The organism is Streptomyces gamaensis, assembly GCF_042656465.1.
GTDB classification, from domain to species: Bacteria; Actinomycetota; Actinomycetes; order Streptomycetales; family Streptomycetaceae; genus Streptomyces; species Streptomyces gamaensis.
In genome coordinates this window covers 1-97,205 of record NZ_JBHSPB010000024.1, presented here as the reverse complement: position 1 = coordinate 97,205, position 97,205 = coordinate 1, and the positions used below count along the sequence as shown (strand labels likewise).

The following is a 97,205-nucleotide window of genomic DNA, read 5'->3' as shown; positions in this document are numbered from 1 at the left end:
CCGTCGGCGACGGGTGAGCCTCCAGGGCGGTCCTGACGGACTGCAGGATCCCGGAGCCGTCCTCGGTGATGCTGGAGTACGGCACCGGGACGGACCCTTGTCCGTAGGTCATGGCTGTGCCAGGGAAAGCGGGCATGAGTCGGTCTCCTTCAAGGCCGCGCAGGGGACGCGCGGCACAGCACGGGGTTGAGCCGGACGAACCCCGCACGAAAGGGGTAAGGGTGCCTGGTCCATCGGCTGGAGCCCGGGGACCACTCGACGCCCTCGTCTCCCCTGCCGGTGAGGTGTGGCGCACCGCGGAGTGGGAATCAGCCGGTTGACGCCTACCAGAGGCGTAAGGCCGAGCTCGGCGCGGCAAAGCTCTCGGCTCTGGCTCACTTCCGGTGGTGACGGATTCGTCGCCGACGTCTCTGTCGGTACGGTTCGGTTCCCGTCAGCGGCCCCGGCCTGGGAGTCCGTCGGCCGGCACTGTAGGACTTCCGGATGAACGGGCCCTGTCCGGTGAGCGTCCGACGGCTGGGCAGACTGGGCGGAGACCGTTTCCACACAGTTCCAAGACTGACCCCGTAAAGCCAGAGCCGAAGAAGTCGACAAGTTATCAATAAAACAGCAAAGCTTAAGGATCAAGTTCGGACAGCGGCCATGACCACAGAAACCGCCTGCCCAGCACTATGCACTCCAAGCCGCTTGTAAGCATTACGACGATGGGTTCTAATGGTGTTAGAACTCAATTGTAGCCGTCGCGCAGTAGCCTTCACGGACTCGCCATACGCAATAGCACGAACGATTTCCAACTGGCGTTCCGTAAGCAGGCTCGCCGCCTGCAACGCACGACTCTGTTCAGTAAACACAGAGTTGCATGCCCTGGAAAGGTAGAGTAAATCACTAACACTCAAAGCCAGCTTGCGAAGTTCTGCAGCCCTTTTCAGTGCCTCATAAAAATACGATTCCATATAAACGGCGGCCTCGCAATTCTTGAGCACCACGAAGAGGGTGTTTCGCTATTCCACCGCGCCACAGGTTCTTTAGGGGCTCGTTCGCGACCGCCTGAATGCGGCAACGCCCTCCAGGAAGCCAGCTGTCAAGGCGGCTTCTCTTTGTGTGAGCAAGCCTCTCCAGTATGTATCGTCATCGCTGAGGGAATGATTCGAAAGACCCCCGTAGAAGCCTGTCCAGAATAGATTTGGATCAGTGGATCGCGCTGCAATCTGCTCTGCGTGAGCAATTTCCTCGGTGATCACTGAACTCTTCTCTCTTATGACAATTGAGCCGGAACTGATCGGTTTCCTATTGAATAGTGGCAGTAGCCGTGGATGATGTGGGGCTGGGGCCGACGCCGGTGGAGGAAGCGGCGGGTCTCATTGGGCGAGGTCGTCTTCGGAGCGTGCGCGTGAGGCGTGGACGTGGGGTTTGATGTCGGCTTTGAGGAGCTCGTCGGGGCTGAGTTCGGGCCTGTAGCCGGGCATCAGGTGCAGCTCGACGCGGTCGCGGTGTTCTCCGCGAGCCAGGTACGGACGGCCTTGCTGCGGTGGACAGGATGCCGGTCGGCGATAGCGTGGACCTTGCGCCCGGCCGGGCGAATTGGTCCAGGAAGGCGGTGAAGACTTTCGCGGTGAAACGGCCGTTGAAGACGGTGAACCACACAGCGCCGCGCGAGGCGACCGCAGGCATGGCGTTTACGCGCAGCCGCCAGCCGTTGACCCGCACCACCGGGGTGCGGCCCTCCGGCGGCCAGGACTGTCCGGGCGGGGCCGCGTCGGAGCGCAGTCCGCGCTGGTCAGTCCAGGCCACCTCGGCTCCCTCAGCGCGGGCGCGTTCGCGCAGGGCTGGCTACTCCTCCTCCAGCCAGGCCCGCACTTCCTGTTCCTGCTGCTGGTACGTGCGCCGGGCTGACCAGATCATGCGGGCTGTAGTCCCCCATCGCCCGGAACAGTACACCCGGCTCTGATCGGCGGGCCGTTGTGGACCCGGGCCGCTGCTGTGATGGCCGAGCATGTGGGCAAGTGGCTACGCCAGCACGGCTTCGTCACCGCTGACCAGCTCGTCCAGCCCCGGACGCCGGGACCGGCGCACGGCCAGGACCTCACGTCCACCCAAACCCAACCGTTCCGGCTCAATATGTGATTGTAGATATTGGCGGAGGAAGCCTGAGCGCGCGCAAAGGCTTCCTCCGTATTCCCGCCCAGTTGGGAAGGGATTCTGAGCGGAAAATCAAGATATTGAGCCGAAACGATCTGATCGCCTACTGGACTGTGTAGCGGACGTGACGTGCGTGGAAGTAGCCGTGGACAACGTCCTGTTGACGCTGACGTCGGCGGAGGAAGCGGCGGGGCGGTTACCTTCTCCTGTTGCTACGGGGCACCGCGATGGGTGCGAAACTGTAACGGCGCAGCCACTTGTCTATCCTCTGCTCCATCATCATCGCACCGACGACCATCCTGATCAGCCCGGCCACAAGCTTGTATGTCCATAGCAGGCCGCCGATCAGCAACTCCTCGGGTGTGTAGTCGGCCATCGTGTGGAACACCACCGCCCGGTCGTTGGCACTGACCAGCTCACCGGGCTCCGAATGGGACTTGACCGGCACCGCGAGCGCCTCCCGGCCTGCAGCTTTGTGCACTCGCCACCAGGTACCAACCGACCGCTCACCGACGCCGAATACCTCCAGGCAAGAGCGGCCTTGCACATCTCCTCGGGTGAGGTGAAATCCCGCCCCCGCCACCAGGAGTCGCGGAGATAGGGCACGGGCCGCTCCACCCTGCGCTTGTCCCGGGGCTTGCGGGAGCGGGCCGGGTCCACGAGGGTGCCGTAGTGCTCGCCGAGCTCGGCATAGGCGCGGTTGATCTTCGGGTCGTAGAGGTCGGGCCGTTCGACGCCGGTACGAAGGTTGTCCGGCACCAGCCGGGCCGGGACATCGCCGAAGAACTCGAACACCTCGACGTGCGCGGTGCACCATGCGTGCTGGTCCATCGTCAGCACCGGCCGCACGAACATGTGCCGCGAGGTAGCCAGCACCATCACGAAGGCCCAGACGCGCCGCTTCCCGGACTTCGGGTCGGTCCAAATGCCCATGGAGCCGTAGTCGATCTGGGCCCCCTCGCCTGGGCTGGCCGGCTCGCGCAGCACCACGACCTGCTCCCGGCGGGCCTCCTCGGGCAGTTTCGCCCGCACATATCGCCGAAGTGACGAGGCCGAGCACTCCGGGCCGTGCTCGTCACGCAGCCGCTGATTGATCGCGGCCATCGTCAGGACCGGCAGCGTCTCCTTATACGGCCCCTGTGGCTCAGACCGTCTGTCAGCGTTGCTACGCCATCGTGGGAACATTTTGACGTGTGTTCAACGGCGCCTCCAGACCCGGGGTGCTCTCGGTGGCGGCTGGCATGGGCTTTGCTCGACGCCTTCTGGCCTATCCGCCAATAGCGCGCTGGACGATGCCAGAGTGCGCTCGCGCACTTCCTCTTGTAGTAGCGCGCTCTCTTCGCTCCCTCCCCCTGCCACAGTCTGCGAACACACAGTCGGTAGCGCATGTGTGCCATTGCCGAGTCGGCGCCCACCTTAACAGGGCAGCTGTGAAGCAAGAGGATGCCGGTCGGGGCGCGGACGGTGACCACACAGGGGGCGCATAGCAGTACAGCGCGCGGAGCGCACGCCAGCTTAGCTCCGGCCTGCGCAGGAAAGACAGCGCGCCCTGACCTCTGGAGCCGCCCCCTCCGGCCTTCGCACTCAGAGCCAAAATCTGCTCTCGTTCCGCATTTATTTTCCGATGCCGGCTGAGACCAGTTGGGTGCCCTGCCTGGGGGCTCGACCATAGGCTGCTAAGGAGATTACCAACGTCGCATATTATTGTTCCCCGATAGAGGTAAATTCTTGTGCACCGGCCGCACGATAATTCCCGCCCACCCCTTAGCTCCCCCTGATCACTTAGCGCACAATGTGCAGCTTAAGGAAACTCCAGCCGTCAAGGCACCCACCTACCCAAGGCGAACTGCCGTATCATCATAGGCTTTATATGATGATCGGTCTGCTCATCGATGCCCAGATCCAGGTTTCGTCCAGGATCGAACCGTAGATACTGCCTCCACCCCTGGGATGCGCACCTCACGGTCTCCTCTGGCCACCGAGGGCCCACGAATTACTGCGGACAGCGCGCGCCCCGCCAACGGTCCCGTCCCCCCAGAGTCACATACGACGGATGCGAGGTATTCATATCTATCTGTGCAGGTTGGCTGCCATGGATGACGTAAAAAATCATGTCGACTCACTCGCCGAAAGCGCCTACCTGAAGCAATCTTCGGACGAGGAGTGGGGAACAATCGAAAACCGCCTTGCAGAGTATGCTTATTCAGTCCTGGCCGTCTGGGTGACGAACGGGACTATCTTCCGAAAGCTGCGCCTCGAAAGATCCATCAACCTGTCCCCCATTCCGATCCGTACCGAGCCGGATGCTGCGACCGAACTTGCTGGCCTGACCGTAGCTGCAGCACTGAATAATTTCCGGAACCTAAGAGGTGGCCCAAAAGAATGGAATCCGTTACGAGGATCCAGCGCCAGCACATTTTTTATTGGTCAGTGTCTGCTGCAGTTTCCAAACGAGTATCGGCGTTGGCTGAAAGAAAACCGCCTTCTCGGCTCGTCCGTGGCGCCGACCAATGAAATATTGGAACATCAATCCCGCAGAGAATCCGACCCCGCGAAGACTGTCGCCACCCGCCTGATTGCGTCGGAATTGCTTTCCGTAGTAAACACACGCTCCCGTTTCGCATTGGCTGCACACGCAATGGGGTACACGTACCAGGAGATCGCAATCCACCTGAACGCAACTCCTAAAGCGGTAGAAATGCTCCTATATAAGGCGCGGTACCGTATACGGCTCATTGTAAACAGCAGGAGGTCGTCAGCCTCGGAGGAAATTTAATCCCTGGATAATCAGCGGAATTGGGTGAGCTGACGTTCTGATAGGAGGAAGGTGCCCTGACCTGCGAGGATGCGGGTGTCGAAGTCGTATCCGTTGCAGAGAGCAAGGCACCTTCTTTGTGAGCGTACAGGGGGCACCGTCGATTGTCCGTGGCGGCAGATGGGAACGGACTGTTGGGGCACGCTGGGGCGGTGCTGCTGCGCCGGTGCGCCGACCGCACGGGGCTGACCGAGGCCCCGGGGAGCGTGCTGCCGTCCAGCACCGTGACAGGCCGACGGGACCGTGCAGTCGCGCTGGCGTAGCTGGCGGTCGCGATCGTGCTGGGAGCGAAGAACCTGTCGGACGCCGAGCAACTCCAGGCTCATCACCAGGGGTTGTTCGGACCGGCAGCTTCGGACTCGACCATATGCCGCACTCTGGCGGTACTGGACGAGGCGGCTGTGGCCCGGATGCGGCGGTTACGTTCAAGAAGACGTTCGGGTTCCATCCGCTGGCCGCGTGGCACGCGAACACCACGGAGTGCCTGGCCATGCTCCTGCGGCCCGGGAACGCCGACGCGAACACCGTAGCCGACCACATCGCCGTGCTGACCGGCGCCCTCGCGCAGATCCCCGGCTCCTCGGCCGCAAAAATCCTGGTGCGGGCCGACGGAGTCGGAGCCACGCACGCACTGCTGGAGCACCTCGAAGCACTGAGCCTTTTCAGCGTTGCCGCTCCAGGGTGAGGATGGCGGCGGCGATGGACGACATTCGATTCGGGCTGCACCGGGCTTTGCGGGAGATGCGCCAGGACTTCAGGCGGGCCACACCCCGCTCGACCGGAGCCCGTGCTGCGGAGAGCGCGCGGTTGACCGTGCGCTGGGTCGGCGACAAGTCACCGCCCGGCGGGCGCCTGACCGGTGTCGTCACCCACGAACTCGCGCCCAGGTAGGCGCGGTCGGCGAGTACGGCGACGCCCTGATGCTCGCAGGTCCGGATGATCCGGTGGGTGCGGGCGGCGGTCAGGTCGTGGGCACGCCCGGGCAGCGCGGGCGAGATCCACAGCACCCGGCCGGCCGGGTCGGTCACGACCCGCACGTTCACACCGTGCCGACGGTGCTTGTGGGAGTAGTCGGCCAGGCTGTCGCCGACCCGGTCGCACTCCGCCAGGGTGCCGTCAAGCAGCACGTAGTCGGGGGCGGCTTCGCGCAGGGCCCGCAGTAGCCCTGGCGCGCGGCCGGCCAGCAGGCCGATCACGGCTGCTGTGTAGACGTGTGCCGTGCCGGTGGAGATGTCGAAGCCGGCAGCGATCTGCGCGAGAGTGTCGTGCCTGCGCAGGTAGATCAGGCCGACTAGGGCACGCTGGTGCGGCGGGAGCTTGCAGCGACGGTCACCCTCGCGGGTGACGATGAGCATGGCTACCCACTCGACCAGGCCGTGAGGCAGGTCGAGTGCGGCAGGATGCGGAACCAACGAGGCAGTGATGATGGCACGGTGGTCCTCCAGCCGGGCCTGACCCGCAACGAAGCGGACACCCAACGGGGTTGTCGTTCAGGAGATCTGTCGGTTCGGCGTGGAGGCCAACCGTGCACACGGCCGGCCGGACGTTCGTGACCTGATAGGAGCTTGGGCGAGGAGCCCCCGTCACTGCTTTGTCCGCACATCCGCCCGGCGTGTGCTGTCCCCGGAAACCTTGCGAAAGGACAGCAGCACCATCACGGACAATCAATACCCGGACGTTTTCGGCGGCGTGGACGCCCACTCCGACACCCACCATGCCGCAGTCATCGATCCTCTTGGCCGGCATCTGGCCGATCGGGCCTTCCCCGCCACAAGCGACGGCTACCGAGCTCTGCTGGAGTGGCTGCGCTCGCAGGGTCGTGTGGAGGCCGTCGGCGTGGAGGGCACCGGTTCCTATGGAACACAACTCACGCGGGTGCTTACCGCCGCCGGCCTGACTGTCTTCGACGTCAACCGACCCGATCGACGCCTATGCCGCTGCTCAGGCGGCCGCCTCGGGCCGCGCGACCATCATTCCCAAGACCCACGACGGAGCCGCCGAGTCCCTCCGCATCCTGCACAATGCCCGAGCCTCCGCGGTCAAGGCCCGTACCCAGGCGATCAACCAGATCCGCAGCGTCATGGCCACCGCCCCCGACACCCTGCGCGCCCAACTCCGCAACCTGGCGGCCGACGGCCTCATCGTCACTTGCGCGCGACTGCGTCCCGGCTCGGACCTGACCAAACCCGTCACGGCCGCCAAGTTCACTCTGCGTCGACTCGCTCGCCGCTACCAGGAACTGGACCGTGAAATCAGCGAGTACGACGCTGAGTTGGGCACGCTTGCCGCCCTGGCGGCACCGGGCCTGCTGTCCATCCATGGAGTCGGCCCCGAAACGGCTGCCCGGCTCCTGGCCGCCGTCGGCGACAATCCCGAGCGTCCGCGTTCTGAGGCGGCCTTCGCCCATCTATGCGGCGTCGCTCCCATTCCCGCCTCCTCCGGACGCCGGGACCGTCACCGGCTCACCCGCAGGGGCAACAAGAGAACTCTCACAGGCGTCGCTTGACGCGACATAGGAGCATCTCCTGCCTCGGCGTCTTCTTCCGCAGACTGGCCGTCCGACACGGGAGTAAAACGGACCCTCGTCGCTGTGATGCACAAACTTGCCATCGCCATCTGGCACGTCCTGCACGATCACGAGCCCTACCGCGAGCTCGGCTCCGACCACTTCACCCGCCGCGACCCCGAACGCGCCATGCGCCGCATGACCAAGGAAGCCAACAGCCTCGGCCTGACTGTCCGCTTCGAACCCATCGCCGCGTGAGCCCGAATCTCACGTCATTTTTGTATCAGACCCGGCAACAGGGCAACCGCGAGCGCGATCTGGTGCTTGGAGCCCGTTGGCTGATCACCCTGCCGGGATGGTGGCTGGGGTATGTGCGCGAGCTGCTGGGGCTGGAGGAGGCGTGGCCAGGGGCCGCAATGACCAGCTGCCGCTCAGCGACACGTTGCCGGTGATCGCTCTCAACGAGTGTGGTGCTGCCCTCTGCGAGAAAAATATGAGCAAAAGTAATAAATAGGTGAAATTAGGATGCTCTTCTGGCGAAGCTTGGTGTCACAGCAACAGATGCGAGGGGTCCGGGCAAGACTCCAACTACAAGGATGGTGCGGCGTGAAAACGCGAGGCTCTCGCCGGTGTCGGCTTCCCCTCGGGAGCGGAGTCTTCCCGCTAGCTGTTCGCCGACGACCAACCTCGCTTGGTGCATCTGGCCCGTGGTTATTCCCATCATGTATTCGTGGCATAGTTCGGGTTTTTCTATCGGATACGTGCCAACTCTGTGAAAGGTGATGAAAAATGCTGGATGAGGAAACTGCTGAGCTGACTAATGAACTGCAGGATCTGGTCAATCTGATCAATACGCGTGTGCCGGGTAGTAATGTCAACCTGGCCGACCTGGAAGATCAGTACATTGCAGCCGTCGGGGACATTTCGTCGGATGCAGCGTCAAAGATGACGCTCCTTGACCTCTCGACGGGTACTGACCCCAAGTACTCGTTTGAGCCCGTCCCCGGCGTCCTCAAGATCGAAGTCGATGCAACTTTCACCACGGGCGCAGATTGGCGCCTCACGGTGGTTGTTACTCCCAAGGTATTCGGGTACGACCTCGGAGCCATCCGGCTTGCCGACTTCTCGCGTGATTCCAAGGAAGTCACAATTCATCCGTCCGCGCTCGTTGCCGGCGCCGACATTACCGTCGGCGTTTATGGACCCCGCAACTGTGTGACTATCAAGGTGAACGGCTGGTACAACGTTCTCTTCACGAAGGACTCGATTTACCACGAGTTCAATGACCTCTTCTGCATCAGCTGATTATTCTTGACTAACGTTAAGGGTTTGCAGGAGTGAAAGGGTCCCGCCAATACGGATTTCATGGGGGCGGCGGATTGGCGGGGCCCTATATACCGTTCTGGCAGCAGCGGCCTGAAGGGGTTGGAACGAGCGCGGCACAGCTACACAAGGAACGTACTGCATAGACTGGCGCTGTGAACCCTGGTCGTCCGGTCACTGAAGTCCACGTTGAGGATGCGTACCTCCAGGCCGTCCAGAAGGTTCCCGCTGATTCGACGCAGGTAGAGGTCACTGATGTGTCACCGGGCGAGGGATCTCTCATGCGACATCACAGTTATTCCTGGGATTTTTAGGATAATGGCCTGCAGAAAAATACGCTGATTCCGGTTCTAGAGCCCATCGTTGTGGTCTGCGAGATATCGGAGCCGAGATCACACGGTTACGTCACGAGTAGGACCGACGAATCACACGCTTTGCCGTATGGGACATGTGGCAGGTCGGCGCCCGCTATCACGAGGGCTCAGCCAGCCCCTGAAATCAGCGTGTTGTTTTTCTGCGCGGATGCGGCTGTTGGCCTGCCGTGAGGGCGTTGAGCTTCCGCCGGCAGGTGTGGATCTGCCATGGCACATTCACGACCAGCTCGCCCGGTGCGTTGGGTAAACAAGTGCCGGTTCCCTCGAACGCTGCATAACGAGTGAAACTATCACAACTACGGCTACACTTTTACCTCGTTAAATCATGCACCGCCCCTCTGTCGTTAAAAAGTCAGGGCTGGAAGAGACTGGTTGGTTTGGTAATCGACAAAATCGCGTGACAGAAAGACTGCTCAGTAATTGCGCCAGCATGTATTGACAGATTTGCTCGGTTGTTCGTGATTCGTGATGGAATCTCGGCGTCGAGGTCACCGAGATGACAATCGGGTGAGTTGGCCAGCAAATTGATCCGCCAGTAAATAGGGCTCAGGCTGACAGGTGAAGATCTACTCTTAAGGGTGGACTGGATGGTTCAGGTGTGTACAGGCGAGGTCGTGTACGTTAATCAAAACGATGAGAGTCGCGAAAAGCTTGAGATGAAGGGCTGTGTGAATATCTCCGGTGGTGTAGTTGCTCTGTCTCTCCAGGGTACGGCCTACTACTCCCCTGTCGGGAATCCGTTTTGGAGCCTAGAGGAGGGGGTTAATACCCTGTTCTACGAAAGTCAGCTTTACCGGCATGAAGGTGGGAGCTGGATCAGGGTAGGGGGAAGGGTGGTTGGAAGTAATACGTTTACCAGCGGTTTCACGTTTGATATCGCAACAGCTGACAATGTAACCACTCCAGGAACCTATCGATTCGACTACTCGGGAAATAAGACGGGTGGGTATTGGTGCGAAACCTACGGTGATAATCAGCCTCTGCGGGAGGTTCATTGTGGGAGCACGGCCGGGCTCAATCGAGACGAGGTATATGACATTGTGTCTTTCTCGGGGAACGTTGAATTTGCGGTTGGCGAATAAATTACTGAGACTGAACTCGTGTTGTCGTACGGGCCCGAGCTCAACCCAGTCGAAGGCATCTGGTCCCTGCTCCAGCGCGGTTTCACCGCCAACGTCGCCTTCACCAGCACCGATCACCTCGTCCGCACCATGCGGCACGGCCTCCGAGAGATCCAGTACCGGCCCGCCCTCCTTGAGGGCTGCCTCGCCGGGACAGGGCTCGCCCTGAACCCCGGATGGCTCACCACGACAACACAAGTTCAGTCTCAGTAAGGGGTGTGCAATGTCACGTTCGCGCGTGGTCTGCAAAGTATTGAGTGTAGCATGCAACAATCCGGAGGATATTCAGGGTACGGATGAATTCTATTTGACTGGTGGCGCGCTCGCCGGCGGAGAAACTGGTGTGTTGCTAACGGCGCCAATTGCTATCAGTGCAGGGGATGTGAAATTCTTTCCCAAGAGTGAGCAGGTGGTGTTCTTCGACTCAATCGTCGACGACTCTGATATTCTGGAAATAGGGATGACCGCATGGGACGAGGACAGCAAGAAGGATTGGACCGACAGGTATGCAGATGCCGTAGCAAAACTCGGGGCCGACGTGCTTAGTATTAATGTTCCTGTGGCGGCACCGGTGGCGCCAGGCCTCATGAAGATTCTCGCTAATTTTGTCACAGACTTTTGGGGATTTATTGACAATGATGATCTCCTTGGGGTCTTCAGGAGCTCGGAGACCGTAGGAAATCTGAAGCCAGGGAATAAGAAATGGTCATTTAGCGACCAGATCCCGCTCGATCCAGTGATCAAGCAGTTCTACAAGAAGACCGTGAAGACTGGCATAAATAGCCTCCTGCCTGGATATTCCGAATGGAATTATGAGGTGACCTGGAATATGGACATTGCCCGAGGTGTTTGAAAACTTCATATCGGTGGTGCTCCGTAGCGTGATCTTGCATGGTGCAGCCGATCGGCCGTGACCAGTCAGGTGGCTCGGGCGTTCGCGTGCCCCGTGACCCTTTATCGTGTCACTGAGGCTCTGTGTATCGTTAGGCCTGGCTTGAACAATACTGCAAGGCGCCCAGTGCGGTTTAGGAGATATTCCGGGGTTCGAAGAGGGGGTTAGTGTGGGGGATATGGATTCGGCTATTCACGAGGTCACCGACGAGAACATCGATGATGTCGTTGCTGATTCTAACTTAGTGTTGCTTGTCTTCGGGCTGCCGGGATGCGGGCCATGTAGAGACTTGGGTCTGGTTCTGCCCCAGATAGCGTTGCGTTATTTAGGGCGGTTGTCGGTAATCACTGTTGACGCCTTACGGTGCCCCAAAGTCTGCCAAGTGTACAATGTTAATATTTTCCCGACATCCATCCTTCTTTATTGCAGCAAAGAAGTGGGGATTATACGAGGATTCGCCGGATGTAGTTTCTATTCGAGGAAGCTGGAGGAGTTAGTCGGCGACTCAAAGAACTTGCCCTGATTCTGGCCCGCTGAAAAGATCGACTTCGGCTTCTCTTGAGTGCCGCCTGGTGTCGTGTGAGATTCTAAAATTCGGTAACAGTGTCTAACAGAATTAGCAGACGGGGCATCAACAGCACGCCCTCGACGCCGTCGGCAGCAGAACAGCAGAAGCCGCACTCTGGTTTGGGTGTAGCTCCTTCTCGGGGAACTGTCTGAGCTGGGATGTGATGTGGGGCTGTTGTCTCCCACTGGTGCGGCAGGACTTTGGGGGCGGCGATGGGCTCGTTGGTCGAAGAGCTGGAGCGCCGGGAGACGGCGGCCCGGGCTCGCGTGGAGGAACTGCGCAGTCAGATCGAGGAGTTGGCCCCGAGGCACGCGGTGGAGGAGGAGCGTTGACGCGGCTGCGGATCACGCGGGAGACCGTGGACGAAGTCCTCGCCGAGACCACGGTGGCAGCCGCACCGCAGGATGCGAATGGTGATGGCCCCGTCGGGCAGAAGGCGGCCGGGACTTCTGCGGCGGGGAGGGATGTGGTGATCGGCGTGCAGACAGTAGTGCCATGGCGGCAAGGTCTGGGAGCATCCGTGCTGCCGAGGTCCTATCAGGATCTGACTCGAAAATGGCCGTGCGAGGGCAGGGTTGATTGCCCCGGCAGGAAGGCTGGGGGCGGGAACTCAGGCGGGTGCGAGGCCGGAGGTGTCGACTCCGAGGGCGCTCAGCTCAGCGATGAGCCGTTGCTGTCGTCGGGGCCTGGTGGGGGTTCTGTTGCCAGTGATTGGGTCCGAGGTCCTGGTAGCCGGTGTCGTGGGTGAGCATGTGCCAGGTGGCGATGACGATCTTGTGCATGACCGCGACGAGTGCCCGTTTCTTGCCCATGCGTCTGATCAGTCGCCGGTAGTGGGCGTTGAGATAGGTTCCCTTGGTGCGTGCAGCGGCGGCGGCCGCGTCGCCGAGGGCGCCCTTGAGCCAGACGTTGCCGTGTGTCGTGGCGCCGGAGTAACTCCGGCCCGCTGACTGGTTGTTCCCCGGGGCCACGCCGCTCCAGCTCGCCAGGGCGGCTGCGGTGGAGAAGCGGGTCATGTCGGCGCCCGTCTCGGCGATTACGACCTGGGCCAGGCGGGTCGAGATGCCGGGAATGGTGAGCAGGAGATCGTGCTGCCGGCGCAGAGGTGCGGTCTCCGTATCGATGCGCTGGTCGAACGCGGCGATCTGTGCGTCGATGGACTCGATGTGGGCCAGGGCCTGGGACGTCAGGAAGGCGTGATGGTCCTCGAAGCGGCCTGTCAACGCCTCGCGGAGATCCGTCATCTTCGAGCGGGCTTTGCCGACAGCCAGATCGGCCAGCACCGCCGGGTCACGCTCACCGGCGATGAGCGCCTCGATCATGGCGCGGGAAGACATGCTCAGTGTCTTGGCCAGTACGAGCGAGGTCTTGATGCCCGCGTCCTCGAGCACCTTCTCCAGCCGGTTCAGCGCGCGGGAACGCTCGCGGACCAGGCTGGTGCGCTGCCGGGTGAGGTCACGGAGCCGGCGGATGCGGGGCGGTGGCACAAAGGACGGGGAGACCAGGCCGTGCTGGGCCACCTGGGCGATCCACCGGGCGTCGGAGACGTCGGTCTTGCGGCCCGGCACCCGCTTGATATCGCGGGCGTTGACCAGCCAGACCTCGAACCGTTCCTCGAGCAGGTAGAACACCGGCTTCCAGTAGTCCGCCGTCGCTTCCATGACCACCAGCTGGACGTCCTGCTCGGCCAGCCAGTCCGACAACAGCAGCAGTGACCTTGTCATCGTGGAGAAGGTGCGGACCTCGTCCCGGTAGCGTCGTGATCCCGGGGAAACCGGCCCCCGGACGCATGCCTTCACATCGCCCTTGGAGACGTCGAGTCCAGCGACTCTCTCGACCAGCACATCCACTGCGAACCACCACCTCGGAGACCGTCACCGCCAAACGACCCCGGCCTGGTGAGGGCACAGCCAACTTCAGAATCTGACTCGCGTGCTCAGAGGCAACAGTCCAGGGCGCCTGCCCCAGCCCTCGCGTCAAGCTTCCACACGGACTCAGCCGCACCAAGATCCTTCGACGTCGCCCAGGCCGGGGCCGCCGTCAAAATTTTCCCCGGTCAAGGACGCCGCAAAGCGGCCCGGACAGCTTCCAGTTCTTCATGCGGGCGAAGACGTGCTCCACGCGGGCTCGCACCCGGCGATGGGATGCGTTGTGCTCTTCCTTTCACCGCGGCAGCCGTTCCTGTCCCGCCTTGCGGCGGTGCGGGATGAGCAGTCCGGTGCCCTGGTAGCCGCCGTCGGCGATGACGGCTGCGTCCCCGCAGGCGGTGTCGGTGCCGGAGTCGGCGAAGGCGGTGCAGCCGTTGTGATTGCCGGGCATCGGCCGGCCGGCCGCGAGCACGGGCTTGGTCTCCGCCTTGATCAGGACCTGCATGTTCGCCGAGTAGCGGTGGTTCTTCGAGGAGGCGGCGACCGACCGGTCGCGGGTGGGCACCAGCGTTCCGTCCACGACGAGCACGTCATCACTGCCTGGCCGACGTTTGGCGGGCGCGAGGGTCAGCGGCGGCCCGTGCCGCTTGATGATCCGGCCGACTGCCGCAGTGGAGATCCCGGACAGCGGGGCGAGCTGGGGCATGGACAGGTTCGTGCGGCAGTACATCGCCACCAGCGGCACCCGGTCCTCCAGCGACAGCGACCACGGGCGGCCTGGCCGACCGGGATCCAGGGCCTGCCCACCGGCCCCGTGGACGGCCCTGACCAGCCGCTGGAACTGCCGCGGGCGAAGCCCGGTGAACACCTCGACGAACTCACGACGCTGAGCGGAGACCACCTGCACGACCAGACCAACGCAGGCAACCCACCACTTACTGAATTTCAATGCGCGATGTCGCTGATGACGCGTGTCCTGAGCTGCGGCAACGGGCGGGTGTGGCGCGACTTCACGCAAAGATCCTCAGTAGCCAGGGAAGGAAGTGCGGGAAGAGTGAGCCGGTTCAAGCGTCCGGACGGTGCGGCTGCGCGCGGGAAGTGGATGTCGTTGTTGCCGCCGTCTGTGCGGAATTCCATCGCGGCCGGGCGTGCCCGGGGTGGTTCGCTCAGGGATGTTGAAAATGTGGTTTTTCTGATGCAGGAGAACCGGTCGTTCGACCACTATTTCGGCGCCCTCAGGGGTGTGCGCGGATTTGATGACCCGCATGCTCTGAAGCTGCCGGACGGCCGCAGCGTTTTCTATCAACCGGATGCAGTGAATCCGCTGGGGTATCTGCTGCCGTTCCGCCTGGATACGCACCGGACGAATGCCCAGGCCGTCTCGTCACCCAGTCATGCCTGGGAGGTGCAGCACGAGGCGTGGAACGGTGGGAAGATGGACCAGTGGATGCCCGTCCACCGCAAGGTTGAAAAGGCCAACGCGCCTTATGCGATGGGCTTCTACACCCGGAAGGATATTCCCTTCCATTTCGCGCTCGCCGAGGCATTCACTGTTTGTGATAACTATCATTGCTCGGTCATGGGGCCGACCTGGCCTAACCGGCTGTACTGGATGTCCGGCACCATTGATCCCGGCGGCACCCGGGGCGGCCCGGTGATCACAAATAACTACCCGCCGACGTTCTACCAGTGGACCACCTACGCCGAGCGTCTGCAGGCGGCGGGCATCAGCTGGCAGGTCTACCAGGGGCAGGACAACGGGTCCTTCAGCGTCCTGAACGGATTCAAGACGTTCCGGGAATCACAGCCCGGAAGCCCCTTGTACGAGCGTGGCATGCGCAGGCTGCCGGACGGAGCCTTCGAAGAGGACGCCTGTAACGACCAGTTGCCCGCTGTCTCCTGGATCATTCCCTCCACTGCCGCCTCGGAGGAACCCGACGCCCTGCCGGCAGCCGGGGCAGATTTCATCGCGCGGACGATCGAAGCGATCGCCTCAAACCCGAAAGTGTGGGCCAAAACTGTTCTCATCATCAGCTACGACGAGAACGGCGGCCTCTTCGACCACGTTCCCCCACCCGTCCCCCCGGCAGACACTCAGGACGAGTTCGTCGAGGGCTTGCCGATCGGCGGAGGCTTCCGCGTACCCTGCCTGATCATCTCCCCCTGGACCGTCGGCGGACGGGTTGCCCGCGAAGCCTTCGACCACACCTCCTGCCTGCGCTTCCTCGAACGCTGGACCGCAGCACGCGGCACCGAAGTCAAGGAACCCAACATCAGCGCCTGGCGCAGGCAGACATTCGGCGACCTCACCTCCGCCTTCGACTTCACCCACCCGGCCCGCACACCACCCCGGCTGCCCACCAACACTGAAGAACAGTTCGCCCAAGCAGCAGCCAAAGCCACCATCCTGCCCAAGCCCACATTCCCCACCACACACCAAAAGCCGCCCCGCCAGGAAAACAAACGATGCAAACACCGCCGACCAAACAGGCGAGGTCAAACGGCAAAGAATCAGACACCCCCGGATTGACCGTTCATCTCCAGAGGGCAACACGGGCTCCGAACTGCTAAATCCTAACCGGCACCCGGCCGATACACAGAGCACCAATACATCCCGTCACTTATACGCGTGTTACTACGCCTGCGCTGAGGACGTGCACTGTGATTCACACCAGCCCCACACCCGGAGATATCGGCCTTGCACGGATGGACGGCTCCATAGGCACTCTGATCCGTATCGGCCAATGGCTCAACGGTGACGGGTTCGCCGACTACGAGCACGCCTTCCTTGCCCTGCCCGACGAACAGCTCATTGAGGCCGACCCCAGCGGAACACGCATCTGCCCCTTGTCGGACTACGCCCACACCCGTGTGCTCTACGTCTGCCCGCCGGACCTGACACAGCAACAGCGCCAGGCCATCTGCACAGCAGCCCGCCACTACATCGGCATGCCCTACAGTTTTCTCGACTACGCCGCCATCGCAGCGCACCGCTTCCACCTGCCCGTACCCGGCCTGCGTAGCTACATCGCCTCCACCCGTCACCAGATCTGCTCCCAGCTGGTCGACCAGTGCTACCAAGACGCCGGGGTCCGCCTCTTCAGCGACGGACGCTGGCCCGGATACGTCACTCCGATGGCTCTCTACGACCTCCTCGCCAAAGGGCAACAGCCGACCAGCGACTGACTGTGATGCTTGTGGGGCGCCGTCGGTGATCCCCTGCCGGTAGGCCAGCGAGCCGTCCCGGCACACGACCTCAACCCCAGGGTGCTCACGGAGCCATGCGGCCAGCGCGGCAGCGTCGCGCCCCTCCCACAGGGTGATCGGCAGCCGGGTGTCACCGTCGACAAGCAGGGTGCCGTACACCTCCGTGTATAGCGCGAAGTCGTCCACGCCCAGCACCCGCGGCGTCACTGTGGCCGGCAAGGGCACTCTCATCAGATGGAACAGCACGCTGGTCCGCGACAACGGCGCGCTCAGCAACCCCAACAGCCGGGCACCGCCCCGCCCCGCGAGCAGGACACCGGCCGTCTCGACCAGGTCCTGCAGCAGCGGGGTGCGGCGCTGGTAGCGCACCGTGAGCCCGTCGGTCTGCTCGGCGAACGTGACCTTCGGGCAGGCCGGATTCTCGCAGTACAGGCGACGGACGCTCAGCTCGATGCGTACCTGCCGGCCACCGATCGCCCTGTCAGCAAGGCGGCGTACGTAGCGGCTGTGCGCCCAGCAGCTGGTGACGCCGCAGCCCGTACACCGGGCAGGTTCGTCGCGCGTGCGGGCTTGGATGATCACGACAGGGCCTCTCACGTCGATGGAGACGACCGTGATGCCTGTCAAATGCGGTAACAAGGACGGAAGTTCAGCAACACACAACAGGAGGATGCCCGCTGTCAGGAAGCACTCGTCCCGCTCCTCCGTAGTGATCTCCGCCTACGAGAATCTTGCCAGGGCCCTGAACGTCCCCAACCGCGTACGGATGAACAGGGACAGTTGTTGATGCGGCGACGGCTGTTGCCCGGCACTCTTCTGCTGGTCGGTGTGAGGCTGGTGGAGGGGGTTGGCGGTGGTCCTGGATCCGCGTCGCTGGCTGGAACTCCGGCGGTTCCGTGCGCTGCTGGAGTCCGGGGCGATGAGCCTGTCGGAGATCGCGAGGGAGACGGGGCTGGACCGCAAGACGGTCCGCAAGTACCTCTCGGAGAAGAGTCCTTCCGCACCACCGCGGCGGCTGCCGGGCGGGCAGTCCCACAGGCGGGTGATCGACGAGTTCACGCCGCTGGTCGACTCGATGCTGCGGGCGGAGATACTGCTGAAGGCGTCGGTGATCCATGAGCGGCTGGCCGGCGAGTACGGGTTCACCGGCAACTACCAGCGGGTCAAGCTCTACGTGCAGGAGGCCTGCCCGCGGATCGCGGGTGAGATGGGCATCACGCCGAAGGAACTGGCGGGCATGCACCGCCGCTTCGAGGTGATCCCGGGTGCCCAGGCCCAGGTCGACTGGGGCGACGAGGGCAAGGTCCTGGCCCACATGGGCATCAGGAAGGTCTACTCCTTCCACATGACGCTGTCGTACTCGCGCGATCCGTTCTGCTGCTTCACCACCAGCCAGGGCATCCAGACGTTCTTCGACTGCCACCGGCGGGCGTTCGCGCACTTCGGCGGGGTGCCGATGACGCTCGTCTACGACCGCACCAAGACCGTCGTCCGCCGCCATGTCGCCCCCGGCGAAGCAGTGCCCCTGCACCCGGAAGCTGTCGTCTTCGCCGGGCACTACGACTTCGACATCGATGTCCTGGCCGCCTACCGGCCCACCGGCAAGGGCCGGGTCGAGCGGCAGGTCCTGATCGTCCGCGACCACGTTCTCGCCGGCCGGTCCTTCTCCTGCGTCGAGGAGATGGACGCGGCGTTCATGGCCTGGGTTCCCCAGCGGCGTGCTCAGATCCACAAGACCCACCGGGACGTCATCGGCGAGCGGGCGGCCCACGACCACGCGGCCCTCAAACCGCTGCCGGCCACCCCCTACCTGGTGACCGAGCAGCACCTGCGGCATGTCGGCAAGGACTGCCTCGTCACCTTCGACGGCAACCTCTACTCGGTGCCCGCCCGCCGAGTCCGCCCCCGCCAGCTGGTCGAGATCCGGTCCACCAGATCCCAGGTCATGCTTCACCTGACCGCCCCTCAGGTCAGTGGCGAGACCCTGCTGGCCGCCCATGCACGTGCGGTCGGCCGCGGTGCCCGCATCGTCGACGAGAAGCACTGGGACGGCCTGCCCACGGGAGCCGGCCGCAGGGTCACCACGGCAGACGTCCCGCCGCCGCAGTCCCGCCGCGAACGGCCCCCAGCCGCGACTGGGCCGCTGCAGTCCCTGTTCAGCCGGGCCGCCATCGCCCAGATCGAGGTCGGCCGCCGTCCGCTGTCGGTCTATGACGAGCTGACCGGCACCCGTCCCTTCACCGCCAACTCCACAACGAAGGAACCCTCTTGAGCGAGCTGGTCAGCACCCGCAACCGCACCACCGCCGGCAAGCTCGGCCTGCCCCACCTGGCCGAGGCGCTGAACCAGTACGCCCAGCGGGCCGACGAGGCGAAGATGGGCTACCTTGACTTCCTCGACCTCATCCTGTCCGAGGAGCTGGCCGTCAGGGACGACCGCCGCTTCCGCCAGGGCCTGCGGCTGTCGAAGCTGCCGCACCACAAGACGCTGGACGAATACGACTTCTCCTTCCAGCCCGACCTCGACCCGCGCAAGGTCAAGGACCTCGCGACGCTGTCCTTCGTGGAGGCCAAGGCGAACGCCGCCCTGCTGGGCCCGCCGGGGGTCGGCAAGACACACATCGCCGTCTCCCTGGCGGTCGCGGCCTGCCGGGCCGGCTACTCGATCTACTTCACCAGCCTCGACGACATGGTCCGCAACCTCAAGGCCGCCGAGACGGCAGGCCGACTCGCCGGCAAGCTCGGCACCTACCTGCGGCCGAGCGTACTCGTGGTCGACGAGGTGGGCTGTGCGCCACGAGGCGCTGATGGATCTCGCGGGATGAGAGGCCCGCCGCTGGTCCTCGCAGGGACTGGTTGAAGCTGGAGGCAGGCTGATCCCCGGGTTGGGGGTGAGGCCGGGAGCAGCCTCGACAACGTAGGGGCGGACCGGCACCACCAGACGGTTTGTGCCCGCAAGCGAAGACGGAATGGGTGTAAGGAAACTGAACCAGTGGTTGACGTCCCGTGAGTCGTCAGCGGCCTGCCAACTCTGGTGGATGGGTCGCTTTGCAGTGCTGGAGAGTGCTCTATCCGATGGCCTCTCCTCTTTCGGCGTCTTTAGCCTATGGGCGTCGAGAGGCCCGGACCAATACTGCGATTTGCGGTCCGTGGCGATGCTGCCGGGGTATAGCTGGGCACCGAAGCCGTCACAGAGATCCGCAGTGAACGTGGGAAGCGATCTGGCATCGCCCTTCCCGTCCGGCAGCAGGCCGGACGGCGGGCAGGCGCAATGCCCGCTGATGACGCCAGATCGTGGCGGAGTCGCCGTAGTACTCCGAGGACGGGAAAGCCGTCTGCATGGGGAAGGGCGACAGCGTGATAGCAGCAGGGCTGCTGTCGGGGAGGACCGTTGTTGAATAACGACGCGCCGTCGACAACGACTTGGCCGGGCAGTATGACGGCTGAGCGGCGGGCACTCGATCACCAGCGCAAGCTGCACCGATGGGCTAGGAATGAACCGGATCGCCGGTTTGATGATGTATTCAACTTGGTCTGCGACCGGGCTACTTTGGTGGTGGCCTGGGAGCGGGTGTCTGGCAACCGGGGTGCCAGGACAGCAGATGTGGACGCGGTTACCCGCTACCACATCGAAGAGCGTCATGGAGTGATTCCGTTCCTGGAGGAGCTTCGTTCCTCGCTCAAGGACGGGTCCTTCACCGCGCTGCCGGTCAAGCAGGCGGTGGTGCCTAAGAAGAACGGCCTGGTCCGTTATCTAGGAATTCCCACTCTGCGAGATCGCGTGGCACAGATGGCGCTCAAGCTGGTCCTGGAGCCGATTTTCGAGGTCGACTTCTACCCGTCCAGTTACGGGTATCGACCCGGGCGTCGGGCTCAGGATGCCATCGCCGAGATCCACCATTTCACCTGCAAGCCGTCGACCTATGAGTGGGTCATCGAGGGCGACATCAAAGCTTGCTTCGACAACGTCGACCATCACGTCCTGATGGACCTGGTGGCCGAACGCGTCAAGGACCGCAAGGTCCTGCGGCTGGTCAGCAGCTTTCTGCGGGCCGGGGTTGTCGAGCTGCATGGTGGGTTCGCGGAGACCCTGACGGGGACTCCGCAAGGAGGCGTTGCCTCACCGTTGTTGGCCAACGTCTATCTCTCGGTACTAGACCGGCATTTCTCGCGGATCTGGACTGGGAGATGACCCCGCCGTGGCGTCGGCAGTATCGACGTCGGATGGGGCGGCCGAACTTTCGCCTGGTGCGTTATGCCGACGACTTCGTCGTGCTTGTGCACGGCACCAAGTCCGAAGCGGAAACGCTGAAGGCGGAAATCGGCGAACTGCTGGCCAGCAAGCTGAAGATGACCCTCTCGGCGGAGAAGACCCACATCACCCATATCGACGACGGGTTTGTCTTCCTGGGCTTCCACATCCAGCGGAGGCCCTGGGGCAATCGCCAAGTCGTGCTCACCATTCCGTCCAAGCAAGCCTTGGCGTCGGTGATGCACAAGATCAAGAAGCTGACGAATCGAAGTGCGACTTCGCTCTCGTTGGAGGAGGTGCTGCGGACGGTCAACCCCGTCCTGCGGGGATGGGCTGCGTATTTCCGCTACGGCGTCTCGAAGAAGACGTTCTCCTACCTCGGCTGGTATGCGTGGTGGAGACTGATTCTTTGGATTCGCTACAAGCACCGCCACTTGACCTGGAAGCAACTGCGGCGCCGTTACTACGGAGCGGACCGCATCACGGAGGGTGGTCTCACCCTCTACAACCCGGCGAAGATGAAGGTCGAGCGTTACCGCTTCCGTGGAGCGCAGATCAGCACGCCATACAACATCGATGAGGTCGATCCGGAGAAGGCGCGCTTTCGCCGGACCAGCCACGACGATGTGGCCTTCGTCGGCCAGGTCAGTGAATACCTCGCCTGATTTATCGGATCACATGGAGAGCCGGATGCTCGGCCAACGGGCACGTCCGGTTCGGCGGGCGGGGATGGGAAAACCGACACCTGAAAGGGTGCACGGCGTCCCGTCCCCGACCCAACACCAGCCCCTCGAACGCGCCGAGACGAACCTGGTCTTCCAGGTGATCTCCAAGCGTTACGAGAAGGGCTCGATCATCCTCACCTCGAACAAGACCTTCAGCGAATGGGGCCAGGTCTTCGGCGACGAAGTCCTCGCCACCGCCATCCTCGACCGACTCCTGCACCACTGCGACGTCATCAGCATCAACGGCCCCAGCTACAGGCTCAAGAACCGCCTCGCCGCCATCGAACGAGACACCAGCGCAGCATGAGCCAGTGGTGCACATAACTCCGTACGCCGTGGTGCACTCACATCACACGGACACCCCGCTGCGTGTCGACGCCGACGGCGACCTCGTCCCTCCCTGTGTCACCTGGTTCATCGACTGCGCGACCAAGGCCATCACCGGCCTCGCCGTCACCCCGGCACTCCGACGCGCGCTTCGGTGCTGGCCGCTGGTCGTTCACGCTCGAAGACGACGGCCGCACCCGCACCATCACCAGCGACGCCGTCCGTTTCCGCAACCACGACTACATCGCCGACTGGATGACCGGCCAAGCCAGCCGCAAGGTCACCGTCTCACATGATGCCGGGCCCATGTCAGGGGGCGGGCTCCAGCTAGGGCATCCTGTCGGAAGATCGCACGATCGGGTTGAGCTGTGCGTCTGAAGAGTGACGGCTTTCCGTCCGGGCAGAGAATGCGAGCGTGATGGTTCCGCGTATGCGCCTTGCCCTCGGACGTTCGATTGCTGTTCAACCTCGCAGCGTCCCTGACAGCGGCCGCCCGTGCTTCAGTCGATCGCGCTCCGCTGCCTGGCATCAAGGTGGCGAGGTGATCTGCGCCTGTCGCCGGAGTGTCGAGGGGATCTTGTCCCGTTCGGGCCCAAGGGCACCGGAATGACATCGGCTTGTTGGCCGGCGGGACGGTAGGGAGTTCTTTCCCGGCGCGGGGCTCTCTGCCGGAGCTTGAACGCAAGCGGGCCCGCCCCTGGGCTTGGCGGTGGGCTTTCCCGTACTCCGGCTGCCCCCACTCGCAGAAGATCAGGCTCCCCGTCTGTTGGGGAGCATGCCGCACCATGCCTTTCCACCTGCAGATTTAGGACGGAGCATTCTCAGTGGGCGCGGTACACGTGACGTTGGTGCGGGACCGGGCCGGGCGGTCGGACTTTCTCCGGTTGCCGTATCGATTGCACGGCGGCGACGCTCTGTGGGCGCCGCCGCTGCTGCGGGAGCGGCGGCGCTTTCTGGATCCGGCGGTGAACCCGTTCTTCGAGTTCGGTGAGGCCGAGCTGTTCGTGGCGTACCGCGGCGGTAGGCCGGTGGGGCGGATCGCCGCGCTGGTGAATCACCGTCATAACGAGCTGCACGACCCGGGTGCCGGCTTCTTCGGCCTGTTCGACGTGGTCGACGACGTGAAAGTGGCGCAGCGGCTGCTGGACGCGGCAGCCGGCTGGCTGCGTGATCGCGGGAAGGGGGCGATGCTGGGCCCCACGAACTTCACCGTCAACCACGAAAGTGGTGTCCTGGTGGACGGCTTTGACCGGCCCCAGTGCTTTCTTACCCCGTACAACCCGCGCTACTACCCGGCCTTGGTCGAGGCTGCCGGGCTGACCAAGGCCATGGACTTCTATACATGGCATGGGCCGGTCTTGCCGGAGATACCGGCGAGTATGGTCCGGGCTGCGGAATGGGCCGCGCGCAGGTCCGGAGTCCGGGTCCGTACCGTCCGAATGGGGGACTTCGCCGCCGAGCTGCGGTTGTTCCGGGACATCTACAACGCTGCCTGGTCCGGCAACTGGGGTTTTACGCCAATGACGGATCGTCAGGTGGCTTATCTCACCCGTGAGCTGCGTTCGGTCGTGCGTCCGGAGCTGCTGCTGGTGGCCGAGGTCGGCGATGAACCGGCCGGAATGGAGCTGGTGGTGCCGGATATCTGCGTCGCACTGCGTGCCGCCGGTGGCCGGTTGACTCGTTGGGGTCTGCCGGTCGGCCTGCTCCGGATGCGACAGGCCGCACGGCGTATCACCCACTTCCGGGTGCTGGCCGCTGGCGTCCGCCCCGAGCACCGACGGCTCGGCCTGGACGCCTTGATGTACGCGAAGATGATGCGCACCGCCTACCGGCTGGGCTTCCGGACCTTCGAGATGGGGCCGACGCTGGAGAACAACCAGCCGATCATCCGCGTGGCCGCCCGGCTGGGCACGCGGACCAAGACCTACAGGATCTACCACCGCCGGATCTGAGCGCGCAGGCCGTAGCGGTGGGCGACCAGTCGCTCGGCTACTCGGTCCGGCATGAGCCGCCGGGCCAGGCGCAGCGCCGGCCCGCCTGCGCCGACGGCTACCACCGGCGGCGGATCGTCAGAGTGGACCAGGAGTCCGATCTTGTGCGCCACGTCCGCCGGGTCTCCTGCGGCTGCCTGCGCCCGGCGTACTGCGGCGGCGACCCGGCTCAGGTCGTCGGCGTACGGTGAGTCCGGCGGCGGCGTCCAGTCGAGCGTCTGGGCGATGCTCGACCGATGGGTAGGCGGGCTGCACGAGCGAGACCGTGATGCCGAACGGGCGGACCTCGGTGCGCAGGGCCAGGACGATGCCGCGCAGGGCGAGTTTCGAGGCCGCGTACCCGCCCTGGAACGGCACCGGGAAGTCGGCCATGAGCGAACCGACGAAGACCACCCGGCCCCAGCCGCGTTCCCGCATCCCCGCCGTCACACGCCGGGTCAGGGCCACCGGCGCGAGCACGTTCGGAACAGCCGGGCCAGCGCATCGTCGGTCACCTCCTCCAGTGGTCCGCAGTGACCGGTACCGGCGTTGTTCACCAGAATGTCGACCGGACCGGCGGCAACCAGGCTTGCGACGCTGTCCGGATCGGTGAGGCCCCGTGGGAAGTGCCGGACTCCGTCGATCTGCTGTTGTGCCGGGATCACCCGGGGGTGCCGCTAGGTCCCGATGACGGTGTAACCCCGCGTCAGGAACCATGCGGCGGTGGCCCGGCCGATGCCGGATGAGGCCCCGGTGACCAGGACGGTGCGCCGCGCGGATGCTGCCGGGCCCGTCATGTCACCTCCGGAGCGGCCGTCGTAGATGGCACCGGCTGTCCGGTCATGGCCGCGTAGGCGGCCGGGATTGCGTCGAGCGTGACGGCTACGTCGGCCAGGTCATGAGCGGCGGTCGGCACCAGGCGCAGTTGCACCGCGTCCGGCGGCACGACCGGGTAGCAGACCGCAGAGCAGAACACGCCGTGGCGCAGGCGCACGGCTTCCACGTACTCGCCCGCCTGTGCAGCGGTCATCGCCAGGTGGACCGGCGTGATAGGACTGGCTGTCCCGCGCACCTCCATGCCCCGCTCGCGCAGCCCCGACTGCAGCGCTCGTGCGATCGACCAGCAGCGCCGACGCAGTTCCGGCCGGGTCCGGATGAGGCCCAGACGCACCCGGTTGCTCGCCACGATCGGCCACGGCAGGCTCTTGGCGAAGATCTGCGACCGCATCGTGTACCGGAGTCTCCACACCACCTCGCTGCTGGATGCGACGAACGCGCCGATGCTCGCGCCGGCTTTGGCAAACGTGGCGAAATACAGGTCGATGCCGTCGTGAGCGTCCTGTGCCTCGCCCGTACCACCGCCGGTAGGGCCCATGACCCCGAAGCCGTGCGCGTCGTCGACCAGCAGCCGGAAGCCATACCGCTGTTTGAGTGCGACAATGTCGCGCAAGGGCGCGACGGCGCCGGACATGCCGAAGACACCTTCGGTCACCACGAGCACCGCCTCGTCCGCCGCACGCTCGCGCTCAATCCGGGCGAGCACATCGGAGAGGCGCCCAACATCGTTGTGCGGGAAGGCCCTTACCCGCCCGTTGTGCAGCCGCACACCGTCCAGAATGCACGCGTGGCTGCCGCTGTCGTACACGAGCCAGTCCCGCCGGTCCAGCAGCGTGTCGATCAGGGAGACCATGCCCTGGTAGCCATAGTTCAGGAACAGCACGGCCGGTTTGCGGCAGAAGTCCGCCAGCTCAGTCTCCAGGGCCTCAAGGTCCTCCGTGTCCCCGGACATCATCCGCGAGCCCATCGGCGCGGACAGGCCATGACGGGCAACGAACTCAAGGTCGGCTGCCCGCACTTGGGGGTCGGCGGCGAGCCCAAGGTAGTTGTTCAGGCTCCACACCACCTGCGGCACGCCCTTGTAGATCATCCGGCTGCCGATATCGCCCGTCAGCCTGGGAAAACACGCCGCACCATGGAAGCTGCGCGACCGCACTGCGATCGGGTTGCTGGTGGACTCGACGAACTTGGCGAACAGATCCATGCGCCCCCCCGTGAGATGGGCATCGCAGGAATGGAAGTCCTAACATACGGGGATAACCTCGCCTGTGTGGCCCATTGCCGAAGTCTCCTCCACAGACACCGCGGGCCGCCTGCTCCGGGAGCGGTTCCGCCCACAGGGCATGCCCGACCCGTACCCCGGCTACCGCACGCTGCACGCCCTCGGCGGCGCATTCCGCAGCCGACTGCCCGGCAAGCCGGTGGTCCTCACCCACCACACCCAGTGCGTAACCGCCTTGCGGGATAGGGGCTTCGCCCCCGACCCCGCAATGTTCCGGCCACGGCTGCCGGGCTACTGGCGCGACGGCTTCCGGCCGACGATCCTGCGCTCCGTCCTGCTGATGCACGGCACGGCACACCGTGCCTACCGGCCCGTCATATCCCAAGCCCTGACCCCCCGGCGCGTTGAGGCCATGCAGGGCACGATCACGCAGGTCGCCGACAGGCTCCTCGATGACCTTCCCGCGTACGCCGACCAGCCAGTGGACTTGATCGCCGCACTGGCAATGCCGTATGCCGCCCGCGTGGCCGGTCTGCTCCTCGGCCTTGATGCCGACATGGCGACCCGCGCCGCAGGCCTCATGCGCCCGTTCGTGACCGCGATTGAGTTCACCACCGCTGACCAGCGCCGCGCGATCGAAACCGCCGACGACGTTGCGTGTACGCTCTTCAGCGGCATACTCGACAAAATGGCCAGCGCGCGTGGCCATACCTCTGGTCTGCCGCACGGGGACGACCTGGCGATCGACACGGCCTCACACTTCGGCCCTCATCGCCGCGAGGACGCCATCGCGAACCTGGCGCTGCTGTTCGCCGCCGGCTTCGACTCCACCGCCAGCGCCATCGGACTGTCCATCGCGACACTGCTCAACAACCCGGCACAAGCACGCCTAGTGCGGGATGACCCGCAGCTCGTCCCTACCGCCGTCGAAGAGCTGCTGCGCTTCGAGCCACCGGTCCAGATCCTGCACCGCGTCGCCACCAACTACAGCGCACACCCACAGATCACGCCGGGTACGGTGACAATGATCGTGACTGCGGCCGCGAACCGGGACCCGCAACAGCACCCCACCCCGGACCGGCTCGATCTGACGCGACCTCCGGTACGGGCCCTGACGTTCGGCGCTGGCCTGCATTTCTGTCCAGGCGCCGGGCTTGCCCGACTGGAACTGGCCGTCCTCCTGCCCCGCTTACTGCGCCGGTTCCCCGCTCTCCGGCTGGCGAGCGCACCCACGTTCCGGGCTCCGGGCATCGGTTTCCGCGGCATCGAACACCTACCGGTCTGGCTGTCTCCTCCCTGCGTACGCTCAGCTACGGTCGGCACAACACAAGCCCAACCAAGCTGATATGACGTGAATATCCAGTCTCGGATTTTGCGCGATGGAACGGGCCACGCGCCCGGAGGGTGTTCGGCTGTGTCCCGGCTGCCCCCACCGGAGGTGGGGCCCCACGCGGCCGGGCAGAGGGGCAGGGTGTCACAGCCTTTCCGGGGCATATGGGCCGAGGGAGTGCAGCGCTGCGCCTGGTACGGGTCGGTGACCTGTGCGCGGTTGTGCTGGTTGAACGTGTCGTAGCCTTGGCCGTTCTTGGCGCCCTTCCGGTGGAGGTTGGCCATGTGCTGCCCGATCGGTATCTGTGTCCCGTCGGCGGAGTCGGTCCACATGGCGTCCTGGCGGGGTGTGAGATGTCCGGTGGCCCGCTGGTAGGACCGGAGCGCGGCGAGTTTGGCCCCCCATGCTTCATCGCCCGGTTCCCAGACCATCCCGGCCTCGGGCGCGTCCAGCAGTTCCTTGCGGTGGGGGTCGAGTTCGCCAGCGCGCAGGGTCTTGCGGCTGGTGCACCCACCGTTCGAGGGGGCCTTGGTGGCGACGCCGGCTTCGGCCTCGGTGCCGTAGGGGACGGCGTACAGGCCGGTGATTTGGTTCTCCTTTCGCCACCGCAGCAGGGCCTGGTAGCCCTCCAGCCAGGCCAGGGACTGTGGCCGGTACACCCGCGTGCGGAGGAAGGCCACGATGGTGGCGGCGTCGCGCGGGCTGGCGAAGTGGAGGAGCGCGGACTCGGCAGCGGCGTCGGCGCCGTCCTGTTCCTCGCCATCGCCCTCGCCGCTGGCCGCGACGATGCGTCCGTCCTCATCGCGTCGGATGTGGACCTTGCGCTTGCCGCTGGAACACGGGAGGCGAGCTGCTCGACCAGGCGCTCATCGTGGGAGCGCAGGCCCTGGAAGACGGCTACGAGGGGACGGAAGCTGGCGCTGGCGACTATGTCGGTCGGGTCCTCGCCGGGCTGGAGGAAGACGGGCACGATGATGCGGGCGGTCTGCGTGGTGCCGTCGCGGTTGGGCCGGAGTGCGCGGCCGATGTTCTGGACGATCTCGACCTGGGAGCCGAGGGTGTCGGCAAAGCAGATCGCTTCCACGCCCCGCTCGCCGGTGATGTCCACGCCTTCTCCGAGGACCTGTACGGATGCGAGGAACGCGCGGTGTACGCGCCGGTTGTTGGCTTCGATGCCGTCTGCGAACTGGCGCAGGACCTCGCGTCGTTCGGTGACGAGGCGGTCGCCGCACAGCCATGCCGACCCAGACGCGGTCCGGCGGCACGCGGCGGCCGACCTCCAGCTCGTAGAACTCCGCGTCAACTGACGAGGCGGGGAGCCGGTCCGCGGCCGCCAGGCCTTCGTCCGTAGCGTCGTTGACGTACAGCTGCGCGGCTGTCTCCGGCAGCTTCTCCGCGACCGCGGTGGCCTCCTCGACCTTCTGGTGGAACGTCATCACGGTGCGCAGGTTCCACTTCGCGGAGTGCTCCAGGAGCGCGGTCTGCAGGAGCGCCATGCGCCGGCCCGCAGCGCCTCCTCCGACTCGCCGAAGACTGGGGAGGGGTCGCGGATTTCCAGCACGTCGATCTCGAACCCGGCGAGGATGCCCCGCTCGATCGCCTCCGAGAGCCCGAGCTCCGCCAGCCACGGCCCGTACGTCTCGGAATCCTGGCCCATCGACGCATGGCAAGAACTGCGGCTGCAGCAGTCGAAGATGCTGGACCGCAAGACCGGCGAGCACGTCGACTTGCTCTTCGCGATGCGGGCCCGCTGGGTCGCCAAGAGCTACGTCAACGGGACGATCATCCCGTCGCTCTGCCAGAAGGCCAGCGTCCCGACCGCCGATGTCCGGGGCAACATCACCAGCCATCGGGCCCGCTCCACGATCGCCAGCCAGCTCTACAGCGCCAAGGAGCCGATGACTCTGTTCGAGCTGCAAGCCTGGCTCGGTCACCGGAGCCCGGAGTCGACTCAGCATTACGCCAAGATCACCCCGAACGCGCTGGCCAGGGCCTACAACGACGCCGGGTACTTCGAGCGCAACGTCCGCACCATCGAGGTTCTGGTCGACCGGGACGCGGTCACCTCCGGGGCCGCCGTGTCGGGCGAGCCCTGGCCGTACTACGACCTCGGTCACGGGTTCTGCACCTACACCTTCTTCGAGCAGTGCCCGCACCGCATGGCCTGCGCTCGCTGCGACTTCTACACGCCGAAAGTTTCAGCAAGGGGCAGCTCCTGGAGGCCAAGGACAACCTCCAGCGCATGCTGGCAAGCGTACCTCTCAGCGACGAGGAACGCGCCGCCGTCGACGACGGCCAGGCCGCACTCGACCAGCTCCTGGAACGGCTGGTCGACGTTGCCACGCCGACCAGGATGACGCCCCGCGAGATCGGCGTTTCCGGCGACGGCAACGCTCCTGCCGATCGTTGCCGTCAACCAGGGGGAAAGCTGAACTACTTGACAAATCAGATCCCACAGAACACGCCGTTGGCGCGTCGAACGCGCTCTGGGGTGGATCATGAACGCCCGCCGCAACGTGAGGGATTACGAGCACCTTCCACAGCACAGCGAAGCACACCTGAACTGGGCACTCATCACCCTCATGGCAAGGAGGATGACTCGGAAGAAGCTCGCCCCCGGCTAGACAAAGAAGCCAAAGCTCGTCGGCTGATGGCCCTGACTCACCCGAGGAAGAAGAGATCGGCCTCACTAATTTTGTGCAAATATTGAACCACTGCCCCTCGGAGTTCCTCCGCCACTGACAGATCTGGTGACAGGTCGTCTGGGACGCTTGGACAGGTCTTTGTCTTGTCGTCATCCGACGGGATCACTGCCGTGACTTTGTATTCTGCGCGTGAGTCATCACAAGACACCGTTTTCACGGTGTGGTTTTGATCTGCCTGATTGCCGTCCAGGCAATCGCCAACGCTCACGTCGAGCAAGGACGCGTCAGGAGTCGCCTTGCAACCGGCGACCAACACCGTCACCGACAGGACCAGCCCTAGCACGCCGAGACTGACCTTGGAATTCAGGCTCCGCCGGACAAACATCCTCAACCCCACCCCGTCGCTCACGACCTCCGCTTTGTTGGATTCGTTGTTGGTCTCACCTCACGGTGCCTCTTCGAGCTGACGTGAGCTGGCGAGTCTCGCTGGATCATCCCGCTCGGCCTGGTTTGTCTCGGTCGTTCGTGTACGCGGGCACTACCCTTCCCACAGGCCGCGTTGAAGGTGCTCTACCTCGCAGTCCTCAGGCTGATTGCCCCCGAGCACGCGATGTAAACCACGTCGCGCCATACTGGAAGAAGGCGCTGAACCAGTTCTCACTGTTCTCCGAGGACCGGCTCAGCACCACATGAATCTAGAGGACTTACACAATGTCCCGGACACGCCCCGGCTGCCCATCTGTAGGGTGTCGTTTGATCACTTCACCCGGACCTATCGCAGGTCAGCTCTCAGGGGAGGGACTACCACCCTCAAGCTCTACGGGCTCTGGGGGGACCTCGGACGAAAGGTTGGGGAATGATTCGTATTCGTCCCCTGATGGGCCGGGAGATACATCGCCACCGTAGGTAGCAATGACTTCGCCGGTTACGATGTCGACCAGCTCGATGATGTCGTTTGCGTAGAACCCGACCGTGATGTCCTCGGTGGAGATGGGATTGAGTGCTCCCGACCCCAGTACGGCTCCGATGCTGAGCCCCCAGAAGTGGTGGCCCTGGTAGGCGGGATTGTAGTTGACGGCGGTCCTTCCGGTGAGGGACCCCCTGTAAGTGACCCGGGTACGGAGGGTACCCCTGCTGGCAGTGAGGTTGACCCTGACGGCCTGGCCAGGTTCCAGTCGCACCCTTACTCCGGAAGTGCTGCCGACTGTCACGGTGTGAGTTTTGGTTTCGCTCACGCCCCAGGACTGAGTGTAGGACAAAGACGTCTCACCACCACCGCCGGTTCCCAGGAATTCGACCTTGTAGGTAAATTTCTGCCCGACAGTAAAGCTACCCCCAGTCGACCATGAACTGCTGACCGTGTTGCTGACCTGCTGGGAGATGCCAGCATCGAAGTCGGCAGGTACGCTGCTATTATTCCTCAGAATCTTATTAGCCACGATGACAGGCTGGGACGAAATCCCGATGATCTCAGCGCGCTGCACCGTGAGATTGGTTGTGACCTCCTGCCAGCCGTAAGTCCTGTAAAGGTCTCCCCACGGGGTAGGGCTCTTGACGTAAGCATCGTTGGGCCGCCTGCCGAAGTAGCGCTCCACGGCACTTTTCAACGGCGCATCAGTGACTTTGAAAGTGTTGCGTTCAACGTCTGAGATGACATGATACTCGCTCCCGCTCGCAGAGATCCTGGAACTCGCGGCAGTCTCGCCTGCTTTGATATCGACATTAACAGCCACTTCAATCCTCTTTCGTTAATCGGAGTAAGATCCGGACTGCCGAACCCCTTCCAACCTCCGCGCAGACGCCCCCATGCAGCACCCCTGACCTGTAGTGATGTCACCACCCATCGCCCTCGGAGCCCCAGATTGAAAGAGATTCATTATGGAAAGGGGTGGCGGGCGCAGGTATTCACCGCTTCCGTTGCGTTGAGAATTCATTTTAAATAGTGGATACACGTCGTTGCTTGACTGAAAGGTGGGTAGCTGGATCCGCCATGACCGACATCCGGTCGAAAGTTGACGGGAAGTGATTGGATCCTGCCTGTATTAGACTGAAGCAACTGTGAGGCCTAATTGCTGGATCCAACTACATCCTGCTCGCCTTTGAGAAACGGGCGGCGGTCCATTGTGGGGGAATTTGGTTTACTTGGGGAGAATCTCGTCCAGAATTGGCCACCTGTCGTGTATCCCGTGACCGGGCTTTCCCGGGAGTCGGTAATCGACCTAATGTGGCGGGCGGTTCGGGCGGGGGCTGGCCGCTCGTTCTCAGGCTTTTCAAGAAGCCTGAACCATGTGGGCTGAAGATTATTTGCAGAGATTCTCGATGGGTGCACCTTCGTAGCAGGTTTGCTGCTCGGCCTCTCCCCGCACCCGCGAATAAGTCTCAGTATTGCGGTGGCGTCTATCGGCTGTCAACGTTCAGAAGATAGATTCACCTTTTAAGACGGGGGTCTTCTGCAGCCTCGGCTCTGGGTGTTGAGGCGGAGGGCAAGATGCAGGGCTATTCCAAAGTCGCTTGAGCTTGGTGTTGTTGCTGGCACGGTCAGGGCATCGTCATGCTCGCGGAGTCTCCGGTTTGATCACGTGATATCCAGGGCGGTGAGGGGCGGGTGGTGTCGCGGGCGTGATGGCGGAGGCTGGCGGCGATGTTAGTGCGGTCGGTGAGCCGGAGTGTGCCGATGGCGAGGTTCCGCAAGGTGGCCATGGCCCAGGGCGCGATGCCATCACGTACCGGTCTCCGGCACCAGGCGTAGTGGGCAATCCCACCCTCTTGGGGCCGGCGTGTGGTCGACCGGGGTGAAGGCGGTGCGGGGCCGTCTCGCGCACGGTGCCTCAGCGATGCCGGGTGACGCTGGTGACATTGAACCTCTTTCATCCTCCGTTCTTACAGGTCAGCGGCCTGTTGTGATCGAGGAGCGGGGAGAGGTTGACCTGGGGTGTTGTGCCGAGGCGTGGCACCAGCCCGAAAGCAGCCATCACTCTCCCGAGACGGGATGAAAGAGGTTCAACTGACCCTCAACAACCAAGATCAGCCGTTGACTGGGCTCTGGCTCACTTCCGTGGTAACGGAGCGTCATGTCGCGGCCGTGAAGCTGACGCCCCGAAACTATGCGGGCCAACGGAATCCGAATGTCATCCCAGCGGGGTGTCAGCCCGGTTGTCGGATGCCCGTCGAGTAGGGTCGCTCACCTCCGGACGCCGTAGTGCGGCTGACGAACCCCAGGCCAGAGCCGCCTACCGAGGTCCGAATCGTACTGACAGTGAAATCGGCGACGCTGCGTTACCGCCGGAAGCGATCCAGAGCCGTTCTATTTACAGGCCCTGTCAGCCCGCTGACGCAGCATCCACCCCTCCCCCAAGGGACCGGTAGCGTGCCTCCCAGAGCTACCGGCCTCGCCGCCGGTATTCGCGCAGAAGCATCCGCAGTGCCGCGGAGTGGGAGGGGCTCGCCGGCGCGCACATCACGGCCGCGCCCTTCGCCAGGGCTGCGTCGGCCGTGAGCACCTTCACGGTGATGAGTGCACGGAGGAAGGCCCGGTTGTCGGCCGGCACGTGCTCGACCAGGGACCGGCTGACGAGCAAGTCCTGGCGCGCACGGGTGAGAAGGGATGTGATCAGTGCTCGTGTTCCCAGGCTGTCGCGGCGTTGCTCAAGGTCGCTGCGGGAAACGTCATGCTGCTCAAGCGTCTTCAGGGGGATGGTGAGCCGCCCAGCACTCAGGTCCTCGCTGAGGTCATTGACGAAGTCGAGGCGCTGATGCCCATCGATATAGGCGCGGCATGCCATGCCGCTCGCTCCCGGGTCGGCATTCGGCGGCAGCAGGAGGCAGGCAATGAGCATGAAGGCGGGCAGTGAATAGTCGTAGATGTACTGCTGGTACTCCGCTTCGCCAGCGAACTCCTTGAAGTCCCTGTCCACACGAGCTCCGGCCATGAAGGCCTCCACCCGAGATCGGAGCCAGGGGACGGCCTCAACGGAGGTCAGCAACGCGCGCAGCAACGGTTCCCGGCTCTCGCCGCTGGACAAGGCGCAGCGGACATCCTCTTCCCAAGCCGCCGCGCTGGCCGTGTTGCTCGGTGTTTCGCCATCGAGCATCACATCGGTGTAATGCATGAACGCGGTCACAGCAATCACATGGGGAACCAGCTGCGGTGGCAACAGCAGCCGTACGGCGAGGTACGCCGGGCGATCGTAGGCCGCAACCAGCGCCTTCTGCCTGCTGTAGGCGTCCCGCACTCGTGCGTCGTCGATGCCGGCCACCGTGAGGGTCCTGTCCCATGTGTACACGATGGAGATCTCCTGTGTTCGTGACGGAGGCTTGAGCCTAGCCTCCAGAGCCGCCGGGCCGTCCAGGGCCGCCGCCCCCGGATCCGGACGTCGTGGATGTCCCTGGGCAGCAAAGCCTCGGCCGCGGAGCGGTCCCGGAACTGCGCGAGCGGATCCCTCGGACCACCACCGACGCCAAACGGCCTGGTCGTTCCTGCCCGGCCGTCCCACGCCACCGAACGCCACACCCACATCACGAAGAGCCTCCGGCCTGTTTGGAACCGGGTGGTGTTCACCGTCTGGCCATGGGAGGGCACCGCGGGATACGACGCCTATCGGTGTTCGGCACCGAGCCGCGGCACACCGAGAGCGTCCGAGCCAAGCTGAAGCGCTTGGTCAGCCCGCACCGGCCACCCCAGACCCCAACCCCAGCCTGAACCCCGACGAACTATCGCAGAGCACACTCAGTGCCCGTTTGGGAAGTCGCTGAAGTGATCTTCTGGGGGGCCTAGCCTGGTGTGGTGGCCGATGGTGATGGCCGGGCGATGGTCCGGTACTGCCCGGTCTGTGGTGAACGGCTTCGCCTGGACGCCAGCCCGCGGGCTCGGTTCTGTTCGGCGGTGTGTCGTTCCAGGCACTGGCATCAGGCCCGCCGGGTGCGGGCGAGGGTGGTGGCCCTGATGAAGGTCCGGGACGCCGCGGAGTGTCCGTCGTGCGGGACACGGTGGACGCCGGGGGTGGAGCATCCGGCTGGGACGGTCTATTGCTCGCCGAAGTGCCGGACGAGGGCATGGCGGCAGCGACGGGAAGCGTTCAGAACAGCGTCACAGTGACGCCGACGCGAACGCTCTTTTTACCCATCTCCCTTCGAGTTTGACCGAGTTGTGGTCAAGCCTTGTTGACGATCTCGCGGCGGGAGGACGCTCCCGAGGAGCGAGGGGCCGCAGGTTCCTTGCGGCCCCGAGTGCCGCTCCCGGCCCCGGAAGGGGTGGTGTTCCCCATGCCGGAGGAGAAGGTCGGACAGGTCTCCCGGCGCCGTTACGACGAGATCGTGGCCGGTGACCGGCAACTGGTCGCCCAGATAGGCCGGGCGATGTTCACCATCGGTGACCACGCCCTGGAGATAGAACCGATGCGGCCCGTCGGCGGGGCAGTTCCGCACTCGGACCCCCTGTTCGGGGTGAAGGCGTCTCTGCAGGTCTATGCCGACGACATCGGCCTGTCGCTGAAGACCGTGCTGCACTACCGGTTCGTGTCGCACCGGTGGCCGGCCGGCAAGCGCCGTGACGCCGTCTCGCACAAGGTCCACGCGGTGCTGGCCAACATCCCCGACGACGCCGAACGGTTCGCCGCGATCGACGAGGTGCCCGTCGACGAGGCAACGGGCTTGCGCCGGTGGACGGCGGACCTCGCCAAGAAGCGGGCCGGCCACCGTCCCGAACGCCCGGGAACGGTCGAGGAGAAGGTCGAACGCATCCACGACCTGGCCGTCGACGAGGACGTCGCGGTCACCGCGACGCGGGACGTGCTGCGGCGGCCGGCCGTCGCCGCCCGGCTGCTGGAGGACACCGACGTCCGCCGCACGCTGATCGAGGCCCAGAAGCCCGAACACCGCGTCGAGGCGGTGCACAGTGTGGTCAAGGACGATGTCGCCGCGGCGCAACTGGCCTCCGACGTCTGCGTCGGCCCGAGGTGGCCGCCCGGGTCGCGGCCGACGACCGGGCTCGTCTGGCGGTCAACCGGGCCCAGGCCGAACGCTCCCGCCAGCAGGCCGAGGCCTTCCGCCGCACCTCGCCCGTCGCGCCGGCTATCCGGAACATCGAGCGGACCGAGGACTTCGTCGACCTGCTCGGCTCCATCCACCGCTTCGTGCGCGAAGCTTCCCACGCGGTCGGCAAGCTGCGCGGCCGGGAGTGGAGCGGGGACGAACGCGAGGTCGTGCTGAACAACATCGGCCGTGCTCGCGCGGTGCTGGACTGGCTGGAGACCGCGGTCTCCACCGGCCGGGTCGACATGGACGAGGAACTCGCCCGCATGCTGCGGGGGGAGTAAGGATGCGCAAACGCTCCCCGGCAGCGGAGCGTCACGCCGAGCTCATCCAGATCGCCCTGGTCGAGGCAGCCCCTTCGGGGCTGCCTTTCAAACGCCTGATGGGGGCCTGCGAGCTGAGCGAGTACCAGACCCGCAGCGGTCTGACCGCCCTGCGCGACCTGGCCGCGAAAAAGGGCTGGCCTCCGCTGGTCTGGACCCGGGACATGGGCTATCACTTCTGCGCCAGCGAGATCGAGCTGGAGGAGTGGGAGAGGGCCTGGGTCAGCGAGAAGCTCACTCAGTTCCGGCGGATGATCAGCGGCACGCTCGCTCCACATCTGGCCCTGTTCCCCAAGAGCCGGTGGGCGAACTACCTGAACACGCAGATCGAAGCGGTCAAGGCCACCTTGGAGATGGCGGCTTCACAGTCCGGATGAACTCTCACGGCTCCGGGACGCCGAGGCGAGACGGAAAGGACCGGGGTTCTGGCCGGCGCCCACCAGCACCTGTCCGGCCAGGACCCCGAACCCTGTCCGATGCCCCGGTGCCGCCGCTACCCGTCCGACATGACGGACGCCGAATGGGCCCTGCTGGAGCCGATGTTGCCGCCCGCGGCCTGCGAGATCGGCCGGGGCCGGCCGGAGAAGTGGCCCCGCCGCGACATCGTCGACGGCATCCGCTACGTCGTCTTCCCTGTCAAGTCAGCGTGTTGAGTTCTGGCAGGACTTGGTCGCGCCCGGACTCAGGACTGTGGTCCTTCGACGGGGTGGACCGGGCGGCGGCCCTGGAGGGGGATCACGTTCGGATCCTGCTGGGCGAGTGCTTCACGGAGTTGCTGGTTCTCCAGGCTGAGCTGGTTGATGACCCGAATCAGTTGAGGAACATCTTCCCTCAGCTGGTTGAGTTCCTTGTTCTTGTTGGCAATGGTCGTTTTGAGTTTCCCGATGGTTTCGCGGAGCCGGGCCTCGACATCCGGGGTCGCGCCGCGCTGCCGGACGTATTCATAGAACTCGTTCTTCAGGTCAGGGTGCCGCTGGGTGAGAGCGTTTCTGGGGACGTCCGCTTCGTGGGCGAGGGCGACGATCGTGAGGGCCCCGTTGGAGTTCTGCGGGCTGCCGGACAAAATGCGGTCCATCGCGGCGCGGATGCGGACGCGCTCGTCGGGTGCGGGGCTCATGCGGGGCTCTCTTGACGGGTGATACGGGTGCGGTCGTGTTCGTCGGCGTAGGAGCGAAGCCGGGTGGCGTTGGCGCGGATGCGGTCGCCGACGGGTTGGGGCGTGTGGACGGCCTTCTTGTCCAGGAGGTCGGCGCGTTCACGGAGCTGGGCGGCATGGTCGTCGGTGCGGACGCTGTTGCCGCAGCCGGGAACGCATCGGTCCAGGGCGGGTGCCTCGCGGAGCGTGCTGTTGGCGCAGAGGGCCCGGTCGCGTTTGTAGAGGCAGAGCAGGAGCGCGTGCGGGTTGTCGTAGAGCACGGCGCCGTCGCGAGCGAGGAATTTGCGGGCGAAGTTGGCTTTGATCTCGCGGCCTTCGAAGCGGGGTGTGCGGGCGGCCCGGAGGAGTGCGTGTCGGGCAGCAGGGCCGGAGACTCCGCCGCCGACGTCGAAGTGGTCCCGCAGTTCAGCGGCTGTCTCGGCGACGCTGAGCGCGGTTTCCACGTCGATGAGGCGGTGGATGCCGCTGCGGCTGCGGGAGGCGTACCCCTCGGAGACCTCGGTGGCCAGGGCGGTGCGCATGTGGCCGTACTGAATGGCGAGAGCGACTAGGCCGCCGGGGCGGCGGGCGATGTGCCAGGCCAGGGACCTGCGGAAGCGGGTGGTTCCGATCGCGCCGTGAGGGTCGGGCGGGATGGTCTCTTCGGGCAGTCCCTGGGCGGCGGCCTCGGCGTTGGCCCAGGCCACGAAGTCCTCGATCCGGACGCGCATGGCAGACGCTTTGAGGGACCCTGTGTATGGCCGTGTGGAGCGGAATTGGTGGGAGTCGAGGTCGAACAGCAGGTGGCCGTCGGGGACGATGCGTTCCAGGACGCGGATGGCCCGGACCACGGGCGTGATGGCGACCCATGGAACGTCGCGTTCGGCGCCGCCGGACAGGTGATTGCCGTCCTCATCGGTGACGGTCTTGTAGTGGTGACTGCGGATCAGGTGATGTCCTGCGTGACCGTCTGCCCCGGGCTCCGGATCAGGGCAGCAGCCCGCCCGCATGCCGAGAGTCTCCTGGGGGCGCATTCCGGTCAGGTACGCGCAGACGATGAACGCGGCCGTGCCCAGGTGACGCATCAGCAGGGGCGCCTCGTTGAAGTCGAGCGCCGTGCGCCAGGGCGCCCCAGCGATCTGTCCCGTCACGGGAAGCGTCAAGGGGCAGGGTCCTGGCCGCTCGGCGGCGATCCGCGTCAGGCCGCGCTGTGCGGTGCGGACGGTCACTTGGTTCAGCGAGGCTCCCGTCACGCCGGCGAGGTAGGTACTGGCCAGGCAGCCGGTGCCGTTGTTCCTGGAGGCCGGTAGCGGGGAGCCCGCCGCGAACATCGCGTCGAGGTAGGCGTCGAGAGCGGTTCGCCCCTCCGGCGTCGAGGGTGCCCGGGCCGCGATGCCGCGAAGGCGGCAGGTCTCGGCCCAGGCGGCCAGGATGTCGTCGGCGAGCTCGTCGATCATGCGCATCGCCCAGGTCAGCAAGGGACTCATCGTCTCCTCTGACAGTGGCTCCCTCGCGTTCTCGCCGCCGCCATCGGCGGCTGCCGGGAGATAGTTGTCCACTCCGTGTTCGTCCCACGGCGGTCGTGCGATCCCGGTCGGCCGGGCGCTGAGAGAGTCGTAGGCCCATAGGCGAGTCACCGCGGTCAAAGCCTTCACCGCCATCTGCCGGCTGGCGGCGGTGTCGCGGACGAACAGGCCGTACTCGTGCAGCACCGGCCTGGTGCAGTCCGCGAGAGCGGGCAGGCCGCGTTCATCGAGCCACTTCGCCAGCTGTGTCCAGCGGATCACTGTGGCGGGCGTCTCGTTGGCGGATGGTCTGGAGCGCATGGTGACGCCGCGGTTCTTGAGGAAGATGCGTCGCAGTTCGCCGTTGATGAGCGTCCAGGCCATCAGTCGCAACTCCTCGCGCAGGGCCTGCGGGCATCGGTCCCAGAAGATCGACTTGCGGGGCTGACTGGGGTTCTCGATCAAAGGAGCCATGGGCCAAGTCGGCTCTGCATAACGAGCGTTGAGGTGGGCGTGCTGTGCGCTCACCCGGTGCGGCGGGACGACCGGAGTGGTGGGGGTGGGCAACGGGAGCCGGAACGCGTCGGGCTCGGGGGCAGTGGTCACGGGTTGAGGTCTCCGGTCAGCAGGTGGTCGACGATCTCGCGGTCGGTGCTGGTGGTCCGGGCCAGCGCGTGCTGCCAGCCGCCTTCGCCGATCTTGTTCTTCAGGTCTTCCAGCCGGGCGTGGGCATCGCCCCAGTCGCGAGCCCAAGCCGTGGTGGGCAGCACGGACCGGAGGTGGTCGAGGGCCTGGTGCAGATGGGCCAGGCGGGGGTGATGATCAGCGTGGACTCGGGCGTTGGAGCAGGCCAGACACATCAGGAACGAAGCCCCGCAGCCACCGTCCGCAGCCGGGACGGGACTGCCGATGGTGTCGGAACAGTCGGCGGTCGCGGTCTCCGCGTGGACCGGATCACGTGTCTGGCTCAGCTCGGCCACCAATCTCACCGCCGCCCGGGCCCGGCGGACGGCAGAGGCGGCCCCGGCGGCGATGACAGGAACGGCGGCAGCCTGAACCCGCTGGTCCGGCAGGACGTAGATGCGGTCGTGCGTATCCTGCGAATGCTGTGCCCGTTCGCCCTGTTCGACGGCCAGCACGGTGCGGCGGCCTCGCTGGAACGGCGATCCGCCGAGGCCCGCATCCTTGCCCCAGCCCTTGGCGTCGTCGGCGCTGATGCCGAACCGGATCGGCCCGGCCGCTGGTGGCCGGTCCCGGTCAGCGGTGATCTTGTCGGGGCGGTGTGTGCGCCAGGCGAGGAAGTAGTCGGTGCCGGGGACGAGTTCGGCGGCCAGGGCCCGGGCGAAGCGGGTCGCCTGCAGGGCCTGCGTGATCAGTCGGCCCGGGGAACCGGCACCGCTGTCGGTGACGTTCTCGGTCTCGTAGTAACGGCCGGCGCCTCGACGGTGCTTCTCCAGCGGGATCCGGTAGGTCGGATGCCCGTCCGAGCCCGGGTCCGGGACGGCTCGGGGCGTGACAGCGCGGTCGATCACCGACAGATTCCACCCGTACTCAGCCATCAGCAGCACCCCCAGCGCGGTGGCCTCCGCGCGGGACAGGAACAGCCGCTGCCAGGTCACCTCCGACCGCACCCCGCCCAGGACCCTCTTGTATCTCCCAACCAGGGAGGCCTGTCCGGACGGCCCACGCGTGTGGGGCAACGTGCCCGTGCCGGCCAGGATGTCCAGGGCCTCCCCGACCTCCCACTCGAGGCTGCCCGCGGCGTACTCCCCGCCCCGCCAGCGCTCCAGGTGCCGGGCGTTGTCCTCGATGCGCAACAGCGCGGCCCGGAACATCTGCCGGGCCGTGCCTTTGACCTGATCGAAGTCAGCATCGCTGAACGACTGCCGGGAACTGGGCAGTTGCCCGATGCGCCGGGCCAGTTCCTCCGCCACCGGTCCGGCCTGCAGGCGGGCATCGTCCCGGAGCAAGGCCGTCACGGTCCTGAAGCGCGACCGGCCGCTGTTGGTCGCCTTCGATGCCTGCCACCAACGCTTGAGCAGTGCGGCCGTCAGCTCGTCCAGATCCCGCGGGGGATGTTCCTGCTGCGAGAGGAACCGCGCGAACAAGGCCACATGGGTGTACTTAACCTTCGAGGTGGCGTGGCGGGTCCAGGCACCGTCGCAACGGGCGGCGAACAGCCGGGCGAGCGAGTGCCGGAGCGACGCCTCGCCGGGGAGCGCGGAGAAGTCGTACTCCTTGACGTGCCCAGTCGCGTTGGCGTGGCGGACGACCAGTCCGTCAGGGTGCAGCGATTCAGGGCGGCGATGGTCAGCCGGAGGCAGCGATGCCTTGCGTCCGCGACGGCTCACGCGGCACCGCCCGATCCGGGCGACATGCGGACGTCGATGTCCTGGATGCCCTCCGCGTCGCGGACCACGCGGGCGAACAGCCCGTCCAGATCGGGCATCGGCGCTTCCTGCGGCTCGGCCGCGTCGGCGAGCATCGACTGCAGCTGCAGGTGCCGCACCGGCGCCAGATACGTCTCGACCGTCGTCTCCCGCGACGCATGACCGAGCAGCCCCTGGACCATGAACCACGGGTCGCCGTAGAGCAGGCGAAAGTCCCGCCGCTCGGCCGGCGTCAGCCCGTAGCGGCGGTCCATCACTGCGTTCAGCACGACCAGCATGAACAGGGCGAACGAGTGCCTGGCGCTGTGCACCGTCGCGTATGGGGCGTAGGTCTTGTGCGGGTCCCAGCCCAAGTGCCGGGGCGGAGTCAGGACGCGCTCGCACCACTGGTTCGCCGTGCGGAACACCCCGTCCCATGAATGAGGCAGGAACGGCAGGCCCTGCTCGTTCAGCCACAGCCACAGCGGCTCCGGGCCCTCCGGGCCCTCGGCGAACAGCAGCATCCGCTCCCGCCAGGTGAGCCGGTTGAGCTCTTGCTCGCCCAGGACGCCGTCCCGGTCGCACCAGCGCACCACCGGCTTCAGTCCGCGAGTGACCTCAATGACCAGCCGCATCACCCGAAGCCGCTCATAGCGGCCGTGCCTCTGGGCCTGCCGGATCGCCCAGGCCCGCGACGACTCCATGTACGTTTCCACGTCGCCGACCGCGCCGGCCGAGACATAGAACGTGCGTGGCTTCTTCGACCGGGTCACGGCGGCGGCGACCTTCCCGTGGCAGTACCGGCTTCCTGCCAGGCGGAACGTGGGGACCTCGAACGTCAGCAGCGACCCCGCCTCCAGGCGCCGTAGCCCCGACGATGTCACCGTCCGTGCGAACGCCACGTTCCGGTCTTCCAGACGTCCCACCCAGCCCCTCTCGGACACCCCCTCGCGGGTGTGTCCACGCAACCCGACATTGACCCACAGGCGCCACGTCCGCGGCGTCAGCCAGTGCACGTTCGACGGCCTGGCGTCCTTGGCCTTCGCCGCCGCGACCGTCAGCACCTCACCGCGCCGCCCCAGCACCTGCTTGGTCACCACCGGACTCCGCCGGATCAAGCCCTCCTTCACCGCCCAGGTGAACAGCCCCGCGAATGCCGCCAGTTCACGGTTCCACTTCGATCCGCCGATCCGCTGCGGATTCTCGATCGCATTGCGACGCCAGTGCTCGTAATCCTCCAGGTCCCGCGTCGTCGCCTGCGTCCAAGAACGTCCCTGACTCCACAAGAAGGAGAGAAGCAGCGCGATGTCCGTCACGTAGTTGCGCTTTGTCTCGACCTCATGCCTGCGGAAATCCGGCGACTGGACGTACCGGCTCAGCATGGGGTCGACGCTGTAATCCGGCGCCAGGAAGATCGGGTCACCCGCCCGGACCCCGAGCGCATCCTCACAAGCCATCAGCTCTTCCCACCCCGCCAGCAATCCACCGCGTACCTGCGACCGGATCCCTCCGGACGGCACCCAGCACACCCGCCACTCCACCCTGACCGCACCCCTCTCGATCGGCTTCAACATGCCGATTCAATAGGGAAACCTTCGACCTGGGCGACAACTGGCGCCATCTCTGCCGGGTGGAGCCGGAGCCGATCGACGTGGTCAAGGCGCTCGGTATCGTGCCCGAGCGGCCGCAGCCGTACTGGGGGTGGGGCACGATCCCCGACGCCTACGGGCGGATGTGGGACGGCGACGACGGAGAGAGCCCGGTACCCGCTCCCCCGCAGCAGCCCTGGCCCTGGCCCAACGCGCCGGCCCCCACACTGACCACCCTGCACTGCCCCGGCCAGTACACGCTCCTGCAGGATCTCGACGATCAAGACCGCTGAACCGGGACGGCCGGTCCGGCAACCCCTCGGTGGCGCGGCCGGGGCGAGGCCACTGAAGCTGCCGACCGCAGCAGCGGACGACTCGCTCGTGTCGTCCGGCCCGGGTCGCTCGTGTCGTCCGGCCCGGGGCCTGCCCGACCGACCGGGCGACGGACGACTGCCCGCCGCCCGACTCTCACAACCCCGCCCGCGCCTTCGGGGTTCCGCCGGTACGCCCAGCCGTACGGCCGCTGGCTCTCCGGCAACCGGTCCCCGTGCCATCCGAGGAGATTAGGCGGCATGGGGCCGGTGCGGGGTTAGGGGTTGCGGAACCCGCGGTCGGGGTCGCGGGCGGGCCCGAAAGGGGTGAACCAGTCGAGCGGGGCGAGATTGACCATGCCGAGGGCCTGGTTGACGTCACTGCCGCTGTCCTCGATCCCGTCGAGGGCGGCGTCGAACAGCATCAGTACGTCGTGGTCCTGGAAGAGATCGCTGGAACAGGCGAACCAGTCGAAGTCGCTCCGGTGCTCCGGGAGGCCAGCCACCACTTCGCGCACCAGCCGCGGGCGATTGCGCTCCAGCGCCTTGGCCCGGGCGATACCCAGGTGCAGTGCCATCTCCTCCCCCGTGCAACGGGGTTCGAGCTCCGTTCCGGCGGCAAGGTCGTCTCCGAGATCGTCGAATGTCCGGGCCATCTGACGCCGCCAGACGTGGTCCTGGCGGAAGGTCACCGGCGGCAGGGCACCGAACAAGCCGTCGGCACCGCGCCGCACGGGCTCGTCGCCCAGCGCCACGGCCTCCTGCCAGGCCTCGTCCGACAGCTCTTTCAAGGCCAGGCGCAGGACGGCCGCCGTGCGCGGAGTGAGGACCTCGTAGTCGTCCTCGCCGTCCTCGTTCCAGGGCTCGGCGCCGCTGCAGCGGGTACGCAGGCGCAGGCGTTCACGCACCTGGTGCGCTGCTTGTTCGGGGGCCGCGAGTGCGTTGTCGATGATCCTCAGCTCGTCGGAGAAGGGCTCAGCGCTCAGCAGGGCCGCGGCCTCGTCGAGAAGGGCGGCTCCCACGCAGCCGGGGACGGTGGCGCGGGGGAAGACGACGGCGAAGTAGTTGTCGGTAAGACGGTCGATGACGTTGGTGGCGACCCCGGCGACGATCAGCGGGTCGTCCCAGGGAGCTGGCAGCTCAAGCTGGTCGATGACCAGAACGCTGCCGGGCATCTCGATGAAGTCCTCGAACTTGTCAGTGAACGAGCCGTCCGGATTGAGGAGTTGTCCGGACGCCACAGCGAGGAAGTCCTGCTCATCGGCCATCCGATCGTGCAAATTGCCCGACTTCCAGTACAGCCCACGGGTCGCGCGCAGGCTTCCGATCGTCTCGGTATCGGCGACGATGCGCACGTGCCACGTCTGGATGCCCTGCCCGGACGGGTCAAGGAGACGGTGGGCGTGGTGGAACTCCAGGGACAGTTTGGCAGGGTCCGCTTTCACTGCCTCAGGTGGCTGGTGGCTCATCGGCTTCCTCTCGGGACACGCCCATGGGCGGGGCTGGACCAGCCTAAGGGCGCGAAGGGAGGGCACGTGCCCGTCCTCGCCATCAAGCAGTCCCTCGGCCGGACTGCTGCACGGCATTGTGACCGGAGCGGGTGCTGGAGAGCTGGTTTACCAGTGACTGCCACCTCGGCGGGAGGCCTGCGGAGTTACTCGCCTGGGTGCGGCGATCGGTTGGGAGACCGTACGGGCGGTGGGAGTCTGTTGCATCCAGTTGTTGTGCGAGGCGATGAGGCGGTGGGCTGCCGCATCGAGCCGTGCGCGGGGCACCGGTGTGTCGGCCCTGTGCGCGGCGGTCAACAGCGTGCTTGCGGCGGCCTGCTCGGCTCGCATGACCTCGCCGTAGGCGTCGGCCAGGTGCTCTATCTGGCGTGGGTGGACGGGGTAGAAGCGGTGGCGCGGATCAAGGCCTTCGGGCCGGTGATCGGGGTCGTCGGTCACCAGGCCGCCCCGGGTCCGGTCCATGGCGACGGGGGCCGTCGCGGCGATCTGCCACCCTGTGGCGGGCAGGCGGTAGAGCACGGCCGTCAGTGGACCTGGTCCGTGCGTGTCGGCCAGGACTGCGTCGGTGGTCCTGGCAGTCGGCCGGCGTTCGCCGTCCGGTCGCCATGATGCGCCGTAGAGCAGTTGGCCGGTCCGTACGGCCATGGTGCGGGAGATAACGGTGGCCGGGTGTGGGATGACCCGGGGCAGGCGCACGACTTGGCCCTGGCGCACGATCTCGTAGCCGGGGGCGGGCAGTGCGGGGTGTTCTCGTGGGTCGGCGGTGTCGACGATGCGGTGCCAGCCCTTCGCGATCTTGTGCCAGGCCTGTGCGGCGGTGCGGAGTGGTCCGGCGGCTTCCTGCAGTACCTGGCCGACGGCCGTGTCGGGGTGGTGTTCGGCGGTGTGGAGCAGGATGCGGCCGGCCAGCAGGCGGCTCAGGGCCGTCCACCGGGCGATTTGCGTCAGATCGGATCCGCTGGGCCGGTGGCTGGTGCGGTCGTGCAGGGTTTCGAAGGCGGCCCGGGAGAGGCGCTCGCAGTCGTCTTCCAGGAGTGAGGGGACCTCGTTAGGCCGGTCCGTGGGGGACGGTTGTACGGGGTCGGCGGGTAAGGCGAGCGGGAAGGCGCCGAGAGCCGGGTCGGCGTCGTTGCGGCTTGCTCTGCCGAACACGGCGGCCCGGTCCAGATGGCTGCGTGCGTCGGAGAGGGCAGCCGCGATGGCCGGATGCTCTGCGCTCTGGGCCAGGGCGTGGGTGATCCAGCCCGCGCCCCAGGCGAGTTCGGCCGCGCGCCAGGTCAGGTAGCTGCGGGCGGGGTGGGTGGTGAACAGCAGCGCGTAGGCGGTCAGCGGGACGCGGTCGGGTGCTCGGTGGCTTGCGACGAGGTCACGTGCCGAGACCACGGCGCGCGTTGCGTCGGCCAGTTCGGCTCCAGTGGCGGGGCGTTCGCCGGGTGCCGGGGCTGCTGAGAATCGGCGGGCCGTGCGTAATGACGTGATGGCGCTGTCCAGATGGCCGACCAGGTCGTGGGCGGCACGGGATGCCGGCAGTGAACTTCCTGCCGGTAGTCCGTTGCGCAGTTGGGTCAGGAAGTGTTCAAGGTCTGCCGAGGATGCTGCGTGGTCGACGGGTGCGCCGTGCGACAGGGCCTGTGCTGCTGTGCGGAGGTGTGTGCCGGCGGTGTCGTAGAGGTCGGCCAGTACGGTGGGCACGGCTAGCCTCGCACCCGCTGCAGGGCGCGGGCGGCCCGCCCGGCGTGCTCAGCGGCCTCCCGCAGGTGGCCGCACCCCTCGGAGACTGTCGCGGCAGCAAGCTGGTCGAGCACATTGCGGGTGTGCAGCAGCAGGTCAGCACACGGCAGCAGTGCATGCTCGGAGTCCGGCACGTACTCGGCGACGACGGAGGCGGTGGCCGGCAGGGGCAGCAGTGACCGGCCGGCGGCACACGCCTGTGCAGCAGTAAGGGCCTGCACTTCGTCATGCCCGGGTGCCCAGGCGGACGCGTCGGCCGCGCGCTCCCCCAGGGCGAATGCCTCCCAAGCCGAGGCGAGAACGATGGTCAGGTCGGGCGAGTCGAGCCCCGCGTCGACGATGTGCATCACGGTGGGCTCCGCCTTCAACGGGCGCACTCCTTCGTTTCGGAACGGCATGGTGCAATGGTCCCACCCGGCACCAGCACTCGCTCATGTCGTGTGGACAAGGTCCTGCCTGTGGATGACGCCACTCCCGCAATCAGGTTGCACCCAGGCGTGGCTGTCGAACACATAGAGGATGGAAGGTGCCGACGGAGGAGACACGGTCTGTCCTCCCCCCCCCCCGTCGCGACGGGTCCGCAACTCTCGTGTCCTCACTGCTCTACCGAGCGCTCTCGGAACCGGACCGCGTCTCGGGGAGGCAGGACGCTGATAGCGGTTGCGTTGTCTTGCAGGATCGGTCCTCCTCGCTGTATCGCTCTGTGAGTAACGCCCAGCGCTTCATCGGCACCAGCCCTACGGTCACCGCATCCCTCGCGCAGTCCGACCGACTTCACTTCTCCCCTACAACTCCCCGTCCACGCTCTCAAGCCCATCTAAGTACGCTGCTTGGTCAACGGACGCCGGGAATCTCGGGCTGTGCTCGTAACCTCTGGCCGGCGCGGCTCGTCGTCTGCCCCCGTAAGGGAGAAGCACTGCGGCCTTGCCGCGCCCGGAGCAACCCAACGGCCCGCTGGCTCTGCCCGGGTGCGGGAGGAGCTTGACGCAAACATGCTGGTGATGGGGCACTCAGCAAGATTTCACAATGTCTCAATCTATATTGCGTTCACTCATGCACCAATGCATGCATTGACTCTTGCGCTTCCTCGTGCATGAAGTCATCCGTGAACGCTATCGTTACCTCGACCATCAACGCCATCCCTTCAACATGCGTTAAGACATTTACTCTCGCATCCATCATGGCGTGCGGTATCCAACTCATCTATGCACTCATGCACGCATACGCTCCTTCATCCGATGTCACATACCGTCACTGATGCATCCGTCGCCTCTTGCACGCTCTCTTGCTTCCTATCGATCGTTCACCCTGGCACGCTTTCTTGCGATCTCTGATGCACTAATGCAATGACTCCTGCGTGCGCTCGCTCCAACCTATGGACATGCCTGCACTCGCGCGTGCTCTCCTGCGCACTGACAGTGCATCTCTGGAGTGGTCGTCCGCTCGTACGTCTGGGCGCACTCGCACGCGGTCGCACGTCTCTACGTGCCATCCCTCATGCAGATCGACGTACGTTCCTGCTTGCATACGCCAACGCTGACGATGTTTCGTGCACACTCACGTACGTTCCTGCGGTCACTGGTGCCAGCGGTCCTTCGTCGGCTCGTGCATCCACCGGCTCGTCTGCTCGTGCGCTCAATCACGCATTCCTTCGGCACGTCGGTGATACGGCTTCACTTGCACTCTTCCGGTTAGTCCTGCGCGCTCCGTTACGTCCACGCACACGGACATTCATGGCGGCATACGGTGATGCCCTCGATCAGCCGTACACGCCCGCACGCGTGCTCGCCGACTCTGCTGCATGCGGTCCTTCGTCGGTTCTCGCACCCACCAGATCGTCTGCTCGTACGCGCGTGCATACCTTCTGGCTCCTGTGCCTGCGTCGTTGCCTACATACCTGCAGCCCTCGGCGCGCTCTGACATGCCAGCAAACTTCCCCGCCTACATCCGTCTGTCCGGGCAGTCCGTCTCTCGTGCTGCTGCACGCTCGGACCTGCGTGTGTGCGTATGCCCTTGCATCCACTCGGGCGGGCCGTCCGGCCTGCGCTCTACCGCGGTTGCGGTCGCTCGGCCCCTCAACCCCACACTCCGGCGCCCGTTCCAGCCGTGTGGCGTCCGGGCTCTCGGGCAGACAGCCTCTTGGCCTGCCGTTCGGTGGGTGGTCCAGCCAGCGGGACTGTGGGCCCCGGTGTCCGTCTCTAGGCATTCATCAGCACAAATGCCCGGATTTGCCGGTGCTGTCAGTACCGTTGGTCGAGGCGCAGCAGTTGCTGGACACGCTCAAGCTGCCCTCTATGCCGTGGATACCGGCGAGCTGACTGTTAATCTGTCCAGCGTTGAGTGATGCTGTCAGTCTCAGATGCTGGGAGGGGCAGCGTCCGTGTGAGGCCGGTCAGGCACTGTTGCCTGCGAGTGATGCACATGAAGGGCACCCATGAAGGTTCTTGTATTCGCCAGCCAGAAGGGCGGGGTAGGCAAGACCACGACCACCGCGAACCTCGGCGCCTCTCTCGCGAGCGGCGGATTCCGAGTTCTTCTCATCGACCTTGAGCTTCAGGGGCAGCTCGGGGTCTCGCTCGGGGCAATCGCCAAGAAGCCCAAGGACATTGGCAGTGCGCTGCTGGACTACATCGATGCGCGGGACATCGGCGATCTTGAGTCGCTCCCGTCGCTGCGGGAGCGAATGCTGGACCGCAGTGTCCTGCTGAAGGGGTTCGACAGCGCGGGGTCGCTCCATGTGATCGGTTCAGTGATGGCACTGACCGAACGTGCCAAGGCGGAGGTCGCCAAGCGGGGCTGGGACGCAACGGCGACCCTGCGGCACCTGCTGCTGTCGGTCAAGGACGACTTCGACTTCGTCCTCATCGACACGCCGCCGTCGGCGGATGCCCTCTCCTCTGTGGCTCTGGCGGCCGGCGACTATGTGATCGCGATCTGCAATCCTCGGATCGCGACCGCTGATGGTGCCCGCGTCGTGCGAAACAGCACCTCGAAGGTTCCCGAACGGACGGGCGGGGTGTGCAACCCGCAGTTCCTTGGAACGATCCTCAACGAAGCCCGGCCGCCGTCCAAGCGCACCGACGAGACCGATACTGTCGATGAGTACCTGGCCAAGTGGGATCTGAAGGTCTTCGCAAAGCAGATCCGCACGAGCGACCAGATCTCGGCTTCCTACGGAGTCAGCCGGCCGATCGTGATCGATGAACCGTCGTACGCGGCCAGCCGTTGGTACGAGGACCTGACACAGGAGCTTCTGGACCGGCTCGCGAAGGCCGATGCTGCATGACCGCACGCCGGGGAAAAAAGCGTCAGTTCAACTTCGCTGCGATCGAGCATGTGGGCAACGATGCCGATGAAGGCGGCTTCCTGGGCAACGAGGAGGCCGAGCAGGAGCGCCGAACCGGCAAGGAAGGCACTGAGACGCAGCTGCCGTCGCCCGCGTCCGAGCCGACCCCGGCTGCCGTCTCGGGCAGCGCAGAGGCAGCAGCCGCTGCGGGACCGCAGGATCAGCGGGCAGGGGAGCTGCCCGCCCCGGAGGTCCTCTCGTCGGCAGCGGGCCTGACGGCCCCGCAGGCACCGCAGCCGTCTGCGGCATCCCTCCCAGCAGAGTCTCCGGTCGAGCCGGAGCCCGAGCGCACGGTGCCCGCGCCGTCTCCCGTAGCGGATGTTCCGCCCGCTCCGGCGGCATCGCCGTCCCGGGCGTCTGCGGCACCGCCGCGTGCGGTGAGGCCTTCGGGCCGTGTCAATGACGGTCCGGCGTTCTCACCGTTGTCTGCCGAGCCCCCTGTGCTGCGCGCGGCGAAGCCCAAACGCACGGGGAAGAAGGACAAGCCTGCCCAGGCTGCGGTGCTGGCGTCGTTCATCGCGCAGCGCACGGGCCGGAACTGGGGGATGTGGTCGGGCCGTCTGGTTCCGGATACTGTCGCCCGGCTCCAGGCGAGGGCGGAGGCCGACGCGGCGTCGTCCGGCCGTGGACGGCTGTCGGCGGGACACTATCTCGATGCTGCTCTGCGGTCGCTCCCCCAGAGCGCGGAGGAGCAAGTGGCCCTGGCCAACGAGTGGTTGATCCAGCAGTGGGACGGTGAGCATCCGGCCGGGCGGAGTGCTCAGTTCAGTGTCAGCCCCGAGTCGGCCGCGCTGCTCAACGGGCTTCGGCAGTCGTTGCGTGCGTACCGGCACGGCATTGTCATCGACGTCGTGTGCGCTGCTGTGGACACGTTCCTCGATGTACTTGAGGCGGAAGGCCCCATAGAGGGCTGACGTTCCGGGCCTGGAGCGGGGAGAGGCCGGCACCTGGTAGGTGCCGGCCTCTCCCCGCTCCAGGGCTTCACTTGTTCACATCTCTTCTTGCACTCATGCATGCGTTCTCTCATACGTTCATGCGGACTGTCGGATGGTCAGTTACCCCCTCTGGTGCACTGGCCGACGGTCTGGCCACCCCACGCACATTGACTCTGACAGTGCCACCACGAACCTGTCGCATCCACGTACCCGTCATCACAGGGACGCACGTCAACGCTCAAATATCAGGAGAAACAAGTAGTTTTCAGCTCTTGACGGCCTTCACGGCTCAGCATCAGCGACACGCCCATGGTTCTGTCAGTTCCACAAAGTGAGGTCGGATCAGATACAGTGGGCTCCCGAAGGAGAGGGAAGAGAATGCGATCAGCCTCCGAGAACTGGTCCCTGCGCAGAATCGCCTCCGAGGCGGGCGTTCTGCCCAAAGTGGCCCGCGATGCGGCCGCCGAGGGCGTCATCGACACCGGCTACCTCGTAGAGACCGACATCGTCCTCGTCCGCCTCTACGGCGCCCTCAAACGCCTCGTGTGGCCCGAGGAGCGTCGGCCTGCCAACCAGGACCAGGCCCTGCGCGTATGGGAAGCCATAACGGTCGAAACAGCCCGCGCCGCGATCCCCGACGACATCAAGCCGGACAGCGGACTGTTCATCCACCAGACCGGCTGCACCCTCGCCACCGGTCCCGGCCCGTACTGCCAGGCCCTGTTCAAACTCGCTGACCAGCCCTTCTACTTCGCGCCGATCGGCAAATGGTTCGAGGAGCTTCCATCCCGGCGCCGGGCCCGCGAGTCCGAAGCCGCCGCATGACAACCGCCCCCCGCCGCCACAACCCGCCTGGCTACCCGCCGTCACACGGGACCGGCCGCCAGGCCCCGCAGATGCCAGCAGAGTCGGCTACTCCCAGCACCAGCACAACGGCCCGGGGCCACTGTCCCCGGGCCTTCCTTTTCCGAGAGCGAGGTGGCGCACAACCCAGCCGCTAGCTCACTGACCTCGCATCCCGCGCCCGCCCGTGCCTCACCCCACGGTCCGGGCGGAGGTGAGGGTTTCCCTTTTCGGCCCTTCGACCGGAGTGGATCATGCCTGCTCGTCAGAAGGTCGGTTCAGTGCTGCCTGAAACCGGTCCAAACACTCCCAGCACGCCTACCAGTTCACGCACCGTTCCCACAGCCACCGCGTTCACGCCGGTGCGTGGTGAGGGGCAGGAGGTGTTGCACACGGTTTCCCGTCGGGCGCAGCCGCGTGCGTGGTTGCGGGCGGTGGTGTGGCTGATGGGTGCGGGTGTGCATCCGAAGGCGAACGCGATGACGCTTGCGTTGGCGCGGGAGTTGGCGGGGCGGATGGATTACGGGCGGGGGATCGTGCTCTATGACCTGGTGGGGACTGCGGGTCGGCTGGGGGTGAGTGTGCCGACGGTGAAGCGGCATGCGGCGGTTTTGCGTGAGCTGGGTGCGTTGGTGTGGCTGGTGCATGGTTCGAAGCGGAACTTGCGTGTGCCGGGGCGGAAGTACACCGCGACGGCCACGGTGTACGGGGCCGTCATTCCCCCCTGCTACGACGCCGCGATGGGGCATGTGCTCTCCGGTTCGGGTTACGAGGCGCGGGTCGCGGGGGTGACCGGGGAGGGCCGTCAGCGGGCCGTGGAGGACGTCCGGGAGCGCGCCCGGAAACAGTCGGGGAAGCAGGGCGGGGGGAAGGCGGGGGGTGCTGGTGGGCGGGGGCGTGAGCCCCATTCTCTTGGTCGTACCCCCCAGTTGGAGACAGTTGAGGTGAGTGGTGGGGTGAAAGACACCTCGCGCACGCGCGCGAGCCGCGCGACCGACTCCCCCTCAACCCCCAGACCCGCCAAGGCCCGAAGGGGCAGGCCCACCGGCCGTTCCGTCGCGCAGGTGGCCCGGGACATCCTGATCGCCCGTCAGGTCAGACCCCTGGTCGGCTGGACCCAGAGCGAGGGACTGCGCCGCCTGGCCTTCGCCCTGCGCCCGCTGATCGACAAGGGCCTGGACGTCCACGACATCGCCGCCGAACTCCACTCCTGGTACCTCGACTGGCGCCCCGCCCGCCCCGCCGCCTACATCACCTCCCACCTCCGCCAGCGCGCCGAACGCGACGCCGAGTACGACGCCCGCCTCCCCCACGTCGTCCACCCCCAGGACAACCCCGCCTGGCGCGCCTGGTGCCAGCACCAGCAGGCCGTCAAGGCCATGAACGACCTCATCACCCACGCCCGCCGCACCGACGAGGACCGCCGCCAGGCCCGCCTCGCCGCCCGCTACAACCCCCACCTCCTCCTCGACCACGTCGCCGAACACGGCGAGGACGACGCCCTCGACCTCTTCGGCGCCGACCTCACCGCCCGCATCGTCAGCCTCAGCCATGGCACACACATTCAGCTGGGCACGACGTGATGCTCTTTCTGACGGGCCGACGGCGTCTGCCTTCCAGAATGCAGTCAGGCTGGAGGTCAGGTCACGCAACATCTTCGTCTGGAGGTCGTCGGTGCCGGCTGGTCCTGCACCGCACCGTGGTGTTCAGCGGGGTCGTCGCGTGGTCCGGACTGCGTCTGCGCCCCTGCGTGGGGTGGGGCCTCATCTCGGGCCATGCCCAGCCGTGTATCGGGGAACAGCTTCTTGCACAGGTGCCCTTTTTGCCGATTGCTATTCGGCAAAAAGGGCAGTGTTTGCTCTGTCTGAACTGTCCCTATTCGCAGGGTGGTTGATCCTTGTTGTCTGCCTTCGGCAATGCTGATTGTCGGCTGGCCAAGTATCGGCCGCGCTCGGAGATCAGGTCGGCCAGCTTGACGGTTTGGCCGTACTCGTCCAGGACTGCCATGCCCCAGCAGCGTGCGGCCGAGACGTCCAGCCACAGGTCGCGGAGGTCCTCGGAGGATGCCTCCAGGGCTCGGGCCCGTCGGACAAACCCGAGCCAGTCTCCGGTGGGTTTGCCGTCATCGGCCCAGGTCCGGATGGTATCGCCGAGCTCGGTGCCCGGTTCGTGCAGCACTTGGTCAACGAGGTCCGGTACCCGGGACTTCCCGATGTGCAGCGTTGCCACGGGGCCGAGGGTGCCGACGATATCGAAGTCGTACTCGATGTCCGCCCGTTGCTTGGCTCTTACCGCGACCCGGCGGGTGGTCTGTCGGCCCTGAGCGTCCGTGTCGACCAAGGTCTCGGTGTCCGACCGGAGAGTGACGATGAGGTGACCGGGGTAGGCCAGGAGGGCCTCGGTGACCTTCCGCTCAAGCGGCCGATGCCTGCTCCAGCTGGCGTTGGCACCGCCGTGGCCGGGCCGGGTGTCGGCGACGACCTTGTCGAGCATCCCGTTCACTCCGGTCCAGAACATCGAGTAGCAGTCCACGACGACCACGTCGTATTGGAGGACCGCAGCCGAGGCCAGCGCCGTGAAGAGGTTCTCCGGGTCGAAGTCGCTCAGGACGTGGGTGTCGAACGGGATGTCGTCGGCGTACTGGTGGGAGTGACCTCGCTCTGTTTCGATGACGGCGATTCGGTGACCGAGGGCGGATGCGACGCGCAGCGCGGTCAAGGTGCGGCCGGATCCTGACGGGCCGTCGAAGGCGATACGGGCCGGGCGTGCTTCCTTCTCGGCGCGGTGGAACTGGATCGGGGTGTACGGAGGCGTGCTGCCGGAAGAGGCGGGGGTTTCAGCACTGGTCATGTGAGCTCCTCTGCGGTTGTCGTGTCGACGTGAGAGGGGGAGATGCCGGGTTCACGGCCCGGATGAGGCGGCGGTGCAGGCGGCTGGCTGGATCTGTTTCTGCGTGGCGCAGCCGCGGCTGGTCGTGCTGGCCGGCTGGTGTCAGTGAGGCGGCAGCGGGGCTGTGAGATGGCCGCCGGTCAGGCTGGGGCTGGCGGAGGGAGAGTCTTCGTGGAAGCCGTGCTCTCGGTGTCGTCGACGTCCCGTAGATGGTGCTGCGCGCGCTTTCTGCGCAGCGCTCAACTCCCCCTGGTAGAAGCACTCTGAGCCCAGGCGACCCTCACCCTCCGCGGGGGTGGGTGCGGATCGCCTGGCGTTCACCGGTGGGATGCTGACGTGCGGTCGTCCGGATGTCGGCTGTCGCGTACAGCGCGCTTGTGGTCGAGGTAGGTCTGCCAGCGGCGGCAGGTGATCGGGTCGGCTTGCCAGGCGAGGGGGTCTCGCAGCAGGCCAAGAAGTTGCTGGGCGAAGGCGGTGTGGGTGATGCCGATCTCGGCGACGGCCATCACCGGAACGCGGGCCGGTGCGTAGCGGGCTGCGGTGGCCAGGATCAACAAGTCTTCGTCGGAGAGGGTGCCTGTAGGTGCCATACTGGGGCTCCATCGGTGATGACGTTGACGCGTGCGCTGGTGGGGGGCGGACCCCGGGTTTCGTAGGCCGGTGGGGTTCGCCCTTTGTCGTCTTTCTGCATCCAATGTTATGGCGGAAAGCCATAACATTCCAGGGGTAGGGCGTCACGGACTATAAAAGTTATGGCGGCGCGCCACACTAAGATGCGAGGCGCATCAGACAACCGGAAGGCCATCGCATGCCCGCACCGCCCAAGCGCCCCAAACGCGGCGTCAGTATGGACAAGTCCACTTGGAACGCGGTCGTCAGGCTCGCCGCCGCGCAGCGCATGACCGTCTCCGAGGCGTTCACTGCGGTCTTCGCTGCCTACGGCACCGGTAGCCTTCCCCACCCGCCGGCTCCCGAGACCGTCTACACCGAACGCGGCAGCGGAACTGGACGGGGCCGTTACACGATCGACGTCCCCGGCCCCACATGGACCGCCGCCGCCACACGCGCCGGCATGGCCGTGGACCCGGGAACCGGCCGTATCACCATGGGCGCAAGCGCCCGCTACCGCTCCATGAGCAACCTCGCCGAAGCCCTGGGGCAGGCCCTTGTGGCCGGAACCGTCACCCTCGCAGGGGCCACTGCCGTGCCGGCCGACACCTGAAGTAACGACTGTGGCTTCAAACGCCGCCCCGCTTGCGCGAGACGGCCGACGGCCGCCGGGCGTACGGCCCCGACGGTGCGTCTTCAGACTGGGAGTTGACACGGCGAGCGACGGCAACGGCCCGGAGCTGGTGCTGCGGGACCGCTGCCGCAGCGACCGCCGCAGCTTCTGGGCTGCCCAGTGGCACGATGACACCGCCGAGCACATGCACCGGCCCACGGCTGGGCGGACCCGAGGCAATCGTCCCCCGCTGGCGAACAGGCCGCCCTGGCCCTCGGCCCTCCTGCTGATCAGGCACAGGGCCGCCGACGCTCAAGGCGGCAACACCAGGGAGGCGTCCATGACCGCTGCTCGCGGGTGAGGGCGCTGGAGCCGTACTTCACGTCAGCCAGGACGAGCGTGAGGCCCTCGGGATCCCGGGCGCCTTGCCGGACCTCGAAGAGGCCGTCGAAGACGAGGAAGTCGATGGTGCCACCGACAGCGGCCCGGCCCCGCTCGGCAAGAGCCTTCTGGTGGGCTTCCTCGGCCGTGCGGCGCTCGGCGAGGGCCTGGTCGGCGCGCTGCTGCGCTGCCGTGGCGTCGGCGCGGGCCGAGCGTACGAGCAGGACTGCCGTGACCATGACCGTCACCAGGACGACCGCTATGACAACGAGTGATATCAACTGCTCTCTCCACGCCGGGCGGTGACCAGGGCGCGCCAGCGATCGCGGACGGGCTGTTCGCCGTCGAGCCACCGTACGGGCGGTGTGGGCCGGGGCGGGAGCGGCAGGTTGCCCATGAAGAGCGCGATGTCGGCGTAGTAGGCGTAGCCACCGCCTGCGGACAGTTCGTGGAGTCGGGCGACAGTGGCGGTCAGGTCCTGGTGTGCGCCGAGGACGGCGTGGTGGAAGGCGCAGGCGAGTTCCAGGAGCGGTTGGAATGAGGTGAGTCCGGCGACGGTGATCTCGGTGCGCAGGAGGTGGGCGCGGTCGGTGACGTCGGGGGTGCCCGCGTCGCGGACGAGAGCAGCGATGTGGGTGATGAGGGTGGTGGCGCGTTGGTCGAGTCCATCGAGGAGCTGGTGGGCGAGGGCGAGTTCGTCGTCGGCCCGGGCGGGGTCGGCGAAGGCGACGGCCAAGGCCAGGTGGGCCTGGGCGATGGCTCGTTCTCCGGCGACACCGTGGTGTTCGGCGTCGGCTCGCGCGGCTTCGTAAGCGGCCACGGCCCGCTGGATTTCACCGTGGGGCCACCACAGGTCGCCCAGGACGCGCTGGTGCCGGCCTTCCCAGCCGAGGGTGCGGGCGGCCGCCATGGCGGTGGGGAAGTCGCCGTCGATACGGGCGAGTTGGGCCAGGCCACGGCAGGCACGGGGTGCGAGGCGGCCGCCGCTGTCGGCGACCCGCTGCATCCCGTGCCGGGAGGCGTCGTTGCGGCCGAGGTCCCGGTTGGCTTTGGCCCGGTAATACTCGGCCATCTCGCTGAGCTCGTGGGGAAGCAGGCCGGTATCGAGGACGGCGGTGAGGCGGGCGACGGTGCGCTCGCGGTGCTCGTGCTGGCGGCGGGCGACGGCGGTGAGGAGCTCGACGAGGGCGTCGGCGACCGTGCCCGGGCCGTCGTCGGCGGGGCCGTCACTGGCAGGCGGGGCGAGGGGCTCCCAGATAGAGTCGTCGATGTAGGCGTAGGCGGCTTCGGTGAGCCAGGCGAGGTCGTCGAGGCGGTGGTCGCGGGCCAGGCGCAGGCCCTGGCGCAGGCAGGCCACGAGTAGGATCCGGCCGGGGGCGAGGGTACTTCTCCACTGGTCGCCGAGGGCAGTCAGTGCGCGGGCGGCAGCCTGGTGCCAGTCGGCGGGAGTCCAGCGGTCGTCGGTGTGGTCGTCGGCGGCGCGCAGGGCGGAGCGGATCGCGCCGTGCAGGTGGTAGGGCCAGATGGCATAGGGGTCTTCGGTGACGATCGGCCGCTCGGCCAGCCGCCGGGCTGCCGCCTGCTGGGGCAACCCGGCGGTGCGGGTGGCGAGTTCGAGGTCGAAGGCGTCCAGGAGTGAGCTGGCGCGCAGGACGTGGCGCTCGTCGGGGGTCAGGTCGGACAGGGTGCGGGCGAGGAGCGCGGGGAAAGCGAAGTCGAAGTCGCCGGCGGTGGGGGTCCGGCCGGAGCGGCGGATCTCCAGGAAACGGCCGACGGCCAAGTCCAGGTGGAGCGGCAGGCCGTGGGAGCGCCCGGTGATCACAGCACGGGCATCGGGGGCGATGAGCGGCCGGCCGTCGTGGGAGAGGCGGCGGGCGAGGTAGCCCTCGCAGTCTGCGGGGGAGAAGTCGCCCACCAGGTGCTGCCGGGCACCGCCCTGCCCTGCGGCCGGTGCCGAGGGGGTGGCGGGGGCGGCCAGGCCGGGCCAGGCAGTCGGACCGGTGTAGTCGAGCTGACCCTGAAGGGCTTCGCCGTCCCCCCAGGGGAGACGGTTGCGGCCGCCGATGACGAAGTACGTGCCGGGCATGAGCCAGACCACGCGCTGCAGGAGACGCTCGACATCACGGTGACGGTCCGCGATGTCCTCGAAAGTGTCCAGCAGGATGACCGGGACCACGGCCTTCTTCGCCGGCAGGCGGCTCAACTCCCAGGCCAGCAGATGCGGATAGAAGGACAGCGCCTCAAGGTCGGGCTCGGCCTCCAGCAGCGCGACGGTCCGGGCACAGCCCGCCAGCGCCCGTGCCCGCTCACGACGCTCCCGCAAAGCCCGCACCAGCGCCTTCGCCACCTGGCCGGCCGCCGCACCGACGACGCCGGGCAGCTCCAGAGCACCGACGACCTCACCCACCGCCGCCTGCATCTGCTGCGGCAACGCCTGGGCAAACCGGCCCGCCAGCCCGGTGCGGCGCACGTACTCCTCCAGCGGCTCACCGGGATGCACGACATCCCAGTAGCGGCGCAGCGCCAGATCGAAGGCCGGGAAAGGACGGCCGACGGCACCGGCGAGAGCGAGCCGGATGGCCAGCACCACCCGCTCGAAATCCAGGCCGGCCGACCGCGAAAGGTCGATGCGAACGGGTAAGAACCGCTCGCCCGCCCACGCGGGTGCGCCCCACTGGACGGGCCGCTGCCCGTCGCAGGCCAGCGCCGCCTCGATCTTGCGCATCAGCGTCGACTTGCCGACGCCGCCCACGCCGTGGAAGACGGTCACGTTGTCCCTCGGCGCTTCGAGGTCCTCCACATCGAAAGCCGGGTCGGCGATGTGCCGCAGGTGCTCTGCCAGCGCGGAGGTCACCAGCTCCCACTGACGCTGACGGTTGGTGAACGCCTCATCGGCATCGAAAGGATCGTTGCTGCTGAACAGCGCGCGCAGGTCGCCCATATTCCCCCCACGAATGATCACTTGGAGCATCAACCTATGCCCCTCCGCCGCCGGGCGGCAGCGTCGTTCCCTGCCGAGCCCCTGTGGTGGGCTGGTTCTCAGCCACACCCTTGGTCCGCACACCGCGCAGAACCGGTCTTGCCCGACCACACCGGCCCCGCAGAGAATGATCCTTCCCTGCTCCTGAGGTGATCGACGTGCATGACCCCGCATCCCCGTCCCAACAGCCGCCTTCCCCGGGGCGTCCACCCACCGATCACGAGACTGCAGCCCACGCCGTGGGCCAGGTCATTGCCTGGTACACCCGACGGATCCTGGCGGAGCATCGGCGGGATGCACCGGATACCGAACGCCTGGAGGAGCTCAAGGCTCGTCGGCAGGAGTGCGTGCGGGAGCAGGACAGGCTGCGGGACGCGAGCGTGCAGGAGAGCACCCGGATCGCGACGGCTTACGAGGCGCTGCTGGAAGAGCTGGAGTCGTCCGAGCCCTAGGCCGCCGTCCAGCAGGGCACGGGAAGCGGCAGTCCGGCACAGGAGCGAGGCCGAGGAAGCCGAGCCGGCTGGAGCCGGAAGGGCAACAGCGGCCGCGTCAGCCGGCCGATGCCGATGAGCTCCTCCCGGTACTGCGGCAGAGCGGAGAGTAACCACCGTTGCGTGGCCAGGAACGCGGCGGCCTCCTCGATGGTGTACGGCCGGTGCTGCTCTGCCACCAAGGCGCAGACGGCTCCGACGGGCCGCTGCCAGCACCCCTCGGAGGTGCGCTCGTTGCGGTAGACCGCGCTTCCGTCCCGGAGCATGACCACGACCGAGTCGGCCACCGGCAGTTCCTCTGCTGCCGCCACCGCCTGGCCCACGGCCGCGAAGCTGGCATCATGCCCTCGCACGGTGGTGAACCGGCCGGGCCTGCTGCCGCCCCGGCTCACCTGGGCATAGCGGGCCGCAGTGCCCTGCCGGGAGTCCGCTGCCCGCACGCCCAGGACCACCAGCTCGATGCGGTACCCGCTCTGCCGGTAGAGGGCGGCGCTGTTGACGAACTGCGCGGCACTGTCGGGTGCGATCTCGATGACCACGTCACCGCGCCGCTCGCGCACGTACGCCTCGGCGCGCGCCTGCCAGGCCCGGTAGTCCGCGCGGATCCGGGCACCGGCTGTACGCGGCTCCTCCCGCAGCAGCTGAAGATAGTCCGGATGGCTCACCTTGAAGTCGTCCCCGGTGAGCCAGGTCGGCCTTCCCCGCAGAGCCCGGCGCACCAGGCGAGCCGTGCGCGTCTTTCCGGCACCGGGCTGGCCCATCACGTAGACAGCGGCCGGGCGTTCCTGCGGCGTGATGCGGCCCAGCAGGGACGGCGCGATCAGCTCGTCGAAAATCCACGCGTGCTCCTCAGCGGACAACCGGTGGTAATCGACCCCGGGCGGCTCCCGGCGCACTTGGGCGGTGCGCCGGACCGGCTCGGCCCAGGCACCGGCGCGCTCGGCATCCCGCCGCACCGCCAGCCCCCAGTCCGCAGGCAGCCGCTCGGCGTGGGCCCGCCGGTCCGCGTCGGCCAGCATCCGGCGGAACTGGCCGGTCTCTGCTGCGCTCCACGGACGAGACCGTTCGGCCACCACAGCCCGTACTGCTCCCGCCGGGCGACGCCATCTCCCGCTGCTGTCGAGCTCGTTGTCGTACAGCACCTCGATGCCGCGCCGTACGACCAGGACTCGGTCCGCCAGTTGCTCGGCCTCGATGGCGGCCAGGGTGTCCATCAATCCGGCGGCGCAGGTGTCGTGATTCTCCCAGGAGACGTACCGCGCCCGCCCGGCCTCGGCCAGACGCAGATACCGGTCGAGCACACCGAGCTGGCTCACTGCCTCGGGAACGGCCAGGGCGACAACTTCGAGACGGTAGCCCGCTCGTCGGTACGCGGCCGACGCACCGCGGAACGCGTCCGCATCCGCCAGAGGGGTCTCCAGCACCATGTCGTACCGGCACGCACGGACGTGGGCCTCGACCTCGGTCTGCCAGCGGCGGGTGTCCGGCCGGAGCCGGACACCGGCAGTCCGCACATCCTCGATCACGAGCCCGGTGTAGTGGCGGTGGACGGCCTTGTACAAGTCGTGGTCCACCCGTACCGCACCGCCGCGCCTGTTCAGCACCGTGTGAACCACGTCGGCCGGCAGCGTCTTGCCGCTGCCGGGCTGACCCGCGACGATCACCGCGACCGGGCGCACCTGGCGGACGGCCTGCTTCGTCCAGGCCGGCAGGATGGCCGAGGTGAGGATCTCCCGGTGCTCGTTCTCCGGCAGCACGGCCGGTGCGATCTCGCTTTCTCTCACTGGCACTCCTGGAGGTTCACAGCGCTCCTCGGCGGTGGGGACGTTCTCGTGCGTACGGCGGTGGCGGCGTGCACGGTGGCGACACATCCCTGGCCACTGCGCCCCGGACATCGGGACGTTCGTGGCCTGAGAATCCGAAGCTCAGCTGCCGGTAAGCGCGGTCCGGACCGCTTCTGCGACCTGCTCGGGCTCTGCGAGATACGGCAGCCGGGCCAACTCGCGCACTTGCCGGTTGTCGGCACGGGCGATGACGAGGTACCAGCCGTCACCCGTGAAGTCGTCAGCGTGGCGCGGCTCGCAGTCCTGTCCGACACGCCAGGACACGACGACCTCGTCGTAGCCCTGGAACCGGGTGCCGGTCAGCGCGTCCTCGCCGAGGATGATGGCGCCCTCCCACGGGTCACCTTGCCACCAGTCCTCCGGCTGGATTCCCATGGCGGCGATCGAGTCGTGCACGGCCTTGAAGTAGTCGTCACGGGGCCAGCCGCCCGGCTGCTGCCAGTGATCGAGATCGGGCATCGGGTGCCTCCAAGATGTGGTGATCCTCGGACTCCGGGGGTGAGGAGCAAGCTGAACCAGCGCTCAGCGCGCGGAAGTTGGATGCCCCCGGATCGTGTGAGCACCAGTGAACCAAATCAAAGCATCCAGATCAATAATCAAGCTATCTTGATTTGAGGGAAGTGGTCCGGTCCAACGACAGCAACGCCCCGTACGATCAGGTCGCAGCGCAGACCACAGAGGGGAAGCTCAATGACCGAGGCACCGGAGCCCAGGTACCTGGACATCGCGGCCCGGCTCAGACAGGCGATCGAGAACGGCCGCTACCACACCGGTGAACGGCTCCCCCCGGAACCCGAACTCGCCAAGGAACACGGCGTCGCCCTCATGACCATGCGGAAGGCCCTCAACCTGCTGAAGGCCGACGGCACACTCCTCGGCCGCAAGGGATCCGGGAACTACGTGCAGTCCATCCCCCCGCTCCGCCGCCGCGGCGCAACACGCCTCCGCCTCACGCAGCCAGACAACACCATGACGGTGCTGGCCTCCGACGACACCCGGAGCCTGGAAACCGATCACGTCACCGCCACCGTGCAGACCGGCGCACCAGCGCCCATCCTCCGAGCCCTCGGCCTGTCAGAACATGATGAAGTGCTGCTGCGGACAAGCCGATATCGGCTGACCGGGCGTCCGGTGAAGTACGTACGGACCTACGTGCCGCACACACTCCTCGCCAGCACATCGCTGCTCCATAGCGACGCCGGCGACGACGGCATCCGCGCTGCGCTGACCGCTGCAGGCCGTGCCCCGGTTCTCGCTCGCGAGGAGATCTGCTGCAGGATCCCGACGACTGAGGAATGCTCGCACCTGTCCGTCCCCCCGAATCGCTTCGTGATCGCTGCCTACCGCACCTCGTTTGACGCAGACCACCGACCCGTTGAGATCGAAGAGACCGTCATGGACTCCGCCTCATACGTCCTGGATTACGTCTACGAGGTCTGACAGCGCGCCCCGTTCACATCAACGCCAGCAAACGACAGGTGAATCGGTCCTTCAGTAACCGGGCCGTGGGCCACTTCCCTGGCCGCAACCCTGGCACATCGCGGGTCTGCCGCCCGGTGTGCCGTACGAACGGCGTCGTGCCGAAGCAGCGCACCCCTCCTTTGTGGATCTCGGGGAGGGCGGTGAGAGCTTGCTGTCGGATACTGTTCCTGGCGGCCCACCTCCGTTCGCTCCTACTGCCAGGGTGGGCTACCCGGTAAGGGTGACGGGTGTTTGCGGGGTGCCGTCGGTCAGCAAGCTGGCGATGAACTCGGCGAGTCCGCTGGGGTAGACGGTCTCGGTGGTCGTGCGGAGCTCGGTGACGGTCCACCAGCGCAGGGCGCGGATGGTGTCGGGCTGAGTGGCCCGGGCCAGGTCTACGGCGTCTATGACAAGGCGGACGAGGTAGTACTGCTCGGCCTGGAGGACGGTCTGTTCGCCGACTTCATGCTGCTGGCTGCGCTCGGCGATCTGCGGGCCGAGCTCGGCGTCAACGACGCCGAGCTCTTCATGGAGCTCCCGCCTCACGGCGGCCTCGTGGTCCTCGCCCTCGGCGAGTGACCCACCGGGCGTCGCCCAGAACCCGCCATGCTCGTCGTAGTGGAGGAGCAGAACGCGGTCCTGGTCGTCGAGCGCGATGGCGCGGGCGGCCTGGCGAACGGGTGGGGTCATGGTGGCAGTGTGGCCGTTCGATGAGGTAGTCCCCGATGCACACGGCGTCGAGCTCGGACGCCTGGAAGGTGGCCAGGGCGTGCGCGGGGGTCTCGACGATGGGTTCTTGCTGGTTGTAGCTGGTGTTCAGCACGACGGGGACGCCGGTGATCCGGTGGTCAACCTCCTGCCGGCCCGGACGAACCGGCAACGTAGCCGGTGCCACTGGCGTCCGGTGGCGGTGGTGATCCGCAGCTCGTCTCCGGCGCCCGCCACCACGGCGCGCTTCTGGGTCGGCCAGCGGTCGCGGAAGTTCGGGACCGAGCCGTGCGCACATCTGTTCCGGTCGCTGCTGACACGTGTGTCCGGCGCAAAGCGTCACACCGATGCGGCGCGCCGCCAGGTGCGGGCCAGTAGTGTCGGGTGCCCCAGCGGTGACGGACAGGGAGCGGGCGGATGCAGTCGGATGAACCATCCGGGGGGTCACGGGTCGATCCCTGGCTCGGCCACTACGCGCAGCGGGCCGGGGGGATGGTCGCGAGCGAGGTACGGGCGCTGTTCGCCGTGGCTTCGCGGCCGGAGATCGTGTCACTGGCGGGCGGGATGCCGAACGTGTCCGCGCTGCCCATGGAGGCCGTCGCGGCGATGATGGCCGACCTGGTGACGGAGCGTGGGCCCGTCGCCCTGCAGTACGGATCCGCCCAGGGGGATCCGAGCCTGCGGGAGACGATCTGCACGGTGATGGCCGCCGAGGGCATCGACGCTCACCCGGACGACGTGGTGGTCACCGTCGGCTCACAGCAGGCCCTGGACCTGGTCTCGAGAGTGTTCCTCGACCCGGGCGACACGGTGGTGACCGAGGGCCCGACTTACGTCACCGCCCTGGGCACGTTCGCCGCGTACCAGGCCCGCGCGGTTCATGTGGACATGGACGAGCGGGGCGTGCTGCCCGAGGCGCTGGCGGAGTCGTTCGCCCGGCTGGAGCGTGCCGGGCGGAGGGCGAAGCTGCTCTACACGGTGCCCACCTTTCAGAACCCGGCCGGGGTCACCCTGGCCACGGAGCGCAGGCTGGAGGTCCTTGAGGTGTGCCGGCGGGCCGGGGTGCTGGTGCTGGAGGACAACCCCTATGGCTTGCTGCATCTGGAGGGAGAGCCGATGCGGGCGCTGCGCGCCGACGCCCCCGCGGATGTCGTCTACCTGGGGTCGTTCTCCAAGACGCTGGCCCCGGGGCTGCGGGTGGGCTGGGCCCTGGCACCGTCCGCCGTGCGGGACAAGCTGGTGCTGGCCGCCGAGAGCGCGATGCTGTCCCACTCCGCTTTCGCCCAGCTCGCCGTGGACCGCTATCTGCGCACCCAGCCGTGGGAGGAACAGCTCAAGCAGTTCCGGGAGATGTACCGCGAACGGCGTGATGCGATGCTCGGCGCCCTTGAGGAGCACATGCCGGCGGGGGTGTCGTGGACGCGGCCGGGCGGCGGTTTCTTCGTGTGGCTGACGCTGCCCGAGGGCCTGGATTCGAAGACGATGCTGCCCCGGGCGGTCCAGAACAGGGTCGCCTACGTGCCCGGCACCGGCTTCTACGCCGACGGCACCGGGCAGCAGGCCATGCGCCTGTCGTACTGCTACCCGCCGCCGGAACGCATCGCCCAGGGCGTACGGACCCTGGCCGGGGTGATCCGCGGCGAGCTGCAGCTGTGGGAGACCTTCGGCACCACCGCGCACCCGCACAGCCCGGGGCCGCAGACACCCGGCCCGGACCAGTCCTAGATGCCCCCTGACCGCCAAATGGAACGAGTGAGCATGAGCGATCTGAACCGCGTCGTCGTCATCGCCGGGGGGCTGTCACCGGAACGCGAGGTGTCGCTGCGCTCCGGGGCGCGGGTGACCGACGCCCTGCGCCGGACCGGGGTCGAGGTGGAACTCCGCGACGTCGACAAGGACCTGCTGCCCGCGCTGGCGCAGGACCCGCCGGGCGTGGTCTGGCCCGTGCTGCACGGCATCGCCGGAGAGGACGGGGCCATAAAGGAGGTCCTGGAGCTGGCCGGGGTGCCCTACGTCGGCGCCCGGCCGCACGCCTGCCGCACGGCGTTCGACAAGACCACCGCCAAGGCGGTCCTTCAGCGGGCGGGCCTGCTCACGCCGGAGTCGGTGACGCTGCCGAAGGAGGCGTTCCACGACCTGGGCGCCGCGGAGCTGACGGCCCGTATCGTCGACCGGCTGGGACCCGAGTTGTTCGTCAAGCCCCGCGCCGGCGGCTCGGCGTTCGGGGTGAGCCGCGTGGAGTTGGCCGAGCAGCTGCCGCAGGCCCTCATGGCGTGCTTCGGTTACCACGACGAGGCGCTGATCGAGCGGCGCGTGACGGGCACGGAGATCGCGGTGGGGGTGGCCGATCCCGGCGACGGGCCGCGCGCGCTGCCCGTGGTCGAGATCGTCGCGGACGGTCTGTACGACTACACCGCCCGCTACACCCCGGGCAAGGTGGAGTTCCACTGCCCGGCCCGTCTCCCGGACCAGGTGGCGCAGGAGGCTGCCCGGGTCGCGGTCGCCGCCCACACCGCGCTGGGGCTGCTGGACCTCTCGCGCACGGACGCGATCGTCACCGGGGCCGGGGAGGTCTTCGTCCTGGAGACGAACGTCGCCCCCGGGATGACCGAGACCAGCACCTACCCCATGGCACTGTCGGAGGCCGGCCTGGACTTCGGCGTCTTCTGCCGCGATCTCGCAGCTCAAGCCGCCCACCGGCACAGTACCCCTGCCTGACGACATGCGACGGCCGCCGCACCCTTCGCCCAAGGGCGTGGCGGCCGTCGCATCTACTACTGGCCTTGTCCGGCGAGCCGGTAGAGGGAGATGTGCTTGGCACTCGTGGCCGCGTCGTACCGGCTGCGGTCCCAGTCCTCCCACCGCTCCCGCAGCAACAGCCCCGCCTCACCGGCGAGAACGTCGATTTGCTCGGGCTGCCAGTAGCGCATCTGGCCGGGCAGCACACGCACCGGCTCCCCGTCGCGCAAGACGACCTCGCTGTAGTGGAACTCCTGCTCGGCGTCGTGATGCTCGGCAGCGAAGAACACCACGGTGTCGACGGTCCGCCGCTTGAGCGAGACAACGCTGCGCTGCCTGGGAAACACCCCCGGATGGGGCCCGTCCGGCAGGCGCTGGCCGGGCCGCGGGACGAACGTCTCGATCAGCAGCGTGCCGCCGTCGGTGAGCATGCGCCCCGCGTTGCGCAGGAACGCCCGCTGGACCTGCTCGGAGGCCAGCAGGAAGAACGTGTTGAAGCAGGCGAACACCAGATCCACACGCCTGCCGGCCACGTAGTGGGCGGCATCAGCCGTGATCGGGGTGACAGGCAGATCACCGGCTTTCTTCGCGAGCTGACGGGTCATTTCCTCGGACGCGTCGACCGCAAAGACTGGAACACGCTCGGCCAGCGGCAGGGTGACGCGTCCGGTGCCGGAGCCGATCTCCACGGCGGGCGTGGTGCCCGCCAGTTCGGCCAGTAACCGGATCTGCGCGGCCGGCGGCACGAAGTCGCTGTACAGGGCGTCGTACTCGTCGGCAGTGCGCTCTCCGTAGGTGCCGCTGTCGTACGTCATTGGGAATCCCTTCGTCGGGCGGTTGAGAGATGACTGGGCTTCGAGGCCCGTCAGATGGAGCCCCGGTGGCTACGGGGGGGGAGGCGCCCCCCGCCTCCGGGGTTCAGCGCGACCGGAGGCCGAGTGCCGTACCGGTCGGTGTGCGACGTGGGCGCACTGCGAGCGCGTCCCGCACCGGGAGTTCGGCCATCCCGCTGCTCATCTGTCCACCCCGGCGTGCGGGTTCTCGGCCGTCTGCTGCGCGTCGTCGACGGCAAGGTCGAGGAGCGTCCGGCAGTGGCGGGCCAGGTCGGACATCCACACCACAGCGTTCAGCGGGTAGTCCTGGGGCGAGGGCCGTTCGTAGCCGAGACGGCGCTGCAGGGAGTCGAAGTCGGCGGCGAGTACCCCCTTGTAGGGTGCACCGTCCGGCCGCAGGACGCGGTATCTGGCCTCGGCGATCGGCAGCAGCAGCGCAACGTGCCCGGCCAGCGCCGTCATGGTGCCGGTGGCCTCGTCGGGCTCCACGCGGGTGCCCTCGACGACCGGGCGCAGCGCATCGTCGATCGTCTGCCGGATCTGCTCCACATCGAGCGGCGCCTGGCCCTCGGGTCCGTCCGCGCGGGCGACATAGTGGCCGGCCGTCGTGGCTGCAGGGGCGGTAGTGGTCATCTGCCCAGCTCTCCGGATCAGAAGGAGGGCAGCGGGCCGCCGGGCCCAGACTCCACCGGCGGCCCCCTGCGGGGGAGTTGTACGCAGTAGGCAACCGCCGCAGCCGCCCAAGTGCCCCTATCGGATCGCGGATTTCTCCTCGCGCACCCCCTATCGACTTGACCCTCCCGTGACCGGCCTGGAGGCACCCCCAGGCCTACCGTGGGCCCCGTGAGCACCCGACCCGCACGGCAGCGCAACACCCAACTCATCGCGTGGATGGAAGAACTGGACTTGAGTTCTCCCGCTCTGGCCAGGGCCCTTAACGCCGAGATCGGTGCCGTCACCGGCAGGGTGGGAAAGCTGACGGAAGGGACCATTCGCAAATGGCGCTCGGGCGAAATCCAGTGGCCCCGGGCCATTCAGCGCGTCGCCCTCACCCGGGTCAGCGGCCGGCCCGTCGCCGACCTAGGGTTCGCTCACCCGTCCGCACGCCCGGAGGAAGATGCCGTGCTCCGCCGCGTATTCGTCACCGCGTCCACCGGCACCGCCGCGGCGGTCGCCGTCCCCCTGCTCGCCACCCGACCGGCCGTCGGCGCCAGCGATGTCCGCCGCCTGCACCAGCACGTCGCCGGACTCACCGTGCTCGACGACCAGCGCGGAGGCCACCAGGCCATGGAGGCCGCGGCCCTGGCCGGTGCCAGGAAAGCCCTCGACCTGCAGCAAAAGTCTGCCACGGAGCAGGTCCGCCAGCGCCTGTACTCCGCCGCCGCCGACTGCATGGGCCTGGCCGCCTGGTCCTGCCTCGACGCCCGCACCCCCGAACGCGCCCAGCAGCACCTCGAACGCGCCATGACCCTCGCCGGACTGGCCCGCGACAGCGGCGCCCAGTTCCGCATCTGGGTGTTCATGAGCATGCTCTCGAACCAGACCGGCGCGTACAGCCAGTCACTTGCCGCAGCCCAGGCCAGCCGGGCAACAGGCGCCGCCCGCCGCGACAGCCTCCTCGCCTCCCTCGCTCACGCCCGCGCCGCCCTGGCCCACGCCCGCCTCGGCGACCACCAGGCCGCCCGCCGCAGCACCGGCTTCGCCGAGACCGCCCTGGCCAAGGCCCCCGACGACATCCACCGCCCCAACTGGATCGAGTTCTACACCGAGGGCGAGCTGGACGGACTGACCGGCATCACCCTCGGCCTGGCCGGCAGCCACGCCGACGCCGAAGCGCGCTTCTACCGGTGCGTCAGCGCGCTCCGCCCCGACCAGCACCGCAACCGCGCGCTGTACCTCGCGTACACCGCCGCCGAGCAGCTGGCCCAGGGCGATGCCAAGGAGGCCGTGGACACCGCGCTGAAGGTCATCGCCATGCCGGCCGCCACCACCGGCCGCACCTCCCACCTGCTGCGCGAGTTCACCACCACCCTCAACACCACCGCACCCCGCTCCACCGCCGCCCGGACCTGGGCGGACCGCCCCCGCACCGCCACCGCCTGAAGGGACGAGCCGTTGACCGTGCTCCTGCGCCGCTACGACCACACCCACGCCACCGAACTCCGCCAGTTGCTCCTCGACGTCCACGAGGACTGTTACGCGGGGGCAGAGGACCGCGGCGAGTTCGACAGCCCGGAGCGGTTCGCCTGGTTCGTCGACCGCTGGTCGCAGCGGCCGGGATGGCTCTGCACCATCGGCTACGACAACGACCAGGCCGTGGGGTTCGCCTACGGCGCCCCGCTCCCCGCCGGCTCCGCGTGGTGGTCGAAAGTCGCCGGACTCACCCCCGAGTTCACCCACGAGACCGGCAGCCGCACGTTCGCCGTCTCCGAGGTCATGGTCGGCCCCCCATGGCGCAAGACCGGTACCTCCACCCGCCTCCACGACGAGCTCATCACCGGCCGGCCCGAGGAACGCGCCACCCTCCTCGTCGACAGCGCCCACCCCAAAGTCCAGGCACTGTACGAGACCTGGGGCTACACGGCCATCGGCCAGACGAAGCCGTTCGACGACGCACCGGTCATGACCGCCATGATTCGCACCCTCACCCCGGCCTGACATCCGCGCTCATGGAGTTCGGCACCAAGGCGCCCACCATCGCATACGTCGATTCGATCGCCGGAAACGTGTACCTGGAGAAGGAACGTGATGTCCGCAAGTTCATCCAGACCTTCGACCTCGTACGAGCCGCGGGACCCGATCCGCAGGAGACCCCCGCCGTCCTGGAGGACATCGCAAGGGAGATGCACCAGACATGAACACCCACCACGGCCGGCCTGCCCGCGAGGCCGACCCAACGGCGCCCGCTGGCGCAAGAGCAGCCACAGCTCCGGCAACGGAGCGTGCGTCGAAATCGCCGAGACCGGCGGCATCGTCGCCGTCAGGGACTCCAAGAACCCCGGCGGCCCCGCCCTGGGTTCCGCCCCCATGAGTGGGCCTCCTTCCTCGGCGGTGCAGTCGAGGAAGGAGCAACCCACACCTGACCGGCGCATTTCTGCCGACGGTAGTGAGAGCAGGCCGGTCCGAACGAGACACAGTCGCTCGGACCGGTCATCAGGAATCAACTCTGCCCCGCCCCGGCAACGGACAACCCACCGACGGAACCGTCACCAGGTGCCGTTCCCGTCCCCATCCCCCTCCCGCTGTCGGCAACCCCTCGGGCAGTCGACGCCGGTTCGGGTCTCGGCTGGCTGCTGGTCTTCTTCTCCGGAGTCGTGGGTGTCGGCGGGGCCGTGCTTGTGTTCACGCAGTCGGCCACGGCTTGTGCCGCCTGGGCAATGAATGGTGCCGGTAGTTCATCCGATGTCCGCGGTGACCAGTCGTGCCATTTCTGTCCAGCGATCTCTTCCACCCGGCCGGCGGCCCGGGACGGCCTTGCCCCGGGGAGTTGCAGTGCCGCTGTTGTCCAGCCGATCAGCTCGTTCACCTGCACGTACTGATACCACTCGGCGTCGTCCCAGCCGAGTCTGTCGGTGTGACGGGCCCACGCCCACTGCAGGGCTCCGGCGGTGGCATCGGCAGCCCGCTGCCGGGGAGTTCCCGTCGTCCTTCGGACGGTCTGCTCGGCGTGTTCGACCAGTTCCAGTGTCTCCCGGAAGGGGAAGCTGGCGAAGAAGTCGAGGTTCTCGGCGATGGTGCGACGGAAGGCTCTGCCCCGGCCGTGGCTCTGGGAAGCATCCAGCCACGCTCCCAGTGAGGACGGCCATCCCCGGTTGTTGTTCGTGGGGTAGTGGGCAGCAGGGCGGATCACGGCGTCGAACCAGCCCTGGACGTACGCGTCACGGGCGGCGACGATCGCTTGTACGTCAGCGTCAGTCGCCGGTTTCTGCGGGTCTATGTGGCCCCACAGCACCACCAGCGAGCGTTCCACGGCGGCCCGCACAGCACGGGGCAGATCGTCCTGCCGGGAAGGCTGCGCCCACGGCAGAAGAGCGGGGTAGCAGACACTGAAAGGATCTCGGCAGTCGGACACGGGCAGAGTCTAGGACTTGTTCAGGCGGTCATGTCCGGAGCCGGCTGACGAGGGCGGCTGCGGTGGCGGGGCCGACGAAGATGCAGCCGCGCCTGTCGTACCAGGGCGAGTACTTCCCCGCGGGTGGTGACACCCCGAGCGTCGGTCACGTGCTGGCCGCCGGGCGGGAAGCGGAGTTCGCTGAACCACTCGGCCCCGCAGCCTTCGCAGGGCTCCGCGCTGTGGTCGACCTCGGCGCAGCATGAGCGCCGCGGCGGACCCAGGGCCGGCAGGCCGTCGGATTCCCGTCGGCGCCCGGAGCGTACTGCCACCTGCTGCCGAATGCGGCGGGTCTCGCGAGAGCCGGCCCGTACCGGCAGAGCGCGTCACCGCGGTCGGGTTCGCGGTGGTGCTCCCGTGGGCGGGCACGGGCCCTGCGGTGCGGGTCGGGCCGTGTCGTCCGGTCACTCTGTGGGCGGGGGCCCCGTGTTTGTGGTGTTGCTGGCCGGCCGCCGCGCGGTGACCGTCCGGTGGCCGGCATCCTTTCTCATGCGGTGTCTGCGGTGGTCTGCGGTGTGCTGTTCTGCGTGGATGCTGCGGGGCTGGCCGGCCGCGTAGTCCCTGTCGGTTCCGTTGACGCCGCTGGTGTGGCTGGTTGGGATGGGGTGTTGGTGTCGGCTGGCGGGGTGTGGGGGTGTCGTCGGCCGGTGGTGCGGCCGGTGTTGCGGCCCCGGGTGTTTTTGTTTCTGGGGTGTTTGGTGGGTTTCTCGGCGCCGATGAGGAGGAGTTCTCCTTCGGTCCATCCGGCTGTGAGTGCTGTGGTGTAGGACTGGCGGTAGGGCTCTGTGAGGTCGGCGAGGGCTGTCAGGAGCCGTTGCCGTTCGGCGATGACGGCGGCGAGGGGCCGGATCGCTTCCTGGCGGGCCGCGTGTATCTGGTCGATGCGCTGCATGATCTCGTCCTGGGTCGCCATAGCCGCGCATCGTAGTCCCTTCAACCCTCCCACCCGGCCCGGCCGTTGGACGTGCGTCCCTGCCGGCCGGGTATCCCCGGCCCGCGCGGACGGGTGACACCTGTCGGCGGGCCACGTCGGTCCGGTCCCGAGGCGGGGCGCGGGCGGCTCCGTGTTCCTGCAGGAGCCCCTTCCGTGTGCGCGGGTGACGGGAGTCGTCTGCGTCCGCTGAGCGGGTGCGGTGCGGTCGGGTGGGGGACAGCAGGGTTCTCCTGTTTTGGCGGGTCGTTGGTGGAGCTGAATGGGGCTGGAGTTGAACTGGCTACGAGCTGGGGCCGGTTGTGGGCGAGTGCCCGGGGCCGGTGCAGACCGGGAATGCCGGGCGGTGCCGCTGTTCTTGCCGAGGACGTGTGGTGCGGTGTGCGTGTACTCGGCGCTCCGCCCGCCCGTCTGCCTTCTGGCACATACCGTGTGCGGGGCGACACGAACATGTCCGTGGACAAGTGGTCGGTGGTGTGTGGGGTGTTGAGCGACGTTCTGCAGAACAGGAACGAAGGGCTTGACGACACTCGTGGTGGAGACGTTGGGGTGCGGTGTCCGGAGGCGGGGAAGTCCTTCGTGTGCGACGACATGGTGAACACGAAGGACGAGTGCCAGACGAGTGCCAGAGGAGAATTACGCGGCTGAGTGGGTCCATCGTTTGGTGATGTTCGGCTCGGAGTACGGGGCCGGCCAGGCTTGCAGTCGCACCTGCTCGGTGGTTTCGGGGGTCTGGTCTGAATCGATGTCCGCGTGCACGGCAGCGGCCAGGTTCCTCCGAGAGGCCCGGATGCGGGTCCACCCGCGGGGCATCTCGAATCGTGCCGCATCGGGGAAGTGGTCGGTACAGCCCAGCACGACGAGACGTCCGGACGTCAGATTGAGGCTTGCCTCGACCACGTGGTCGAAGTCGTCGCTGTCGTCGACGGGCTGTTCCGCGAGGACATCGACGCTGACTGCCACGTTGACGTTGACGGCGGTGCCGATGGCCAGGGCGTCCTTGGTGACGCCAAGCCCGTCGGAAACGGTCTGTTCGGTCCATACGTCACTGAGGTCGCCCTCGGACTCGTCGTGCAGGACGTGGATCTGGAAGTAGTCCGCGAAGAGTTCAAGGTTGGTTGCCACGGGGCATCATCGCTGCTGCGCACGACGGGCACGGCGGCGGGGTGGTATCGGCTTCAGGGTGAGGCCGCTGACCGGGTGGTCCGGACATGAACGCTGGCCCGTCTGGAGAGGTTCCGGCTGATTGCTGCAGGTCAGGCGGAGGTGGCGGTGCTGGTGGTGGACTCGGACGTGCTGCTGGTGGAGCGGCAGCTTCGGGCTGGCCGGTCGACATCTGCCGGGCCCTGCGCGCCACCGTCGCCCCCCCCCACGCGGCCGCTGCCACCGTGCTGTCGGTGCGCCTGGCCGCCGCCCCTGACCGCTTCTCCCATCTGCTGTGTCGCAACGTTGACGAGCACGCCCTCTGCATGCGCGCCGGCTGGGCGCGGGACCTCGACCGGCACGACGAGGCCGAGTGCCCCAGCTACGATCACACCACCGGCAAGACACTCCTGCCGTCGTACGCCGCCGAGCTGGTCGCCGCTCACCTCGCCCGCCGCCGCGCGGACGGCTCCGGCAGCCGCGGCCGCTTCTTCGTCGATCCCAGGGACCCCGCCCTTGACGCCTCCGACCGGTCGCTGACCGAGGTGATCCTGCGGGCCTGCCGCCGCGTGGGAGCGAATCCGTTCTGGCTCCACCGCGGTTTCTGCGACGTGTCCGGGATCGGCGGCGGCCCGGCCGCGCTGCTCGACTGGATGACTGCCCGCCGCATGGATGTGGTGATCCTCTCCGGCGAAGGCCCCGACCGGTGACCGACCGCTTCCACCGGCCCCCGCGCTACAAGCCCCGCGGTTGGGGTGAGGGGCTCCGCCGCTGTCTGCGCAACGCGGGCATGTCCGCGTGGCAGCTCGCCGATCTCCTCGGCGTCCACGAGCACGACGTCACCATGGACGCTCTGCCCAACCAGCCCCTGAACGTCGTCCTCGAACTGGCCCGCCGCCTGGACCTCCACCCCGCCGACCTCACGCCGTACGCCGAGGACGTCTACCAACTGCCCCGCTACCGCGACACTCAGAACCCACCCGGGAAACCCGGCCCCGCCACTGACGCGACCGCCGTCCTCAACGCCCTCGCCCACGCCGGCCGCCCGCTCACCGCCGACTACCTAGCCGAATCCCTCGGCTGGGCCTACGACCGCACCGCCGACGCTCTCGAACGCGCCTGGACGCACCCCGATCTCGGCGGCCCGTACGCTCTGCGCCGCGCGGCCCCCCACCACTTCGCCCTCACCCCGCGCGCGGACGTGCTCACCGACCAGCAGATGAACTGGCTCCACCCCGCCAAGCACGACGACCGCTGGCACGGCCCGCACAGGCCCCTGCGACGCGACGTCCTCAGCGACCTGGACGCCAAGATCCTGTTCCGTGCGTTCTACGACGGGTGCGTCTCCCCGGACGACCGCGAGTCAGCGGAGTGGGGCGCCGCCATCGCCGGGCTGATCGACACCGGACTGCTGACCCTCATCGAGGACGGCAGCGCCATCCTGGCCGACGACGTCCGGTACGGCCTCCGTGTCGTCAACGCCAGCGAGATTCCGTCTACCTACTGACACAGCTCATGTCGGGCGACGTGAGTTTGTCAGTGCTCGGCGACACCATTTTTGTCAGTGGCGGGAGTCTGCTGGACGGTCACTTTCTTGTGCGCCAGGCGTCGAATTCCGGCGGTGGTCACGGCGGTTTCGTCGTACGCGGCGAGGGTGCGGTAGAGGGTGGAGCGGTCGACGTCGAGGTGCCGGGCGATCGAGGTGACGGATTCGCCTGTGCCGCGGCGCCGTAGCGCGACGGCGGGCATGTCGCCGTCGGTCGCGGGTGGCCGGCCGCCGTGTCGCCGGGTGCCGTCTCGGGCGGCGGACACCCCGCTTGCTCTAGCCGCTGCGGTATGCCGGGCGCAACCGGTTCAGGGTGGGTTCGGCAGTTCGGGCGGAGGCGGTGCCGCGGGGGTGTCCGGGCGGCGACATCCCACTGACACTTCGATCCGTGGCGAAGATCGCGGCGGAGGTACGGCGGACAGCGGTGGCCCGGCTGGAGCAGCTGCGGACCGACGGGGTGCTGACGGCCGGGCATGTGCGCACTGTCGCGCAGAGCGCCGGGGTCAGCGAGCGGACCGTGTGGCGGTGGCTGTTACCGCCGGCCGCCCGTCCCGTGCGGCAGCCAAGGCCGCGTTACGCGCTCAGCGAGACCGACCGCGAGGCATTCGCGTACTACCGCGGCAACATCGCCGCCCTGCACCGCGCCCGCCAGGCCGTGCTCGACGGGGACGGCACGACGGCCGGTGCGCCCGTGCCCCTGTTTCTGGCCGAGGGCTGGGCCGGCGCCCGGTCAGTGACGCTGCGGACGTTGCAGCGGGCGTTCGGCCAGGAGCTGACCCCAGCCGAGCAGGCGGCGTGGAGGGCCGGCGAGTCCGGCCGGCAGGCGGCCGCGGTGCACCTGCGGCGCCCGGACGCACTGCGCGGCCGGTGCTGGGAGATGGACCACAAGCAGCTGCCACTGGTGGTCCTCCCGCCGAAGGGCAAGGCGATCTCCCCGTGGCTGACCACGGTCGTCGACGACGGCACCCGGGCCCTGCTCGGGTGGGCCATCGCCGTCACCCCGACGTCGGGGACGGTTTTCACCGCGATGCGCATGGCGATGCTGCACGAGCCGGAGGTCTCGCCGTTCGGCGCCGTCCCCGAGCGCGTACGCATCGACCGGGGCCTGGAGTTCGCGGCCGACGACGTCGAGGCGGCCCTGGGCACCCTTGCGGTGGTCATGCACCGGCTCCCGCCGTTCCAGCCGCACCGCAAAGGCAAGGTGGAGCGCCTGAATTTGACCATCGAGCAGACGCTGATCTCCCAGCTCCCCGGCTTCACCGGCGGGCCCCGCGACGCGAGCGGGAAGCTGTACGGGCCGGTGAAGGACTCCGTCGCCGCCAAGCAAGCCGCCGAGGGCCACAGCGACGGGCCGATGCGCATCGAGCGGTTCGTGGACCGATTCGCCGCCTGGGCCCGCTGGTACAACACCGAACGCCCCCACCGCATGCTGGCGGGGCGCATCCCGCTCCAGGCATGGACGGACGACGTCGCCCCGCTGCGGCGCATCGGCGCCGACCAACTGCGCCATTTGATGCTCGCCGCCGCCGACCGCACGATCCAGAAGGACGGCATCAGCTTCCGCTCCCTGACCTACGTCGCCCCCGAGCTGTACGGGCGCGGCGGCCAGCGGGTCCAGATCCGGTACATGCCGCACGACGACCGGAGCATCGAGGTCTACATCGGCACCAAGCACCTATGCACCGCGTACCCGACCGGGCAGCTCACCCCCGAGCAGACCGACGCCTTCCGCGCCCACGCCCGCGCCGAGGCCGATCGCCTGGGCCGCGAACGACGCCGGGCCACGCGCCGCGCCCGGCGCGAGCTCGCGCCGATGACCGGTGACGGGACGCCACCGGCGGAGTCCCGGCTGGTCGCCGCCTCCGACGGCTGTGCCCTCACCCAGTACGACCGCGACCGGGCACTGGCGGCGAAGGCCAGCACCAGCCTGCTCGGACTGACCGACCCCACCGCCGCCCCGGAGGCCTGATGCCGCGCCACTTCGTCGGCCTGGACGGGGCGAACGCCCTGCCCACCGGCCACTTCCAGATGACCGCCCGCATCGTCCGCGACCTGGTCACCAACGCCGCCACCGGCGTCGTCCACGGACCGGCCGGCACCGGCAAGACCTTCGCCGTCGAAGCCGCCCTCGAAGCCCTCGACGCCCTGCCCGCCGTCCAGCGGCCGCAGGTATGCGTCCTGACCTTCCCCTCCCGGCCGACCATGCGCATGGTTGCCGACCAGCTGCTGCGCGAACTCACCGGCACCGAGACACCCTCCTCCCGCAACCGCTTCGACCTCACCACCAAGCTGACCGGACTCCTCGCCACCCCGATGCGCCTGATCGTCGTGGACGAGGCCCAGCGCCTGAACGGCGACTGCATCGAGCTCCTGCGCCACCTCCACGATCACCCCCGCACCCGCTTCGCCCTGCTCTACGTCGGCGGCGACGGCTGCTGGGAAGTCCTGTCCAAGGAGCCGATGCTCCGCTCCCGCGTCTTCCGCCGGCTCCCGTTCTCCTCCCTGGCCCCGGCCAAGGTCCCCGCCCTGATGCGCCGCTACCACCCGATCTACGCCGACGCGGACGCTGCCCTGCTCCTGGACGTCGACGCCTCCTACGGACACGGCACCATGCGCGACTGGGCCGTGTTCACCCACACCGCCGCCTCTCTGTGCGCCGAGCAGAACCTGACGACCGTCAACGAGGCCACCGTGCACAACACGTACGCCCTCCTCGGTGGCGGCCTGCGTGACTGAGGCCCTCCCCGGCACCGACCCGCTCTCCCTGCCCGCCCGGCCCTGGCGCACCGTCTACCTGGTCACCGACGCCTTCGACGAGGTGACCTTGACCCGGCGCCTGGCCGCCCTGGAATCCGCCCAGTGCATCGTCGTCCGCCCCACCCCCGTACGGTCTGCCTCCGACCTGGTGTGGGACGTCCTGACCGCCGCGGGCAAGAACCCGGCCGCCGCCCGCACCCAGCGCATGACCATCGGCAGCGCATGGGTGGCCGCCGCCGCCTGGCTGACCGCCGCCCGCACCGCGCACATCGTCGTCGAGCGCGGCCACCGCCTCTCCGAGAGGGAGGCCGTCCGTCTCGCCGAGCTCGCCGACACCGTCGACGCCACCCTGTGGCTGATCTGGTCCTCACCCCGCGACGCCACCACCATGGGCAACGCCCTCGAAAGTCTGGGCAACTCCCGCCTCCACGGCCGCCGCGGACGGCTTCCCACCACCGGACCCCGCCGGCCCCTGCGCGCCATCCACCTCGACGACTTCTACCGGCTGCTGCCCCTGCCCGACCCGGCCACCAGCCTGCCGCCCAACCCCGACGACGACCCTGCCCCCGACGACGACTGGCCCGCCCTGCCCGACGCGGACTTCCCCCTCTTCCTCGCCGCCTGCCGCCGCCGCCTCGCCGCCGACACCTTCGACCAGCTCAACCACGTCTACCGCTCCGAAGCTCAGCGCACCGACCAATTCGTCCGGCGTCACCCCCACGACCTCGCCGCCCCCCGCTCCGGAACCTTCGCCCGCGCCCTCAACGCCTATCTCCGCGACGAACGCCTCGGCCCCGCCGCCAGCCCGCACCTCGCCCTCATCCGCCTACGCGCCATCCAGGCTTCCCTCCTCAGCCGCGGCGTCCTGCTGCGCTGGCAGCCAGCCGGTCTCGGCCCGGCCCCCGCAGGCCACCTGCCGACCTGGCTCACCCCCACCGTCTGCCGGGCCCTGCGCGCCACCGTCGCCACCGACGCGGCCGCCGCCACCGTCCTGTCCCTGCTCCTGTCGGCCGCCCCCGACCGGTTCGCCCACGTGCTGTGCCGCAACGTCGACGAGGACGGCCACTACCTGTACCTGCCGACCTTCAGCGACAACGCCGCCTACCTCCGCACGGACTGGGCCGCCGAGATCGACCGCCGAGAGGAAGACGAGTGCCCCAGCTACGGACACACCACCGGCAAGACACCCCTGCCCCCGTACGCCGCCGAGATCCTCGCCGCCCAGCTCGCCCACCGCCGCGCCGAAGGCTCCGGCACCCGCGGCCACCTCTTCGTCAACTACAAGGACCCCTCACTCGCCGCCACCGAACGCACCCTGACCGAACTCATCCTGCGCACCTGCCGCCGCATCGGCATCCACCCCCACTGGCTCCACCGCGGCGCCTGCCGCGAGGACCAGCAGATCGGCACCGGTCCCACCCCCCACACCGACTGGATGACCGCACGCCACCTCACCGCCACCGTCCTCGACGACCAGGGCGGCGGCCTGTGAACCGCTGGTACCAGGCACCGCCCCGCAACCGCCAGCCCCGCGGCTGGGGCACCGAAATCCGCCGCCGCCTCCACAGCGCTGGCATGACCAGCTGGGAACTCGCCGACCTCCTCGGCGTCCACGAGAACGACATCCGACTCGACGCCCTGCCCAACCAGCCCCTGCACGTCGTCCTCGAACTCGCCCGACACCTTGACCTCCACCCCGCCGACCTCACCCCGTTCGCCGAAGAGGTCTACTGCCTCCCCCGACACCACCATGTCCAGCAGCCCCCCGACCCCTCCACCGATGCTGACGCCACCGCCGTCCTGAATGCCCTCGCTCACGCCGGCCGCCCGCTCAACGTCGACTACCTCGCCGAGTGCCTGCACTGGGACATCGACCGCACCATCGAAGCCCTCGACCACGCCTGGGCCCAACCCAGCCTCGGCGGCCCGTACGCCTTGCGCCGGGTCGCCCCCGCGCACTTCACCCTCGGCCCGCGCACGGACGTCCTCACCGACGACCAGATGAACGCGCTCCACCCCGGCAACCACAGCGAGACCTGGCGCAACCCCGACGGCACCCACCGCCGGCCCCTCCAGCGCGACGTCCTCAGTGACATCGACGCCGCCGTCCTCTACCAGGCATGGCACGACGGCTCCGTGACCTTCGGGGAGGACGCGGCTTGGGCTCATGCCGTCGCCGGACTCGTCGACGCCGGGTACCTCATCGCCACCGCCGACGGCCAAGCCGTCTTCGCCGATGACGTGCAGTACAGCCTCCGTGCCATCGACGCCGACGACGTCAGCCCTTCCTGACAACAGTCATGTCGCCGACCACTGACAGTCCATGTCGCCAGCCACTGACATCCAGATGTCGTCCGACAACAAACAGCCGTGTTGGTGGGTGTGGTTGGTGGCCGGATGGTTTGGGGGCGGAGGGACAAAGGTACGTCCCCTGTGGGGACGTACGCGGTTTCGCCGCTGAAGAGTACTGGGGGAAGGGGGTGTCAGGTGGCCTGGGTCACGGCGATCGTGGACGACGAGCAGGTTGAGTACCGCCTTTCTGAGCATTCCGGTTGCTACGTCCAGGGCACCGCCGAGAGCGTCTCCCAGCAGGCCGCGCAGGCGGCAGGTCCGCAGGTCGACTACCGCATGAAGGGGGCCGAGACCGGCGCCCTGGTGTGGATCGGCGAAGGCCTTGCGGAAGTCGGCCTCACCCCCGGAACGGTGCTGGACGAGGCCGGCAAGGACGCGGCCCGGGCTCTGACGAGGGGCATCCACCCGGTCACCGGTGAGCGCCTGGTGCGCGCGGAGCTGCGGGCGCACCCGCGCTCCCGGCTGACCGGCGCGCGGCTGGTCGAGGCGGTCGAAGCCGCCGCCGCGGCCGCCGGGGTCGACGATCCGCTGGAGCTCTTCCGCGGCAAACCCAAGCAGGCGGCGAAGTGGGCCACGCTCGTACGGATGGTGACCAGGGAAGGCGAGCGTCACCGGCTCCTGGTCGACACGCTGCACCGCATCGCGCGTGCCGCCGGCCTCGATCTCGCCGATGTCTACGACGCCGCCGAACTCGCCGGAGCGCGCGCTCACCAGGACGAGCGGGTCAGCGTCCGGGTGCGCGCGTACGACCTCGACACGGACATGACCAAGGGTGACTCGGTGCTGTGGGCGATGCTCGCCGAGCGCGACGAGCAGGGGTTCCGGCAACTCGTCCACCAGGCCAAGCGCGAGGCGTTCTCCCAGCTGGAGAAGTGGATCGGCTACGGGTTGGCGAGTGAGGACGGCGAGCTCCACCGCATCGCCACCGGCGGGCTGATGGGATGGACGGTGGAGCACCAGTCGGCCCGGCCGGTCGACGACGAGACGCCGGGCGACCCGCACCTGCACGTCCACATCATCATCGCCAACCTCGCCCGCTGCGAGGACGGGCAGTGGCGCGCGATAGCCAACGGCGGGATGGATCTGCACCGTCATGCCCGGGCTTTCGACGCCCTGTTCAAGGCCCGCGTGCGGGCCCTGGCCGGTGAGCGCTACGGCGTGCGGTACGAGCGGGATGAGACCACGCGGGCGTGGAACGTCGTGGGCATCCCCGTCTCGGTGCGTGCGCACTTTTCCCGGCGTGCCGCGCAGGTCGATGCCGCGGCCGGCGCGGACGCCGGCCGCGACGAGAAAATACGGGTCTCGGCCGAGACCCGCCGGGCCAAGCACGACATCGGCACCGTCGACCTGCGGGCGAACTGGCGGCAGCAGGCGGAGGCCTTGGGCATCGACGTCGACGCGATGGTCGCGGCCGCTGCCCCGGGCCCGCCCGGCCCGGGCAACGGGCTCTCCCACGACGGTCCCAGCGGGCCCCGTGTCCCGCCGCCCGGGCGCATCGCCGCGGAGGTGTTCTCCCCCGACACGGGACTGACCGCGCACGAGAAGACCTTCTCCCGCGCGCAGCTGCTGGCCGCCGTCGCCAACGCCTGCCCGCACGGGCTCGGCGACGGCGATCTCGAAGCGCTCGCCGACCGTGTCCTGGCCGTGAACGGGTACGCGGTCGCTTTGCCGTCACGCGGTCCGGCGGTGATGTCGAACACCGCCCGCTACACCACCTGCGACATCCTCGCCGCCGAGCAGACCGTCGTCGCCCAGGCCCGGGCCCGCTTCCGTGACGGCACGGTCCGCCTGGCCGGCGAGGCCGCCGCGGCCGCCGTGTCGGTCTTCCAGGTCGCCAACGGCTTCGAACTCGCCGCGGAGCAGCGCCGGGTGGTGATGCGGCTGCTGACCGCCGGGCACGGTGTCGACGCGGTCATCGGGGTGGCCGGCTCGGGCAAGACCACGCTGATGGAAGCCTGCCGCATCGGCTGGGACGCCACCGGAACCACCTACGCCGGCGTCTGCCTGGCCGCGGTCGCCGCCCAGAACCTCGCCGAAGGCTCCGGCATCCCCTCCCGCACCCTCGCCTCCCTCCTGTACCGCATCCAGACCGGCCCCGGCCTGCAGGGCCTGGACGTGCTCGTGGTCGACGAGGCGGCCATGGCCGACGACCGTGCCATGGCCGTCCTGCTCGACGCGGCCGCCCGTACCGGCACGAAGGTCATCGGCATCGGCGACCCGCAGCAGCTGCAGGCCATCGGCCCCGGCGGCGGGTTCGCCGAGATCCACCGCATCGTCGGCGGCGAGACGCTCACCACCAACCGCCGCCAGAAGGACGCCGGCGAACGCGCCGCGCTCGAGGTCTGGCGCGACGGTGCGGCCGGCCGCGAGAAGGCGCTGCGCATGCTCGCCGGCTACGGCCGTGTGCACGCCGCCGACACCGCCGACGACGCCCGCGCCGGCCTCCTGGCCACCTGGAACCAGGCCCGCCGCCGGTGGCCCGATCTGCACGACATGCTCGCGCACCTGGTGGTGCTCGCCGCCCGCAACGACGACACCGATGCCCTCAACCAGGGCGCGCAGGCCCTGCGCCGCGCCGCCGGTGAACTCGGCCCCGCCCACACCTACGCCCTCCCGCACCGCCAGAGCCTGACCCTCGCGGTCGGCGACCTGGTGCGCGTGCGCCGCAACGACTACCGCTCCCGCCACGGCGGCGGCCTGGACGTCCTCAACGGCTACCGCGCCGTCGTCACCCGCATCGACCCCGCCCACCGCGTCGAGATCACCTGGCGGCGCACCGCACCCGACGGCACCCGCCACTGCTACGAGCGGGCCTGGCTGACCCCCGCCCAGATCAGCCACGGCGCCCTGTCCCTCGGCTACGCCATGACGATCGCCGCGTCCCAGGGACTGACCGCCGATATGAGCCTGGTGTACGGGCTGGGCGCCAACTCCTTCAGCCTCTACCCGGCCATCACCCGCGGCCGCAGCGAGAACCACCTGTGGCTGCCCGCCGCCGCCCTGGAGGACGAACAGACCCGCGCCGAACTGGGCGAGCCCCGCACCCACGCCGAGCTCCTCGACCGCGCCGTCCACGCCTACGCCGCCCTCCTCAAGCAGGACCGCCCCCCGGGCATGGCCAGCGACCAGCTCCGCCCCGCCCCCGCCCCCGCCCCCCTCACCGCCCCGCCCGCACCGCACTTCCCGGCCTGGAACGACACCACAACCCGCCCGCACGGCACGCTGCCCGACACCCACCTGCGGGCCCGGCTCGACGAGGTGCAGCACGCCGCCGCAGCCGCCGTCCTCGCCGCCGAACGCACCCGCCTCCTAGAAGACACCGCCGAGCCGGATGCGGCACCCTCTCCCGGTGCACGCACGGCCCGTGAAGCCGCCGCCGTCCTCGACGAAGCCGACCGCCTCGCCGCCCTCGCCCAGCGGGAAACCGTGAACAGCGCCGGGGCGGCCGGACGATGGGCGACAGCCCGCCGGGACCACGACCACGCCCGGGAAGCGGTCGCACGCGGCCGGATCGCCCTGCGCGCGGCCGGCACCTCCCGCGCCGCACAGCAGCGCCTCCTCGCCTCCACCGCCGGGCAGATGGCAGCCGCCCAGGCCGAGCAGCAGCGCGCCCAGCACGCCGCCCAGGCTGCACAGCACCAGGCATGGCGCACCCTCACCGGCTCCCCCTACGCCACCGCCCTCCACACCACCGGCACCACCCCGCCCCGCGACCCCCAGGAACTCCAGGAACGTCTGGCGGCCCTGCGCGCCCACCTGCCCGACCTCGCCCGGCAGATCGACACCCGACACGCCGAAGACCTCCGCCACGCCCGGCACGAGGCCGCACGACTGCGCGCCCGCGCCGAGGCCCTGCACGCCGACGCCGACGCACTGCGCGCGGAACAGCAGCTGCGGCAGCAGATCGCCGAGCACGCCCCGCACCAGCACCGCGCGGAACAGGCCGCTCGCGAGACAACCGTGCCGCCGGTGCGCCCCCCTGGTGCCGCATCACCCTCCCGGCAGGGCAGCGAGTATGCGCTGCAGCCCCGCACGACAGCGGCCCCCGGCCGACGGCGATGACCGGGGGTGTATGAGTGTTCCGGGCGTTGCCGAGGCTCCGAGTCCGTGCGCGGACAGGCTTGTCGAACGGCACAACCCGGCCCTCGTCCGGGGGCTGCCCTGGTGCGGGGCCGGCTGGGAGTTCTACCCGTTGTCACAGATTCGCTCGGATGCCGTCTCAGCGGCATTGGCCAGCCCCGTTCGCTGACAGAGGCAGCCCGGTCAGTCTCGGCGGTAGTCCTCGTGCAGCCGCCAGCCGGCGGGGTAGTGGAGCGGCACGTCTTCCCGTGCCCGTTCGAGGACCGTGTAGTGGTCGGTGATGCCTGGTCGGCCGAGTTCCACCCAGTTGTCCACGAGGGTTTGGAGGTCGTCGGCGATGGCTTGGTCGCCGGTGTGGTGGAGGTGGCCGGTGCGCTGGATCCAGGCGGCGCCTCGGCGGGGGGTGTGGAGGCAGGCCATGCCCTGGGCGGGGTCGAGGCCCTGGATGCGGGCGCGGGTGGTGCGGCCGGTCCGGGTGCCGAGGCGGAACCACAGGTCGTAGTACGCCTCCGGCTCCAGGGCGGGGCCGGCGTTCTCCCGGGTGGTCAGTGGCCGGGGCTCCAGTGGCTGTGTCAGGGCGGGGGTCTGTCCGGCCGGCCATACGTAGAGGGGGCCTGCGGCGGACATGAAGTCACTGGACGCCACGCCACGGCCGACGAGTTGGGAGCCGTCGCGGGTGACGGCGAGGGTGGGGTGGAAGCCGCCGTGCGCGACGGGGGCGACGATCAGCCCGTCTTCGGTGAGCTGGTCGAGCCAGTGGGGGGAGATGCCGGTGACGCCGCAGGTGACCACGATCCGGTCGTAGGGGCCTTTGGCGGGGTGGCCGAGGTAGCCGTCGGCGGGCAGCGCGGTGACGTTCTTCTGACCGGCCCGCTTAGCGGCGCGGGCGGCCTCGGTGACGATGACGGGGGAGACGTCGATGGTGACGACTTCGGTGCCGGTGATGGCGGCGATCAGGCTCGCGTTGTAGCCGGTGCCGGCTCCGACCTCCAGGACCCTCATGCCGGGGGCGAGGTGGAGGGCTTCGAGCATGGCCGCGATGACGCGGGGCTGGGAGGTGGAGCTGTACCGGCCGGCGGCGTCCTGGCTTGCGGGGACGTGGGTCATCAGGGCGGTGTCGGAGTAGATGTGCGCCAGGAGTTCCGGGCCGGGGGCGTCGGGGACGGGGACGTAACGGCCGCTGGTGTAGTAGCCGCCGGGCAGGAACAGGTGCCGGGGGACGGTGGCGAAGGCCCGCTGCACGTCGCTGGTGCGGATCGCGCCGCGCTCGCGCAACCGGGCGGCGTAGGCGGCCATGCGGGTGGCCAGGGACGGGCCGGTGGTGGTCTGGTCGGTCACGGGGCTCCTCCGGGAGGGACGGTCAGGGTCGCGGTGAACGTGCTGATCGTGTGCGGGTCTTCGCCGACGGGCGCGCCGTCGGCCTCGACCCAGGCGTGGGAGGTGAGCGGCGGGAACCGTACGCCGCTCTTCCACTCGGGCCAGGTGCCGGCCAGGCGGCACAGCAGAGCGGTGGCGATGGAGCGGGGCAGGCAGCCGTAGCCGCTGCCGCAGCGGGGGCTGACCGTGCACACCACCGTCCGGGCGCGGGCGGCCTGGGCCGTGGTCGCGGGCGTGGCCCGGTGTGCGAAGAGGGCCAGTGCGGTCTTCAACCGGGCCGGGCGGGTGGCGAGCACTGCGGTGATCAGATGGGCCGCGCCGACCGCGAGGTGGCCTGCGGCCTGTTCGCGTGTGCTGAGACGGACGCGTTCGGGCAGGGCGACGACCGTGCTCATCGCCGCTCCAGCAGCCGCAGGCCGGTCAGGCCGGCGATCATCGCGCGTACGTCGTGTGCCGCCCGGTCCCTGGTGGTGCCGTAGGCGGCGGTGAGGGCAGTCGCGGCCTCTTCTTCACCGTGGCGGATGAGGAGAGCGAGGGCGGTGGCGGCGGAGGCGTTGAGCGTGAAGTAGTGGCCGGTGCGGGTGTTGAACAGCATCGGCGAGCCGTCGGCGTTGACCTGCTGGACACCGTGCCGCAGGTGGAAGGGCATGAGGCGACTCCTCCGGTCAGGGACGGGCGGCGCGGAGCCACAGCTCCAGGGCGACCGTCTCGGTGATGAACGCGGGCGGGACGCGGTGGGCAGCGGCCTCGGCGATGCCCCGGCGGACCGCCGTCTCGTCGATCAGTCCGGCTTTGCCGAGGGCCGAGCCGTGGAACAGCCCGATGACCTCGTGATGGTGGGCGGCGAGACCGGCGTGGATGTCGTGGTTGTAGTGGCCCTTGTCCCGCCGGATCAGCAGGCCCGGCGGCCCCAGCGGGGCAACCGCCGCTGTGAGCAAGGGCTTTGGTGTCCACGGATCGGTTCTGTCCTCCGGTCGTGTCGCCAGCGCCGTTTCGATGACGGCGCGGTCCAGGTAGGGGAAGTGCCCGGAGATGCCGGCCGTGTCCATGACGTCGCGGTACAGACTCGCGCGGCGTGCGACCGACCGGATCCGCATCACGGCCCCGTGCACGGTGACGTCCTGCGACACCGGTTCAGCACTTTCCGCGGCTGCCAGCAGCTCTCGCCGCAGACTGCCGGTCACCTCCCGTGTGGTCCAGGGCGGGAGCTGCGGCGTCGCCTCCCACCCCGCCAGGGCGGCGGCTGGGCCGGCCGCAGTGGTCAGCCGGTCAGCTGCGCGGCGCAGCCACTGCCGGTAGGTGGCCGTGGACGCCGCTGCCGCGGCCTGGGCGAGCCGGAGGCTGCTGGTGCGGTTGAGGGCCGCATGGCCGAGCAGGTGCCACCAGGCGCGGTACGGGCTGCGGCGGGCCGCCGGGAACAGGTAGGACAACGGTGCCACCAACGTCTCGTCCCCGCCCTGGCCGTTGAGGTGCGCACCGCTACCACGCCCGGCGAGCACGCGCAGGGTGTGGCGCAAGCGGGCCGCCGAGGACGCGAACGGGGCGGGCTCGTCGAGCGCGAACTGGGCGTCCTTGAGGTCCTGGAAGATCTGCGGATAGCCGCCGGGGCCGAGGACCAGGTGGTCCGTCCCCTCCAGCAGGCCGGCCGCGCGGCGGGCCCATCGCTCGTCGGGGTTGTCCGCTGCCCTGGAGCCGACGGTGACCAGCAGTGTCGTGGAAGCGGGGCGCGCCCGGGCGGCCAGGGCGGCGAGTGCCGCCGAGTCCAGCCCGCCCGACAGCTGGACGCTCGCCACCGGTGACGACGCCACCCGGATGGCGACTGCCCTGGCCAGTACGTCCCGTAACCGCTCCGCCCCCAGGTTCAGGGGTAGTTCGGCAACGGGTGGAGTCCAGTAGCGGGTGATGTCCAGTTTGCCCGTCGGGGTCAGCGTGGCCTTGCAGCCCGGAGGGACGGGCCTGATGCCCTGGTAGGGGCTGCGGCTGAAAAGCAGCGGCGCGGGCGCGTGGGGGGCGAGCATGCGCAGGGCCACCCATCGCTCGTCCACCCCGGCACCCGCTTCCCGGGCCAGGCGGCGCGAGCTGCTGCACAGCACCACAGTGCCGTCGACGTGCGCGTAGTAGAGCCGGTTGAGGCCCGCGACGTCTCCGCGAGCGGTACGGGCGTGCCGGCGGGAGGTGAGCAAGTAGTAGCTGCCGGGCAGCGCGGACAGCTCCTCGTTGTCGCCGGTCTCGGCGGCCTTGGCGGTCAGGTCCCGAAGGCGGGCGGTGCTGACCGGGCAGAATCCGATCAGCACCACCTTCAGCGGACCGGCCGCGACCGTCCGCAGCCTCTGCCCCCACCCGAACGCGATCAGCCACGGCCGGCCGGAGCTGTGCCGGAGAGTGCGGGCCGCGTCCTGCTCGGCGAGCCGCAGAGCCATGGGCCCGGCAGCGTCGTGATCGGGCAGGACACAGAACCACGGCGGCCTGTGCGCACCGGCCGCCTCGGTCACGAGCTGTGAGACGGAGCGACGGACGGCGTGTAGTACTGGCCCGCGTCGGAGTCGTCGCTCTGGCCGACGCTGACGTCCCCGAGGGTGTCGGCGGCGAACGTGCCCACCGGTGTCACCTTCGGCGCCTCGTACGCGGGCCTCGCCGTCTCCCGCTCGTCACCGGACTTCTCGCTCATGACGGTTCCCCTCTCCTTGCCGGTGCCGGACCTCACTGTCCGCCACGGTGGCCGCCCGGCCGGCTGGCCTGGCGGTGGTACAGGGTGGTGCGGCCTGCCCGGCCGGACCCGCGAAGGAGAGTCACCGGCGGGGCAGGGGCTTGGTCACGGCTGCTTCTCGCCGTGGAGGATCGCGCCCAGCGGCACGGTGCTGGCCGGATCGGACAGCGCGCGCACGGCTTCCTCCAGACGGCCGGGGTCCGCGCCGAGGTGGGCGATCGCGGCGGAGGCCAGTTCGCCGGCCAGCGTCGCCTGGAGGAAGGCTTCGTGGTGGTGCTCGGCGACCGCGACGGCCACCGCCTCCAGAGAGGAGAACGCCTTGCGCCGCATCGTCTGCCGGGGCGGATTCCCGAAGGTCATCATCACCACGACCTCACGTGAGGCCGCGTCGAAGCGCACGCTGAACGGCAGCCGGCCGCCGGTCTCGTCAGCCATGGTCTCCACCTCTCCCGTACGGCACGCGGCAGCGGATCTGCTTGCCGACCGGCGTGATGACGGTGTGCCAGCCCGGTGCCAGCTGGTCCAGCAGGGGCAGCCCCCGCCCGGACTCGGCCGACGGGTCGTCCAGCCGCACCTGGGCCCGGCGGGGCAGGTGTCCGCTGTCCGGGTCGTGGACCTTGACCGAGACCGCGACGGGCTCGGCTGCGACCTCCACGACCAGGGGCACGAAGGGGCCGCAGCGGGCCACCGCGTTGCCGATCAGCTCACTCGCCACCAACTGCGCGTCCTCGGCGACCTCATGGGCCACTCCGGCCTCCCGCAGCGCCGTACCGGTCATACGCCGTACGCGGCGCAGGTGTTCGGCGCTGGAGTGCATGTGAACCGCGAATCCGCCGGGCCTCCGGGTGAGGTAGAAGCCTGGGACAGCCGGAGCTCTCTCGTCCGCCATGGTGGCCATGGCCCCTCCGTCCGCACAGGCTTCCGCCCGCGCAAGATCGATTCAAGTGCCGTACCAGGAAAGCCAGTTGGCTGCCCTGGCGGCCTTTCCGTAGAGGATGGACCCAATCCCCCCGAGGGGGCAAGATTTCCACCTAACTCGTTCGGGTGATCTGAAGAGGGGGCTCCCGCTCTCCCGGCGGTGGTGAAACACTGCGCATATGCCCAACAGCCCCGTGGTACCGACGATCCGGCGCCGCCGTCTCGGCTCCGCACTGCGCAAGCTCCGCAACGACGCCGGCCTGACCCTCGACGGCGCGGCAGCGGCCATGGGCTGGAAGGCACCGAAGATGTCCAAGGTCGAGAACGCGGCCGCCGGCATCCGCCCCGCCGAGGTCACCGACCTCCTCAAGGCGTACGGCGTGACCAGCCCCGAGGTGTTCACCGCGCTGGAGAACCTCGCGAAGGACGCGGGCAAGAAGGGCTGGTGGCAGACCTACAGCGGCATCATGTCGCCCTCCTACGCGGACTACCTGTCGCTGGAGTCCGACGCCGAGCGGGTCTGCGAATGGTCGCCCACCCTCGTCCCCGGCCTGCTGCAATGCGCCTCGTACGCCCGCGAGATGATCGCGGCCTCCGCCGTCACCCGCACCCCCGAGGAGGTCGCCGCGCTCGCCGAGGTCCGCATGGCACGGCAGGCCGTCCTCACACGCCCACAAGGACCGCTCCAGGTGTGGGCCGTGATCGCGGAAGCCGTACTGCACCAGCGATTCGCCGTGCGGCCGGCCACCATGCGCGAACAGCTCCGGCGGCTCCTCGACGTGGCGGAGCTGCCCAACGTCACGCTCCAGGTCATGCCCCTGGACGCCACCCCGCACCCCGGGGTGGTCGGGGGATTCACCGTCGTGAACTTCCCCGGCCCCATGCCGGACCTGGTGACCGTGGAGAACCTCAGGGGCAACTCCTACGTCGAAGGCGTCGAAGACGTCCGCATCTTCTCCGGCTCCTTCGAACGGATCGTCGCCGCAGCACTCCCGGTGGACGACTCCCTGGCACTGATCACACGCGTTGAAGAAGGCAGCCCAAAGTGAACGGACCCAAGGCGGAGCTGTACGCGCACGACCTCTCCGCCGCCACCTGGCGCAAGTCCTCCCACAGCGGAGGCGAGGGCAACTGCGTCGAGATCACCGATCTCCCCGGCGGCGGCCTCGCCGTCCGCGACTCCAAGGACACCCGCCTCCACCCCCTCCGCTTCACCGCCGAGGCATGGGACGCGTTCCGCGTCGGCGTGCTCAGCAGGGACCTCTACGCAGTGCGGCGTTCCCCTTCCGCGCTCCAGCCCGCGCTGACCCAGATCGGCTCCCGAGCAACGACGAAACCCGCCCGTTCAGTTCTGCGTACGGTGCAGGCGGCCGGCCGGCCGGGTAGCCAGGCGCACCGCCTGCGGCCCCCGCACGCGTAGACGGCTCATTCCGTTCCCGGCCGGGCTGCTCCTCGTTACCGTGTCATCATGCGGAAAATCGAGGTCCATCTGAGCGACGAGGCCTACGCCGATCTCCAGCGCGCGGCCGCGGACAAGCACATCGACCCGGAGGCATACGCCGGCACAGTCCTGGAGGACAACCTGACGCGCGCCCGCTTCCTGGAGGGCGCGCAGGACTGCATCGACCAGCACGCCGACGAGTTCGCCGCCCGTTTCGGGCCGGCGGCCGCTGCCGACCGCGCCGCGTGACGGGGACCGCTCTGCCGTGCAGCTGACGATCGACCGCGCCTGGCTCCTCGAAATCGCCCAGCAGCGGCTCCCTGCAGACCCACAGATTTCGGACTGGGGCTCGACCGGGGCGGCGGTGGCCCGCCACGCCGACGAGGTCATGGGAGTACCGGTCTACACCGAGCCCCACCACCGGGCCGCCGCCCTCTTCCAGAGCCTCCTGCGCATCCCGGCCCTTGAACACTCGAACGAGATCTTCGCCCTGTCCGTCGCCTCCGGCTTCCTGCGCGCCTGCGGCCTGACCGTCACCGTATCCAGCAAGGAAACCGCAGACCTCGTCGAACAGACCCTGGCCGGTACAGCCGACGTACGCCAGATAGCCGCCACCCTCAAGGACTGGGCCGGATGACCACAGGCCCCGGAGTCGCCGTGCCGGCACGGCGACGTCGCGCTCGGCGGACGGAGGAACTGTCCGGTCCCGGGTGCACCCGGACCACCAGGCGCTGCTGGACGGTGGCGTTGGCCAGGCCCGATCCCGATCGACCGAGACCACATTCGCGCCCCAGTGGCTCGGCCGCGAGGCCAACTCGCGCACGTACACGGCGATGTGGGCCTGGTTCGCGGTCAGAGGGGCGACGCCCGCTCACACCTCTCCGGGTACTCGGCCAGTCCCCCGATGCATAGGCGCCGATTGTCCGGGGCGCGCCCCAGGTCCGTCCCCACCCGCAGCCACAGGGTGGGCCGGTCCTCTGAGCGCCGCTGCTCCTGCTGTGCCCGAGCCGGTGCAGAGCCGGATCGCCGGTGTCGGGTGGCATGTGCTGGAGCGCGGCAGCGCCGCAGGCAGAGGCGTGCCGTGGTGCGTTCAGCCGGCCGCTGGGGTGTTCGCTCCGGGGCGTATCCCGGCGAAGCGGGTGGTGAATGCGGTGAACGCTGCTGCAGGTTCCGCGAATCCGTGAGCACCGATTCCTGCGGGAACGTTGGAATCCGCGCCCGGTGAGCACTGAGCGCGGCGGTGGAGGGTCAGCCTTCGGCCGCTATCGCTCTTGTGCTGCTCACGGTCAGCGGCCGGTCCTCGGTGCCCAGTCAGGGTGCCTCCATGCCGAGCGCGCCCAGGCTGAGCAAGGTCCAGCTGTTGGGTGTCTTGCTCAGCCTGGGCAGCCGGGTGTTCTATGCGACTTCGCGTTCGGCGAGGAACGCGTCGAGGAGCTGGAACATCACGTCGATCGTGTGTCTTTCGTCTGCGGGCGGCAGGTCCCACATGTTGTCCCACCCGTTCGGCAGGGCGATGTGGAGGACTTGCCCAGCCCATGCGTGGTTGCAGTCCTGGCCGCGGCGGGTGACCAGCCATTCGCGCCAGCCGGCAAGTCCGGGACTGCCGTGACGGACCGCATGCTGGTCATATCCGGTGAGGAAGGCTGCCAGCACAGCGAAGGACGTCTTCCCGACGAACATGCCGGGCCGTTGCCGGACGGAGGCGAAGTACTCGCGCTCGCTCAGTTCCTGGAGGTGCTTCATGCCGTGCCTTCCTGGGGCTGACCGCTTCGTGGGAGGAAGCGTCCGTCGGGGCCTCGGGGCGGAACGCCATCAGCAGGTTTCACTTCTGCATCCTCTTGTCTGTCGAGCGGGATGATCTCAACGGTCCGGTTTTCTTTCCACCACTGGTCGAGGGCCTCCTGAGTCCAGTAGTTGCGGCCGCGCCAGCGGTCCGGCTGGGGGAAGTCCTTCACTGTCGAGACGGAGTTGGGCTTGATCCTCAACTGGGCGGCCACCTGTTCGGTGGTGAACCACGGCTGTCCGTCCGGAGCTGCCAGGACCTCGTCCACGGCTGTCGGGTCAATCTTCTTGCGCATCTCGCGACGCTTCTTCCTTTGCTCCTCCTTCCGCTGCTCGGCCAGTTTCAGCTCAGCTGGCAAGTCGTCACACTCCGGGCAGAAGACCTGCGCCGCGCGGCCGCAGTGTGAGCACTGCATGACCCGTTCTTCGCGGCAGCGCTTGCATCGTTGAGGCTCGTTCTTGCGTTTACTCACTGGGCGGGTCCAGCAGTGTTCGAGAGCCGCGGGGTCTGAACCGCGAGAAGCGCGACGAGGGTTGCCAGCGCGCAGAGGAGCTCGGTGATCGGCCGGACGCCGTCCCTGAGACAGAGGATCAGCACAATGATGACGACCAGGGGACGGACGCCAGGGAACGGCAGTCCAGCACCGCAGGAGCGCGTCGACCTGAGGCTGAGAGCCATGGAGACCTCCACGTGTAGGGCTTCGAAGGCTGCGTTTTGCGGCCCGCAGGAGATTCCTATCGGCCTTCATGTCAAGCAAAAAAGAGGTGGCCAGAACCGAGGTCCGCTCCCTGATCTCCCGGCGTCTTGCGACATAAGGGTCCATAACAATCTGTGGATGTCGGAGACGTTGGGCGCTCGCCCATGACTAGACCGTCGCCGAGATCTGGGGCAAGCCCCTTCCAGGACCAGCGACTGGGCACCACTAGAGCTGCGCGGGGTACGACGAGCGTCGGGATGCCGGGCACGGCGGAGTGCCGGCCGCCGAAGCTCCGAGTCCGTGCACCGGCAGGCATGTCGAACGACACAACCCGGCTCCGCCAACCGACGCCGATCTCGCGGCCGAGTGACCGCCCTGCCCGGGCGCTGCGGCTCGCGCGGTCTGGGCGGGCCGGGGCCGGTGGTCGGCGGGACCGGTGGCTGATGCTGCTTCGCGTGCGGGCCGGTGGGCGGGTGCGGCGCCGTACGAGGGCGGGATCGGTAGCTGATGTGCCCCCATTGCTGCCGTGACGAGGAGAAGACCGGGGAGGCGTGGCTGGTGCCGGTGGGGGTGCCGCCGTTCGGCCGTGGCCGGCCGCCCGGCTGCCTACCTCCCGCACCTGCGTGACCGCAGCCGGGCGCCGCTGTTCCGCCCGTTCTGTGGCCGGGGTTCCGAAGGGGGGATCGAGGGGCTGCCGTGGTGGCGGCGGATGACACGCCGGTTCGGGTACCGGGCCGTGACGGACTCCAAGCGGTGGCGGCCGGTTCTCCCGCCTCGTGTGCGACACGAAGAGAGGACCGGCCAGAACCCGGCTATGACCTGCGGCTTCGGGTGATCGGATCCGGTTCCTGGGATCGGATATGGGGTTCGAGGAGTCGTCATATCCGGCTCCTGCAGTCCGGATATCCGGACTGCAGGAGCGGCAAGCATGTCCTAGAAGTACATGTCGCGGAGGTTCAGGGATCCCGCTTCCGATACGGTTCGCATGTACTCATGGGACATGCCGCACGACGGACGACCGGAGAGATATGGCACGCCCTGCGCAGCAGCCGAGCCACCGCGACGGCGACGAACCCCGCAAGCGGGCGCGCTTCGGCTACGTCGCCGGCTACAGCACCATCGACAACGCCCGGCTCGAAGCCCTGGCGGCCGCGGCCGAGCTGACCGACCGTGAGTTCCGGGTCCTGATGTGGTTCGTCGGCGCGAGCCCGGGACCCAACCAGCCGGTCATGCAGACCACGGGGCAGATCGCCAAGCGGCTCGGCACCAGCCCCGATGCCCTCGGCCGGATCGAACGCAAGCTGGTCAGGCGCCGGCTGCTCTTCGTCGCCGAGGAGTTTGGCCGCCAGAAGTTCTACAAAGTCAGCTCGTACTTCGCCAGCCAGGAGGAAGCTCTCGGGCAGCGCAGCACCATCCGCGCCTACAACCCGCCGGACATCCCCGGCCTCGATACGCGACCCGGCCTGTGAAGGGGGATCCAGAATGAGTGACAGCGGTGACCAGACGGCGCTGACGGTGCTGCGTGAATCCAGGGGGCTCAAGCCGAACCAGCGGCTCCTGCTCCAGCTGTACGCGGTGGCGCCCAAGCTGCCCAGCGGGGCGGTGAAGCAGACGGCCACCCGCCTTGCCGGAGAACTCGGCTGGACGCCGACACTGTTCTCCCGGGTACGCAAGGACCTCGTCGAGGCCGGGTGGCTCGAAGAGGTGGACCGGGTCGGCAACATCTCCGTCTACCGGCTGGGGGAGAAGGCCACCGGCGAGCGTCGGGTCGTCCCGCTGCGTTCGGCCTGACGGGGCATCGCGGGCCTGCCGGCAGCCGGCCCGCGGGCGCCGGACAAGGGCCGCCGGGCCGGGGCAGCCCTCGTGGGCGCAGCCACAGGCTCGGCAAACGACGCCGCCGAACCGCCACCGCACGTCGGAGAAGGAGAACAGGACATGACCACCGTCGTGGAGGGACAGCTGTACCGCGACCTGGCGCCGGATATGAAGCCCCGGGACAGGCGCATGCGCGTCGTCGAGGTAGGGGACACGCACGCGCAGCTGATCGTCGAGCACGACCTGGGCGGCCAGGCCGGCAAGAAGACCCGCGCCAGCATCGCCCGCCTCCGGTCGGCCGCCTTCGAGCTGCTGGAAGACCCGGTCGACACCGACTCGTTGTACCTGGCCCTCCTCGCGGCCGTCAGCGAGGCACACAGCCCCGGTGCCACTCCGGCCGACTACGCCCGAGCCGCCCATCGAGTGGTCGTAATCCAGCAGAAGACACCGACAAGCCCGCCGGACGCGGTCGGCAAGTGACCTCCAGCCGGCGCCGCATGACCCCGGCATCGCCAATGACGCGAAGGTTGCCCCCAGCACAGCGGAAGGCCCAGCCCAGGCTGATCCTGGGGTACGCCTCCGTCTCCACTGGCGAGGGCACGTACGGACCAGATGCCGGACCGACTCCGCCTGCCGCTCGCACTCCAGGTGCCTGCGCACCGACTTGGCGTCCGGACTGTCGTCCGGCGTGAGCGCGCCGGAAGCCGGCGAAGGAAGGTGGTGTCTCATCGCCTTCGCCGGCCACTGATGGTCGTGGTCAGGGGGACGGGGGGCCGTCCGGTACGGCGACGGCGGTCACGAAGCAGCTCCAGGCCGCGTCGGGGAAGGCCAGCCTCGCCCTGTCCGGGCACTTCGAGTCCCGGACCGGCATGAGGCCGGGGATCTTCTCGACAGGGACCTGAAGACACTGGCCGCCGTTGCCGCTGTGGGTGCTGGACCGCCAGGATGCTATGGACAAGTCAGGGTGTTTGGTCGACACGGGTACAAATCCTCAACAGTCTTGCGGATAAAGGCTCTTGACTCTTCCTGGCCAAGAGCATGGAAACGCAGTTGATCATAGAAAAGAGCCAAGTTCGAGACTCGTCTCTTGTCGCTGATGAACACCCCGGGGCTCCCGGCTTCGTCACGCCATGCTTGTTTGGTGCCGTTCGACCGGGTCCACACCACCACTGTCCCTGTGTCCACCAGGCCAGCGCTGTCCGCGAAGCGCAGGATTCTCAAATCGACGTGCGCCTCGTGGGAACGGTCGATCAGGTGCAGAAGCTGTTCGCGCATCACCTGTGAGCTGCCGGTGACTACCTGGAGAGCGGATTCCCAGAGAATGCATCCAAAGTGCGGCGGGTCGGGTGACCGGAGAGTCCGGCGGAGCTCGGCCCGGTAGGTGATCTTGTCTTCCAGTGAGCCGCCGTAGAACTGCAGGCCGTGCTCAAGAGCGGCCCGGGTGTGCTCCGGCGTCTCCAGAACCGCGGGCACGATATTGGTGACATGGCAGATCGCGCTCGCGCGCGACTGAGAGCGCAGGAACCGCTGCCAGCGTGGGGAGTCGGGGTTGTCGTCGAGCTCGTCGCGGAGCTTGAAGATGACCCCTCCGGCTTCCAGGGCCTTGTCGATACGGCGGGCGGTGTCACGGCGGGGGACGTGACGGCCCTTCTCGAAGTGCGCGATGTATGTGTGGTCGACCGCGATGGCCTTGCCGAGCATCGCCTGCGTCCACCGCTTGGCCTCCCGGCGCTCCTTGATGGCCGCGCCGAGCTCGGCCTTACGCCTCTGGTACGCGTCAACCGGCTCAACAGCAGGCATGGTTGCATCCCCCACTTGAAAGAAGCAGCTCTTCAAGTCCTGAACAGGGCTGAGCCTATGGGTCCTGCCGGATACTGGTGAGCGGAACCGGGAAGCTCCAACTCCGGCCGCTTGACGCTGTATTCGAACTTCTTCTCGTCTGATTCCCGCTCCGCGGTGCGTCACACCTCACCCGACGGGAAGACGAGGGCGTCGAGCGGTTTCCCGGTCTCCAGCCGATGGACCAGGCACCCTCACCCCTTTCGTGCGGGGTCCGTCCGGTTCAACCCCCGTGCTGCGCCGCGCGTCCCCTGCGCGGCCCCGAAGGAGAACCGACTCATGCCCGCCTTCCCTGGCACAGCCATGACCTACGGACAAGGGTCCGTCCCGGTGCCGTACTCCAGCATCACCGAGGACGGCTCCGGGATCCTGCAGTCCGTCAGGACCGCCCTGGAGGCTCACCCGTCGCCGACGG

The 97,205-nt window shown here is 67.8% G+C and carries 84 protein-coding genes and 14 pseudogenes; 53 read left to right on the top strand and 45 right to left on the bottom strand.

Features of this window, described 5'->3' with window-relative positions; genetic code table 11:
- Nucleotides 1–623: 623 nt before the first annotated feature.
- The 3 genes and pseudogenes from ACFP1Z_RS28945 to istA (ACFP1Z_RS28935) all read right to left on the bottom strand — a co-directional run bounded on the left by ACFP1Z_RS28945 (nt 624) and on the right by istA (ACFP1Z_RS28935) (nt 3,243).
- Nucleotides 624–986, bottom strand: a complete 363-nt coding sequence (locus ACFP1Z_RS28945) for a response regulator transcription factor (protein WP_390320626.1) — start codon at nt 984–986, stop codon at nt 624–626.
- 595 nt (nt 987–1,581) lie between these two features.
- Nucleotides 1,582–1,791: pseudogene (locus ACFP1Z_RS28940) on the bottom strand (transposase); the annotation flags it as partial.
- A gap of 693 nt (nt 1,792–2,484) precedes the next feature.
- Nucleotides 2,485–3,243, bottom strand: a complete 759-nt coding sequence (istA, locus tag ACFP1Z_RS28935; RefSeq protein WP_390320625.1) for an IS21 family transposase — start codon at nt 3,241–3,243, stop codon at nt 2,485–2,487.
- 988 nt (nt 3,244–4,231) lie between these two features.
- Here istA (ACFP1Z_RS28935) and ACFP1Z_RS28930 point away from each other — a divergent pair.
- Entirely contained in the window at nt 4,232–4,915 is a 684-nt protein-coding gene (locus ACFP1Z_RS28930) for a sigma-70 RNA polymerase sigma factor region 4 domain-containing protein (RefSeq protein WP_390320623.1), read from the top strand.
- 448 nt (nt 4,916–5,363) lie between these two features.
- A pseudogene (locus tag ACFP1Z_RS28925) lies at nt 5,364–5,591 on the top strand (transposase); the annotation flags it as partial.
- Between the two features lie 25 nt (nt 5,592–5,616).
- Here ACFP1Z_RS28925 and ACFP1Z_RS28920 read toward each other — a convergent pair.
- A complete protein-coding gene (locus tag ACFP1Z_RS28920; protein WP_390320621.1) occupies nt 5,617–6,366 on the bottom strand; it encodes a transposase family protein in 750 nt (249 codons plus the stop codon).
- 100 nt (nt 6,367–6,466) lie between these two features.
- Here ACFP1Z_RS28920 and ACFP1Z_RS28915 point away from each other — a divergent pair.
- From ACFP1Z_RS28915 to ACFP1Z_RS28880, 8 genes and pseudogenes are all read left to right on the top strand, one after another.
- Nucleotides 6,467–6,980, top strand: a pseudogene (locus ACFP1Z_RS28915) (IS110 family transposase); the annotation flags it as partial.
- A gap of 54 nt (nt 6,981–7,034) precedes the next feature.
- A complete protein-coding gene (locus ACFP1Z_RS28910) occupies nt 7,035–7,460 on the top strand; it encodes a transposase (protein ID WP_390320634.1) in 426 nt (141 codons plus the stop codon).
- A gap of 87 nt (nt 7,461–7,547) precedes the next feature.
- Nucleotides 7,548–7,718, top strand: a complete 171-nt coding sequence (locus ACFP1Z_RS28905; RefSeq protein WP_390320620.1) for an ACT domain-containing protein — start codon at nt 7,548–7,550, stop codon at nt 7,716–7,718.
- A 531-nt stretch (nt 7,719–8,249) separates the two neighbouring features.
- Nucleotides 8,250–8,765: a hypothetical protein gene (locus ACFP1Z_RS28900; RefSeq protein WP_390320618.1), complete on the top strand. Its 516-nt coding sequence runs from the start codon at nt 8,250–8,252 to the stop codon at nt 8,763–8,765.
- Nucleotides 8,766–9,735: 970 nt separating this feature from the next.
- Nucleotides 9,736–10,239 carry a hypothetical protein gene (locus ACFP1Z_RS28895; protein WP_390320616.1) on the top strand — a complete coding sequence of 168 codons (504 nt, stop codon included), beginning with the start codon at nt 9,736–9,738 and terminating at the stop codon, nt 10,237–10,239.
- Between the two features lie 27 nt (nt 10,240–10,266).
- Nucleotides 10,267–10,491 (top strand): annotated as a pseudogene (locus ACFP1Z_RS28890) (IS630 family transposase); the annotation flags it as partial.
- A gap of 10 nt (nt 10,492–10,501) precedes the next feature.
- Nucleotides 10,502–11,131 (top strand): hypothetical protein, encoded by a 630-nt coding sequence (locus ACFP1Z_RS28885; protein ID WP_390320615.1) that lies wholly within the window; start codon nt 10,502–10,504, stop codon nt 11,129–11,131.
- Nucleotides 11,132–11,348: 217 nt separating this feature from the next.
- Nucleotides 11,349–11,693: a thioredoxin family protein gene (locus tag ACFP1Z_RS28880; RefSeq protein WP_390320632.1), complete on the top strand. Its 345-nt coding sequence runs from the start codon at nt 11,349–11,351 to the stop codon at nt 11,691–11,693.
- Between the two features lie 701 nt (nt 11,694–12,394).
- Here the strand turns inward: ACFP1Z_RS28880 and ACFP1Z_RS28875 are convergent.
- Nucleotides 12,395–13,588 (bottom strand): IS110 family RNA-guided transposase, encoded by a 1,194-nt coding sequence (locus ACFP1Z_RS28875; RefSeq protein WP_390320614.1) that lies wholly within the window; start codon nt 13,586–13,588, stop codon nt 12,395–12,397.
- Nucleotides 13,589–13,901: 313 nt separating this feature from the next.
- Entirely contained in the window at nt 13,902–14,507 is a 606-nt protein-coding gene (locus ACFP1Z_RS28870; RefSeq protein WP_390320613.1) for a transposase, read from the bottom strand.
- 201 nt (nt 14,508–14,708) lie between these two features.
- Between ACFP1Z_RS28870 and ACFP1Z_RS28865 the strand changes: the two genes are divergently transcribed.
- Nucleotides 14,709–16,136, top strand: a complete 1,428-nt coding sequence (locus ACFP1Z_RS28865; protein ID WP_390320631.1) for an alkaline phosphatase family protein — start codon at nt 14,709–14,711, stop codon at nt 16,134–16,136.
- Between the two features lie 131 nt (nt 16,137–16,267).
- Nucleotides 16,268–16,792 (top strand): hypothetical protein, encoded by a 525-nt coding sequence (locus tag ACFP1Z_RS28860; RefSeq protein WP_390320612.1) that lies wholly within the window; start codon nt 16,268–16,270, stop codon nt 16,790–16,792.
- Between the two features lie 60 nt (nt 16,793–16,852).
- Here the strand turns inward: ACFP1Z_RS28860 and ACFP1Z_RS33765 are convergent.
- Nucleotides 16,853–17,395, bottom strand: a pseudogene (locus tag ACFP1Z_RS33765) (transposase family protein); the annotation flags it as partial.
- A gap of 271 nt (nt 17,396–17,666) precedes the next feature.
- On the opposite strand from ACFP1Z_RS33765, the gene istA (ACFP1Z_RS28850) reads away from it, so the two are divergent.
- The 7 genes and pseudogenes from istA (ACFP1Z_RS28850) to ACFP1Z_RS28820 all read left to right on the top strand — a co-directional run bounded on the left by istA (ACFP1Z_RS28850) (nt 17,667) and on the right by ACFP1Z_RS28820 (nt 24,298).
- Entirely contained in the window at nt 17,667–19,085 is a 1,419-nt protein-coding gene (gene istA / locus ACFP1Z_RS28850) for an IS21 family transposase (protein WP_390320611.1), read from the top strand.
- Nucleotides 19,082–19,609, top strand: a pseudogene (locus ACFP1Z_RS28845) (ATP-binding protein); the annotation flags it as partial. The gene istA (ACFP1Z_RS28850) and the pseudogene ACFP1Z_RS28845, both read left to right, overlap by 4 nt.
- A 597-nt stretch (nt 19,610–20,206) precedes the next feature.
- Complete coding sequence (locus ACFP1Z_RS28840; protein WP_390320610.1) at nt 20,207–21,004, top strand: reverse transcriptase domain-containing protein; 798 nt, start codon at nt 20,207–20,209, stop codon at nt 21,002–21,004.
- A 32-nt stretch (nt 21,005–21,036) separates the two neighbouring features.
- Complete coding sequence (locus tag ACFP1Z_RS28835) at nt 21,037–21,729, top strand: group II intron maturase-specific domain-containing protein (protein ID WP_390320609.1); 693 nt, start codon at nt 21,037–21,039, stop codon at nt 21,727–21,729.
- Between the two features lie 115 nt (nt 21,730–21,844).
- Nucleotides 21,845–22,096 (top strand): annotated as a pseudogene (locus ACFP1Z_RS28830) (ATP-binding protein); the annotation flags it as partial.
- Nucleotides 22,097–22,940: 844 nt separating this feature from the next.
- The gene (locus ACFP1Z_RS28825; protein WP_390320608.1) at nt 22,941–24,068 is read left to right on the top strand and encodes a GNAT family N-acetyltransferase; all 1,128 of its coding nucleotides are present in this window, start codon (nt 22,941–22,943) and stop codon (nt 24,066–24,068) included.
- Nucleotides 24,069–24,085: 17 nt separating this feature from the next.
- Nucleotides 24,086–24,298 (top strand): hypothetical protein, encoded by a 213-nt coding sequence (locus ACFP1Z_RS28820; protein ID WP_390320637.1) that lies wholly within the window; start codon nt 24,086–24,088, stop codon nt 24,296–24,298.
- 46 nt (nt 24,299–24,344) lie between these two features.
- Here ACFP1Z_RS28820 and ACFP1Z_RS28815 read toward each other — a convergent pair.
- Nucleotides 24,345–24,803: pseudogene (locus ACFP1Z_RS28815) on the bottom strand (SDR family NAD(P)-dependent oxidoreductase); the annotation flags it as partial.
- Nucleotides 24,804–24,879: 76 nt separating this feature from the next.
- A complete protein-coding gene (locus ACFP1Z_RS28810) occupies nt 24,880–26,127 on the bottom strand; it encodes an aminotransferase class I/II-fold pyridoxal phosphate-dependent enzyme (protein WP_390320607.1) in 1,248 nt (415 codons plus the stop codon).
- A 139-nt stretch (nt 26,128–26,266) separates the two neighbouring features.
- Between ACFP1Z_RS28810 and ACFP1Z_RS28805 the strand changes: the two genes are divergently transcribed.
- On the top strand, nt 26,267–27,490 hold the full coding sequence (locus tag ACFP1Z_RS28805) for a cytochrome P450 (RefSeq protein WP_390320629.1): 1,224 nt from the start codon (nt 26,267–26,269) through the stop codon (nt 27,488–27,490).
- 197 nt (nt 27,491–27,687) lie between these two features.
- On the opposite strand, the pseudogene ACFP1Z_RS28800 reads toward ACFP1Z_RS28805, so the two are convergent.
- Nucleotides 27,688–29,138 (bottom strand): annotated as a pseudogene (locus ACFP1Z_RS28800) (helicase associated domain-containing protein); the annotation flags it as partial.
- Between the two features lie 31 nt (nt 29,139–29,169).
- On the opposite strand from ACFP1Z_RS28800, the gene ACFP1Z_RS28795 reads away from it, so the two are divergent.
- Complete coding sequence (locus tag ACFP1Z_RS28795; RefSeq protein WP_390320606.1) at nt 29,170–29,832, top strand: tyrosine-type recombinase/integrase; 663 nt, start codon at nt 29,170–29,172, stop codon at nt 29,830–29,832.
- A 304-nt stretch (nt 29,833–30,136) separates the two neighbouring features.
- Here ACFP1Z_RS28795 and ACFP1Z_RS28790 read toward each other — a convergent pair whose 3' ends face one another.
- A complete protein-coding gene (locus ACFP1Z_RS28790) occupies nt 30,137–30,529 on the bottom strand; it encodes an LppU/SCO3897 family protein (RefSeq protein ID WP_390320605.1) in 393 nt (130 codons plus the stop codon).
- Between the two features lie 115 nt (nt 30,530–30,644).
- Here ACFP1Z_RS28790 and ACFP1Z_RS33725 point away from each other — a divergent pair.
- Nucleotides 30,645–30,813: pseudogene (locus ACFP1Z_RS33725) on the top strand (IS256 family transposase); the annotation flags it as partial.
- Nucleotides 30,814–30,902: 89 nt separating this feature from the next.
- Here ACFP1Z_RS33725 and ACFP1Z_RS28785 read toward each other — a convergent pair.
- Both ACFP1Z_RS28785 and ACFP1Z_RS28780 read right to left on the bottom strand, forming a co-directional pair.
- The gene (locus ACFP1Z_RS28785) at nt 30,903–31,853 is read right to left on the bottom strand and encodes an ETX/MTX2 family pore-forming toxin (protein ID WP_390320604.1); all 951 of its coding nucleotides are present in this window, start codon (nt 31,851–31,853) and stop codon (nt 30,903–30,905) included.
- 1,647 nt (nt 31,854–33,500) lie between these two features.
- Nucleotides 33,501–34,376, bottom strand: a complete 876-nt coding sequence (locus tag ACFP1Z_RS28780) for a phytoene/squalene synthase family protein (RefSeq protein ID WP_390320603.1) — start codon at nt 34,374–34,376, stop codon at nt 33,501–33,503.
- 1,006 nt (nt 34,377–35,382) lie between these two features.
- Here ACFP1Z_RS28780 and ACFP1Z_RS28775 point away from each other — a divergent pair.
- The 3 genes and pseudogenes from ACFP1Z_RS28775 to ACFP1Z_RS28765 form a co-directional block, all read left to right on the top strand.
- Nucleotides 35,383–36,434: pseudogene (locus ACFP1Z_RS28775) on the top strand (DUF6192 family protein).
- A 2-nt stretch (nt 36,435–36,436) separates the two neighbouring features.
- The gene (locus ACFP1Z_RS28770) at nt 36,437–36,850 is read left to right on the top strand and encodes a RacP protein (protein ID WP_390320601.1); all 414 of its coding nucleotides are present in this window, start codon (nt 36,437–36,439) and stop codon (nt 36,848–36,850) included.
- 99 nt (nt 36,851–36,949) lie between these two features.
- A pseudogene (locus ACFP1Z_RS28765) lies at nt 36,950–37,102 on the top strand (transposase); the annotation flags it as partial.
- 53 nt (nt 37,103–37,155) lie between these two features.
- On the opposite strand, the gene ACFP1Z_RS28760 reads toward ACFP1Z_RS28765, so the two are convergent.
- Genes ACFP1Z_RS28760 through ACFP1Z_RS28745 form a run of 4 tightly spaced genes read right to left on the bottom strand, consistent with a single transcriptional unit; the run spans nt 37,156 to nt 43,056 of the window.
- Nucleotides 37,156–37,590: a hypothetical protein gene (locus ACFP1Z_RS28760; RefSeq protein WP_390320600.1), complete on the bottom strand. Its 435-nt coding sequence runs from the start codon at nt 37,588–37,590 to the stop codon at nt 37,156–37,158.
- Complete coding sequence (locus ACFP1Z_RS28755; protein WP_390320599.1) at nt 37,587–39,719, bottom strand: integrase; 2,133 nt, start codon at nt 39,717–39,719, stop codon at nt 37,587–37,589. The genes ACFP1Z_RS28760 and ACFP1Z_RS28755 overlap by 4 nt, the downstream gene beginning before the upstream one ends.
- Nucleotides 39,716–41,464: a hypothetical protein gene (locus ACFP1Z_RS28750; protein WP_390320597.1), complete on the bottom strand. Its 1,749-nt coding sequence runs from the start codon at nt 41,462–41,464 to the stop codon at nt 39,716–39,718. The genes ACFP1Z_RS28755 and ACFP1Z_RS28750 overlap by 4 nt, the downstream gene beginning before the upstream one ends.
- Nucleotides 41,461–43,056: a site-specific integrase gene (locus tag ACFP1Z_RS28745; RefSeq protein ID WP_390320596.1), complete on the bottom strand. Its 1,596-nt coding sequence runs from the start codon at nt 43,054–43,056 to the stop codon at nt 41,461–41,463. The genes ACFP1Z_RS28750 and ACFP1Z_RS28745 overlap by 4 nt, the downstream gene beginning before the upstream one ends.
- Nucleotides 43,057–43,112: 56 nt before the next feature.
- On the opposite strand from ACFP1Z_RS28745, the gene ACFP1Z_RS28740 reads away from it, so the two are divergent.
- Nucleotides 43,113–43,364: a hypothetical protein gene (locus ACFP1Z_RS28740; RefSeq protein WP_390320594.1), complete on the top strand. Its 252-nt coding sequence runs from the start codon at nt 43,113–43,115 to the stop codon at nt 43,362–43,364.
- A 296-nt stretch (nt 43,365–43,660) separates the two neighbouring features.
- On the opposite strand, the gene ACFP1Z_RS28735 is transcribed toward ACFP1Z_RS28740, so the two are convergent.
- From ACFP1Z_RS28735 to ACFP1Z_RS28725, 3 genes are all read right to left on the bottom strand, one after another.
- Nucleotides 43,661–44,827, bottom strand: a complete 1,167-nt coding sequence (locus ACFP1Z_RS28735) for a hypothetical protein (protein ID WP_390320593.1) — start codon at nt 44,825–44,827, stop codon at nt 43,661–43,663.
- Nucleotides 44,828–44,998: 171 nt separating this feature from the next.
- A complete protein-coding gene (locus tag ACFP1Z_RS28730) occupies nt 44,999–46,582 on the bottom strand; it encodes a hypothetical protein (RefSeq protein ID WP_390320592.1) in 1,584 nt (527 codons plus the stop codon).
- A 2-nt stretch (nt 46,583–46,584) separates the two neighbouring features.
- Complete coding sequence (locus ACFP1Z_RS28725) at nt 46,585–47,019, bottom strand: hypothetical protein (protein WP_390320591.1); 435 nt, start codon at nt 47,017–47,019, stop codon at nt 46,585–46,587.
- Nucleotides 47,020–49,055: 2,036 nt separating this feature from the next.
- Here ACFP1Z_RS28725 and ACFP1Z_RS28720 point away from each other — a divergent pair.
- From ACFP1Z_RS28720 to ACFP1Z_RS28705, 4 genes are all read left to right on the top strand, one after another.
- Nucleotides 49,056–49,907: a ParA family protein gene (locus ACFP1Z_RS28720; protein ID WP_390320590.1), complete on the top strand. Its 852-nt coding sequence runs from the start codon at nt 49,056–49,058 to the stop codon at nt 49,905–49,907.
- Nucleotides 49,904–50,881, top strand: coding sequence for a hypothetical protein (locus ACFP1Z_RS28715; RefSeq protein ID WP_390320588.1), 978 nt, complete (start codon nt 49,904–49,906; stop codon nt 50,879–50,881). Before ACFP1Z_RS28720 ends, ACFP1Z_RS28715 begins: the two co-directional genes overlap by 4 nt.
- Before the next feature lie 399 nt (nt 50,882–51,280).
- Entirely contained in the window at nt 51,281–51,727 is a 447-nt protein-coding gene (locus ACFP1Z_RS28710; RefSeq protein WP_390320587.1) for a hypothetical protein, read from the top strand.
- Nucleotides 51,728–52,809: 1,082 nt separating this feature from the next.
- A complete protein-coding gene (locus ACFP1Z_RS28705; RefSeq protein ID WP_390320586.1) occupies nt 52,810–53,328 on the top strand; it encodes a hypothetical protein in 519 nt (172 codons plus the stop codon).
- Between the two features lie 292 nt (nt 53,329–53,620).
- Here ACFP1Z_RS28705 and ACFP1Z_RS28700 read toward each other — a convergent pair whose 3' ends face one another.
- The gene (locus ACFP1Z_RS28700; RefSeq protein ID WP_390320585.1) at nt 53,621–54,595 is read right to left on the bottom strand and encodes an AAA family ATPase; all 975 of its coding nucleotides are present in this window, start codon (nt 54,593–54,595) and stop codon (nt 53,621–53,623) included.
- A gap of 356 nt (nt 54,596–54,951) precedes the next feature.
- On the bottom strand, nt 54,952–55,224 hold the full coding sequence (locus tag ACFP1Z_RS28695) for a DUF3263 domain-containing protein (protein WP_390320584.1): 273 nt from the start codon (nt 55,222–55,224) through the stop codon (nt 54,952–54,954).
- A 218-nt stretch (nt 55,225–55,442) separates the two neighbouring features.
- Between ACFP1Z_RS28695 and ACFP1Z_RS28690 the strand changes: the two genes are divergently transcribed.
- The gene (locus ACFP1Z_RS28690) at nt 55,443–55,856 is read left to right on the top strand and encodes a hypothetical protein (RefSeq protein WP_390320583.1); all 414 of its coding nucleotides are present in this window, start codon (nt 55,443–55,445) and stop codon (nt 55,854–55,856) included.
- Nucleotides 55,857–56,146: 290 nt separating this feature from the next.
- Here ACFP1Z_RS28690 and ACFP1Z_RS28685 read toward each other — a convergent pair whose 3' ends face one another.
- Both ACFP1Z_RS28685 and ACFP1Z_RS28680 read right to left on the bottom strand, forming a co-directional pair.
- Nucleotides 56,147–56,518, bottom strand: coding sequence for a hypothetical protein (locus ACFP1Z_RS28685; protein WP_390320582.1), 372 nt, complete (start codon nt 56,516–56,518; stop codon nt 56,147–56,149).
- Nucleotides 56,515–59,178 carry an ATP/GTP-binding protein gene (locus ACFP1Z_RS28680; protein WP_390320581.1) on the bottom strand — a complete coding sequence of 888 codons (2,664 nt, stop codon included), beginning with the start codon at nt 59,176–59,178 and terminating at the stop codon, nt 56,515–56,517. The genes ACFP1Z_RS28685 and ACFP1Z_RS28680 overlap by 4 nt, the downstream gene beginning before the upstream one ends.
- A 278-nt stretch (nt 59,179–59,456) precedes the next feature.
- On the opposite strand from ACFP1Z_RS28680, the gene ACFP1Z_RS28675 reads away from it, so the two are divergent.
- On the top strand, nt 59,457–59,669 hold the full coding sequence (locus ACFP1Z_RS28675; RefSeq protein ID WP_390320580.1) for a hypothetical protein: 213 nt from the start codon (nt 59,457–59,459) through the stop codon (nt 59,667–59,669).
- Here ACFP1Z_RS28675 and ACFP1Z_RS28670 read toward each other — a convergent pair.
- Both ACFP1Z_RS28670 and ACFP1Z_RS28665 read right to left on the bottom strand, forming a co-directional pair.
- Complete coding sequence (locus ACFP1Z_RS28670; protein ID WP_390320579.1) at nt 59,666–61,492, bottom strand: zeta toxin family protein; 1,827 nt, start codon at nt 61,490–61,492, stop codon at nt 59,666–59,668. The genes ACFP1Z_RS28675 and ACFP1Z_RS28670 overlap by 4 nt on opposite strands.
- Before the next feature lie 141 nt (nt 61,493–61,633).
- On the bottom strand, nt 61,634–62,011 hold the full coding sequence (locus ACFP1Z_RS28665; RefSeq protein WP_390320578.1) for a hypothetical protein: 378 nt from the start codon (nt 62,009–62,011) through the stop codon (nt 61,634–61,636).
- A 231-nt stretch (nt 62,012–62,242) separates the two neighbouring features.
- Here ACFP1Z_RS28665 and ACFP1Z_RS28660 point away from each other — a divergent pair, with 231 nt between their 5' ends.
- The gene (locus tag ACFP1Z_RS28660; protein ID WP_390320577.1) at nt 62,243–62,992 is read left to right on the top strand and encodes a GntR family transcriptional regulator; all 750 of its coding nucleotides are present in this window, start codon (nt 62,243–62,245) and stop codon (nt 62,990–62,992) included.
- 249 nt (nt 62,993–63,241) lie between these two features.
- On the opposite strand, the gene ACFP1Z_RS28655 is transcribed toward ACFP1Z_RS28660, so the two are convergent.
- On the bottom strand, nt 63,242–63,703 hold the full coding sequence (locus ACFP1Z_RS28655) for an NUDIX hydrolase (RefSeq protein ID WP_390320576.1): 462 nt from the start codon (nt 63,701–63,703) through the stop codon (nt 63,242–63,244).
- Between the two features lie 25 nt (nt 63,704–63,728).
- Nucleotides 63,729–64,019 (bottom strand): annotated as a pseudogene (locus ACFP1Z_RS28650) (carbamoyltransferase C-terminal domain-containing protein); the annotation flags it as partial.
- A gap of 119 nt (nt 64,020–64,138) precedes the next feature.
- Between ACFP1Z_RS28650 and ACFP1Z_RS28645 the strand changes: the two are divergent.
- Nucleotides 64,139–65,446, top strand: a complete 1,308-nt coding sequence (locus tag ACFP1Z_RS28645; RefSeq protein WP_390320575.1) for an aminotransferase-like domain-containing protein — start codon at nt 64,139–64,141, stop codon at nt 65,444–65,446.
- A gap of 33 nt (nt 65,447–65,479) precedes the next feature.
- The gene (locus ACFP1Z_RS28640) at nt 65,480–66,439 is read left to right on the top strand and encodes a D-alanine--D-alanine ligase family protein (protein ID WP_390320574.1); all 960 of its coding nucleotides are present in this window, start codon (nt 65,480–65,482) and stop codon (nt 66,437–66,439) included.
- 56 nt (nt 66,440–66,495) lie between these two features.
- Here ACFP1Z_RS28640 and ACFP1Z_RS28635 read toward each other — a convergent pair whose 3' ends face one another.
- A complete protein-coding gene (locus ACFP1Z_RS28635) occupies nt 66,496–67,275 on the bottom strand; it encodes a class I SAM-dependent methyltransferase (RefSeq protein WP_390320573.1) in 780 nt (259 codons plus the stop codon).
- 198 nt (nt 67,276–67,473) lie between these two features.
- On the bottom strand, nt 67,474–67,926 hold the full coding sequence (locus tag ACFP1Z_RS28630) for a DUF6415 family natural product biosynthesis protein (protein WP_390320572.1): 453 nt from the start codon (nt 67,924–67,926) through the stop codon (nt 67,474–67,476).
- A gap of 489 nt (nt 67,927–68,415) precedes the next feature.
- Between ACFP1Z_RS28630 and ACFP1Z_RS28625 the strand changes: the two genes are divergently transcribed.
- The 4 genes and pseudogenes from ACFP1Z_RS28625 to ACFP1Z_RS28610 form a co-directional block, all read left to right on the top strand.
- Nucleotides 68,416–69,396 carry a hypothetical protein gene (locus ACFP1Z_RS28625; RefSeq protein ID WP_390320571.1) on the top strand — a complete coding sequence of 327 codons (981 nt, stop codon included), beginning with the start codon at nt 68,416–68,418 and terminating at the stop codon, nt 69,394–69,396.
- Between the two features lie 18 nt (nt 69,397–69,414).
- Nucleotides 69,415–69,951 carry a GNAT family N-acetyltransferase gene (locus ACFP1Z_RS28620; RefSeq protein ID WP_390320627.1) on the top strand — a complete coding sequence of 179 codons (537 nt, stop codon included), beginning with the start codon at nt 69,415–69,417 and terminating at the stop codon, nt 69,949–69,951.
- 11 nt (nt 69,952–69,962) lie between these two features.
- Nucleotides 69,963–70,151, top strand: a complete 189-nt coding sequence (locus ACFP1Z_RS28615; protein ID WP_390320570.1) for a Scr1 family TA system antitoxin-like transcriptional regulator — start codon at nt 69,963–69,965, stop codon at nt 70,149–70,151.
- A pseudogene (locus ACFP1Z_RS28610) lies at nt 70,093–70,254 on the top strand (DUF397 domain-containing protein); the annotation flags it as partial. The gene ACFP1Z_RS28615 and the pseudogene ACFP1Z_RS28610, both read left to right, overlap by 59 nt.
- Nucleotides 70,255–70,453: 199 nt before the next feature.
- Here the strand turns inward: ACFP1Z_RS28610 and ACFP1Z_RS28605 are convergent.
- The 3 genes from ACFP1Z_RS28605 to ACFP1Z_RS28595 all read right to left on the bottom strand — a co-directional run bounded on the left by ACFP1Z_RS28605 (nt 70,454) and on the right by ACFP1Z_RS28595 (nt 73,460).
- On the bottom strand, nt 70,454–71,365 hold the full coding sequence (locus ACFP1Z_RS28605; RefSeq protein ID WP_390320635.1) for a hypothetical protein: 912 nt from the start codon (nt 71,363–71,365) through the stop codon (nt 70,454–70,456).
- Between the two features lie 526 nt (nt 71,366–71,891).
- Nucleotides 71,892–72,317, bottom strand: coding sequence for a hypothetical protein (locus ACFP1Z_RS28600; protein ID WP_390320569.1), 426 nt, complete (start codon nt 72,315–72,317; stop codon nt 71,892–71,894).
- A gap of 654 nt (nt 72,318–72,971) precedes the next feature.
- A complete protein-coding gene (locus ACFP1Z_RS28595; protein ID WP_390320568.1) occupies nt 72,972–73,460 on the bottom strand; it encodes a hypothetical protein in 489 nt (162 codons plus the stop codon).
- Nucleotides 73,461–73,732: 272 nt separating this feature from the next.
- Between ACFP1Z_RS28595 and ACFP1Z_RS28590 the strand changes: the two genes are divergently transcribed.
- Both ACFP1Z_RS28590 and ACFP1Z_RS28585 read left to right on the top strand, forming a co-directional pair.
- A complete protein-coding gene (locus ACFP1Z_RS28590; protein WP_390320567.1) occupies nt 73,733–74,188 on the top strand; it encodes a hypothetical protein in 456 nt (151 codons plus the stop codon).
- On the top strand, nt 74,185–74,985 hold the full coding sequence (locus ACFP1Z_RS28585; RefSeq protein WP_390320566.1) for a hypothetical protein: 801 nt from the start codon (nt 74,185–74,187) through the stop codon (nt 74,983–74,985). The genes ACFP1Z_RS28590 and ACFP1Z_RS28585 overlap by 4 nt, the downstream gene beginning before the upstream one ends.
- A 29-nt stretch (nt 74,986–75,014) precedes the next feature.
- On the opposite strand, the gene ACFP1Z_RS28580 is transcribed toward ACFP1Z_RS28585, so the two are convergent.
- Nucleotides 75,015–75,290 carry a helix-turn-helix domain-containing protein gene (locus ACFP1Z_RS28580; protein WP_390320565.1) on the bottom strand — a complete coding sequence of 92 codons (276 nt, stop codon included), beginning with the start codon at nt 75,288–75,290 and terminating at the stop codon, nt 75,015–75,017.
- Between the two features lie 122 nt (nt 75,291–75,412).
- Here ACFP1Z_RS28580 and ACFP1Z_RS28575 point away from each other — a divergent pair, with 122 nt between their 5' ends.
- The 5 genes from ACFP1Z_RS28575 to mobF all read left to right on the top strand — a co-directional run bounded on the left by ACFP1Z_RS28575 (nt 75,413) and on the right by mobF (nt 84,195).
- On the top strand, nt 75,413–76,993 hold the full coding sequence (locus tag ACFP1Z_RS28575; RefSeq protein ID WP_390320564.1) for a Mu transposase C-terminal domain-containing protein: 1,581 nt from the start codon (nt 75,413–75,415) through the stop codon (nt 76,991–76,993).
- On the top strand, nt 76,993–77,760 hold the full coding sequence (locus tag ACFP1Z_RS28570; protein WP_390320563.1) for an AAA family ATPase: 768 nt from the start codon (nt 76,993–76,995) through the stop codon (nt 77,758–77,760). Before ACFP1Z_RS28575 ends, ACFP1Z_RS28570 begins: the two co-directional genes overlap by 1 nt.
- The gene (locus tag ACFP1Z_RS28565) at nt 77,753–79,273 is read left to right on the top strand and encodes a hypothetical protein (protein WP_390320562.1); all 1,521 of its coding nucleotides are present in this window, start codon (nt 77,753–77,755) and stop codon (nt 79,271–79,273) included. Before ACFP1Z_RS28570 ends, ACFP1Z_RS28565 begins: the two co-directional genes overlap by 8 nt.
- An 83-nt stretch (nt 79,274–79,356) precedes the next feature.
- Nucleotides 79,357–80,073: a hypothetical protein gene (locus ACFP1Z_RS28560; protein ID WP_390320561.1), complete on the top strand. Its 717-nt coding sequence runs from the start codon at nt 79,357–79,359 to the stop codon at nt 80,071–80,073.
- Between the two features lie 195 nt (nt 80,074–80,268).
- Nucleotides 80,269–84,195, top strand: a complete 3,927-nt coding sequence (gene mobF, locus ACFP1Z_RS28555; RefSeq protein ID WP_390320560.1) for a MobF family relaxase — start codon at nt 80,269–80,271, stop codon at nt 84,193–84,195.
- Nucleotides 84,196–84,396: 201 nt separating this feature from the next.
- Here mobF and ACFP1Z_RS28550 read toward each other — a convergent pair whose 3' ends face one another.
- From ACFP1Z_RS28550 to ACFP1Z_RS28520, 7 genes are all read right to left on the bottom strand, one after another.
- Nucleotides 84,397–85,551, bottom strand: coding sequence for a protein-L-isoaspartate O-methyltransferase family protein (locus tag ACFP1Z_RS28550; protein ID WP_390320559.1), 1,155 nt, complete (start codon nt 85,549–85,551; stop codon nt 84,397–84,399).
- Complete coding sequence (locus ACFP1Z_RS28545; protein ID WP_390320558.1) at nt 85,548–85,985, bottom strand: lasso peptide biosynthesis B2 protein; 438 nt, start codon at nt 85,983–85,985, stop codon at nt 85,548–85,550. The genes ACFP1Z_RS28550 and ACFP1Z_RS28545 overlap by 4 nt, the downstream gene beginning before the upstream one ends.
- Nucleotides 85,982–86,239, bottom strand: coding sequence for a PqqD family peptide modification chaperone (locus ACFP1Z_RS28540; RefSeq protein WP_390320557.1), 258 nt, complete (start codon nt 86,237–86,239; stop codon nt 85,982–85,984). Before ACFP1Z_RS28540 ends, ACFP1Z_RS28545 begins: the two co-directional genes overlap by 4 nt.
- A 16-nt stretch (nt 86,240–86,255) precedes the next feature.
- Nucleotides 86,256–88,010, bottom strand: a complete 1,755-nt coding sequence (locus ACFP1Z_RS28535; RefSeq protein WP_390320556.1) for an asparagine synthase-related protein — start codon at nt 88,008–88,010, stop codon at nt 86,256–86,258.
- A 68-nt stretch (nt 88,011–88,078) separates the two neighbouring features.
- On the bottom strand, nt 88,079–88,258 hold the full coding sequence (locus tag ACFP1Z_RS28530; RefSeq protein WP_390320555.1) for a lasso RiPP family leader peptide-containing protein: 180 nt from the start codon (nt 88,256–88,258) through the stop codon (nt 88,079–88,081).
- A 144-nt stretch (nt 88,259–88,402) separates the two neighbouring features.
- Nucleotides 88,403–88,732, bottom strand: coding sequence for a hypothetical protein (locus ACFP1Z_RS28525; protein WP_390320554.1), 330 nt, complete (start codon nt 88,730–88,732; stop codon nt 88,403–88,405).
- Nucleotides 88,725–89,114: an ATP-binding protein gene (locus ACFP1Z_RS28520; RefSeq protein WP_390320552.1), complete on the bottom strand. Its 390-nt coding sequence runs from the start codon at nt 89,112–89,114 to the stop codon at nt 88,725–88,727. Before ACFP1Z_RS28520 ends, ACFP1Z_RS28525 begins: the two co-directional genes overlap by 8 nt.
- A gap of 280 nt (nt 89,115–89,394) precedes the next feature.
- On the opposite strand from ACFP1Z_RS28520, the gene ACFP1Z_RS28515 reads away from it, so the two are divergent.
- From ACFP1Z_RS28515 to ACFP1Z_RS28500, 4 genes are read left to right on the top strand one after another with little or no spacing between them, the layout of a single operon-like run.
- A complete protein-coding gene (locus ACFP1Z_RS28515; protein ID WP_390320551.1) occupies nt 89,395–90,264 on the top strand; it encodes a helix-turn-helix domain-containing protein in 870 nt (289 codons plus the stop codon).
- The gene (locus tag ACFP1Z_RS28510; RefSeq protein WP_390320550.1) at nt 90,261–90,635 is read left to right on the top strand and encodes a DUF397 domain-containing protein; all 375 of its coding nucleotides are present in this window, start codon (nt 90,261–90,263) and stop codon (nt 90,633–90,635) included. The genes ACFP1Z_RS28515 and ACFP1Z_RS28510 overlap by 4 nt, the downstream gene beginning before the upstream one ends.
- A gap of 48 nt (nt 90,636–90,683) precedes the next feature.
- Nucleotides 90,684–90,905 carry a hypothetical protein gene (locus tag ACFP1Z_RS28505; protein WP_390320549.1) on the top strand — a complete coding sequence of 74 codons (222 nt, stop codon included), beginning with the start codon at nt 90,684–90,686 and terminating at the stop codon, nt 90,903–90,905.
- A gap of 16 nt (nt 90,906–90,921) precedes the next feature.
- A complete protein-coding gene (locus ACFP1Z_RS28500) occupies nt 90,922–91,293 on the top strand; it encodes a fic family toxin-antitoxin system, toxin component (protein WP_390320548.1) in 372 nt (123 codons plus the stop codon).
- Nucleotides 91,294–92,051: 758 nt separating this feature from the next.
- On the opposite strand, the gene ACFP1Z_RS28495 is transcribed toward ACFP1Z_RS28500, so the two are convergent.
- Together ACFP1Z_RS28495 and ACFP1Z_RS28490 are read right to left on the bottom strand one after the other, a co-directional pair.
- Entirely contained in the window at nt 92,052–92,399 is a 348-nt protein-coding gene (locus ACFP1Z_RS28495; protein WP_390320547.1) for a hypothetical protein, read from the bottom strand.
- A complete protein-coding gene (locus ACFP1Z_RS28490; RefSeq protein ID WP_390320546.1) occupies nt 92,396–92,911 on the bottom strand; it encodes a hypothetical protein in 516 nt (171 codons plus the stop codon). Before ACFP1Z_RS28490 ends, ACFP1Z_RS28495 begins: the two co-directional genes overlap by 4 nt.
- 1,253 nt (nt 92,912–94,164) lie before the next feature.
- On the opposite strand from ACFP1Z_RS28490, the gene ACFP1Z_RS28485 reads away from it, so the two are divergent.
- The 3 genes from ACFP1Z_RS28485 to ACFP1Z_RS28475 all read left to right on the top strand — a co-directional run bounded on the left by ACFP1Z_RS28485 (nt 94,165) and on the right by ACFP1Z_RS28475 (nt 95,431).
- A complete protein-coding gene (locus tag ACFP1Z_RS28485; RefSeq protein ID WP_390320544.1) occupies nt 94,165–94,605 on the top strand; it encodes a hypothetical protein in 441 nt (146 codons plus the stop codon).
- Nucleotides 94,606–94,618: 13 nt separating this feature from the next.
- Nucleotides 94,619–94,927 carry a replication initiation protein, RepL2 gene (locus tag ACFP1Z_RS28480; RefSeq protein WP_390320543.1) on the top strand — a complete coding sequence of 103 codons (309 nt, stop codon included), beginning with the start codon at nt 94,619–94,621 and terminating at the stop codon, nt 94,925–94,927.
- Between the two features lie 144 nt (nt 94,928–95,071).
- Nucleotides 95,072–95,431: a DUF6354 family protein gene (locus ACFP1Z_RS28475; RefSeq protein ID WP_390320542.1), complete on the top strand. Its 360-nt coding sequence runs from the start codon at nt 95,072–95,074 to the stop codon at nt 95,429–95,431.
- Between the two features lie 277 nt (nt 95,432–95,708).
- Here the strand turns inward: ACFP1Z_RS28475 and ACFP1Z_RS28470 are convergent, their stop codons facing one another.
- On the bottom strand, nt 95,709–95,909 hold the full coding sequence (locus ACFP1Z_RS28470; RefSeq protein WP_390320541.1) for a DUF397 domain-containing protein: 201 nt from the start codon (nt 95,907–95,909) through the stop codon (nt 95,709–95,711).
- Nucleotides 95,900–96,751 (bottom strand): helix-turn-helix domain-containing protein, encoded by an 852-nt coding sequence (locus ACFP1Z_RS28465; RefSeq protein ID WP_390320539.1) that lies wholly within the window; start codon nt 96,749–96,751, stop codon nt 95,900–95,902. The genes ACFP1Z_RS28470 and ACFP1Z_RS28465 overlap by 10 nt, the downstream gene beginning before the upstream one ends.
- Between the last annotated feature and the right edge of the window lie 454 nt (nt 96,752–97,205).

Excerpts from the sequence above, each read along its gene's own strand:
- ACFP1Z_RS28465 (WP_390320539.1), bottom strand. The coding sequence starts at position 96,751 with ATGCCTGCTGTTGAGCCGGTTGACGCGTACCAGAGGCGTAAGGCCGAG.
- ACFP1Z_RS28640 (WP_390320574.1), top strand. The coding sequence starts at position 65,480 with ATGAGCGATCTGAACCGCGTCGTCGTCATCGCCGGGGGGCTGTCACCG.
- ACFP1Z_RS28600 (WP_390320569.1), bottom strand. The coding sequence starts at position 72,317 with ATGGCGACCCAGGACGAGATCATGCAGCGCATCGACCAGATACACGCG.
- ACFP1Z_RS28900 (WP_390320618.1), top strand. The coding sequence starts at position 8,250 with ATGCTGGATGAGGAAACTGCTGAGCTGACTAATGAACTGCAGGATCTG.
- ACFP1Z_RS28530 (WP_390320555.1), bottom strand. The coding sequence starts at position 88,258 with ATGAGCGAGAAGTCCGGTGACGAGCGGGAGACGGCGAGGCCCGCGTAC.
- ACFP1Z_RS28635 (WP_390320573.1), bottom strand. The coding sequence starts at position 67,275 with ATGACGTACGACAGCGGCACCTACGGAGAGCGCACTGCCGACGAGTAC.
- ACFP1Z_RS28660 (WP_390320577.1), top strand. The coding sequence starts at position 62,243 with ATGACCGAGGCACCGGAGCCCAGGTACCTGGACATCGCGGCCCGGCTC.
- ACFP1Z_RS28480 (WP_390320543.1), top strand. The coding sequence starts at position 94,619 with ATGAGTGACAGCGGTGACCAGACGGCGCTGACGGTGCTGCGTGAATCC.
- ACFP1Z_RS28540 (WP_390320557.1), bottom strand. The coding sequence starts at position 86,239 with ATGCCCTTCCACCTGCGGCACGGTGTCCAGCAGGTCAACGCCGACGGC.
- ACFP1Z_RS28930 (WP_390320623.1), top strand. The coding sequence starts at position 4,232 with ATGGATGACGTAAAAAATCATGTCGACTCACTCGCCGAAAGCGCCTAC.
- ACFP1Z_RS28770 (WP_390320601.1), top strand. The coding sequence starts at position 36,437 with ATGCGCAAACGCTCCCCGGCAGCGGAGCGTCACGCCGAGCTCATCCAG.
- ACFP1Z_RS28505 (WP_390320549.1), top strand. The coding sequence starts at position 90,684 with ATGCGGAAAATCGAGGTCCATCTGAGCGACGAGGCCTACGCCGATCTC.
- ACFP1Z_RS28910 (WP_390320634.1), top strand. The coding sequence starts at position 7,035 with ATGGCCACCGCCCCCGACACCCTGCGCGCCCAACTCCGCAACCTGGCG.
- ACFP1Z_RS28570 (WP_390320563.1), top strand. The coding sequence starts at position 76,993 with ATGCCGCGCCACTTCGTCGGCCTGGACGGGGCGAACGCCCTGCCCACC.
- ACFP1Z_RS28805 (WP_390320629.1), top strand. The coding sequence starts at position 26,267 with ATGCCCGACCCGTACCCCGGCTACCGCACGCTGCACGCCCTCGGCGGC.
- ACFP1Z_RS28525 (WP_390320554.1), bottom strand. The coding sequence starts at position 88,732 with ATGGCTGACGAGACCGGCGGCCGGCTGCCGTTCAGCGTGCGCTTCGAC.
- ACFP1Z_RS28835 (WP_390320609.1), top strand. The coding sequence starts at position 21,037 with ATGGGGCGGCCGAACTTTCGCCTGGTGCGTTATGCCGACGACTTCGTC.
- ACFP1Z_RS28515 (WP_390320551.1), top strand. The coding sequence starts at position 89,395 with ATGCCCAACAGCCCCGTGGTACCGACGATCCGGCGCCGCCGTCTCGGC.
- ACFP1Z_RS28720 (WP_390320590.1), top strand. The coding sequence starts at position 49,056 with ATGAAGGTTCTTGTATTCGCCAGCCAGAAGGGCGGGGTAGGCAAGACC.
- ACFP1Z_RS28710 (WP_390320587.1), top strand. The coding sequence starts at position 51,281 with ATGCGATCAGCCTCCGAGAACTGGTCCCTGCGCAGAATCGCCTCCGAG.
- ACFP1Z_RS28655 (WP_390320576.1), bottom strand. The coding sequence starts at position 63,703 with ATGACCCCACCCGTTCGCCAGGCCGCCCGCGCCATCGCGCTCGACGAC.
- ACFP1Z_RS28700 (WP_390320585.1), bottom strand. The coding sequence starts at position 54,595 with ATGACCAGTGCTGAAACCCCCGCCTCTTCCGGCAGCACGCCTCCGTAC.
- ACFP1Z_RS28520 (WP_390320552.1), bottom strand. The coding sequence starts at position 89,114 with ATGCACTCCAGCGCCGAACACCTGCGCCGCGTACGGCGTATGACCGGT.
- ACFP1Z_RS28485 (WP_390320544.1), top strand. The coding sequence starts at position 94,165 with ATGGCACGCCCTGCGCAGCAGCCGAGCCACCGCGACGGCGACGAACCC.
- ACFP1Z_RS28665 (WP_390320578.1), bottom strand. The coding sequence starts at position 62,011 with ATGCCCGATCTCGATCACTGGCAGCAGCCGGGCGGCTGGCCCCGTGAC.
- ACFP1Z_RS28690 (WP_390320583.1), top strand. The coding sequence starts at position 55,443 with ATGCCCGCACCGCCCAAGCGCCCCAAACGCGGCGTCAGTATGGACAAG.
- ACFP1Z_RS28725 (WP_390320591.1), bottom strand. The coding sequence starts at position 47,019 with ATGCCGTTCCGAAACGAAGGAGTGCGCCCGTTGAAGGCGGAGCCCACC.
- ACFP1Z_RS28680 (WP_390320581.1), bottom strand. The coding sequence starts at position 59,178 with ATGGGCGACCTGCGCGCGCTGTTCAGCAGCAACGATCCTTTCGATGCC.
- ACFP1Z_RS28695 (WP_390320584.1), bottom strand. The coding sequence starts at position 55,224 with ATGGCACCTACAGGCACCCTCTCCGACGAAGACTTGTTGATCCTGGCC.
- istA (WP_390320625.1), bottom strand. The coding sequence starts at position 3,243 with ATGGCCGCGATCAATCAGCGGCTGCGTGACGAGCACGGCCCGGAGTGC.
- ACFP1Z_RS28630 (WP_390320572.1), bottom strand. The coding sequence starts at position 67,926 with ATGACCACTACCGCCCCTGCAGCCACGACGGCCGGCCACTATGTCGCC.
- ACFP1Z_RS28905 (WP_390320620.1), top strand. The coding sequence starts at position 7,548 with ATGCACAAACTTGCCATCGCCATCTGGCACGTCCTGCACGATCACGAG.
- ACFP1Z_RS28560 (WP_390320561.1), top strand. The coding sequence starts at position 79,357 with ATGACCAGCTGGGAACTCGCCGACCTCCTCGGCGTCCACGAGAACGAC.
- ACFP1Z_RS28535 (WP_390320556.1), bottom strand. The coding sequence starts at position 88,010 with ATGGCTCTGCGGCTCGCCGAGCAGGACGCGGCCCGCACTCTCCGGCAC.
- ACFP1Z_RS28475 (WP_390320542.1), top strand. The coding sequence starts at position 95,072 with ATGACCACCGTCGTGGAGGGACAGCTGTACCGCGACCTGGCGCCGGAT.
- ACFP1Z_RS28795 (WP_390320606.1), top strand. The coding sequence starts at position 29,170 with ATGCTGGACCGCAAGACCGGCGAGCACGTCGACTTGCTCTTCGCGATG.
- ACFP1Z_RS28715 (WP_390320588.1), top strand. The coding sequence starts at position 49,904 with ATGACCGCACGCCGGGGAAAAAAGCGTCAGTTCAACTTCGCTGCGATC.
- ACFP1Z_RS28645 (WP_390320575.1), top strand. The coding sequence starts at position 64,139 with ATGCAGTCGGATGAACCATCCGGGGGGTCACGGGTCGATCCCTGGCTC.
- ACFP1Z_RS28810 (WP_390320607.1), bottom strand. The coding sequence starts at position 26,127 with ATGGATCTGTTCGCCAAGTTCGTCGAGTCCACCAGCAACCCGATCGCA.
- ACFP1Z_RS28545 (WP_390320558.1), bottom strand. The coding sequence starts at position 85,985 with ATGAGCACGGTCGTCGCCCTGCCCGAACGCGTCCGTCTCAGCACACGC.
- ACFP1Z_RS28880 (WP_390320632.1), top strand. The coding sequence starts at position 11,349 with ATGGATTCGGCTATTCACGAGGTCACCGACGAGAACATCGATGATGTC.
- ACFP1Z_RS28495 (WP_390320547.1), bottom strand. The coding sequence starts at position 92,399 with ATGAAGCACCTCCAGGAACTGAGCGAGCGCGAGTACTTCGCCTCCGTC.
- ACFP1Z_RS28745 (WP_390320596.1), bottom strand. The coding sequence starts at position 43,056 with ATGTTGAAGCCGATCGAGAGGGGTGCGGTCAGGGTGGAGTGGCGGGTG.
- ACFP1Z_RS28865 (WP_390320631.1), top strand. The coding sequence starts at position 14,709 with ATGTCGTTGTTGCCGCCGTCTGTGCGGAATTCCATCGCGGCCGGGCGT.
- ACFP1Z_RS28760 (WP_390320600.1), bottom strand. The coding sequence starts at position 37,590 with ATGAGCCCCGCACCCGACGAGCGCGTCCGCATCCGCGCCGCGATGGAC.
- ACFP1Z_RS28885 (WP_390320615.1), top strand. The coding sequence starts at position 10,502 with ATGTCACGTTCGCGCGTGGTCTGCAAAGTATTGAGTGTAGCATGCAAC.
- ACFP1Z_RS28615 (WP_390320570.1), top strand. The coding sequence starts at position 69,963 with ATGGAGTTCGGCACCAAGGCGCCCACCATCGCATACGTCGATTCGATC.